Annotated in this window: 81 protein-coding genes, 1 tRNA gene, 3 pseudogenes and 1 riboswitch (1 of these 86 cut by a window edge); of the genes and pseudogenes, 38 read left to right on the top strand and 47 right to left on the bottom strand. The window is 65.0% G+C overall.

All coding sequences use genetic code 11. The annotated features are described in order from the left end of the window. Positions 1-293, bottom strand: the 5' portion of a protein-coding gene (gene pfkB / locus ABFA30_RS19370) for a 1-phosphofructokinase (protein WP_253081397.1). The gene continues 655 nt to the left of window position 1, outside the view; 293 of the gene's 948 nt are visible here — the first part of the coding sequence; it begins with the start codon at positions 291-293; the stop codon falls past the left edge of the window. 1 nt (position 294) lies between these two features. Next, positions 295-3,144, bottom strand: coding sequence for a phosphoenolpyruvate--protein phosphotransferase (gene ptsP / locus ABFA30_RS19375; RefSeq protein ID WP_410045806.1), 2,850 nt, complete (start codon positions 3,142-3,144; stop codon positions 295-297). Between the two features lie 288 nt (positions 3,145-3,432). On the opposite strand from ptsP, the gene cra reads away from it, so the two are divergent. Continuing rightward, entirely contained in the window at positions 3,433-4,428 is a 996-nt protein-coding gene (gene cra, locus ABFA30_RS19380) for a catabolite repressor/activator (protein WP_225788560.1), read from the top strand. A gap of 2 nt (positions 4,429-4,430) precedes the next feature. Further along, the gene (locus ABFA30_RS19385) at positions 4,431-5,216 is read left to right on the top strand and encodes a TatD family hydrolase (RefSeq protein WP_410045807.1); all 786 of its coding nucleotides are present in this window, start codon (positions 4,431-4,433) and stop codon (positions 5,214-5,216) included. Between the two features lie 78 nt (positions 5,217-5,294). Here ABFA30_RS19385 and ABFA30_RS19390 read toward each other — a convergent pair whose 3' ends face one another. The 5 genes and pseudogenes from ABFA30_RS19390 to ABFA30_RS19410 form a co-directional block, all read right to left on the bottom strand. Then, entirely contained in the window at positions 5,295-6,008 is a 714-nt protein-coding gene (locus ABFA30_RS19390) for a methyl-accepting chemotaxis protein (RefSeq protein ID WP_410046056.1), read from the bottom strand. A gap of 141 nt (positions 6,009-6,149) precedes the next feature. Further along, positions 6,150-7,274 (bottom strand): annotated as a pseudogene (locus tag ABFA30_RS19395) (HAMP domain-containing protein); the annotation flags it as partial. Between the two features lie 158 nt (positions 7,275-7,432). Next, on the bottom strand, positions 7,433-8,263 hold the full coding sequence (gene ampE, locus ABFA30_RS19400) for a regulatory signaling modulator protein AmpE (protein ID WP_225788557.1): 831 nt from the start codon (positions 8,261-8,263) through the stop codon (positions 7,433-7,435). Further along, positions 8,260-8,826 (bottom strand): 1,6-anhydro-N-acetylmuramyl-L-alanine amidase AmpD, encoded by a 567-nt coding sequence (ampD, locus tag ABFA30_RS19405; protein ID WP_225788556.1) that lies wholly within the window; start codon positions 8,824-8,826, stop codon positions 8,260-8,262. Before ampD ends, ampE begins: the two co-directional genes overlap by 4 nt. 190 nt (positions 8,827-9,016) lie before the next feature. Next, positions 9,017-11,191 carry a DUF1631 domain-containing protein gene (locus ABFA30_RS19410; protein ID WP_410045808.1) on the bottom strand — a complete coding sequence of 725 codons (2,175 nt, stop codon included), beginning with the start codon at positions 11,189-11,191 and terminating at the stop codon, positions 9,017-9,019. 244 nt (positions 11,192-11,435) lie between these two features. On the opposite strand from ABFA30_RS19410, the gene nadC reads away from it, so the two are divergent. Further along, positions 11,436-12,284: a carboxylating nicotinate-nucleotide diphosphorylase gene (gene nadC, locus ABFA30_RS19415; RefSeq protein WP_225788554.1), complete on the top strand. Its 849-nt coding sequence runs from the start codon at positions 11,436-11,438 to the stop codon at positions 12,282-12,284. 161 nt (positions 12,285-12,445) lie between these two features. On the opposite strand, the gene trxB is transcribed toward nadC, so the two are convergent. Then, a complete protein-coding gene (gene trxB, locus ABFA30_RS19420) occupies positions 12,446-13,408 on the bottom strand; it encodes a thioredoxin-disulfide reductase (protein ID WP_225788553.1) in 963 nt (320 codons plus the stop codon). A 329-nt stretch (positions 13,409-13,737) separates the two neighbouring features. Between trxB and cysZ the strand changes: the two genes are divergently transcribed. Next, a complete protein-coding gene (gene cysZ / locus ABFA30_RS19425) occupies positions 13,738-14,466 on the top strand; it encodes a sulfate transporter CysZ (RefSeq protein WP_225788552.1) in 729 nt (242 codons plus the stop codon). Positions 14,467-14,617: 151 nt separating this feature from the next. After that, complete coding sequence (locus ABFA30_RS19430; protein ID WP_253167672.1) at positions 14,618-15,835, top strand: glycosyltransferase family 4 protein; 1,218 nt, start codon at positions 14,618-14,620, stop codon at positions 15,833-15,835. Here the strand turns inward: ABFA30_RS19430 and ABFA30_RS19435 are convergent. The 3 genes from ABFA30_RS19435 to ABFA30_RS19445 all read right to left on the bottom strand — a co-directional run bounded on the left by ABFA30_RS19435 (position 15,804) and on the right by ABFA30_RS19445 (position 18,217). Continuing rightward, positions 15,804-16,907: an NADH:flavin oxidoreductase gene (locus tag ABFA30_RS19435; protein WP_410045809.1), complete on the bottom strand. Its 1,104-nt coding sequence runs from the start codon at positions 16,905-16,907 to the stop codon at positions 15,804-15,806. The two genes, ABFA30_RS19430 and ABFA30_RS19435, sit on opposite strands and share 32 nt — an antisense overlap. Before the next feature lie 197 nt (positions 16,908-17,104). Beyond that, positions 17,105-17,587, bottom strand: coding sequence for a glutathione peroxidase (locus ABFA30_RS19440; RefSeq protein WP_225788549.1), 483 nt, complete (start codon positions 17,585-17,587; stop codon positions 17,105-17,107). 144 nt (positions 17,588-17,731) lie between these two features. After that, positions 17,732-18,217 (bottom strand): peptidylprolyl isomerase, encoded by a 486-nt coding sequence (locus ABFA30_RS19445; RefSeq protein ID WP_225788548.1) that lies wholly within the window; start codon positions 18,215-18,217, stop codon positions 17,732-17,734. Between ABFA30_RS19445 and ABFA30_RS19450 the strand changes: the two genes are divergently transcribed. After that, positions 18,216-18,518, top strand: coding sequence for a DUF3565 domain-containing protein (locus ABFA30_RS19450; protein ID WP_225788662.1), 303 nt, complete (start codon positions 18,216-18,218; stop codon positions 18,516-18,518). The two genes, ABFA30_RS19445 and ABFA30_RS19450, sit on opposite strands and share 2 nt — an antisense overlap. A gap of 31 nt (positions 18,519-18,549) precedes the next feature. Continuing rightward, positions 18,550-20,640 (top strand): phosphate acetyltransferase, encoded by a 2,091-nt coding sequence (gene pta / locus ABFA30_RS19455; protein WP_225788547.1) that lies wholly within the window; start codon positions 18,550-18,552, stop codon positions 20,638-20,640. Positions 20,641-20,865: 225 nt separating this feature from the next. On the opposite strand, the gene ABFA30_RS19460 is transcribed toward pta, so the two are convergent. Then, the gene (locus tag ABFA30_RS19460) at positions 20,866-21,585 is read right to left on the bottom strand and encodes an OmpA family protein (protein ID WP_225788546.1); all 720 of its coding nucleotides are present in this window, start codon (positions 21,583-21,585) and stop codon (positions 20,866-20,868) included. 94 nt (positions 21,586-21,679) lie between these two features. Further along, positions 21,680-22,324 carry an MBL fold metallo-hydrolase gene (locus tag ABFA30_RS19465; RefSeq protein ID WP_253081755.1) on the bottom strand — a complete coding sequence of 215 codons (645 nt, stop codon included), beginning with the start codon at positions 22,322-22,324 and terminating at the stop codon, positions 21,680-21,682. A 176-nt stretch (positions 22,325-22,500) separates the two neighbouring features. On the opposite strand from ABFA30_RS19465, the gene dctP reads away from it, so the two are divergent. The 3 genes from dctP to dctM all read left to right on the top strand — a co-directional run bounded on the left by dctP (position 22,501) and on the right by dctM (position 25,472). Next, entirely contained in the window at positions 22,501-23,496 is a 996-nt protein-coding gene (gene dctP, locus ABFA30_RS19470) for a C4-dicarboxylate TRAP substrate-binding protein DctP (protein WP_225788544.1), read from the top strand. A gap of 63 nt (positions 23,497-23,559) precedes the next feature. Then, the gene (locus ABFA30_RS19475; protein WP_225788543.1) at positions 23,560-24,192 is read left to right on the top strand and encodes a TRAP transporter small permease; all 633 of its coding nucleotides are present in this window, start codon (positions 23,560-23,562) and stop codon (positions 24,190-24,192) included. Continuing rightward, entirely contained in the window at positions 24,189-25,472 is a 1,284-nt protein-coding gene (dctM, locus tag ABFA30_RS19480) for a C4-dicarboxylate TRAP transporter large permease protein DctM (RefSeq protein ID WP_225788542.1), read from the top strand. The genes ABFA30_RS19475 and dctM overlap by 4 nt, the downstream gene beginning before the upstream one ends. A 19-nt stretch (positions 25,473-25,491) precedes the next feature. Here the strand turns inward: dctM and ABFA30_RS19485 are convergent, their stop codons facing one another. The 6 genes from ABFA30_RS19485 to ABFA30_RS19510 all read right to left on the bottom strand — a co-directional run bounded on the left by ABFA30_RS19485 (position 25,492) and on the right by ABFA30_RS19510 (position 36,406). Then, positions 25,492-26,184: a sensor histidine kinase gene (locus ABFA30_RS19485; RefSeq protein ID WP_225788541.1), complete on the bottom strand. Its 693-nt coding sequence runs from the start codon at positions 26,182-26,184 to the stop codon at positions 25,492-25,494. Further along, positions 26,181-27,788, bottom strand: coding sequence for a tetratricopeptide repeat-containing response regulator (locus tag ABFA30_RS19490; RefSeq protein ID WP_225788540.1), 1,608 nt, complete (start codon positions 27,786-27,788; stop codon positions 26,181-26,183). The genes ABFA30_RS19485 and ABFA30_RS19490 overlap by 4 nt, the downstream gene beginning before the upstream one ends. Before the next feature lie 157 nt (positions 27,789-27,945). Further along, positions 27,946-30,657 carry a LuxR C-terminal-related transcriptional regulator gene (locus ABFA30_RS19495; protein ID WP_253090563.1) on the bottom strand — a complete coding sequence of 904 codons (2,712 nt, stop codon included), beginning with the start codon at positions 30,655-30,657 and terminating at the stop codon, positions 27,946-27,948. A 430-nt stretch (positions 30,658-31,087) separates the two neighbouring features. Continuing rightward, a complete protein-coding gene (locus ABFA30_RS19500) occupies positions 31,088-32,452 on the bottom strand; it encodes a DUF1329 domain-containing protein (RefSeq protein WP_410045810.1) in 1,365 nt (454 codons plus the stop codon). Between the two features lie 25 nt (positions 32,453-32,477). Further along, the gene (locus tag ABFA30_RS19505) at positions 32,478-34,397 is read right to left on the bottom strand and encodes a DUF1302 domain-containing protein (RefSeq protein WP_225788537.1); all 1,920 of its coding nucleotides are present in this window, start codon (positions 34,395-34,397) and stop codon (positions 32,478-32,480) included. Between the two features lie 326 nt (positions 34,398-34,723). Next, positions 34,724-36,406 (bottom strand): fatty acid--CoA ligase, encoded by a 1,683-nt coding sequence (locus tag ABFA30_RS19510; RefSeq protein ID WP_253081208.1) that lies wholly within the window; start codon positions 36,404-36,406, stop codon positions 34,724-34,726. Positions 36,407-36,598: 192 nt separating this feature from the next. Between ABFA30_RS19510 and ABFA30_RS19515 the strand changes: the two genes are divergently transcribed. The 3 genes from ABFA30_RS19515 to ABFA30_RS19525 all read left to right on the top strand — a co-directional run bounded on the left by ABFA30_RS19515 (position 36,599) and on the right by ABFA30_RS19525 (position 39,448). Next, entirely contained in the window at positions 36,599-37,564 is a 966-nt protein-coding gene (locus ABFA30_RS19515) for a 2-hydroxyacid dehydrogenase (protein ID WP_368815367.1), read from the top strand. Between the two features lie 50 nt (positions 37,565-37,614). After that, complete coding sequence (locus ABFA30_RS19520; RefSeq protein WP_253081209.1) at positions 37,615-38,613, top strand: class I SAM-dependent methyltransferase; 999 nt, start codon at positions 37,615-37,617, stop codon at positions 38,611-38,613. A 39-nt stretch (positions 38,614-38,652) separates the two neighbouring features. Next, positions 38,653-38,839: riboswitch (yybP-ykoY riboswitch) on the top strand. A gap of 24 nt (positions 38,840-38,863) precedes the next feature. After that, entirely contained in the window at positions 38,864-39,448 is a 585-nt protein-coding gene (locus ABFA30_RS19525) for a TMEM165/GDT1 family protein (protein ID WP_225788661.1), read from the top strand. An 11-nt stretch (positions 39,449-39,459) separates the two neighbouring features. On the opposite strand, the gene ABFA30_RS19530 is transcribed toward ABFA30_RS19525, so the two are convergent. The 4 genes from ABFA30_RS19530 to ABFA30_RS19545 form a co-directional block, all read right to left on the bottom strand. Further along, entirely contained in the window at positions 39,460-40,275 is an 816-nt protein-coding gene (locus ABFA30_RS19530) for a M48 family metallopeptidase (protein WP_410045811.1), read from the bottom strand. Positions 40,276-40,381: 106 nt separating this feature from the next. After that, positions 40,382-41,002, bottom strand: coding sequence for an SOS response-associated peptidase (locus tag ABFA30_RS19535; protein WP_225788532.1), 621 nt, complete (start codon positions 41,000-41,002; stop codon positions 40,382-40,384). 12 nt (positions 41,003-41,014) lie between these two features. After that, positions 41,015-41,275, bottom strand: a complete 261-nt coding sequence (locus tag ABFA30_RS19540) for a putative signal transducing protein (protein WP_225788531.1) — start codon at positions 41,273-41,275, stop codon at positions 41,015-41,017. Continuing rightward, positions 41,275-41,460 (bottom strand): CPXCG motif-containing cysteine-rich protein, encoded by a 186-nt coding sequence (locus ABFA30_RS19545; RefSeq protein ID WP_225788530.1) that lies wholly within the window; start codon positions 41,458-41,460, stop codon positions 41,275-41,277. The genes ABFA30_RS19540 and ABFA30_RS19545 overlap by 1 nt, the downstream gene beginning before the upstream one ends. A gap of 122 nt (positions 41,461-41,582) precedes the next feature. Between ABFA30_RS19545 and ABFA30_RS19550 the strand changes: the two genes are divergently transcribed. Continuing rightward, a complete protein-coding gene (locus tag ABFA30_RS19550; RefSeq protein WP_225788529.1) occupies positions 41,583-42,752 on the top strand; it encodes a 1-acyl-sn-glycerol-3-phosphate acyltransferase in 1,170 nt (389 codons plus the stop codon). A 194-nt stretch (positions 42,753-42,946) separates the two neighbouring features. On the opposite strand, the gene ABFA30_RS19555 is transcribed toward ABFA30_RS19550, so the two are convergent. Continuing rightward, the gene (locus tag ABFA30_RS19555) at positions 42,947-43,207 is read right to left on the bottom strand and encodes a hypothetical protein (RefSeq protein WP_225788528.1); all 261 of its coding nucleotides are present in this window, start codon (positions 43,205-43,207) and stop codon (positions 42,947-42,949) included. A gap of 159 nt (positions 43,208-43,366) precedes the next feature. Here ABFA30_RS19555 and ABFA30_RS19560 point away from each other — a divergent pair, with 159 nt between their 5' ends. Beyond that, a complete protein-coding gene (locus ABFA30_RS19560) occupies positions 43,367-43,573 on the top strand; it encodes a hypothetical protein (protein WP_225788527.1) in 207 nt (68 codons plus the stop codon). 73 nt (positions 43,574-43,646) lie between these two features. Here ABFA30_RS19560 and ABFA30_RS19565 read toward each other — a convergent pair whose 3' ends face one another. Then, the gene (locus tag ABFA30_RS19565) at positions 43,647-44,231 is read right to left on the bottom strand and encodes a YajG family lipoprotein (protein WP_225788526.1); all 585 of its coding nucleotides are present in this window, start codon (positions 44,229-44,231) and stop codon (positions 43,647-43,649) included. 173 nt (positions 44,232-44,404) lie between these two features. On the opposite strand from ABFA30_RS19565, the gene ABFA30_RS19570 reads away from it, so the two are divergent. Both ABFA30_RS19570 and mqo read left to right on the top strand, forming a co-directional pair. Further along, complete coding sequence (locus tag ABFA30_RS19570) at positions 44,405-44,638, top strand: hypothetical protein (RefSeq protein WP_253081211.1); 234 nt, start codon at positions 44,405-44,407, stop codon at positions 44,636-44,638. A gap of 605 nt (positions 44,639-45,243) precedes the next feature. After that, complete coding sequence (gene mqo / locus ABFA30_RS19575; RefSeq protein ID WP_225788524.1) at positions 45,244-46,749, top strand: malate dehydrogenase (quinone); 1,506 nt, start codon at positions 45,244-45,246, stop codon at positions 46,747-46,749. A gap of 106 nt (positions 46,750-46,855) precedes the next feature. On the opposite strand, the gene ABFA30_RS19580 is transcribed toward mqo, so the two are convergent. From ABFA30_RS19580 to ABFA30_RS19590, 3 genes are all read right to left on the bottom strand, one after another. Beyond that, positions 46,856-47,146, bottom strand: coding sequence for a PA4642 family protein (locus tag ABFA30_RS19580; RefSeq protein ID WP_225788523.1), 291 nt, complete (start codon positions 47,144-47,146; stop codon positions 46,856-46,858). Between the two features lie 70 nt (positions 47,147-47,216). Further along, on the bottom strand, positions 47,217-47,687 hold the full coding sequence (locus ABFA30_RS19585; protein WP_253081212.1) for a hypothetical protein: 471 nt from the start codon (positions 47,685-47,687) through the stop codon (positions 47,217-47,219). Positions 47,688-47,783: 96 nt separating this feature from the next. Next, positions 47,784-48,341, bottom strand: coding sequence for a hypoxanthine-guanine phosphoribosyltransferase (locus ABFA30_RS19590; protein ID WP_253081213.1), 558 nt, complete (start codon positions 48,339-48,341; stop codon positions 47,784-47,786). Between the two features lie 164 nt (positions 48,342-48,505). Here ABFA30_RS19590 and upp point away from each other — a divergent pair, with 164 nt between their 5' ends. Together upp and ABFA30_RS19600 are read left to right on the top strand one after the other, a co-directional pair. Beyond that, positions 48,506-49,144, top strand: a complete 639-nt coding sequence (gene upp, locus ABFA30_RS19595) for a uracil phosphoribosyltransferase (RefSeq protein ID WP_225788520.1) — start codon at positions 48,506-48,508, stop codon at positions 49,142-49,144. 2 nt (positions 49,145-49,146) lie between these two features. Then, complete coding sequence (locus ABFA30_RS19600; protein WP_225788519.1) at positions 49,147-50,421, top strand: uracil-xanthine permease family protein; 1,275 nt, start codon at positions 49,147-49,149, stop codon at positions 50,419-50,421. A 78-nt stretch (positions 50,422-50,499) separates the two neighbouring features. On the opposite strand, the gene hemH is transcribed toward ABFA30_RS19600, so the two are convergent. Together hemH and ABFA30_RS19610 are read right to left on the bottom strand one after the other, a co-directional pair. Then, positions 50,500-51,513, bottom strand: a complete 1,014-nt coding sequence (gene hemH / locus ABFA30_RS19605; RefSeq protein WP_410045812.1) for a ferrochelatase — start codon at positions 51,511-51,513, stop codon at positions 50,500-50,502. A gap of 13 nt (positions 51,514-51,526) precedes the next feature. After that, the gene (locus tag ABFA30_RS19610) at positions 51,527-52,432 is read right to left on the bottom strand and encodes a TIGR01777 family oxidoreductase (protein WP_253081216.1); all 906 of its coding nucleotides are present in this window, start codon (positions 52,430-52,432) and stop codon (positions 51,527-51,529) included. A 187-nt stretch (positions 52,433-52,619) separates the two neighbouring features. Between ABFA30_RS19610 and ABFA30_RS19615 the strand changes: the two genes are divergently transcribed. The 3 genes from ABFA30_RS19615 (at position 52,620) to ABFA30_RS19625 (ending at position 55,945) form a co-directional block, all read left to right on the top strand. Next, positions 52,620-53,606, top strand: a complete 987-nt coding sequence (locus tag ABFA30_RS19615; protein WP_225788516.1) for an NAD(P)/FAD-dependent oxidoreductase — start codon at positions 52,620-52,622, stop codon at positions 53,604-53,606. 201 nt (positions 53,607-53,807) lie between these two features. Beyond that, complete coding sequence (phrB, locus tag ABFA30_RS19620; protein ID WP_410046057.1) at positions 53,808-55,250, top strand: deoxyribodipyrimidine photo-lyase; 1,443 nt, start codon at positions 53,808-53,810, stop codon at positions 55,248-55,250. Beyond that, positions 55,247-55,945: an SDR family NAD(P)-dependent oxidoreductase gene (locus tag ABFA30_RS19625; protein WP_225788515.1), complete on the top strand. Its 699-nt coding sequence runs from the start codon at positions 55,247-55,249 to the stop codon at positions 55,943-55,945. The genes phrB and ABFA30_RS19625 overlap by 4 nt, the downstream gene beginning before the upstream one ends. Before the next feature lie 39 nt (positions 55,946-55,984). On the opposite strand, the gene ABFA30_RS19630 is transcribed toward ABFA30_RS19625, so the two are convergent. The 6 genes from ABFA30_RS19630 to hemA form a co-directional block, all read right to left on the bottom strand. Next, positions 55,985-56,503, bottom strand: coding sequence for an acyloxyacyl hydrolase (locus tag ABFA30_RS19630; protein WP_225788514.1), 519 nt, complete (start codon positions 56,501-56,503; stop codon positions 55,985-55,987). A gap of 116 nt (positions 56,504-56,619) precedes the next feature. Continuing rightward, a complete protein-coding gene (gene murI, locus ABFA30_RS19635; RefSeq protein ID WP_368816544.1) occupies positions 56,620-57,417 on the bottom strand; it encodes a glutamate racemase in 798 nt (265 codons plus the stop codon). Further along, a complete protein-coding gene (locus tag ABFA30_RS19640) occupies positions 57,410-58,165 on the bottom strand; it encodes a molybdopterin-synthase adenylyltransferase MoeB (protein WP_225788512.1) in 756 nt (251 codons plus the stop codon). The genes murI and ABFA30_RS19640 overlap by 8 nt, the downstream gene beginning before the upstream one ends. Then, positions 58,159-58,989 (bottom strand): peptide chain release factor N(5)-glutamine methyltransferase, encoded by an 831-nt coding sequence (gene prmC / locus ABFA30_RS19645; RefSeq protein ID WP_410045813.1) that lies wholly within the window; start codon positions 58,987-58,989, stop codon positions 58,159-58,161. Before prmC ends, ABFA30_RS19640 begins: the two co-directional genes overlap by 7 nt. Continuing rightward, positions 58,990-60,072 (bottom strand): peptide chain release factor 1, encoded by a 1,083-nt coding sequence (gene prfA, locus ABFA30_RS19650; RefSeq protein WP_225788510.1) that lies wholly within the window; start codon positions 60,070-60,072, stop codon positions 58,990-58,992. Next, the gene (gene hemA, locus ABFA30_RS19655) at positions 60,069-61,346 is read right to left on the bottom strand and encodes a glutamyl-tRNA reductase (RefSeq protein WP_225788509.1); all 1,278 of its coding nucleotides are present in this window, start codon (positions 61,344-61,346) and stop codon (positions 60,069-60,071) included. Before hemA ends, prfA begins: the two co-directional genes overlap by 4 nt. A gap of 522 nt (positions 61,347-61,868) precedes the next feature. Here hemA and ABFA30_RS19660 point away from each other — a divergent pair. From ABFA30_RS19660 to ychF, 8 genes are all read left to right on the top strand, one after another. Beyond that, positions 61,869-63,596 carry a tetratricopeptide repeat protein gene (locus tag ABFA30_RS19660; RefSeq protein WP_225788508.1) on the top strand — a complete coding sequence of 576 codons (1,728 nt, stop codon included), beginning with the start codon at positions 61,869-61,871 and terminating at the stop codon, positions 63,594-63,596. Between the two features lie 2 nt (positions 63,597-63,598). Further along, on the top strand, positions 63,599-64,216 hold the full coding sequence (gene lolB, locus ABFA30_RS19665) for a lipoprotein insertase outer membrane protein LolB (protein WP_410045814.1): 618 nt from the start codon (positions 63,599-63,601) through the stop codon (positions 64,214-64,216). A gap of 3 nt (positions 64,217-64,219) precedes the next feature. Then, a complete protein-coding gene (gene ispE, locus ABFA30_RS19670; protein WP_410045815.1) occupies positions 64,220-65,065 on the top strand; it encodes a 4-(cytidine 5'-diphospho)-2-C-methyl-D-erythritol kinase in 846 nt (281 codons plus the stop codon). A gap of 34 nt (positions 65,066-65,099) precedes the next feature. Further along, a tRNA-Gln gene (locus tag ABFA30_RS19675) sits at positions 65,100-65,174 on the top strand. A 48-nt stretch (positions 65,175-65,222) separates the two neighbouring features. Continuing rightward, positions 65,223-66,164 (top strand): ribose-phosphate pyrophosphokinase, encoded by a 942-nt coding sequence (locus ABFA30_RS19680; protein WP_043214915.1) that lies wholly within the window; start codon positions 65,223-65,225, stop codon positions 66,162-66,164. Positions 66,165-66,287: 123 nt separating this feature from the next. Next, positions 66,288-66,884 (top strand): 50S ribosomal protein L25/general stress protein Ctc, encoded by a 597-nt coding sequence (locus tag ABFA30_RS19685; RefSeq protein ID WP_225788505.1) that lies wholly within the window; start codon positions 66,288-66,290, stop codon positions 66,882-66,884. 75 nt (positions 66,885-66,959) lie between these two features. Next, a complete protein-coding gene (gene pth, locus ABFA30_RS19690) occupies positions 66,960-67,544 on the top strand; it encodes an aminoacyl-tRNA hydrolase (RefSeq protein WP_225788504.1) in 585 nt (194 codons plus the stop codon). Between the two features lie 22 nt (positions 67,545-67,566). After that, positions 67,567-68,667 (top strand): redox-regulated ATPase YchF, encoded by a 1,101-nt coding sequence (ychF, locus tag ABFA30_RS19695; protein ID WP_253103274.1) that lies wholly within the window; start codon positions 67,567-67,569, stop codon positions 68,665-68,667. 84 nt (positions 68,668-68,751) lie between these two features. Here the strand turns inward: ychF and ycaC are convergent, their stop codons facing one another. From ycaC to ABFA30_RS19740, 9 genes and pseudogenes are all read right to left on the bottom strand, one after another. Beyond that, a complete protein-coding gene (ycaC, locus tag ABFA30_RS19700) occupies positions 68,752-69,378 on the bottom strand; it encodes an isochorismate family cysteine hydrolase YcaC (RefSeq protein ID WP_225788502.1) in 627 nt (208 codons plus the stop codon). A 126-nt stretch (positions 69,379-69,504) separates the two neighbouring features. Beyond that, a pseudogene (locus tag ABFA30_RS19705) lies at positions 69,505-69,706 on the bottom strand (hydrolase); the annotation flags it as partial. Between the two features lie 435 nt (positions 69,707-70,141). After that, the gene (locus ABFA30_RS19710) at positions 70,142-71,527 is read right to left on the bottom strand and encodes an aspartate aminotransferase family protein (protein WP_225788501.1); all 1,386 of its coding nucleotides are present in this window, start codon (positions 71,525-71,527) and stop codon (positions 70,142-70,144) included. Positions 71,528-71,539: 12 nt separating this feature from the next. Further along, entirely contained in the window at positions 71,540-73,006 is a 1,467-nt protein-coding gene (locus ABFA30_RS19715) for an NAD-dependent succinate-semialdehyde dehydrogenase (RefSeq protein WP_225788500.1), read from the bottom strand. Between the two features lie 48 nt (positions 73,007-73,054). Further along, positions 73,055-74,071, bottom strand: coding sequence for a N(2)-acetyl-L-2,4-diaminobutanoate deacetylase DoeB (doeB, locus tag ABFA30_RS19720; RefSeq protein WP_225788499.1), 1,017 nt, complete (start codon positions 74,069-74,071; stop codon positions 73,055-73,057). 3 nt (positions 74,072-74,074) lie between these two features. Beyond that, positions 74,075-75,265, bottom strand: coding sequence for an ectoine hydrolase DoeA (gene doeA / locus ABFA30_RS19725; RefSeq protein ID WP_410045816.1), 1,191 nt, complete (start codon positions 75,263-75,265; stop codon positions 74,075-74,077). 36 nt (positions 75,266-75,301) lie between these two features. After that, complete coding sequence (gene eutC, locus ABFA30_RS19730) at positions 75,302-76,294, bottom strand: ectoine utilization protein EutC (RefSeq protein WP_410045817.1); 993 nt, start codon at positions 76,292-76,294, stop codon at positions 75,302-75,304. 33 nt (positions 76,295-76,327) lie between these two features. Beyond that, entirely contained in the window at positions 76,328-77,299 is a 972-nt protein-coding gene (gene eutB, locus ABFA30_RS19735; protein WP_368816537.1) for a hydroxyectoine utilization dehydratase EutB, read from the bottom strand. 210 nt (positions 77,300-77,509) lie between these two features. Continuing rightward, a complete protein-coding gene (locus tag ABFA30_RS19740; protein WP_225788495.1) occupies positions 77,510-78,904 on the bottom strand; it encodes a PLP-dependent aminotransferase family protein in 1,395 nt (464 codons plus the stop codon). 288 nt (positions 78,905-79,192) lie between these two features. Between ABFA30_RS19740 and ehuB the strand changes: the two genes are divergently transcribed. The 4 genes from ehuB (at position 79,193) to ehuA (ending at position 82,283) form a co-directional block, all read left to right on the top strand. After that, positions 79,193-80,050: an ectoine/hydroxyectoine ABC transporter substrate-binding protein EhuB gene (gene ehuB / locus ABFA30_RS19745; RefSeq protein WP_253081226.1), complete on the top strand. Its 858-nt coding sequence runs from the start codon at positions 79,193-79,195 to the stop codon at positions 80,048-80,050. A gap of 63 nt (positions 80,051-80,113) precedes the next feature. Beyond that, positions 80,114-80,773 (top strand): ectoine/hydroxyectoine ABC transporter permease subunit EhuC, encoded by a 660-nt coding sequence (ehuC, locus tag ABFA30_RS19750; protein WP_225788493.1) that lies wholly within the window; start codon positions 80,114-80,116, stop codon positions 80,771-80,773. Further along, the gene (gene ehuD, locus ABFA30_RS19755) at positions 80,770-81,426 is read left to right on the top strand and encodes an ectoine/hydroxyectoine ABC transporter permease subunit EhuD (RefSeq protein ID WP_225788492.1); all 657 of its coding nucleotides are present in this window, start codon (positions 80,770-80,772) and stop codon (positions 81,424-81,426) included. Before ehuC ends, ehuD begins: the two co-directional genes overlap by 4 nt. Continuing rightward, positions 81,426-82,283 carry an ectoine/hydroxyectoine ABC transporter ATP-binding protein EhuA gene (gene ehuA / locus ABFA30_RS19760; protein WP_410045818.1) on the top strand — a complete coding sequence of 286 codons (858 nt, stop codon included), beginning with the start codon at positions 81,426-81,428 and terminating at the stop codon, positions 82,281-82,283. Before ehuD ends, ehuA begins: the two co-directional genes overlap by 1 nt. Before the next feature lie 85 nt (positions 82,284-82,368). Here the strand turns inward: ehuA and ABFA30_RS19765 are convergent, their stop codons facing one another. Next, the gene (locus tag ABFA30_RS19765; protein WP_410045819.1) at positions 82,369-83,346 is read right to left on the bottom strand and encodes a Fic family protein; all 978 of its coding nucleotides are present in this window, start codon (positions 83,344-83,346) and stop codon (positions 82,369-82,371) included. A gap of 234 nt (positions 83,347-83,580) precedes the next feature. Here ABFA30_RS19765 and ABFA30_RS19770 point away from each other — a divergent pair, with 234 nt between their 5' ends. From ABFA30_RS19770 to ABFA30_RS19785, 4 genes are all read left to right on the top strand, one after another. Further along, entirely contained in the window at positions 83,581-83,964 is a 384-nt protein-coding gene (locus tag ABFA30_RS19770) for a YybH family protein (protein ID WP_410045820.1), read from the top strand. Positions 83,965-84,059: 95 nt separating this feature from the next. Then, the gene (locus ABFA30_RS19775) at positions 84,060-85,559 is read left to right on the top strand and encodes a purine-cytosine permease family protein (RefSeq protein ID WP_410045821.1); all 1,500 of its coding nucleotides are present in this window, start codon (positions 84,060-84,062) and stop codon (positions 85,557-85,559) included. 13 nt (positions 85,560-85,572) lie between these two features. Beyond that, on the top strand, positions 85,573-87,003 hold the full coding sequence (locus ABFA30_RS19780) for an aldehyde dehydrogenase family protein (RefSeq protein ID WP_410045822.1): 1,431 nt from the start codon (positions 85,573-85,575) through the stop codon (positions 87,001-87,003). Between the two features lie 190 nt (positions 87,004-87,193). Beyond that, the gene (locus tag ABFA30_RS19785; protein ID WP_410045823.1) at positions 87,194-88,411 is read left to right on the top strand and encodes a DUF3422 domain-containing protein; all 1,218 of its coding nucleotides are present in this window, start codon (positions 87,194-87,196) and stop codon (positions 88,409-88,411) included. A gap of 1,837 nt (positions 88,412-90,248) precedes the next feature. Here the strand turns inward: ABFA30_RS19785 and ABFA30_RS19790 are convergent. Further along, positions 90,249-90,664, bottom strand: a pseudogene (locus ABFA30_RS19790) (hypothetical protein); the annotation flags it as partial.

Genomic DNA, 90,664 nt, shown 5'->3' on the forward strand with positions numbered 1-90,664 from the left:
GCCTCCACCAGCTTGATGTTGCTGCGGGTCTCGCCCACTACGCGGACGAAGCAGTCGGTAAAACCGCGCCGGGCGATCAGTGCATCGAACGGCTGCAGGTTGTCACGCCCGAGGAAGCCGCCGACGGTGACACTGTGCCCCAGGTCGGCCAGTACCTGGGCGACGTTCAGGCCCTTGCCGGCAGCATGGCTGTGCTGGGCCTGGCTACGGTTGACGTGCCCTGGGCGCAGGGCATCCAGGCTGACGGTGATGTCCAGCGCCGGGTTGAGGGTCAGGGTGAGGATCTTGGCCATTTCAATAACGCTCCACCAGCGCCCGGACCGCCGCGGCGCTGTCTTGTTGCAAAGCCTCGTGCGCCAGGGCGCGGGCCGTCTGGTGATCGGCCTGGCGCACCAATGCCTTGACTTCGGCGACGCTGCGAGCGGCGACGCTGAGCTCGTCCACGTCCAGCCCGAGCAGCACGGCGACCGCCTGCGGGTCGGCGGCCAGTTCGCCGCAGACACCGACCCACTTGCCCTCGGCATGGGCGGCGCGCACGGTCATGTCGATCAGCCGCAGCACCGCCGGGTGCAGGCCATCGGCCTGGGCCGAAAGGCTCGGATGGCCGCGGTCGATGGCCAGGGTGTACTGGGTCAGGTCGTTGGTGCCGATGCTGAAGAAATCCACCTCGCGTGCCAACTGCGGCGCCAGCAAGGCAGCCGAGGGCACCTCGACCATGATGCCCAGTTGCAGGTCGGCGACCGGCAGTTCCTGGCGCAAGCGCTCGACCATGGCCTTGGCCTCACGCCATTCGTGAACCTGCCCGACCATCGGGAACATGATGCGCAAGGGCCGCTCACCCGCTGCCCGCAGCAAGGCCCGCAACTGATCCTCCATCACCTGTGGGCGCTGCAAGGTCAGGCGCACACCACGCACGCCGAGGAAGGGGTTTTCCTCCGGGGCGATCGGCCAGTAGGGCAAGGGCTTGTCGCCGCCCACGTCGAGGGTGCGCACCACCAACGGGCGCCCGTCCAAGCCGTCGAGCACGCGGCGGTATTCGGCCTCCTGGGTGGCCACGTCCGGCGCCTGGGGATGGGCCATGAAAATCAGTTCGGTACGCAGCAGGCCAATGCCTTCGGCGCCCTGCTCCACCACCCGGTCGATGCCACGGCTTTCACCGATGTTGGCGAACACCTCGACAGCATGGCCGTCGCGGGTCACCGCCGGTTCGTGGCGATTGGCCCAGGCGGCCTGCAGGCGCTGCTCGCGCAGATCGCGCTCGGCCAGGGCTCGTTGCAACTCATCCGCCGCCGGGGCGACGACGAGCCGGCCGCGCTGCCCATCGAGCAGCAACGGCGTGCCAGGCTCGAGCAGCAGGATCGCCTCCCCCGCACCGACCACCGCCGGAATACCCAGGGCACGGGCGACGATGGCGCTGTGGGCGGTGGCACCGCCATGGGCGGTCACGATACCGGCCACCCGCGCCGGGTCGAGGCGGGCCACATCGGACGGGCCAACCTCGGCCATCACCAGCACATAGGGTTGTTCGGGCTCGGGCACGTCCTGCACACCACACAGTTGCGCCAGGACCCGGCGGCCAATGTCGCGCAGGTCGGCAGCGCGCTCGGCGAGCAAGGCATCGTGCAATGCCTCCTGCTGACGCGCCGCCGCCTCGATCACCGCCATCCAGGCCGCCGCGGCGCTCTCGCCCTGGGCCAGGCGCAGCTCGACCTCGTCGCCCAGGGCCGGGTCGGCGAGCATTTCCTGGTGGGTAACGAAGATTTCGCCGATCGCTTTGTCGCTGCGTTGCACCAGGGCCTGCAATTGCGCGTTCACCGCCTCCAGGGCACGACGCAGCTTCAGGCGTTCCTGGGGCGTGGATTCGCCACGCAGGGGGTAGTCGATCTCTCGCTCGACATGTACATGGGCCGGGCCACTGGCGATGCCCGGCGCAGCGCCGACACCCAGGACCTGGCTGCCAGCCGGCGGCACCTGCAACACCTCGACCGGGGCGGCGACCGGCTGGGCGACCTCCGGCAGGGGGTCCACCGCCTCGCCCAGCCCCTCTTCGATGGCCGCCTGCAACACCGGCAAGGCATCCTCGGCGACGCTCGGCTCGGCGATCAGCTCCAGCACCTGGCCACGCCGAGCGCCGAGGCCAAGCAGCTTGCTCAGGCTCTTGACCGACACCGCCGGCTGCGCACTATCCAGCAGGCGCACACGGATCTCGCCGTCGAAGCCCTTGGCCAGCTGCGCCAGCACCTTGGCCGGTCGGGCATGCAGGCCGTGGGGGTTGGCCAGCACGATCCGCACGCTCGGCCAGTCGGCCGGCACCTCGCCCCCTAGCACTTCGAGCACGGCACGGCTGCTGGTGGCCTGGTAGAGCATCTGCCCACGGCCTTCGATCAGGACTTCGCACAAGCGTTCGAGCAGGGCCTGGTGGGCGGCACCGAGGCTGGCCAGGCAGAACAGGCCGTTGAGCGGCTGGTCGCGGTAGCGCAACGGTTGCTGCGGGGTGACGAACGACAGGCCCGGCCGACGCACCTGCCGCTCGCTGTGCAACCACCACAAACCCTCGCCCAGCGGCAAGGGTTCGGCCTGTTGCAACTGGCTGGCAAAGCCCGCATCGACGCAGCCGGCGCGTTGCAGCAGGCGCGAGCCGCGCCAGGCCAGCTCGTCGAAGTCCTCGGCGGGCAGGTTCAGGCCCACCAGTTGCGCATCCAACGCCAGCTCCTGGGGCGCGCCCTGCAACAGCTTGAGTAGCGCCTCGGCGGAGCTCGCCCGGCGCAAGGCCTCGGCCAGGTCGGTTTCACCCAGGGCACGGGTCAGCAGTTGCAGCAGGCGCAGGTGCTCGTCGGAGCGGGCAGCGATGCCGATGGCCAGGTAGACGATCTGGCCGTCGCCCCAATCGACCCCCTCGGGAAACTGCAACAGGCGCACGCCGGTGGCGAACACCTGGTCACGGGTCTGTGGCGTTCCATGGGGGATGGCGATGCCCTGGCCAAGAAACGTGGAGCCTTGGGCCTCGCGGGCGCATAGCCCTTCCAGGTAACCTTCGGCGACCAGGCCATCGGCAACCAGCCGCTCGGCCAGCAGGCGCAATGCCTCGGCCTTGTCGGCAGCTACCTGGCCCATGGCTATCTGCTCCTTGGCGAGCTCCAGCATGACCTTCTCCTTTTGCAGCCCCATTCGGGGACTGAGGTATTGTTGTGCAATCCACGCAAACGATCATCGCGGGCAACCCCACGAAGGCAGGCGCTGACGACGGCAGTGAATACGCCTGCTGAAACGTTTAATCTGACCAGGTGGCCACGTTACTCGATAATCTCCTGACGAAAAAGCCCCATTCTGTCGGACAATTGCGACAATGGTCGTCTGCGCCCGGGCCTGGCCTTCGGGGAAACTACCCAGCCAGGCTTCGCAGCCAGCCCTGGTAATAACAAGGAAAATTCGGTGAAACTCAGCGATATCGCCCGTCTGGCCGGTGTGTCCGTGACCACCGCCAGCTACGTCATCAATGGCAAGGCCGAACAGCAGCGCATCAGCAACAGCACCGTCGAGCGCGTGCGCGCGGTGGTCGAGGCCCATGGCTTCACGCCCAACCCCCAGGCCGCCGGCCTGCGCAGCCGGCACACCCGTACCCTGGGCTTCATTCTCCCGGATCTGGAGAATCCCAGCTACGCCCGTATCGCCAAGCAACTGGAACAGGGTGCCCGCGCCCGTGGCTACCAGTTGCTGATCGCCAGCAGCGACGACCAGCCTGACAGCGAGCACCAGTTGCAGCAGTTGTTCCGCGCCCGCCGCTGCGATGCGCTGTTCGTCGCCAGCTGCTTGCCGCCAGAGGACGACAGCTACCGCGAACTGCAGGACAAGGGCCTGCCGGTGATCGCCATCGACCGTCGCCTGGACCCGGCGCACTTTTGCTCGGTGATCAGCGACGACCGCGATGCCAGCCGTCAGTTGGCCCAGAGCCTGCTGGCCACCCGCCCACGCAGCATCGCGCTGATCGGCGCGCGCCCGGAACTGTCGGTCAGCCAGGCCCGTGCCGGCGGCTTCGACGAGGCCTTGCAGGCGTTCGACGGCGACGTGCGGCGCTACCAGGGCGAGGCTTTCAGCCGTGAGTGCGGGCAGCGCCTGATGCAGCAACTGATCGAAGAGCTGGGCGGTCTGCCGGATGCTCTGGTGACCACCTCCTATGTGCTGCTGCAAGGGGTGTTCGACACGCTGCAGACACGCCCGGTCGATTCGCGCCAATTACAGTTGGGTACCTTCGGCGACAACCAGTTGCTCGATTTCCTGCCACTGCCGGTCAACGCCATGGCCCAGCAACACGGCCTGATCGCCGCCACCGCCCTGGAGCTGGCCCTGGCGGCGATCGAGCACAAACGCTACGAGCCGGGCGTGCATGCCGTGGCCCGCACCTTCAAGCAACGCATCACGGCAGGCTGAGCATGCGCCTGATCGACACCCACACCCACCTGGACTTCCCCGACTTCGACGCCGACCGCGAGCGCCTGCTGGCCAACGCGGCGGCACGCGGGGTAGAGCGCCTGGTGGTGCTGGGGGTGTACCAGGCCAACTGGCAGCGGGTGTGGGACCTGGCCTGCGCGCACGGCAACCTGCATGCGGCACTCGGCTTGCACCCGGTGTACCTGGAGCAGCATCGCCCCGAACACCTGGCGCAGTTGCGCGACTGGCTCGAACGCCTGCGCGGCGACCCGCGCCTGTGCGCGGTGGGCGAGTTCGGCCTGGACTACTACCTGCCAGAGCTGGACACGGCGCGCCAGCAGGCGCTGTTCGAGGCCCAACTACAACTGGCCTGCGACTTCGAGCTGCCGGCCCTGCTGCACGTACGCCGCAGCCACGCCCAGGTGATCGCCACCCTCAAGCGCTACAAGCCTGCACGCGCCGGCATCATCCATGCCTTCGCCGGCAGCTACGAGGAGGCCCGCGAGTACATCAAGCTGGGCTTCAGGCTCGGGCTTGGCGGGGCCGCCACCTGGCCCCAGGCCCTGCGCCTGCGCAGGACGCTGCCCCGGTTGCCGCTCGAGAGCATCGTGCTGGAGACCGATGCACCAGACATGGCGCCGACGATGTTTCCCGGCATGCGCAACAGCCCGGAGCACCTGCCGGAGATTGCCGGGGCGCTGGCCGACGTGATCGGCATCGAAGCCGAACGGCTGGCTGAAGCCAGCAGCCGCAATGCCTGTGAGCTGTTTGGTTGGTCTTTCAGTTAAGCGGGACTCTGTAATCCTGGGCTGCTTTGCAGCCCAATCGCCGACAAGCCGGCGATTGGGCCGGTACAGACAAGACAACTAGACGCGAAACGCCCCGATCAGGCGCTTGAGCTCCAACACCTGCTCCGACAATGCACGGCTGGCTTCTTCGGTCTGGCAAGCACCGGCGGTGGTGTCCTGGGCGGCGCGGTTGATCGCCACGATGTTCTGGTCGATATCGTGGGCCACCGCGGTCTGCTGCTCGACAGCCGCGGCGATCTGCTGGTTCTGCTCGACGATACCGCCCACCGCACCGAGGATGTTGCCCAACGCCTGCTGCACCTGACGCGCTTCATCGACCGTGCCCGCCGCCATCTGGTGGCTGCTGCCCATCGCCTCGACCGCCGCGCCGACACCTGCCTGCAGGCGCTGGATCATCTGGGCGATCTCCTCGGTGGAGTCCTGGGTGCGCCGGGCCAGGGTGCGTACCTCGTCGGCGACCACCGCAAAGCCCCTGCCCTGCTCGCCCGCCCGGGCCGCCTCGATGGCAGCGTTGAGCGCCAGCAGGTTGGTCTGCTCGGCGATGCTGCGGATCACCTCCAGCACCCGCCCGATGGCCTGGCTGTCGCTGGCCAGTTGATTGACCGCGACCACCGTCTGGTCGATCTCCCCGGCCAGGCGGGCGATGCTGTCCTGCTGGCTGGCCACCAGCCCACGGCCTGTGGCGCTCTCGCGATTGACCTGTTGCGCGCCTTCGGCGGCCAGTGCCGCGCTGCGGGCGACTTCCAGGGCCGTGGCGCTCATCTGGTTCATCGCCGTGGCGACCTGTTCGATCTGCTCGCGCTGGCCGCTGACCGCCTGGTTGCTGCGCTCGGAGACCACCAGCACCTGGCCAGCCTGCTCCTCGACCAGCGACACGGTCCGACCGACCTGGCCGATCAGCTCGCGGATACGCCGCACGGTCTCGTTGAACCCCTGGCCCAGCTCACCCAACTCGTCGCGGCTGTTGGCCTGGAGGCTCACGGTCATGTCGCCGGCGGCGAGCTTGTCCATGGCCGTGCCCAGGCGGCCGAGGGTTTGGCGGATGGACACGTAGAAGCCGCCATAGAGGTAGGTGATCAGGACCAGCACCGTGGCCAACGCGGCGACCAGGGCGCCCATGCGCAGGCGATGCTCGCCCAGGCGGTCCTGCAGTTGCACCTGCAAGTGGACAAGGATGGCGTCATTGAGGCGGTAGGTCTGGCCCATCAGCTCGCTGGCCTGCTGGTAGAAGCCCAGCCAGGGCGCATCCAGGGTCTCGGCGACCACCACCTGATCCTCGAACATCGTGGCGGCCTGCTTCACCGAGGCCTGGCTGGCTTGTGCCTGCCCGGCCAGCTCGGCCCTGACCCGCTCGTCGCTGGCCAGGGCATCCTCCAGGCGCACGGCGTAATCGGCCGCAAGGCGCTCCAGGCGTTGCAGCAGGTCTTCGAAGCGGGCACTGCCGGAGGAGTCGATGAAGCCACGGCCCAAGGCCATGGCCCCTATCGCCCGGCCCTCGCCCAGGGTCTGGGTGACCTGGGCGGTGGCGCTACCGAGCAGCTCGCTCAACTGGCGCACCGAGGCCTGGCTGTCCTGGCTCAGGCCAGACTGGCTGGCCACCTGCTTGGCCAGGACCTGGGCCTGGACCAATAGCTTGTCGAACCAGGCCGCCTTGTTCTGCAGGGAGGACTCGTTGCGCGCACGGGCGAAGAGCGCCTCCAGCTCCCCGCGCCTGGCCTCGAGCTGCGGGTCGCTCACCGACAAGTCCTGTAGCTCGGCGGCGACTTTGTCCTGGAGTGCGGCTATGCGCCCCTCCACATCGCCGGCCTGGCCCGACTGGCCGAGCACCGCATTGATCTGCAAGAGGTTGCCCAGGGCCTCCAGGTCACCACGCAGGGTCAGGACGCTGGCTAGGGGCGCGAGCCCCTGAAGTTCTGTGCGGGTGACATGGAACTGGTCGTAGGCGTCGCGGACCAGGTAGAAGCTGGTGACCAGCATGGGCAGGAAGAACAGGGCGCTGATCAGGCTGAACTTCAGGCCGAAGCTCAGCCGGTTCATCAGTGCGATGGCCGGATGGAGCAGATGCTTCACGGGTCACCTCCTTGGATTCTTGTTGTTATACGGGGTAGCACTAAGCCATCAAGGGCCTGCCACCTTGTATAACGCAGATCGAACCCAAGGTTTGTAACTTAAGGTTAAGCGGCCTGGCACGCCGCTCAGACCAGCACCGTCCACAACGCAAAGCAGGCGTACCACAGCACCGCGCAACGCAGCAGCAGTTCCCAGAGGCTGTCGAGCCGCCCCAGGCCACGCTGGCTGTCTTCCTCGTCGGGGATGTCGTCCGCCACCCGCCCTACCCGGGCCACCAGGTGGCCGGCGCTGATGTGCCAATTGAGCAGTTCGTGCAGCATCAGGCGCATCACCGCGACGAAGTTGCCGACCAGGGCGAAACTCAGCGCCAATACCCGCACCGGCAGCCAGTCCATGGCATGGCGCAGTTGCTCGGCCCGCTCCTTGAGCGCCGGCTGGCGGCTGTTGCCGGCCGTGAGGGCCAGCAGGCGATAGGCCAGGGCCGCACCGGGCCCCAGCAGGAAATACCAGAAGATCACGGCGAAGAAGCTCTGGTACGCCTGCCACAGCAGGTAGCCCTGGACCCGCGTCATCAAGCACTGGGGATCGTCGGCGCCCAGGCCCAGGTCACGCTCGGCCACATGCAGCGCGGCCTGTTCGTCGCCGCGTCGCCAGGCATCGCGGAACGGCCCGAGGGCCGCCTTGGCGTCACCACGGCCGAGGCTGTAGATCAGCACCAGCAGGTGCACCGGCAACGCCAGCAGGCCATAGGCCACCGGTTCCAGGACATGCAGCAGCAACACCAGGAGCGCCACCGGTGCCAGGACCAGGATGGCCAGGGTCCACCAGGGATGCACCTTGCCGCTGCGCTCCAGGCGCACCAGTTCGCCGAGAAAGAAACCATCGCGCTGCAAACGCTGACGCAGGGCGGAGAACTTCTCGACCCAGAGAATCAGCACCAACACCAGAAAACTCATGCCTTGTCCTCGTTGTCTTGCAGCGCTGCACGGTAGCGGCGCCAGTCGAAAGCCGGGCCCGGATCGGTCTTGCGCTGCGGGGCGATATCGCTATGGCCACAGATGCGGCCCAGGCCGATGACCGGCCAGGCACGGCGGATCTCCCGGGTCAACTGCTCCAGGGCGGCGTACTGGGCATCGGTATAGGGCAGCTCGTCGGTGCCTTCCAGCTCGATGCCGATGGAAAAGTCGTTGCACCCTTCTCGCCCGTCGAAGCATGAAACGCCCGCATGCCAGGCCCGGTCCAGCAGCGACACGAACTGGGTCACCGCGCCGTCACGTTCGACGAACAGGTGCGCCGACACCGTCAGGTGGCGGATGCCTTCGAAATAGGGATGCTCGGCCGGATCGAGGCGGTTCTGGAAGAACTGCTGGACCTTGCCGGTGCCGAAGCAGGCCGGCGGCAGGCTGATGTTGTGGATGACCAGCAGGGAAATGGCTTCGCCTTCGGGGCGGGCGTTGAAGTTTGGCGAAGGGCAGTGGGTGACGCCGGAAAACCAGCCTGTCGCACGGTCCAATTGCATGGAGCAGATCCTGAAAGTCGCCAGGGATGGGCTGCCAGTATGCCCGGAGGCTGGCGTGGTTGCATGTAAATGATCGTTCGGGGGCCGCTTTGCAGCCCATTCGCGGGCAAGCCCGCTCCCACAGGGGCCCCGATGCGGTTTGCAGGGCCCCTGTGTGGGCTTGCCGGCGATGGGCGCGCAGCGGCCCCTCTCACAACGCCTGCTGGCAACGCAGCCTGTCGAGCACCGCCTCCAGGGCACGCTCGAACAACAGCCCATCGTCCAGCACCCGTACCTCCCCCCTGCGTAGGGCCAAGGCCAGGCCAGCACGATTCCACTCGCGCACCTTCATGCCGGTACGGTTGGCGAAGACGAAACGCTCGCTGCTGTCGATCCGCGCCACCAGTTTGCAACGTAGCGGCGGCTGCTCGTCGAGCACCTCGACCCAGGTACCGATGCGCAGGCGCTGCACCTGCCGCCACTCGGGCCCTTGCTCGTCCGGCTGCAACAAGGGGCCGCAAGCCGACTCTTCGGCGATGGCCAGGACGATTTCCTCGGCCACCAGCACCTGCGGCACAGACAGCCCCTCCCCCGCTGGCGACACGTCTGGCCCGGCCAGGGCCCGTAGGTGCAACTGCTCCAGTTGCAGGAAGAATTCGCGGGTCGCCGCCGAGTCCAGCACCACACCGGCCAACCCATCACGCAACGCCTTGAGCAGGCCGGGCACCTGCTGCAACAGCCGCTCACGCGCCTGGGCCTCCCGGTGCGGGGCAATGCTCGCCAGCAACGCATCCATGGTCGCCAGCCCTGCGCGCCAGGCCGCGGACGCCTCGCCCTGCTTGAGCCAGGCCAGCAACAGGACCTGGCTCCAGCCCTGCACCAGCATCTGCACCACCACCTGCGGCAAGTACTTGCCGTGCAGGCGCTGGTTGAGCGCCTGCTGCACCTGCTGGCGCGCCAGCAGCGTGCGGGCACGGCCCTCCTCGGCATCGCGGGTACGTTGTTCGAGCAACTCGTTGCGGCGCCGTTCCTCATGGCTGAAGGCGAGGAAGTCCTCGAGCAGCTCGGCGAACAACGCCAGATCGTCGACAAAGTCGTTGAGCAGGCGCTGGACGATACGCTCCACGCGCAGGTGCAGGCTGTCGCGCAGGCCTTCGCCATTGTCCTCCCCGCCGATCGCGAGCATCGCGATCTCGTTGAGCAGCCGCCGGGCCGGATGGCTGGCACGGCTGAACAGCCCTTTGTCGAGCAGGGCCACCTTGAGCAGGGGGATATGCAGCCGCGCGAGCAGGGCGCGCACGCTCGGCGGCAGGTTGGCGTCGGCCTGGATGAAGTCGAACAGCAGGCCCACCAGGTTGATCGTATCTTCGTCCGCAGTGGCGATGCAGCGACGGGTACCGCTGCGCACGCTGACACGCAGGAGCAACTGCTCCAACTGCTGGCCGAGGTCGAAGTCATCGTCCTCGGTAGTCGCCGGCACGTAGTGCTGCAGGTGCGAGAGCAGGCGTAGCAGGTCGGCGGTGCTGATCGGTTGCGCCGTGGCAACGCGCTGCAGGCGCGGGGCGACACGCCCGCGGGTGGGCGCCAGCAGGTCCTGCAGCGAATCGAAAAAGGCCTGGCCCGCGTTGTCCAATTCCACCTCTTCAGCGCTGGGTAGGCTAGCCAGCCCACGGCGGGGCGCCGGGCGGTGGTCATCGGCACGGCGGCGCGGTGGCGGCTTGAGTGCAGGCAGCACGTCGGCGGCGGCAAGCAGTTGGTTGGCCTGTTCGTAGAGCAGGTCGACATCGCGCAGGACATAGCGCTCGAACAGCCTGAGCAAGATCAGCTTGACCCGCGGGCCTACTCCCAGGTTTCGCCCGGCCGCCAGGAAATAGCCGCACAGGCTGTCCGGCCCCAGGGGGTTGCAGCGCGCCTCCAACGCCTGGCCGAGCAGTGCCTGGAAACGCAGCCCCAACTGCTCGAGCGCACCCCCCTCACGGGACAGCACCCGGGCGACCATCGCTTCGACGACCGCGGCGCGCTCCAATTGTACCCTGCCCTGCGACGCGTCGGCCGCCGTCAGGCACTGCCGGGCATCCGCCTGGCCAAGGCGCGAGAAGGTGTCGTAGAAACTGTCGAGAAAACCCCGCTCGATGCTCTTGCGCTTGAGCCTTACGTCGCGCATGGCTTCGAAGTACAGGTTCTGCTCGAAGCGCTCGCCGGCCTTGTCGGCCATTTCGAAGAGGGTGTCGTCGGCGTTGTCGAACAGCACCTGCAGCCCCCGGCGCAGTTGCAACGCCGCCTGGTCGCGCACCTGCAGGAGCAGCACCGGAAGGCAAGGCAAGGGCGTATGCGCCGCCCGGTCGATGGCGGCCGCCAAGGGCACCACCTTGCCGTCTTCATGCATCCCGGACTCCTTGCTGGATGATTCTGTTCAATGGGACAGGTAACCGTCAAAGCCATGACGCCAAATACAAGGCGCCATTATCAGAAAAAAATCCGACAGCTTCCAGCGCGCAGTTCGCACGCCCCACACTGACCATGAATTCCGGCAAACGCTCATTCATCCTGACCAAAGGTCACGGCCCAGGCTGCTGTACAGCAGCCCCCCCTGCCCTATAATCGCCGGCACCTAGCTTGTGGAGCCGACCATGCCGAACCTACGCCTCGCCGACCTGACCGCCGAAATCGAAGCCAACGTGCGCCGCGCACTGCTGGAAGACATCGGCAGCGGCGACATCACCGCCCAGCTGATCCCGGCCGAGCGCCTGGCCAAGGCGACCATCATCACCCGCGAGGACTGCATGATCGCCGGTACCGCCTGGGTCGATGCGGTGTTCCGCCAGCTCGACCCTCGGGTGGCAGTGCACTGGCAGGTGGCCGATGGCGAGCGGGCCAGCGCCAACCAGGCGCTGTTCCACCTCGAAGGCCCGGCTCGCTCGCTGCTCAGCGGCGAGCGCACGGCGCTGAACTTCCTGCAGATGCTCTCGGGCGTGGCGACCCGCGCTCGCCTGCTCGCCGACCTGGTGGAAGGCACCCAGGTGCGCCTGCTCGACACCCGCAAGACCCTGCCCGGCCTGCGCCTGGCGCAGAAGTACGCGGTCACTTGCGGCGGCTGCCACAATCACCGCATCGGGCTGTACGACGCCTTCCTGATCAAGGAAAACCATATTGCCGCCAGCGGCGGCATCGCCGAGGCGATCACTGCGGCGCACCGCATCGCCCCGGGCAAGCCGGTGGAGATCGAAGTCGAGAGCCTGGACGAGCTGCGCCAGGCACTGGCGGGCGGGGCCGATATCGTCATGCTCGACGAGCTGACCCTCGACGAAATGCGCGAAGCCGTGCGCATCACCGCTGGCAAGGCCAAGCTGGAGGCCAGTGGCGGTGTGAACGAAAGCACCCTGCGGGTGATTGCCGAGACGGGGGTGGACTACATCTCCATTGGCGCGATGACCAAGGATGTGAAGGCGGTGGACCTGTCCATGCGCCTGAGCCTGTGAGCTGACCTGCGCGCCTTCATCACGACACAAGGCCGCTCCCACGGATACGGCGCTCGATTGCAGAGCGGCGCGGTATCCGCAGGAGCGGCCTTGTGTCGTGATAGGGCTGCAAAACAGCCCTATCAGGTGCCTGGCTCCAGCCCCCTTGAAGGGGCTGGCACTCAGAACGAAGCGTTCGCCAGACCGTCCAGGTAACGCTCGACGTCCAACGCGGCCATGCAGCCGGCGCCAGCGGAGGTGATCGCCTGGCGATAGACGTGGTCGGCCACGTCGCCCGCGGCGAACACACCCTCGACGTTGGTGGCGGTGGCATTGCCCTCACGGCCGCCGTTGACCACCAGGTAGCCGTCCTTGAGGGTCAGCTGACCTTCGAACAGCGAGGTGTTCGGGGTATGGCCAATGGCGATGAACACGCCGTCGACCTTGATCTCGTCGCTGCTGCCGTCGTTGTTCTTCAGGCGCGCACCGGTCACGCCCATGTCATCACCCAGCACTTCGTCCAGGGTGGCGTTGAGCTTGAGCTCGATCTTGCCTTCGGCCACGCGGGCGTGCAGCTTGTCGACCAGGATCTTCTCGGCGCGGAAGGTATCGCGACGGTGCACCAGGGTCACCTTGCTGGCGATGTTGGCCAGGTACAGGGCCTCTTCCACGGCAGTGTTGCCACCACCGACCACGGCCACCGGCTTGTTGCGATAGAAGAAACCGTCGCAGGTAGCGCAGGCCGAAACGCCCTTGCCCATGAACGCTTCTTCCGAAGGCAGGCCCAGGTAGCGAGCGCTGGCACCGGTGGCGACGATCAGTGCATCGCAGGTGTAGGTGCCGCTGTCGCCCTGCAGGGTGAACGGCTTGCTGGCCAGGTCAACGGCATTGATGTGGTCGAAGACGATCTCGGTCTCGAAACGCTCGGCGTGTTCCTGCATGCGCTGCATCAGGGCCGGGCCGGTCAGGCCATGGGGGTCGCCCGGCCAGTTGTCGACTTCGGTGGTGGTGGTCAACTGGCCGCCGGCCTGCATGCCGGTGATCAGCAACGGCTTGAGGTTGGCACGGGCCGCATAGACCGCAGCGCTGTAACCGGCAGGGCCGGAACCGAGGATGATGACGCGCGAATGACGTACTTCAGACATGTCGAACTCCTGTGGAGCGGGACGCACGAGGCCGGCATCGATGTGCCGGTGGCACCAGCTGGAATTAAAAGGGGCCCGCGCAGCACTTGGGGAAGGCTACTACGCGCAGGCCCGGAAACCTAAAGTTGAGCGCACTTTAGCGAGGTGGCAGAGATTAAGGAAATATCCTTCGACAATCCACCTTATAGACAACCTCTATCTACAGACAAAACCGATGGAAACCGACCGCTGTGCTTTGTTACAGCCCGTTTCCCCATGCCCTGACACCTTTCGTCGGCGCGGCAAACTCGGTAAGGTCAGCGCGTTTTCCCTTTATCCGGAGCGTCTCGATGCAAGCCCCCGTCCTCTCTGGCCCCCAGTACCTGCGCGAAGGGCTGAAACTGGTCATGAGCCCGAACCTGCGGCTGTTCGTCCTGCTGCCCCTGGCGGTCAACCTGCTGCTGTTCGGCGGCCTGATCTACTTCGCCGCGCACCAGTTCAGCCTGTGGGTCGACGCACTGATGCCGAGCCTGCCGGACTGGCTGGGCTTTCTCAGCTACATCCTCTGGCCGCTGTTCGTCGTCCTGGTGATCCTGATGGTGTTCTTCACCTTCACCCTGGTGGCGAACGTGATCGCCGCCCCCTTCAACGGCTTCCTCGCCGAGAAGGTCGAGGTGGTGGTGCGCGGCGAAGACAACTTCCCGGCCTTCAGCTGGGGCGAACTGGCGGCCATGGTGCCGCGCACCTTCGGCCGCGAGATGCGCAAGCTCGGCTATTTCCTGCCACGGGCCATCGGCCTGTTCATCCTGTCGCTGATTCCGGTGGTCAACGTGATCGCGGCGCCCCTGTGGCTGATTTTCGGTATCTGGATGATGGCTATCCAGTACATCGACTACCCGGCGGACAACAACAAGATGAGCTGGCAGGACATGCTCGCCTGGCTGCGCGAAAAACGCTGGCAGTCGCTGGGGTTTGGCGGGATCACCTACCTGGCGCTGATGATCCCGCTGGTGAACGTGCTGATGATGCCGGCGGCGGTGGCCGGGGCCACGCTGTTCTGGGTGCGTGAGCGTCGTTGAAATCCTGGGCTGCTGTGCAGCCCATCGCCGCCAAGCCAGTTCCCACAGGGCGCCGAGTCGATCACAGATGATGTGGCTTTGCAGGCCCCTGTAACCTGTCCATCACAAGACCGTCACAGGGCCGCAACCCTGTAGGCGGACACTTTTCGCCATGAATACACCGGCCCTGCGCATCACCCTCGTCAGCGAGACCTTCCCACCCGAGATCAACGGCGTGGCCAACACCCTTGGCCGATTGAGCGAGGGCTTGCGCCAGCGCGGGCATCAGGTGGCACTGGTGCGCCCACGCCAGGCGAGCGACGCTGCCGCCCACGGCGACGACGACCTGCTGCTCTGCCGAGGCTGGGCACTGCCCGGTTACCCGGGCCTGCAATGGGGCGAGATCTCCATGCATACCCTGCTGCGACGCTGGCGCCGGCAGCGGCCAGACGTCCTGTACATCGCCACGGAGGGGCCGCTGGGCCTCAGCGCCCTGCGCGCCGCACGGCGCCTGGGCATCGCGGTGGTCAGTGGCTTCCATACCAACTTCCCGCAGTATTCCGGGCAATACGGCCTGGGTCTGTTGACCCGCCTGCTCACCCATTACCTGCGCTGGTTCCACCGGCGTACCGCGACCACCCTGGTGCCCAGCGCCAGCCAGCGGCTGGAGCTGGAGCGGCGCGGTTTCGAGCGCCTGGCCCTGATGGCCCGTGGCGTCGATGCCTGCCTGTTCAATCCGGCCAAACGCAGCCAGGCACTGCGTGATAGCTGGGGCCTGGGCCCGGACGACATTGCCGTGCTGCATGTCGGCCGCCTGGCCGCGGAAAAGAATCTCAACCTGTTGCGCCCTTGCCTGGAGGCCTTGTGCAAGGCTTATCCACAACGGCGCATGCGCCTGGTCATCGTGGGTGACGGGCCGCAGCGCGAGCTGCTCGAACAGCAGTTGCCCGATGCCGTCTTCTGCGGTGCGCAACGCGGCGAAGTGTTGGCCGAACACTACGCCAGCGGCGACCTGTTTCTGTTCCCCAGCCTGACCGAGACCTTCGGCAACGTGGTCCTCGAAGCGCTGGCCTCGGGCTTGGCCGTCGTCGCCTACGACGAGGCCGCGGCCGCCCAGCATATCCGCCACGGCCACAGCGGGGCCCTGGCCATGCCTGGCGACCAAGCGGCGTTCATCGATGCCGCGTGCTGGCTGCTGGAAGAAAGCGAAACCTTGCGCCGGGTCCGCCTCAATGCCCGCCAGCATGCCAGCCGTCAGGGCTGGTCGGCGATCGTCGAACAGTTCGAGGGGCACCTGTACAGCGCCTGCCGGCAGGCGAGCACCCCGGAGCGCCAGGCCACGGCCACGCCTCTGGCGATCAAGCCAGGCTCGACAGCGCCTCGCGGCTGAACGGCAGCACCTCCTGCTCACGGCCGTCGCGGACCTTCTGCGCCCACTGCGGGTCGACCAGCAACGCGCGGCCCACAGCCACCAGGTCGAACTCCTGGTCCTGCAACCGACGCAGCAACCCCTCCAGGCTGGCGGGCTTGGCCACCTTGTCGGTGTCCACCATGAACTGCAGGAACTCGCCCTCCAGGCCGACGCTGCCGACCGTGATCGTGGGCTTGCCGGTGAGTTGGCGGGTCCAGCCGGCCAGGTTCAGCGCCGCCCCTGGGAATTCGGGCTCCCAGAAGCGTCGGGTGGAGCAGTGGAAGATATCCACCCCGGCCTCGGCCAGGGGCGCGAGGAACGCCACCAGCGCCTCGGGCGTCTCGACCAGGCGGGCACTGTAGTCCTGCTGTTTCCACTGGGAGAAGCGGAAGATGATCGGGAAATCCGAGCCCACTGCCGCACGCACGGCCTGGATCAGCTCGATGGCGAAACGCGAACGACCCGCCAGGTCGCCACCGTATTCGTCACTGCGCTGGTTGCTCGCCGCCCAGAAGAACTGGTCGATCAGGTAGCCATGGGCGCCGTGGATCTCCACGCCGTCCATGCCGATGGCCTGGGCATCGCGGGCGGCCTGGGCGAAGGCGGCGATCACCTCGCGGATATCCTCATGGCTCATCTGCTGGACCAGGACCTTGCCATCCTTGACCTTGCCGCTCGGCCCGTAGCCCGGCACGTTGCTGTCCGGCTCGGTGCCCAGGCGGCGTACGCTGCCGACGTGCCAGAGCTGCGGGACGATGCGCCCACCCTCGGCATGCACCGCGTCGACGACCTTCTTCCAGCCGGCCAGGGCGTCTTCGCCATGAAAGCGCGGGACGTTGGCATAGCCGTTGGCGGCCTTGTGCGCGACCGTGGTGCCTTCGCTGATGATCAGCCCGACACCGGCCGCGGCGCGGCGTCGGTAGTACTCCACCACGCCCTCGTGGGGCACGCCGCCGGGGCAGAAGGTGCGGGTCATCGGGGCCATGACCACACGGGTCGACAATTCGAGGGTGCCGAGGGTGAAGGGCTGGAACAGGGGGTGGGTGGACATGCGGCGCTCCCAGGGATGAAGAAATGCGCCTGAGCTTAGGGCGAGGGGAGTGGCAGGCCCAGCATCATTGATTCGGGTGATTGGCAGGTATGGGCTGGGAACCTGGGGCTGCAAGCAGCCCCAACCTCAATGGCCCGGTGCAAGCCCAAGGCGCCTGCAAGCCACATCATGTGTGATCGCCCCGGTCCCTGTGGGAATCAACCCAGCGCCTTCTCGATCGCCTGCACCACGCTCGGATCGTCTGGTGCGGTGCGCGGTGCGAAGCGGGCCAGGACGCGGCCATCCTTGCCGACCAGAAACTTCTCGAAGTTCCAGGTGATGTCGCCAGGAAACTCCGCCCCCTCGCCCGCCAGCAGGCGGTACAGCGAGTGACGCTGCGGGCCGTTGACCTCCAGCTTGGCGCCCAGGGGGAAGCTCACACCGTAGTTCAGGCTGCAGAATTCCTGGATCTCCTTCTCGCTGCCCGGCTCCTGGCCGGCAAACTGGTTGCACGGCAGGCCAAGAACGTTGAACCCCCTGTCCTTGAATTTCTGGTACAGGTTCTCCAGGGCCTTGTACTGTGGGGTCAGGCCACACCTGGAGGCGACATTGACCACCAGCACCACCTGGTCCTTGAACGGAGCCAGGGGCAGTTCCCCGCCGTTGAGCGCCTGCAGTGTCAGGTCGTGAAATGCACTCATGATGAACTCCCCTCTCAGGTTCCTGGTTGCCGCAGGGGCGAATCCCGCCCACTAAAAAGGCGCGCGGCCAAACCGTTCACCCTCGTCGAGGGGAGTCCGGCTTGCCCGAGCGCCTGGCGACTTCCTGAGCTTAGCGCAGAAAGATCAGTGGTGATGGCCACCTTCGCCGTGGATGTGGCGGTGGGCGATCTCTTCGTCGCTGGCATCACGCACATCGACCACCTTGACCTTGAAGTTCAGGCGCTGGCCGGCCAGCGGGTGGTTGCCGTCAACGGTGATGTCGTCGCCGTCGATGTCGCGGATGGTGACGATCTGCATCTGGCCGTCCGGCGCCGAGGCGTGGAACTGCATGCCCACTTCCAGTTGGTCGACGCCTTCGAACAGGCTGCGGTTCAGGGTGCTGACCAGTTCGGCCAGGTACTCGCCGTAGGCTTGCTCGGGCTCGACGGTGACGTTCAGCTCATCGCCAGCCTGCTTGCCTTCCAGGGCTTTCTCCAGGCCCGGGATGATGTTGGCGGCACCGTGCAGGTACACCAGCGGCGCACCGCCGGCGGAGCTGTCGATGACCTCCCCGGCGTCGTTGGTCAGGGTATAGTCGATGGAGACAGCCTTGTTGGCGGCGATCAGCATGGGGCAAGACCTTTTGCAAAAGAATGTAGAGCGAACAAGTGTAACCAAGGCACCGCCTGAATGCGAACGCGCGACGGACGAGCAGCGCCCCATCAGTCGGATCATCGGGTTCCACCAGGACGAGGACGGCCACTGGGTGGTCGATCTGTCCTGCGGCCATACCCAGCACCTGCGCCACCAGCCACCGTGGCAGGCACGCCCGTGGGTGCTCGATCGACGCGAACGCGAGCGGCGCATCGGCCAGGCGTTCGCCTGCGGCTGGTGCGCTCAGGGGGCCGATAGCGATACCCTTGGCCGTTGATTCCTTGCACCGCTTATTCCGAGAAGCACGCATGCAGACATTTTTCATCGCGCCGACCGATTTTGGCGTCGGCCTGACTTCCATCAGCCTGGGCCTGGTACGCACCCTTGAACGCGGGGGCCTGAAGGTCGGCTTCTTCAAGCCGATCGCTCAACCCCACCCCGGCGACACCGGCCCGGAGCGCTCCACCGAGCTGGTGGCCCGCACCCACGGCCTCAAGCCGCCCACGCCGCTGAGCCTGGCCTACGTCGAGCGCATGCTCGGCGACGGCCAGCTGGACGAGTTGCTCGAGGAAATCATCCGGCTGTACCAGCAAGCCTGCGTCGGCAACGACGTGGTGGTGGTCGAGGGCATGGTCCCGACTCGCCACGCCAGCTACGCGGCACGGGTCAACCTGCACTTGGCCAAGAGCCTGGACGCCGAGGTGATCCTGGTCTCGGCCCCGGAAAACGAGGTGCTCAGCGAGCTGTCCGGGCGTGTCGAGCTGCAGGCCCAGCTGTTCGGTGGCCCGCGCGACCCGAAGGTGCTGGGGGTGATCCTCAACAAGGTCCGCACCGACGAGAGCATGGCCGACTTCGCCACCCGCCTGCGCGAGCACTCGCCGCTGCTGCGCGGCGACGACTTCCGCCTGCTCGGCTGCATCCCCTACCAGGCCGACCTGAACGCCCCGCGTACCCGTGACGTGGCCGAACTGCTCGGTGCCCAGGTGCTCAATGCCGGTGACTACGAGCAGCGGCGCATGAACACCATCATCATCTGCGCCCGGACCGTGGCCAACACCGTGCCGCTGCTCAAGGCCGGCACCCTGGTGGTGACCCCGGGCGATCGCGACGACATCATCCTTGCCGTGAGCCTGGCGGCGATCAACGGCGTGCCCCTGGCCGGCCTGCTGTTGACCAGCGACAGCAAGCCTGACCCGCGCATCCTCGAGCTGTGCCGAGGCGCCCTGCAGGCCGGCCTGCCGATCCTCTCGGTGAGCACCGGCTCCTATGACACCGCCAACCAGCTCAATTCACTCAACCGCGAGATCCCGGTGGACGACCGCGAGCGCGCCGAGTTCATCACCGACTTCGTCGCCAGCCATCTCGATGCCGCCTGGCTGCACCAGCGCTGCGGCACGCCACGCGAACTGCGCCTGTCACCGGCGGTGTTCCGTTATCAATTGATCCAGCGCGCGCAACAGGCCAACAAGCGCATCGTCCTGCCCGAAGGCGCCGAGCCGCTGCTGGTGCAGGCCGCGGCGATCTGCCAGGCCCGCGGCATCGCCCGCTGCGTGCTGCTGGCCAAGCCCGAGGACGTCGAGGCGGTGGCCCGTGCCCAGGGCATCACCCTGCCGGCCGACCTGGAGGTGCTCGACCCCGAGCTGATCCGTGGACGCTACGTCGAGCCCATGGTCGACCTGCGCAAGAGCAAGAACCTCAACGCCCCCATGGCCGAGCAGCAGCTCGAGGACCCGGTGGTGATCGGCACCATGATGCTGGCCCTGGATGAAGTCGATGGCCTCGTCTCGGGCCTGGTGCATTCCACCGCCAATACCATTCGCCCGGCCCTGCAACTGATCAAGACCGCACCGGGCTGCAGCCTGGTGTCGTCAGTGTTCTTCATGCTGTTCCCCGAGCAGGTGCTGGTGTATGGAGACTGCGTGATGAACCCGCACCCCAGCGCCGCGGAGCTGGCCGAGATCGCCCGGCAGAGCGCCGAGTCGGCCGCCGCCTTCGGCATCGCCCCGCGGGTGGCGATGCTCAGCTATTCCAGCGATTCGGCGGCCAGCGACGAGGAAGTGGAGAAGGTCCGCGAGGCGACCCGCCTGGCCCAGCAGGCCGAGCACGACCTGCTGATCGACGGCCCGCTGCAGTACGACGCCGCGGCCAACCCGCAGATCGCCCGCCAGTTGGCCCCGGCAAGCCAGGTGGCCGGGCGTGCGACGGTGTTCGTGTTCCCCGACCTGAACACCGGCAACACCACCCACAAGGCGGTCCAGCGCAGCGCCGACTGCGTCAGCCTCGGGCCGATGCTCCAGGGGCTGCGCAAGCCGGTGAACGACCTGCCGCGCGGGGCGCAGGTGGACGATATCGTGCATACCATCGCCCTGACCGCGATACAGGCCAGCACGGTGCGGTGAAAAAAGGGGCCGCTACGCGCTAATGCTGTTCACTTGAGTCTGATGTGACATCGATTGGGGCTGCCTTGCAGCCCTTCGCGGGCAAGCCCGCTCCCACAGGAGCGTACATTCCTTGAGGTTTGCAGCGTACTTGTGGGAGCGGGCTTGCCCGCGAAGGGCCGCAAGGCGGCCCCAATGGCTTAAGTGAACAGCATTAGTGCAGGGCCCCCTTTTGCTATCGACGCCTTACGGATACTGCTGAACCTGCCCTTGCTGGTCGTACTGCTGGCCCGGGATCGGCTTGAGGTTGACCTCGACCCGGCGGTTCTGCGCCCGGCCATTGGCATCGGCGTTGCTGGCGATCGGCTGGTCAGGGCCCATGCCGCGCACCGAGACGCGCGACGGGTCGACGCCCTGGGACGTCAGGTAGGTGCTCACCGCCTGCGCGCGGCGCTGGGACAGGTCCATGTTGTGCTGGCGGCTACCGGTGCTGTCGGTGAAACCGACCACTTCGATGGTGTTCTGGTTGAACTGCTTGAACGAGCTGGCCAGGTTGTTCAACGGTGCATAGAAGCTCGGGGCGATGTTCGCCGAGTCGGTGGCGAAGGTGATGTTGCCCGGCATGATCAGCTTGATCTGGTCACCCTGGCGCTGCACCTCGACGCCGGTGTTGGCCATGCTCTCGCGCAGGGCCGCTTCCTGGCGGTCGGCGTAGTAGCCGTAGCCGGCAGCGGCGGCGCCCACGGCGGCAGCACCGATCAGGGCACCCTTGCCACGGTTGTTGTGGTCGATGGCGGCACCGGCGATGGCGCCGGCCAGCGCGCCCAGGCCGCCGTACTTGGCGGTCTTGCTCATCCCAGTGGAACCCTGCGCCTGCCCCTGGTTGTCGTAGGGGTTCTGGTTGGCGCAACCCGTCATCAGGGCAGCAGCGGTAGCGACGATAATCAGACGACGCATGGTGAACATGGACAAGCTCCTACAGAAATTCGAAAGTGCAGCGGATCGCGGGCGGACCTGTGCCAGCCTTGGATCATGGTCTAACGGAAAAATTCCCTGATCCTCAGGCCCGTACGAATGGATTTTCGCGCATTTCCTCGCCGAGGCGGGTATCCGGGCCATGGCCGGTCACCACGATCGCCTCTTCATCCAGGCGGTACAGCCGCTCCTTGATGGAGCGAACGATAGCCCGCTGGTCACCACCCCACAAATCGGTACGGCCAACGCCCCGGCGGAACAGGGTGTCGCCGGCGATCAGCAACTTGGCGTCGGCGAACCAGAAACTCATCGAACCCGGCGTGTGCCCAGGCGTATGCAGGGCCACGCCGCAGCCGCAGGCCAACTCCTCGTCATCGTCCAGCCAGCGGTCCGGCGGCGGCACCGGGGTATAGGGCACGCCGAACATCTGGCACTGCATCTGCAGGTTGTCCCACAGCGGCTGGTCGTCCTTGTGCAGGTGCAAGGTCGCGCCGGTCAGCTCCTTGAGCCTGCCCGAGGCGAGGAAGTGATCGAAGTGGGCATGGGTGTGGATGATGCTCACCAGGGTCAGGCCATGGGCCTGCAGGCGCGCGAGGATCTGTTCCGGGTCACCGCCCGGGTCGACGACGATGGCTTTCTTGCTGAGCGGGTCGCCGATCAGGGTGCAATTGCATTGCAGGGGACCGACGGGGAAGGTTTCGCGGATCAGTGGGGTGTCATTGGCAGGCATGGTCAGCTTCGTCAGTCACGCAGTGGGGTTGAACCAACCCCTGTTAATACCCTTGATCGCCTCGGTTGGCCAGCCTGCAATGGCGCTATCGTTGATCGCAGGCAAAACACCCCTGGAAATGACGCCTAGACTCTTATGGTCAACTCGCCACTACAACAATAAGAGGACGTACCTGGATGTTCACTCCCACACTCAAGGCTGTGTGCTGCGCCCTGACGCTCTGCTGCGCCACGCTGGCGCAGGCAGCCGACCCGATCACCATCAAGTTTTCCCATGTCGTCGCCGAGTCCACCCCCAAGGGCCAAGGCGCCTTGGCGTTCAAGAAGTTGGTAGAAGAACGCCTGCCAGGCAAGGTCAAGGTCGACGTCTACCCGAACTCCTCGCTGTTTGGCGACGGCAAGGAGATGGAGGCACTGCTGCTGGGCGACGTGCAGATCATCGCGCCCTCCCTGGCCAAGTTCGAGCAGTACACCAAGCAGGTCCAGCTCTTCGACCTGCCCTTCCTGTTCGACGACATCAATGCCGTCGACCGCTTCCAGATGAGCCCTGCCGGCCAGGGCCTGCTCAAGTCGATGGAGTCGAAGGGCATCACCGGCCTGGCCTACTGGCATAACGGCATGAAGCAACTGTCGGCCAACAAGCCGCTGCACGAACCCAAGGATGCCCGTGGCCTGAAATTCCGCGTCCAGGCTTCCGCAGTGCTCGAGGAACAGTTCAAGGCCGTGCGCGCCAACCCGCGCAAGATGAGCTTCGCCGAGGTCTACCAAGGCTTGCAGACAGGCGTGGTCAATGGCGCGGAGAATCCGTACTCGAATATCTACAGCCAGAAAATGCACGAAGTGCAGAAGTACATCACCGAGTCCAACCACGGCGTACTGGACTACATGCTGATCACCAATACGCAGTTCTGGAATGGATTACCGCCGGATGTGAAACCAGAGCTCGAGAAGATCATCAGCGAAGTCACCGCGCAGGTGAACAAAGAGGCCGAAGCGCTCAACCAGGGCGACAAGCAGCGCATCCTGGACGCCAAGACGACCGAGATCATCACCCTGACGCCGGAGCAACGCGAGGAGTGGCGCCAGGCGATGAGGCCGGTCTGGAAGAAATTCGAAGGTGATATCGGTGCCGACCTGATCGAAGCGGCCCAAGCGGCCAATCAGGCGCAATGAACCCGTTGGCTGGCAGTGCCGAACCCGGCCGCCAGCCATCGTCACGCACCGGAGAGTCCCCCCATGAATGCCTTGAGACGTATCTGGGAGCATTTCGAGGAAGGCTTCATTGTCTTTCTCCTGGCCGCCATGACCTTGGTGACATTCGTCTATGTCATCCTCAACAACCTCTACACCGTGTTCTACAGCCTTGCCGAGCACTGGAGCGCCGGCGCCGACCTGTTCAATGCCGCAGGCGACCATGTCATGGATGCCGCCCAGGCCATGACATGGAGCAATGCGCTGACCAAGGCACTGTTCGCCTGGCTGATCTTCTTCGGGCTGTCCTATGGCGTGCGCACCGCCGGCCACATCGGTGTCGATGCACTGGTGAAGCTGGCCAGCAAACCCCTCCAGCGCTACCTCGGCCTGCTGGCCTGCACGTGCTGCCTGGCCTATGCCGCCTTGCTGAGCATCGCCAGCCTGGAGTGGATCCAGACCCTGCTCAAGGCCAGCATCGGCGCCGAGGACCTGGGGCATTTCGGTGTCATGCAATGGCACATCGGCCTGATCGTGCCAGTGGGGTTCGCCCTGATGTTCATCCGTTTCGCTGAGATCCTGGTGCGAATCTTCAAGGGTCGCCAGACCGGCCTGGGCCTGGCGGACGAGGCAGCGGAGGCAGTGAAGCTGACCGAGCACGAGGACGACAAGCCATGACCATCCTCTTTCTGTTCGTCGCGCTGTTTGCCCTCATGTTCATTGGCGTACCCATCGCCATCTCGCTTGGCCTGGCGGGCTCGCTGACTATCATGCTGTACAGCCAGGACTCGGTGCGCTCGCTGGCGATCAAGCTGTTCGAGACTTCGGAGCACTATACCCTGCTGGCAATCCCGTTCTTCCTGTTGGCGGGTGCCTTCATGACCACCGGTGGCGTGGCCAGGCGCCTGATCGATTTCGCCAACGCGTGCGTGGGCCATGTACGGGGCGGCCTGGCGATCGCCGCGGTGCTGGCCTGCGTGCTGTTCGCCGCGCTCTCCGGCTCGAGCCCCGCCACCGTGGCGGCGGTCGGTTCGATCGCCATCGCGGGCATGGTCCGCTCCGGTTATCCACAAGCCTTCGGCGCAGGCATCATCTGTAACGCCGGTACGCTCGGCATCCTGATCCCGCCCTCGATCGTGATGGTGGTGTACGCCGCCGCCACGGAGACGTCGGTCGGAAAGCTGTTCATGGCAGGGGTGGTGCCTGGCCTGATGCTCGGCCTGATCCTGATGATCGCCATCTACATCATCGCCGTGAAGAAAAACCTCCCCGCCCTGCCGCGCGCTACCCTGCGGGAATGGCTGAGTACGGCGCGCAAGGCGATCTGGGGGTTGCTGCTGATGGTGATCATCCTCGGCGGCATCTATACCGGCATGTTCACCCCTACCGAGGCGGCAGCGGTGGCCGCGGTCTACTCGGCGTTCATCGCTCTGTTCGTCTACCGTGACATGAGCGTGCGAGAAGCCCCGAAGGTGCTGCTCGAGTCCGCCAAGCTGAGCATCATGCTGATGTTCATCATCGCCAACGCCATGCTCTTCGCCCATGTCCTGACCACCGAGCAGCTCCCCCAGCAGATCACCGCCTGGGTTCTCGATGCAGGCCTGACGCCGGTGACCTTCCTGCTGGTGGTGAACCTGGTGCTATTGGTGGCGGGGGCCTTCATGGAACCCTCGGCGATCATCCTGATCCTGGCGCCGATCCTGTTCCCGATCGCCATGCAACTGGGCATCGACCCGATCCACCTGGGCATCATCATGGTGGTCAACCTGGAGATCGGCCTGGTTACCCCACCGGTTGGGCTGAACCTGTTCGTCACCTCCGCGGTGACGGGCATGCCCCTGACGGCGACGGTACGCGCAGCGGCGCCCTGGCTGCTCCTGCTCCTGCTGTTCCTGATCCTGGTCACCTATGTGCCGTGGATCTCGCTGGTGCTGCCCAACGCGCTGGGCATGGGCTGAAGGCTATCGCGTCGGGACGCTATGGCAGGTACAGCCTGAACAACCCACCGCCAAGCGGCCCGCCGTTGGCGATCTCGATCCGCCCCCGCATGCCGTCGCGCTCATGCAGCGCGGCGATGCGTGCGGCGAAGTACAGCCCCAGGCCGGTGCTGCCTGTGCGCGAGTCGATACCCAGGGCATGCTCCTGCTCAGGCTCGAGCATGCGCGCGGGGTAGCCTGCGCCATCATCGTTGATGCTGATCACCAGTTGCTCCCCCTCCTCCTCGATGCTGATCAACAGGGCATGGCTGGCGTAGCGGATGGCATTGGTGAGTACGTTGGACACCGCCGAGGCGACCAGCTCACGGTCGAAGAAGCCCAGCGGGTTATCGCTGTCGACACGCCAGGTGGCAAGGATATCGCGGTGCTCGAGCACCTCCTGGTGGACAGCGAGCTGGGCTTCGATGAAGTCGTCCAACTCGTGGTAGTCCGGGCAGATCGGCAACTGGTTGATCCCCAGCTTGTACAGGCCCAGCAGTTGCACCAGCATGCCGTTCAAATGGCGGAACTCGTGCTCCATCACCCCCTGTTCGCTGCCCCCCCGCAGGGCCTCGGGCAGGCGCGCCAGCCACTGGTCGTGGGCCTGGATCAGGGCCGAGAGCGAGTTTTTCATGTCGTGCACGGTGGAGGCGATCACCGTGGAGAAATCCAGCCCCTGGTCGTTGTGGTTCATGCGCCGAAGACCCGGATATGCAGTTTGCGGTAGCGCTCGTAGCGGCTGTCGCTAGCGGGAATCCCAGCGACACTCTGCAGGCAGTCGCGGCACTCCTGCATGATCGCAGGCGATGGGCTCTGGCCAGCAATGCGCAACAGCGCCTGGGTGGTGTTGAGAGCGATGCTGATGTTCTTCGGTTGCAACGACAATGCCCGGCGGAACATCTCCAGGGCCTCGGTGAGCTGACCGGCCTGGTAGCTGCGCACGCCCTGGCGGTTGAGGTCGACCGCCTCGGTGACGGCACCGAGCACCACCGGGTCGCTGGTAAGCTTGGCGACACTCTGCATGACCTTGGGATCGTCGCCATAGGTTTCCACGCAGCCCTTGAGGATCGTGGTGCCCGCCGACGGCTGGCCGAGCGCCTGCAACTGCTTGGCCACGGTGAGCGCCGCCTCGACGGAGAAGAACTGGTCCATCTTCTCCAGCCGCTGCATGGCCTGGTCGGTAAGCTTGGCGGCCGTCTCCGGGTCGCCAGCCTGCTGCAGGCTGGCGGCCTTCATCAAGCGCGCACGGACCTGCAACCCCTGGTCTTCGACATGCTCCTTGGCCACCTCGCTGAGCACCGTGTTGATCTCGACGCGGGTTCGCGCATCCAGGCCATTGCCGATGTTCTTGCTCATCAATGCCTGGACCAGGCCCAGGTTGCTTTCCGGGTTCTTGTAGCGTGAGCTCTGGCCCTGGTTCACCGCGTGGCGATAGGCCTTCGAGGCGCTCTCGAAGTCCTGGTTGTCCAGCGCCAGCTTGCCCAGCGCCGCCTGGCGGCGCACCGCCAGGGGCGAAAGGCGTACCGCCTCTTCGAGCATGTGCTGGGCTCGCCGGGTCTCGCCCTGGGCCACCAGCACTTCGGCCATGCCATCGTACAGCCCCGGCATGATCGGGAATGCCTTGAGCGCCTGTTCGTACACACCCTGGGCCTGAGCATGCTGGCCACGCTTGTGCAGCAGGCTGCCCAGCGCCGAATACGCCCAGGGCTGGGGCCGGCTGGCGAGAATGGCCTTGAGGAACTTCTCCAGCTCGTCGAAACGATTGAGGTTGCGCAAGGCGTCAGCCCGGTAGCGCAGGCACAACGGGGCGAAGCGCGGGTCCTTCCGGCACAGCTCGGCACAGGCCGCCAGCACCTCGGCCGGACGCTCACGGTCCAGGGCCTGCAGGATGGGCTTGAGCAAGGTCTTGCGTTGCACCAGCTTCTCCAGGCGCTGGGCCAGGCCGACGCGGTTGAACGGCTTGGTCAGGTAGGCATCGGGTTCGTGTTCGATGGCGCTGAGGACGATGGACTGGCTGCTCTCGGCAGTGACCATGATGAACACGCACTCATGGCTGACCAGCTTGTCGAGGATCAGGTCCTCGAGCACCTGCTGGCCATTCTTCTTGCCATCGCCCAGGTGAAAGTCCTGGAGGATGAAGTCGTAGCGCTTCTGCGCACACATGCGCAGGGCCTGCTCTCCACTGTCGGCGGTGTCCACATCACGCACGCCCAGCTCACGGAGCATCGAACGGGTCGACGTACGGAAGTCGGTGAAGTCGTCGACGATCAGAAAGCTTTTTTGCCCGTACTGCAGCATCAACACGACCTGTAGTGGAGTGGGTGGAAAATGGCGCGTGGCGATGCGTACCGCCGAACAGCGTATCGGCAGCGGGTGGGGAAAGATGAGCCCGGAATAGACGGCGCCAGCAGCAATGGCTTAATGCCACTATTTTACCGCCCCCACGCTCCGGGAGCTAGGCCAACAGGCCCAGGGACTTGGCCTTGGCCACCGCTTGGGTTCGCCGCTCTACACCGAGCTTGCTGTTGATGTGGCTGGCGTGGGTCTTGACGGTGTGCAAGGAAATGAACAGGCGCTCGCTGATCTGCTGGTTCGAGCATCCTTGGGCAATCAGTTCCAGCACGGCCAGCTCCCGGCCGCTCAGGGCCTCGGCCGCGTCGCTGGCCTGGGGCCGCGGCAGGCGCGCCAGCAGCTCAGCCTGGACCAGGCAGGCCGGGCGCGCGGCCAGTTGTTCGCGCAACCAGTGGGGATGGTCTTCGATCAAGCGCTGGAACGGCTGCAACGCGCCGCCCTGGGCCGCCTCCAGTGCCCTGGGCAGCACGCTGGCGGCTTCTTGCTCGCGCCCCTCGCCCAGCGACAGGGCGGTCCACTGGCACAAGGCACTGACCGCCAGCATCATCCCGCCACTGGCCAGGCCACGCTCGACCAGCGCCTGCAGGCGTTCGGCGGCCGCGTCCGGACGCCCCAGGACACGCTCCAGCAGGGCCTGCTGCAACTCGATGTGCAACGGCAGCAGGGGGTGGAACTCCGGTGCGGCCGCAGGCTGCTCGCCGCCGTAGGTCTGGCCCAGGCGCAACAGCCAGGACTCGGCAAGATCCGTACGCCCCTGGGCCAGCCACAGCTCGCATTTCACCAGGGTGATCATGGCCAGGTAGAAGATCGGCGGCACGTCCCAGATATGCATCAACCGCTCGGCCTCGGCCAGCTCGGCGAAGGCTTCGGCGAAACGGCCTTCACGCCCATCGAGCGAGGCGATCACGCAATGGCCGATCAACACGCTGATGTCGCGACAGGCACGTGCCTCGCTGAGCCCGGCGCGTAGCCGTGCGCGGCCCTGGGCCGGTTGCAGCCGCGCCACCAGCAGGTAGCCCTCGTACAGGGTGAGCCTGGCGCGTACCGCATACAGGCGCTGCGCCGACAGCCCCTGCAAGCGTTGCAGCCCTTGGCGTACCTCGTCCAGGGCACGCAATACCTCGCCCCGGGCATGCAGGACCCGCGCCCGGTCATAGTGGGCCAGGGCTTCGAACAGCGGGTTGCCGACCCGCTGGGCGAGCTCCAGGGCCTCGCGGTTCCAGCCCCGCGCCCGCCAGAAGTCGGCATCGGCGATCGCCAGGTTGGACAGCGTCGACAGGCACACCAGGCGTTGCCCATAGCGCTTGTATGGCAGGCTCTGCAGCGCCTCGCCGCAATAGGCCAGGGTCCGCTGGCGATCGCCACGGCCACGGGCGATGACCCCGCTCAGAGCCAGCCACTGGGCGAGCATGGATTTCTGTGCAGTGGCCGACGGGGCTGGCAGGAAGCGGCTGAGGTAGGCCGCCAGCTCCTCGGCCGCGTCCAGTTGGCAGGCCAACCCCAGTGCCCAGCTGTACAGGACGATCAATCGAGGGGTGCTGATCAGCAGGCTGTCGGGCAGGTCCATCTTCCAGCGCAGCAGCATGCCGACATTCTGCTCGGCCAGCAGTTGCTCCTCCGACAGGCTCTGCACCAGATCGGCCGCCACATCCAGGTGGCCGGCGCGCAATGCCTGCTCCACCGCCTCGTCGAGCAGCCCCTGCACCTGGAACCAGCGGCAGGCGCGCAGGTGCAAGGCCGCCAGGGGTTCGCTGGCCTGCCGGCTGCGCAGCAGGTCGGAGAACAGGTGATGGTAGCGGAACCAGTGGCCATGCTCGTCCAGCGGCACCAGGAACACTTGGTGGGCCTGCAGGTAACGCAGGATGCTGGCGCTGTCCTGGCGCTCGCGCAGGGCGTCGCACAGCTCGGCGCAGAAGCGCTCCTGGCAGGCCGTGTCGTAGAGAAAGGCCTGCACATCCGTGGGCAGGATCTCGATGACTTCCTCGAGCAGGTAGTCACGGATCAGCCCTTCACCGCCGTGCAGGGCCTGGGGCAAGGCATTGTCGTCGCCGGACTCGCTGGCCGCCAGTTGCCAGAAACGCAGCCCGGCGACCCAGCCGTCGCTGCGCTGGATCAGGTTGTCCAGCGCTTGCCCACGCAGGCCGGTGGGCTGGCGGCCGATCACGGCCAGGGCCTCCTCGGGGGTCAGGCGCAGGTCCTGTTCGTTCAGCTCCACCAGTTGACGCGACAGGCGCAACCGCGCCAGGTGCCAGTCCGGCCGCTGGCGGCTGGTGACCAGCAGGACCAGCCCGCCTGGCAGGTGATTGAGGAAGAACTGCAGGCAGCGGTCGAGGACCGGCCCCTGGGCCAGGTGATAGTCATCCAGCACCAGCAAGAGGGGGGTATCGGCTTGCAGGTAGAGGGCGAGCTCGTCGAGCAGGCCATCGAGCCACTCCTCGAAGGCGAACGGCTGGTGGCGTTGGCGCATCTTCAGCAAGCCCATGGCCTGGCCACCCAGGGCCGGACAGAACTGCTGCAGGCCTTCGAGCAGGCGCTCGAGGAAACGGCCGGGGTCGGCATCGCGTTGGCTCAGGCCGAGCCAGAGGCTGCGCCAGTGGCCAGGCAACGCCTGGCAGAACTCGATGGCCAGCGAACTCTTACCGAAACCCGCCGGGGCGTTGACCAGCAGCAGACGGCCACTCAGGCCGGACTGGAGCCGTTGGCACAACCGCGCCCTGGGCACATGGCCATCAGGCAGGGGCGGCCGGAAGAAACGCCCGTCCAGCAGGCCCATGGCCTGACTGGCGAATCCATGCGTACGGGACAGATCTGTCATGGCCGGCTCGTTCTGATTGGAAGAATTTCGGCGGTATGGATGGTTGCGAGACTAGCGGGTAACGCAGCGCATTTGAAGATGATGGGGTGGGTTTGCGCTGAAAAAGACTACGACAAAAAGAAACAGTGCTTACAGTTCTTTAGGATAGGAGCTGCTTCCCATAGCCGACCAAGGCACATGACGAAAACGCCCCGGCAAGCCGTAATGCTGTTCACTTAAGTCTGATGTGACATCGATAGGGGCTGCCTTGCAGCCCTTCGCGGGCGAGCCCGCTCCCACAGGAGCGTGCATTCCTTGAGGTTTGCAGCGTACTTGTGGGAGCGGGCTTGCCCGCGAAGGGCCGCAAGGCGGCCCCAATGGCTTAAGTGGACAGCATTACCGGCAAGCCGGGGCGTTTTCGGGAGATCACACAAGGTTCATCACACCCGCCTCAACGCACCCCCTCCTGGCGCAGCGCAGCTGGCTGGAAGTCGCTCTTGCTGGCGCTGAAGCCGAAGTCGTAGGCACGCTTCTCTTCGTTCTTCATGCCCAGCGCCAGGTAGCGCCCCGATTGCAGGTCGTAGATGGCTTCCAGGGTGTACCACGGCACCTGCACGTTGTAGTAGTCCTGCGCATGGGCCTCGGACACGCGCCACAGCTGCCCGCGCCCGTCGTACTGGTCGATCACCGCGGCCTGCCAGGTGTCCTCGTCGATGTAGAAGTCACGCTTGGCATAGATGTGCCGCTGCCCCGGCTTGAGGGTGGCGACCACATGCCACACACGGCGCAGCTCGTAGCGAGACAGGTCCTGGTTGATGTGGCCCGGTTTGAGGATGTCGGCATACTTGAGCTTCGGATCGTCGAGCTTGTAGCTGTTGGAGGCGATGTACATCTCCTTCTTGCCTTCCAGCTTCCAGTCGTAGCGGTCCGGTGCGCCGTTGTACATGTCCAGGTTGTCGGACGTCCGCAGGCCGTCGGCGGCGGTACCTGGCCCGTCGTAGGACACCTGCGGCGCCTGGCGCACGCGGCGCTGGCCGGCGTTGTAGATCCACGCCTTGCGAGGCTCCTTGACCTGGTCCAGGGTCTCGTGGACGAGCAGCACGGTCCCGGCCAGGCGCGCCGGCGCCGTCACCTTCTGCTTGAAGTAGAACAGCACGTTGCCTGGGTTGTTCGGGTCGTAGTCCTTCATCCGGTCGCGGAAGACGAACTGGTCCTGGAAGTACACCAGGCTATAGGAGCCATTCTGCTGCGGCGTGGCCTGGGTCACCAGGCGGGTCACGCTGCCGCCCCGGTAGCGGGTGATGTGGTTCCAGATCACCTCGATGCCGCTCTTGGGAATCGGGAACGGGATGGCGGTACGGAAGTTGTTCAGGCCGTTGCCGCCCTCGACCAGGGTGGTCTTGGTGGCGTTCTCCTTGATGGCGGCGAAGACTTCATCGGGCACCGTCGAGCCGCGATGGGTCTTGTACACTGGGATCTTGTAGGTCTGCGGATAGCGCTTGAACATCGCCACCTGGCCTGGGGACAGCTTGTCCTTGTACTGGTCGACGTTCTGCGCGGTGATGGTGAACAGCGGCTTGTCGCTGGCGTATGGGTCAGACAGGAACCCCTTGGCATCGGCGCTGCCCGCGGTCTTGGACAACGGCTCCCACGGGCCGATGGAACCATCGGCATTGCCCGCCTTCTCCGCCCCCATCGGGGTCAGGGTGCTGCCCAACTTGGCCGCCTCGTCGGCGGAAACCGCAGCCATGACGCTGGTCGCCAGCAGGGACAGGCCCAGCACACCGGCTTGCAGCAGACTTCTGGTCTTGTTCATTCTGTGTCGTCCTGGATCAGTGTTCTTAGAAGTTCACGCCGAAGCTGAGGGCGATGAAATCGCGATCATCCACGGTGGTGTACTTGCCATCGAAGAAGTTGGTGTATGACAGGCTGGCCGTGTAGGTCTGCTGGTACTCGGCATCCAGGCCCAGGCTGATCGCCTTGCGCCCTTCCTCGAAGTTGCCGCCCGGGCCCGGCGAGTAGCCATCGACGTCATGGGACCAGGCCACGCTCGGGCGCAGGTTCACGCCGGCGAAGACATTGTTGTAGTCCCAGATGGCCCGAACGCGGTAACCCCAGGAATCGCTGGTGGTGTAGCCGTCGTTCTCGCAGTAGCGCGACACGTTGTTCTGCGGCCCGGTGCCCACGGTGCTGGCGTTCAACGACTGGCAACGGCCATTGGGCAGCGGCCCTGGGCCGTAGACCGGATCACGCCCGTAGCGAGCCTTGGACGTGCTTTCCAGGCCACCGACGTGGGTCCAGCCGATTTCACCCACCATGGTCAGGCGCTCGGCGCCCATCACCTGGTCGAAGAAGTGCGTGAAGGTGGTTTGCAGCTGGGTGATTTCCTTACGGCGATAGCCCGGCTGGTCCGTGCCCGGCCTACCCTGCAACACCGAAGCGTCAGGGTCGAGCGGCGTCAGGCCCGAATAGAGGATATCGGTCGTGTTCAACTGCACCGGTGCGTTCGGGCGATAGCTGATTTCACCGCTCCACGCCGTGCCGCTGGGCAGCGTGGTGGAGAAGCTCAGACCGTAGAGGCGGATATCTTCCGGGTATTCCACGTAGTAGCTGGAATTGCCCGCGACCACCAGCGGCATCAGCGAAGGCAGTAGCGCACCCAGCGCACCAGCAGGCACGCCCGCACCGATCAAGGCGGCGCCCAGCCTGTTCGGGTCGTAGTACTGGGCATCGGCGCCGCGGCCACTGAAGATCGGCGCACGGCTGTGGTAGTTCATGAAGTAACCGCCGAACTCGGTGTTCAACGGCTCGTACATGTAGCGCAGGGCCACGCCGAACTGGCCGCTGTCCCGTGCATCGCGGTCGGGCCCACGGCGCACGATCACCCCTTCGTCGGGCGAGCCCCAGTTCACGCCCTGCCCCGCCAGCGTGGCCCCCACCGGAGCGGCCAGCGGGCCGAGCCTGCCGGCCAGCGTGGACTGGGTGGCCAGTACCGCCAGGTTGTTGTCGCAACCATCGGCGATCACATCCGGCTGGGAGAAGAAGGTGCCGCAGTTATCGACGACGGTCTGGTCCCATTCCAGTTGGTAGAAGCCCTCGAACGACAGGTTGTCGGAGACGCTCTGGGACAGGTAGAACATGTTGACCGGGATCAGGCCTTCCTTGATCTCGGCACCGGGCCGGCGGAACGCCGAGACGTCGATCGGGTTGACGGCGTTGATGCCGCTGCCGATGAAGGTACTCTCCCCCCAGCTGACCACCTGCTTGCCCAGGCGCACCGTGCCCGGCAGGTCGCCGAGGCTGTAGTTGTGGTAGATGAAGGCATCGAGCAGCTCGGCACCGGAAGACTTGGCGCCTTCCTTGCGGTTGGAGTCGCTGATGTCCTTGAACGGGCGATTTTCGTCCTTGAGCTCGAAGTCGTACCAGTACTTGCCGCGGACGAACACCCCGGTGTCGCCGTACTTGAGTTCGAGGTCGTGGATACCCTTGAAGATCTTCGAGAAGGTTTCACCGCGCTTGAAGTTCAGGTGGCCGTCGTCGGAAGTCTGCGAAAGGCCCCGGCCACCGTTGTTGACCCCGATGAGGTTCTTGTTCGGCTTGGCTGTCGACCAACTGGCCCCGACGGAGAGCGACGAATCGAACTGGCCTTCGATTTCCCCGATGTTGAAGCTGACACCGAATGCGGGACTTGCGAGCGTGGAAGCGAGGCTGACGGCCAAGGGCAGCTTCGCCCGGCGCCAGAACTGGTTTGCAGATGTCATCGACGCTACTCCATGTACTTTTTTTGTTATGGCAGTGAGTCCTTTTCAGAAACGGCCCCGAGACCGGTGCAGCAGGCTTGCGCCCGCGGCGAAGCGGCTTGTGCGCCTCGCCCTCCCCATTCCTGAAAATCCCCTGACCCCGACTATAGCCAGCAGGCACAGGCGCTTGATCCCTCTAAAGTGTGATTTGCGCACCCTGCCAGCGCCCACCCCGCAGGCGCCTGCCTGCCGACAGGAAAGAAGCATGGCGCATATTTGCCGTTTGACAAGGCCGCAGCCGCTCTGGAATGCGGGACGCGCCTGGACGGTCGCGCCCCGCGCAGGTGTTACAGGGTCGACAGGAAGGCGCTGTTACTGGCCTGCCACTGGCTGATATCCACGCGGATACGCTTCTTGTCGAGCTTGCCGACACTGGTCTTGGGAATTTCAGTAACAACGGCGATCTGGCTGGGAATCGCCCACTTGTTGATGTGACCTTGCTCGACGAAAGGCTTGAGATGATCCTTGAGGCTGCGCGCGTCGATGCTCTGCCCCTCGCGCACCACCAGCAAGGCGAATGGCCGCTCGCCCCATTGCGGGTCGGCGACCCCGACCACCGCCACTTCACGCACGGCCGGATGACGGCTGATCAGGTCTTCCAGGTCGAGGGACGAGATCCACTCGCCACCGGTCTTGATCACATCCTTGATGCGATCGCGGATATCGATGTAGCCCATGCCGTCGAGGGTGGCGACGTCACCGGTATGCAGCCAGCCACCCTGCCACAGCTCCTCGCTTTTCTGCGGCTCCTTGAAGTAGCCCATCGACAGCCAGGGCGCGCGCAGTACCAGTTCGCCCTGGGTCTCGCCATCGGCGGGGAGGAAGTTGCCCTGTTCGTCGACGATCGCCGCTTCCACCAGCGGCACCGGCACACCGGCCTTGATCCGGTAGGAGATGCGCTCGTCCTCGCTACCGGCCTGCAGTTCGTCGTTCAGGTGCGCGCAGGAAATCAGCGGGCAGGTCTCGGACATGCCGTACGCCGCAGTCAGTTGGATGCCACGGGCCAGGGCCGCTTCGTACAACGCACGGTTGAGCGCACTGCCGCCGATGATGATCTTCCAGCCGGCGAAGTCCTGGCCCTGGGCCGATGGGCAGTTGAGCAGCATCTGCAGGATGGTCGGTACGCAGTGGGAGAAGGTCACCTTCTCCTCGCGCCACAGCTTGACCAGCATGTCCGGCTCGTAGCGCCCCGGGTAGACCTGCTTCATGCCGAGCATGGTCGCGGCATAGGGAATGCCCCAGGCATGCACATGGAACATCGGCGTGATGGGCATGTACACATCGTTGCTGCCAAGCAGGCGCACGCTGTCGATGCTGCCGGTCACCGAGGCCTCGGCCAGGGTGTGCAGCACCAGTTGGCGATGGGTGAAGAACACGCCCTTGGGGTTGCCGGTGGTGCCCGTGGTGTAGAAGGTGGTGGCCACCGAGTTCTCGTCGAAGTCGGGGAAGTCATGGTGTGGGCTGGCGGCGGCGAGCAGTTGCTCGTATTCGCCGACCAGGTCAGGCAGGTCGGCGGTCTTGTCCTGGCCATCGGTCAGCAGCAGGGTCTTTTCCACCGTGGTCAACTGCCCGGCGATGGCCTGGTAGAGGCCGACGAAATCGCTGTTGACCAGCACGAGACGGTCTTCAGCGTGGTTCATGGTGTAGAGGATCTGCTCCGGCGACAGGCGCACATTGATGGTGTGCACCACCGCACCGATCATCGGGATGGCGAACATGCACTCCAGGTAGCGGTGGCTGTCCCAGTCCATCACAGCCACCGTGTCACCGGCCTTGACCCCGGCCTCGGTCAGCACGTTGGCCAGGCGGGCGACCCGCTCGACCAGTTGTGGGTAGGTCAGGCGCAACTGGTCGCGGTAGACGATCTCGCGAGTCTTCTCGTAGCGGCTGCCAGACATCAGCAGGCGCTTGATCAGCAACGGGAAGGTGTAGGCGCCCTCGGCGGGCTCGATGATACGCGTCTGCAACATGGGGATCCCTTTTCTGCAATGCGGGCCGGACAAGTCAGGGGGTTACTCTAGATCGGTGACGCGCCGGTCAAATCAGCCGAAGGAATGATTTGCGCCGCCCAAGGTATGAGTGGCCGACTTGACACTTCGAGAGCCCGGCTTCAGGTTGGGGCATCAGCATCGCCCCATGACCCCAGCCCTCGGAGCCCCCGGATGCCCAGCCCGCGCCACGCCGTCTTTCTCGACCATCAATCCCTGGACCTCGGCGACCTCGACCTCTCGCCCCTGGCACAACAGTTCGACAGCCTGCAATTGCACGCCGCGACCACATCGGAGCAGGTCGCCGAACGCCTGCAAGGCGCCACGGCGGTGATCAGCAACAAGGTGATGCTCGACGCCGCTGCCCTGGCGGCCAACCCGCAGCTGAAACTGATCCTGATCGCGGCCACCGGCACCAACAATGTCGACCTGCAGGCCGCACGCGCCCAAGGCATCACGGTGTGCAACTGCCAGGGCTACGGCACGCCATCGGTGGCACAGCACACCCTGGCCCTGCTGCTGGCCCTGGCGACCCGCCTGTGCGACTACAACCAGGCCGTGGCCGAGGGACGCTGGGCGACGGCCAGCCAGTTCTGCCTGCTGGACTTCCCCATCGTCGAGCTGCAAGGCAAGACCCTTGGCCTGCTCGGGCACGGCGAACTGGGCGGTGCCGTGGCGCGGCTGGCCGAGGCCTTCGGCATGCGCGTGCTCAGCGGGCAGATCCCCGGGCGCCCGGCCCGTGCAGAGCGCCTGCCCCTGGACGAGCTGCTTCCCCAGGTCGACGCCCTGACCCTGCACTGTCCACTCAACGAACACACCCGGCACATGATCGGCGTCCGCGAACTGGCCCTGCTCAAGCCCGGCGCCCTGGTGGTCAACACCGCCCGTGGCGGCCTGATCGACGAGCAGGCGCTGGCCGATGCCCTGCGCAGCGGTCACCTGGGCGGCGCTGCCACCGATGTGCTGAGCGTCGAGCCGCCAACCAATGGCAACCCGTTGCTCGAACCGGACGTACCACGCCTGATCGTGACCCCGCACAGCGCCTGGGGCGCGGTGGAGTCACGCCAGCGCATCGTCGGCCAGCTGAGCGAGAACGCCCAGGCCTTCTTCGCCGGCCAACCACGGCGAGTGGTCGGCTGACGCCCAGGAGGCTCTGGTACACTGCGCCATTTTTTCAGGAGACGTCGTCCATGGACCCGCGCAGTGAAGTGTTGCTTCGCCAGGCCGAACTGTTCCAGGGCCCGCTGCTGCTCGCCGGGCTGCCCGCCGACGACCTGCTCGGCCAGTTGCCGCAGGCCAACGGCTGGGCCTGGCATGCCGGAGACCAGGCCTTGCTCGATGGCCGTTTCGCCGGCCGCAGCCATTATGGGGTGACGGTGCCGGACGTGCCCTTCGAGGCCGCCGTGCTGTTCCTGCCCAAGTCCCGCGAACTGACGGCCTACCTGCTCAACGCCCTGGCGGCTCGCTTGGCGGGGCGCGAGCTGTACGTGGTGGGCGAGAAACGCGGCGGCATCGAAGGCGCGGCCAAGCAATTGCGAGCCTTCGGCAAGCCCCGCAAGCTCGACAGCGCCCGGCACTGCCAGCTCTGGCAGGTGACCGTGGAAGAGGTGCCACAGGCCCTGCCGCTGGAGAGCCTGGCCGAACGTTTCGAACTGGCCCTGGAGGACGGCCCGTTGCAGGTAGTCAGCCTGCCCGGCGTGTTCAGCCATGGCCGGCTGGATCGTGGCACTGCCCTGCTGCTCCAGCACCTGGACGCGCTGCCGGTCGGCCATGTACTGGACTTCGGCTGCGGCGCCGGCGTGCTGGGCGCCACGGTCAAACGCCGCTACCCGCAGAGCCACGTGACCCTGCTCGACGTGGATGCCTTCGCCGTGGCCAGCAGCCGCCTGACCTTGGCGGCCAACGGTCTGGAGGGCGAAGTGATCAGTGGTGACGGCATCGATGCCGCGCCCAAGGGGCTGGCCCTGATCCTGAGCAATCCGCCCTTCCATACCGGTGTCCATACCGATTACCAGGCATCGGAAGATCTCCTGAGAAAATCCAGCGAACACCTGGAAAAAGGCGGCGAAATGCGCCTGGTAGCCAACAGCTTCCTGCGCTACCAGCCGCTCATCGAAGGGGCCCTGGGCAATTGCCGGGTACGCGCCGAGGCAGACGGTTTTCGCATCTACCAGGCAACACGTGGATAAAAACAAGGCTTGCCGAAAAGGATTCTCCTAGGCAGAATCCGCACCGTCCTAGGGGAGTAGTCTCCCGCGAGCCCCCGCTCGCCCGGCACGCGTCAACACACTTGGCCCACAGGCCATGGCGCGTGCGACCCGATCGCCGCACAGACGGCTCAAGGGGTTTGACAAGACCTATGACACGCACACCTTACCCGGGGCGGGGAGGCTGTACGTGTCATAGCCGTGTCGGCCCGCCCCCGTAGGAACCCTGATGTTGGAATCCCTGCTCGTCCCCACCGCGATCGTCGCCCTCGCCGAGATCGGTGACAAGACGCAGTTGCTCGCGCTCATTCTCGCCGCCCGCTTTCGCAAGCCTTGGCCGATCATTGCCGGCATCGTCGCCGCCACCCTGGCCAACCATGCCGCCGCAGGTGCCGTGGGCGCCTGGGTCAGCGGCTTCTTCAGCGAGACCGTGCTGCACTGGATACTCGCCGCCAGTTTTGCCGCCACCGCGCTGTGGACCCTGGTTCCAGACAAGATGGACGATGACGAGAATAGCGCCGCGCGTCGCTTCGGGCCGTTCGTCACCACGCTGATCGCCTTCTTCCTGGCCGAGATCGGCGACAAGACCCAGGTCGCCACGGTCATGCTGGCGGCCCAGTACCCTCATCTGATCATGGTCATCATCGGCACCACCGTGGGCATGCTGATCGCCAACGTGCCGGTGGTGCTGGCGGGCAACTTCGCCGCCGAGAAACTGCCACTGACCCTGATCCGCCGCCTGGCCGCCACGGCGTTCTTCGTCCTCGCCGCAGTGGCGGTATATTCGGCGATGCGGGCCAGTGGCTGGATTGGCTGACCGCTTGCAGCTTATTTCCGGGCGGCCTGGTACAGCGGCATCACCTTGGGAATGGCCGCCTGCAGTGCGGCAATGCGGCTGCTGGACGCCGGGTGGGTGCTCATGAACTCGGGCGGCGCGCCCTCCGAAGCCTTGCTCATCTTGTCCCACAGGGTGATCGCGGCATTCGGGTCATAGCCGGCGCGGGCCGCCAGCTCCAGGCCGATCAGGTCGGCTTCGTTCTCATTCGCGCGGCTGTTGGGCAAGGTCATGGCGTAGTTCACCACGGTGTCGGCCAGGGCCATGCTGTCCTGGCCCAGGCCGAACAATGCACCGGCACCCTGGCGGGCCATTTCCACGCCATAGGCCTTGGACATCGCCTCACGGCCATGCTCGCGCAGGGCGTGGGCGATCTCGTGGCCCATGACCGCAGCGATCTCGGCATCGGTGAGCTGGAGCTTATCGATCAGGCCGGTATAGAAGATGATTTTGCCACCGGGGCCACAGTTGGCATTGAGCTCGTCGCTCTGGATCAGGTTGACCTCCCACTTCCACTGCGCGGCATCCGGGCGGAATTTCGGTGCCTGGGCGATCAGACGGTCGGCGATGACCTGGACGCGCTTGGCCTTGGCACTGGTCTTGTCCAGCACGCCCTTGCTCGACGCCTCGCTGAGGGTCTGCTGGTACGACTGGGCATACATCTGGTTGACCTCATCGGTCGAGAGCATGCTGAACATGTACTGCTTGCGCTCGACACCCACCGCACCACCGCTGGTGGTGTTCACCGCCTGGCAGCCCGCCAGCAGGATGCTGGCGCCCAGCATGCTGACAACAAACGATCTACGCATGGAAACACTCCCTCTGTACATGCGGCGTATCCTAGGCCGAGACGCCAGCCCCCGCCAGAGCCGCAGGGAAGATTTCTCGCCAGCCCCATGCGTTCTCACGACGGCATCAGGCCGGGGTCAGGCACTCCGGCGCATCGAGCTTCGGATCATTGACGAAAGGCGCCAGCGCCCGCTCGCGCAGGGCGGCCGGCGGGCTGGCCAGCAGCTCGTGCAGGCGCGGCAATGGCGTGTCGGGGTCGAGCCAGGCCGCCTGCCCCGCTTCATCCAGGATCAACGGCCGACGCTGGTTCATCGCCGCCTGGGTCACCACCGCGCAGCTCAGCCACACCTGCTCCTGCACCGGGTAGGCCTCCCACAGCGCAGCGAAGAACAGTGACGAACCCTCCCCCGGCGTCAACCAGTACGGCCGTTTGCGCACGTTGCCACGCCATTCGTAGAAACCATTGGCCGGCATCAGGCAGCGGCGCCGGCGAAACGCCTCACGGAACATCGGCTGCTCGACGAGGGTCTCGGCGCGGGCCTGGGCAGGCGTGCGGGAAAGGTCGGTGAGCCAGGCCGGGGTCAGCCCCCAGCGCGCCCGCGCCAGTTGCAACTGGCCGTCGACCAGGCGCTGGATCAGCACCGAGCCGCCCGGGGCGATGTTCCATTGCGCCCGCTGGTCGGTGGGATACCCCGGCAAGGCGGCAAAGGCCGCAGACCAGCGAAACAAGGCGTAGCGTCCACACATGGCGATAAAAACCTAGCAAATCAGGATTCCGGGGAAACTCTCCGGTTCGTCGCCGGCAAGTGGCTGGGCGGCATTGTACGCATCGATCAGCTGCCGTGCGTAGCCGGCCTGCTCGTCCGCCACCGCCAGGCCCAGCAACCCGTGCATCGGCAACTCGCCGGCAGCACCGACCAGGTCGCGGCCCACCAGGTGCGCATCGACCCCCTCGCTGACGAGCATGCCCAGCAGCAGTTCGGCCTCCATCAGGCTTTCCGGTTCGTAGATCCGTCGCATCAGGCATCGTCCTCGCGTCTGACCTCGAGCATCCATTCGTCACCATGCACCTGCAGAATGAACACGATGGGCTGGCAACAGACCTGGCAGTCCTCGGTATAGACCTGGTCCCCGCCGGAAAGGTCGACGGTGGTCTCCACCGATTCGCCGCAATACGGGCAACGATAGAAGTCGGTTTCCAGCATCGCGGCCTCCGCGGTGACTTGTGCGTATAATTGCCGGTCTGTTTACAGGGCCTGTGTGTGTCCGAGCCGTTTTTTCGGACCCGTCCCTACCTTACTACCCTAGCCGTTTCCAACAAGAGAGCATGATGGGCGAATTCGATGCCATCCGACCGTACGACGACGCTGAGGTCCCTGCCGTTCTGGCACGCCTGCTCAGCGACCCGGCATTCCTCGATATCCTCACCCACTTCCGCTTCCCGCGCATGGCGGGCGCCTTCGGCTGGCTGCTCAAACCGCTGATCGCCCGCCGCCTGCGCAAGGAATTCGCGGGCGTCGAATGCGTTTCGACCCTGCAGGACAAAGTCGAGTACTACGTCGACCAGACCATCGAACGCGCCACCGACGGCGTCACCTACTCGGGCGTCGAGCAACTCAAGTCGGGCGAGGCCTACCTGTTCCTGGCCAACCATCGCGACATCGTGATGGACCCGGCCTTCGTCAACTACGCGGTGTATCACGCCGGCCTGCCGACGCCACGCATCGCCATCGGCGACAACCTGCTGCAAAAGCCCTTCGTCAGCGACATGATGCGGCTGAACAAGAGCTTCATCGTCCACCGCTCGCTGAGCGGTCGCCGGGAAAAGCTGGCGGCCTACCAATTGCTGTCGGCCTACATCAATCACTCGATCCGCAACGACTGCGTGTCGATCTGGATCGCCCAGGCCGAAGGCCGGGCCAAGGACGGCGACGACCGTACCGATTCGGCGATCCTCAAGATGTTCCACATGAGCCGCAAGGACGAGCCGTTCGGCGCGGTGATCCAGGGCCTGAACCTGATCCCGGTGTCGATCAGCTACGAATACGACCCGTGCGACCTGGCCAAGGCCCGCGAGCTGTACATCCGCGCCACCACCGGCGGCTACACCAAGGCGCCTGGCGAGGACGACAACAGCATCGCCCTGGGCATCACCGGCTACAAGGGGCGGGTGCACATCAACTTCGCGCCGCCGGTGACCGAGTATTACGAGGACACCAAGCAACTGGCCCAGGAAATCGACCGGCAGATCCTCGGCGGCTACCGGTTGTTCCCGGTGCACTACCTGGCCTATGGGATGTGGGATGCAGCGGACCCTGCACTGCAGGTGCCGACAGCGCAGAAGCTGTTCCCCGCCGAGGAGCTGGCCCGGGCCAAGGAAGAATGGCAGCGCCGCCTGGATGCCTGCCCGGTGGAGCACCGGCCCTACCTGATCCAGCAGTATGCGACGCCGGTGCGCAACCAGTACCAGGTCAGGTTGCAGAGCCCTGTGGCTTGACACGGTGCTCCCACAGCATGCAAGTGGACCCCACATGATGCGGCTTGCAGGGCCCCTGTGGGAGCCGGCTTGCCGGCGATGGGGCTTGAAACGGCCCCAAATGGCGGGTGAGATTCTTAACCGGCCCCCGCCCCCGCAGGTTTCCCGCTAAATCAAAGGCGTTACGTTTGCCCAGGGAGCGCCTACTCGCGCCCTCAGACCCAGGTGCTGAACCAGGACAACAGCAACGCCATGGCCAGGCAGGAAAAGCCGAGGATGTAGTAGTAGCGTGGCACGCGCTGGTCGAAGGCATCGACCACGCCTTCGTCGGCGGCCAGGCTCTCACGGCTCACGATCTCGCGGCGACGGGCACTGTGCAGCAGCAATCCGCCAGGGCAGGTCATCAACAGCGCCAGCAGGTTGATCAGCTTGGTCGGATGGGCGGCCAGGAACCCCCAGAGCATTTGCAAGGACATCACGCAACCTCGGAATAACGACAGCGAAAGCCGGCATTCTACCCAAGCCCGACTAGCGCGCCCGTTTTTTGCGACCAACTGTCACTAAATTTTGTCTGTAACACGCTCGTCATCCAGGCAAGCCACCCTGTCGGCCTTTTCCCCTCACCGGAGCTTGTCATGCTGCACGCCGAAAACCAGGACCGCCTCTACCTCGTCGCCCAGAGCGAAGAACAGCAGGCACTGATCGACGGCTTCGCCATCAATGTCCAGGATCGCCAGTGGCTGGTCTACTGCGCCCTCGGCGGCCACGCCCACCAGGACCTCCCGGAAATCGACGTGCAGACCGGCATCAGCCTGCTGGATTTCTACACCGAAGCCGCCTGACGCACCCTACATGAAAAAGCCCGCTGTCCAGCCATCCGGACAGCGGGCTTTTTCATAACGAGGGACGAAAGGTTTATTCGCCGAGCACCTGGCCGATGGTCGGGTCCTTGAACAGGCGAGTCAGGGCATCGCTGAGCACGTCGCTCACCAGCTTGGTGTTGGTCTCCTGATTCGGCGCCATGCCGAAGCGCTGGTCCAGGGTCGCGCCGTAGCGGCCGCTGTAGCGACGGTTGGCGTTGGACACATCGGCGCGGAAGGTGGCGCCGATGGTGGCCTCGGTCACGTACAGGTTGTCCTTGGGCGACTGGTACTTCAGCTCGGCCAGGGTCACGGTCAACTGCGGGGCGTTGTAGGCGTTCGGCGTCGGGGTGAAGCCGAGCAGGCGCACCGCCGCCTCGGCCTGGGCCTGCAGCTTGGGTACGATGTCGTTGCCATTGACGCTGATGGTGCTGGTCTCCGGATACATGCCACCGCGGGTCCCCAGGGCCTGGGAGGCACGCCCGTCGACCACCTTGACCACCACCGGCTGGCCATGGCCGACCGGGTTGAGCTGGGCGGTGAGCTTGGGTTGCGGGCTGAGTTGTTGCGGGCTGTGGGCACAACCGACCAGGCTGAGGCTGGCCACCGCGATCAAACCGAACAACAGACGTTGCAACATGCGCGTTTCTCCAGAAAATGCGGCAAAGGCCCACAGTATACCCAGCGGCGGGCGGCAAGCGATAAGCGGCAAGAAAAAGCAGGCACGCCAAAAGGCGCACCCCGCCGCTGTCACAAGGGTTTCATACCCCAGCCCTATCCTTGCCCCAGACCCGACCTGACAGGACGCCCGCCATGGCCTCGCTCTGGACCCTGCTTTTCCATCGCCCACGCCACAACACCTATGCGCGCCTCGACGCCGAGGGCAAGTGCCTGGCCTTCAAGCAGTGCAGCCAGCCACCGCTCGGCAGCGGCTGGGTGCAGGTCAGCGAAGCCCGGCTGGTCTGGCTGGGCCAGTCGCTGCCGGCCAACGCCCGGGTTTGCGCCCACGCAAGCCATCGCTGGCAGCGACGCACCCTGCCGGCCTGACAAATGCCGCAATAAAAAGCCACGAAGAACGACCTTTCTGCCCGCGACCTCGTTATAATCTCCCCCCGATTATAAGGACGTCTCCTGATCGGGCCCCGCACCCGCCGCTTGACCCCGGCACCTTTACCGCTTCGCCCACAGAGAGCCTTCCACTCAGGTCTTGCATCGGCTGTCGTGCCTGCTGTTTCCCGGCCTTCCGCTTTGCATGAACCTGTGGGTTGCCATCGCGCAGTCCCTTTTGAGGTTCACGTCTCCAAAAGAGCGTGAAAAAACGGGTTTTTCACAACTTCACAAGAGTGTGGCGAGCAAATGAACAGTCTGGCATGTGCAAAAGCGCAAGATACGTCCCGAACAGCTCCGAACAGACGGCAACAGTGCTCATCCTGGATGGGTATCTGAAACCGGTCCATCACGCACGACGGATACCTTGACCATAAGTCGAATTGCCGCACCGGCAGTTCCGGGCGTTCAATAGGCGAACCCCAAGACCGGTTGGCGGTGTCCGCGGAAGTTGCAAGAACTGCGAAGAGTCGGACATGGCGATCCTGGCGACCCCAGGAATCCTATGCTGTCAATTAGGTGCTGTAGATTGTGGAGACGCGTTAATGGCGCAGAACGAATCGGTTGATGTGGTACTGGTAGGCGCGGGCATCATGAGTGCCACCCTGGCCGTACTGCTCAAGGAACTCGACCCGACGCTCAAGCTGGAGGTCGTCGAGGCGATGGACTCCGGTGCCGCGGAAAGTTCCAACCCCTGGAACAACGCCGGGACCGGCCACGCCGGCCTGTGCGAGCTGAACTATACGCCCCAGGCCGCCGATGGCAGCATCGACATCAAGAAGGCCGTGCACATCAATACCCAGTTCGAGGTGTCCCGCCAGTTCTGGGCCTACCTGAGCAAGAAAGGCAGCTTCGGCTCGCCGCGCGGCTTCATCAACCCGGTGCCGCACCTGAGCTATGTCGAGGGTGACAAGGGTGTCGCCTTCCTCAAGAAGCGCTTCGAACTGCTCAAGCAGCACCACGCCTTCGCCGAGATGGAATACACCGAAGACAAGGCCGTGATGAACGAGTGGATGCCGCTGATGATGCCGGGCCGCCCGGCCGACCAGCACATCGCCGCCACCCGCGTGCTCAAGGGCACCGACGTCAACTTCGGCGCCCTGACCAACAAGCTGCTCAAACTGCTGGGCGACAGCCCCGAGACCCAGGTCAAGTACAGCAAGAAGGTCGTCGGCCTGCGCCGTAACGGCAGCGGCTGGACCGTCAGCATCAAGGACGTCAACAGCGGCGGCAGCCGTGAGGTCGACGCCCGCTTCGTGTTCCTCGGCGCCGGTGGCGCGGCCCTGCCGCTGCTGCAGATGTCCGGCATCCCGGAGAGCAAGGGCTTTGGCGGCTTCCCGGTCAGCGGCCAGTGGCTGCGCTGCGACAACCCCGAGATCGTCAAGCTGCACCAGGCCAAGGTCTACAGCCAGGCTGCGGTCGGTGCGCCCCCCATGTCGGTACCACACCTGGACACCCGCGTGGTGGACGGCAAGAAGTCGCTGCTGTTCGGCCCGTATGCCGGCTTCACCACCAAGTTCCTCAAGCACGGCTCGCTGCTCGACCTGCCGCTGTCGGTGCGCATGGGCAACATCGGCCCGATGCTGGCCGTGGCCCGCGACAACATGGACCTGACCAAGTACCTGGTCAGCGAAGTGATGCAGTCGATGGAGCAGCGCCTGGAAGCCTTGCGCCGCTTCTACCCCGAGGCCAAGGCCGAGGACTGGCGCTTGGAAGTGGCCGGCCAGCGCGTGCAGATCATCAAGAAGGATCCGAAGAAAGGCGGCATCCTGCAGTTCGGCACCGAGCTGGTCTCGGCCCAGGACGGCAGCCTGGCCGCCCTGCTCGGTGCCTCGCCGGGCGCCTCGGTGACCGTATCGATCATGCTCGAGCTGATCGAGCGCTGCTTCCCCGAGCAGGCCAAGGGCGCCTGGGCCGCCAAGCTCAAGGAAATCTTCCCAGCCCGCGAGAAGGTGCTCGCCACCGACGCAGCCCTGTACCGCAAGATCAGCGCCTACAACGACGAAGTACTGGAACTGGTCGAGAGCAGCCCGGCCCAGCACTACGCCTGATACCGGCCCATGAAAAAACGCCCCTCGGGGCGTTTTTTCATGCCTGGCGGTCCGGCGTTCAGTCACATCCGGGGCTGCAAAGCCGCCCTGCTGAATGCTGGCTACATCAACCGCGGGCGTTGTCGATGATCGCGATGTACTCGGCAGCGTTACGCTGGTCGGCGATCAGCTCGACGAAGGTCTTGCCGTGCTCGTCCTTGCCGTCCAAGTCCAGGCCGGCCTCGACGAAGAAACCCACGAACCGCTCGAAGTCATCGACACGCAGGCCACGGTAGGCCTTGACCAGCTTGTGCAGCGACGGCGAGGTCACCCCGTCGGCCGGCTCGAACCGCAGGAACGTCTTGACGTACTCGTCGCTGATCTCGTCACCAATCACCTGTTTCTTGTCTTTACGCATCGCCGACTCCCAACTGGACCATCACGGACATTTCGAAGGCCGGCAGTGTACCCCCCACGGCCCACGTGCCTCAACGCGTACGTACGGTACCGGTATGCAGGTCGGCCCAGACATGGCCGTTGGGGTAGCTGAGGAACTGCACGTACAACGTCTCGTTGCGCAAAAGGTCCATGATCACCCGGTAATCGGCAAGGGGGTAGTTCAGGGTCAGGGTCCGCTTCTTCGGATCGTAGACCGGCTTCTTCAGGCTCTTGCCGCCTTCGCCGTCGAAGTTGACCAGCACCTGGGCGATGGTCGCGCCCTTGCTCAGCGGCTTGCCTTTGAGGCGTAGCAGCAGCGAGGAGGTGATCGGAATCGGTTGCTGGTCGGACTGGCGCTGGATGCCGGCCACCACCGAATAGTCGGTGACCTGCAGCAGCTGTTGGGCTGTCGGCCCTTCCTGGCGCAGGGACAGGTCGTCAGGCGGGAGGAACTGGCTGTGCAACGGTGCAGCGGACAGCGGCAGGCTCACCGCCAGCAAGAGGGGGAAAATCGCACGCATGTGAGGCTCCTTGGCATGAGGAGGCACTCTAGCATGCCCTGTTGGCTATCGCGGCCCGCCCCCCGCTCGCCCCCCTCAGAGGCAGGCCCGTGCAGCCTACAGGCCCTTGACCGCGAAGATGCCGTTGGCGTTGCGCCAGTAACCTTTGTAGTCCATGCCGTAGCCGAAGATGTAGCGATCGATGCAGGGCAGGCCCACATAGTTGGCCTTGAGGTCCGGGCTGGCCTTGCGGTCGTGCTCCTTGTCGATCAGCACGGCGGTGTGCACCGAGCGCGCGCCGGCGTGCTTGCAGAAATCGATGATGGCGTTGAGGGTATGGCCTTCGTCGAGGATGTCGTCGACGATCAGCACGTCGCGATCGATGAACGAGATCTCCGGCTTGGCTTTCCAGAACAGCTCGCCGCCGCTGGTCTGGTTGCGGTAGCGCGAGGCGTGCAGGTAGGAGGCCTCCAGCGGGAACTGCAGGTGGGTCAGCAGCTTGCCGGCGAAGATCAGCCCGCCGTTCATCACGCAGAAGACCACCGGGTTCTTGTCGTGCAGATCCTGGCAGATCTGCTTGCCGACCTTGGCGATGGCCGCCTCGACCTCGGCTTCGTTGTACAGGCAGTCAGCCTCGTGCATGACTTGGCGGATATGCTCGAGATCGGCGGACATGGCGCTCTCCAGGGGCTCGGAATCGGAAAAGCGGGCAAAGGTACGCATCCGCTCGGCACAGATCAAGCATTTATGGACTAACGTGCTGAATGACTGCACGACAGCCAAGGCTGAATAGATTAATCTAGCGCGGTTTTTTTGCCCGCCTCCCGGAGCCCTCCCCCATGCCTACTCGTGAGATCCGCCATCCGCTGATCCGCCACAAGCTCGGCCTGATGCGCCGTGCCGACATCAGCACCAAGAATTTCCGCGAACTCGCCCAGGAAGTCGGCGCCCTCCTGACCTACGAAGCCACCCAGGACCTGCCGCTGGAAACCTACGCAATCGACGGCTGGTGCGGCAAGGTGCAGGTCGAGAAGATCGCCGGCAAGAAGATCACCGTCGTGCCCATCCTGCGCGCCGGCATCGGCATGCTCGACGGCGTGCTCAGCCTGATCCCCGGCGCCAAGGTCAGCGCCGTGGGTGTCGCACGCAACGAAGAAACCCTCGAAGCCCACACCTACCTGGAAAAGCTCGCCCCGGAAATCGACCAGCGCCTGGCGCTGATCATCGACCCGATGCTGGCCACCGGCGGCTCCATGGTCGCCACCATCGACCTGTTGAAGAAGGCCGGTTGCCGCGACATTCGCGCCATGGTCCTGGTGGCTGCGCCGGAAGGCATCGAGGCCGTCGAAAAGGCCCACCCGGACGTGCGGATCTACACCGCATCGATCGACCAGCGCCTGAACGACGATGGCTACATCATCCCCGGCCTGGGCGATGCCGGCGACAAGATCTTCGGCACCAAGCAGAAGGACGCCTGACCATGCAGGACGGCTTCAACGACCCGCTCTGGCGCCAGGTCGTCTCGGGCGCGCAGATGCTCTTCGTGGCATTCGGCGCGCTGGTGCTGATGCCGCTGATCACCGGCCTGGACCCCAACGTGGCGCTGTTCACCGCCGGCCTCGGCACCCTGCTGTTCCAACTGGTCACTGGCCGCCAGGTCCCGGTGTTCCTGGCCTCGAGCTTTGCCTTCATCACCCCGATCATCCTCGCCAAGGGGCAGTTCGGCCTGGCCGCCACCATGGGCGGTGTGATGGCGGCCGGTTTCGTCTACACCTTCATGGGCCTGATGGTGAAGATCAAAGGCACCGGCTTCATCGACCGCATGCTGCCGCCGGTGGTGATCGGCCCGGTGATCATCTCCATTGGCCTGGCCATGGCGCCGATCGCTGCCAACATGGCCATGGGCAAGGCCGGTGACGGCAGCGTACTGGTGCCATACCAGACCGCCATGCTGATTTCCATGCCGGCGCTGCTGACCACGCTGATCGTCGCCGTGTTCGGCAGGGGCATCTTCCGCCTGGTGCCGATCATCGCTGGTGTGCTGGTGGGTTTTGCCCTGTCGTTCGCCTTCGGCGTGGTCGATACCGCCAGGATCGCCGCCGCGCCCTGGCTGGAGCTGCCGAAGTTCACCGCCCCGGAATTTAACTGGCAGGCGATCCTGTTCATCGTCCCGGTGGCCCTGGCCCCGGCGATCGAGCACATCGGCGGGGTGATCGCGGTAGGCAGCGTGACCGGCCGCGACTACCTGAAAAAGCCCGGCCTGCACCGCACCCTGTTCGGCGATGGCCTGGCCACCACCGCAGCCGGCCTGTTCGGCGGGCCGCCCAACACCACCTATGCCGAAGTGACCGGCGCGGTGATGCTGACCAAGAACTACAACCCGAAGATCATGACCTGGGCGGCGATCTTCGCCATCGCCCTGGCGTTCATCGGCAAGTTCGGCGCCTTGCTGCAGAGCATTCCGGTACCGGTGATGGGCGGTATCCTCTGCCTGCTGTTCGGCTCGATCGCCGCGGTGGGCATGAACACCATGATCCGCCACAAGATCGACCTGGCCGAAGCGCGCAACCTGGTGATCGTCTCGGTCACCCTGGTGTTCGGTATCGGCGGCGTGCTGATCGGCAGCGGCGACGGCCCGGACGACTGGGGCCTGAAAGGCATCGCCTTGTGCGCCGTGGTGGCGATTGCCCTGAACCTGATCCTGCCGGGCAACGACAGCTGGAAGCACAAGAAGCTGGACGATCAGTTGCCCTGATCGCCAGGGCAGGCAATGCTGGGGCCGCATCGCGGCCCCAATGGCGGTGGTAAAAGTCTAGGATCGGCAGCCTGGAACTCAGGCAGCCTCGCACATCCCCGCCAACACCCTCGCCCATTCCGGGTGATCGTTCAGGCAAGGCACCAGTACCAACTCCTCTCCCCCCGCCTCGACGAACTGCTCGCGGCCACGCAGGCCAATCTCCTCCAGCGTCTCGATGCAATCGGCAACGAAAGCCGGGCACATCACCAGCAACTTCTTCACCCCAGCCTTGCCCAACTCGTCCAGACGCGTCTCGGTATAGGGCTCGATCCACTTGGCGCGGCCCAGGCGCGACTGGAACGACACCGACCACTTGCCATCGGGGATCCCCATCTTCGCCGCGAACGCCTTGGCAGTGGCCAGGCACTGCCCGCGATAGCACACCGCACGCATCTCGGCGCTGGCGTCCTTGCAGCAATCGGGCGCCTGGAAGTCATGCTTGCCGCTCGGGTCGAGCTTCTTCAGGTGGCGCTCGGGCAAGCCGTGGAAACTCAGCAGCAGGTGATCGTAACCCTGCTCCAGGTAAGGCCTGGCGCTGGTCGCCAGGGCGTCGATATAGCAGGGCTGGTCATAGAACGGCTGCAGCACGCGCATCTGCAGCGACAGCTGACGCTCGGCAATGGTCTTTTTCGCAAGCTCCACCACCGTGGTCACGGTGCTGTCGGCGAATTGTGGATAGAGCGGCGCCAGGGTCACCTTGCGCACACCCTGGGCCGCCAAGCGCTCGAGCACCTCGGGCAGGGCCGGCTCGCCATAACGCATGGCGATCTCCACCGGGCCATGGGGCCAATGCTCGGCCATGGCCGCCTGCAGGCGCCGGGTCAACACCACCAGGGGCGAACCCTCGTCCCACCAGATCGAGGCATAGGCATGGGCCGACTGCTCCGGGCGCTTGACCAGGATCAGCGACACCAGCAGACGCCGCACAGGCCAGGGCAGGTCGATCACGTAGGGGTCCATGAGGAACTGGTTGAGGTAACGGCGTACGTCGGCCACAGAAGTGGAGGCCGGTGAACCCAGGTTGACCAGCAGCAGGGCGTGATCGGTCATGCAGCGTCCTATGTCAGAGGCGACTGGACAGGTTGCCCAGGGCCGATTGCAGATCGTTGAAGCGGAACGTGAAGCCCGCCGCCAGCAAGCGCACCGGGCGGGCGCGCTGGCCGCCGAGCAACAGGGTCGACAGCTCGCCCAGGCCGGCCTTGAGCAACGGCGCCGGCACCGGCAGGAAGGCCGGCCGGTGCAAGGCCCGCCCCAGGCGCTTGGCGAATTCGCGGTTGCGCACAGGTTCCGGTGCGCAGGCATTATAAGGACCGCTGGCGTCCTTGTGCTGCAAGAGAAAATCAATCAGGGCGACCTGGTCTTCTATATGAACCCACGGCATCCACTGCCGACCGTCACCCAAGGGCCCGCCCAGCCCCAGCTTGAACGGCAGGCGCAGGCGCGACAAAAAGCCGCCATCGCTGGCCAGTACCAGCCCGGTACGTACCAGTACCACGCGGATACCGAGCGCTTGCGCACGTTGCGCGGTTTCTTCCCAGGCAATGCACAACTGGCTGGCGAAATCCTCCTTCACCGGCGGCGACGCCTCGGTCAGCTCACGCTCGCCACCGTCGCCGTACCAGCCCACGGCTGAGCCAGAGATCAGCACCTCGGGGCGCTGTTCGCGGCTTTCCAACCAGGCCACCAGGCGCTCGGTGAGGGTGATACGGCTGGCCCAGAGCAACGTTCGCCGCGCCGCGGTCCAGGGCCGATCGGCGATAGGCGCGCCGGCGAGATTGATCACCGCGTCCACGGCGTCGTCCGGCGCCAGTTCCTCCAGTTGGGCGATGCCGCGCACACCTGTACCACACAGCTTGGGCACCTGCTCCGGACGTCGGCTCCACACGGTCAGGCGATGGCCCTGGCCGCGCCAGAACTGGCAGAGATGCTGGCCGATCAAGCCAGTACCGCCGGTCAGCAATATATGCATGGCTGTATCCTCGCAGTCTGCGGCCGTGGTCTATTTTTAAGAACAAGGCACTTTTTTGACCGAACGCTCTCGGATAAACATAGGCCAACCTGTCCTATCGAGCGGAATAACCTTATACAAAAGTGGTGCATTGTACAGGTTTGCCTGACAGCGTAGTCTGCTTCCAGCAAGGTTCGAAGAGGCCATCATGACAGTACCTATCGCCATCATCGGAGCCGGGATCGCCGGTCTTTCCGCCGCACAGGCCCTGCAAAAGGCCGGGCAGACCGTCCACCTGTTCGACAAGGGCCATGGCAGCGGCGGACGCATGGCCAGCAAGCGTAGCGAGGCCGGTGCGCTGGACTTGGGTGCCCAGTATTTCACCGCGCGCGACCGGCGCTTCGTCGAGCAGGTCCAGCAATGGGTCGCCGCCGGCTGGGCCGAACAGTGGAAACCCCAGCTGTACAACTACCGCGACGGCGAGCTGACGCCTTCGCCCGACGAACAGACGCGCTGGGTTGGCGTGCCCCGCATGAGCGCCATCACCCGTGGGCTGCTCAAGGACGTCACGGTGAATTTCGGCTGCCGCATCGCCGAAGTCTTTCGCGGCAAGCAGTACTGGCACCTGCAGGACACCGAGGGCTGCAGCCATGGCCCGTTCAGCCGCGTGGTGATCGCCGTGCCCGCGCCGCAGGCCACCCCTTTGCTGGCCAGCACGCCCAAGCTCGCCGCCGTCGCCGCCGGGGTGCAGATGGAACCGACCTGGGCCGTGGCCCTGGCCTTCCAGACCGCCCTCGACACCCCCATGCAAGGCTGCTTCGTGCAGGACAACCCGCTCGACTGGCTGGCCCGCAACCGCAGCAAGCCCGGGCGCGACGAACAGCTCGACACCTGGGTACTGCACGCCACCTCGGGCTGGAGCAAGCATCACCTCGACCTGCCCAAGGAAGATGTCATCGAACAGCTGTGGGGAGAGTTCGCCGAATTGGTCGGCTGCGTGGTCCCTGCGCCGAACTTCGCCCTGGCGCACCGCTGGCTGTATGCGCGCCCGGCGAGCAACCACGAGTGGGGCGCCCTGGCTGACGCCGACCAGGGGCTGTATGCCTGCGGCGACTGGTGCCTGTCTGGCCGCGTCGAGGGCGCTTGGCTCAGTGGCCAGGAAGCTGCACGGCGGTTGCTGGAACACCTTGATTGATGGCGCGCAAACCTATACAAGAAAATCATCTTGCGTAAGTTTTTGGCTACATTAATTGGCCTATAACGTTATACACAAAATATTTCAGTACAAGTCTTCTGACAGTATCGGGATACGCCTGGGCGCACGCAACGAGCCCCATGCAAGGCCTGCGTCTTTGCAGCACTCACAGTGACCCACGAGCCAAGGATGAAACCCAACCTGCAGCTGATCTGGCTGCGCAGTGACCTGCGTATCGCCGACAACACCGCCCTGAGCGCCGCCTGCGCGCACGGGCCTACCCTCGCCGTGTGGCTGGTCAGCCCCGGTCAATGGCAGGCCCATGACGATGCCACGTGCAAGGTCGACTTCTGGCTGCGTAACCTGCGCGAGCTGCGCCACTCGCTGGAAGCGCTCGGTATCCCGCTGCTGATTCGCCAGGCCAGCCTATGGAGCGAAGCCCCCGGAGCCCTGCTCGGCGTCTGCCGCCAGTACTCTGTCGGGGCCGTGCACTGGAACGAGGAATACGGGGTCAATGAACAGCGACGCGACGCGGCGACCCGGGCCCTGCTGGCCAGTGCCGGAATCGCCAGCCATGCTTACCTGGCCCAGACATTGTTTCGCCCCGGCAGCATCACGACCCGCAACGGCCAATGTTTCCAGGTATTCGGCCAGTTCAGGAAGGCCTGCCTGGAGCACCTGCACCGCAACCTGCCGAGCCTGGCCGCCCCAGCCCGGCCGCAGGCGCCGCTGGGCATCGCCAGCGACCCCGTGCCCACGCGTATCGAGGGTTTCGACACCCCGCCAACGGCATTGATCGCGCACTGGGGTGCCGGGGAGTCCGAAGCACGGCGCCGGCTGTCCCGATTCCTCGATGAAACCGTCGAGGACTACCCACACCTGCGCGACCTGCCGGCCAAGGCCGGTACCAGCCAACTCTCGCCCTACCTGACCGCCGGGGTGATTTCGCCACGGCAATGCCTGCATGCAGCCCTGAACGCCAACGGCGGGGCGTTCGACAGTGGCAGCAGCGGCGTGCAAGCCTGGCTCGACGAGCTGCTATGGCGAGAGTTCTACAAGCACATCCTGGTAGGTTATCCACAGGTCTGTCGGCACCGGGCCTTCCGCGCCCACACCGACGCCCTCCCCTGGCGCGACGCCCCCGATGACTTCGAGGCCTGGGCCGAAGGCCGTACGGGCTTTCCGATCATCGATGCGGCCATGCGCCAGTTGCTGCACACCGGCTGGATGCACAACCGCCTGCGCATGATCGTCGCCATGTTCCTGAGCAAGAACCTGCTGATCGACTGGCGCCACGGCGAGCGCCATTTCATGCGTCACCTGATCGATGGCGACCTGGCCGCCAACAATGGCGGTTGGCAGTGGAGCGCCTCCAGCGGAACCGATGCGGTGCCATACTTCCGCCTGTTCAATCCGATCACTCAATCACAACGTTTCGACCCAGGCGGGAACTTCCTTCGCCAATGGCTGCCGGAGCTTCAGGGTTTGGATGAAAAATTCATTCATGAACCGATGAAATCTGCCGACTTTATTGCTACACGTTTCTACCACAGTCCGATCGTAGATCTCAGCAGCAGTCGCCAGCGGGCATTGGCAGCCTTCAAGGGCCTGTCCGGCTGGCAGGATCAGAGGGTTGAATCTTGAGAAACTTGCGTCGTTTCTGGGTAACAGGGGCAACCAACGGGCTCGGCCTGGCCTTGGTGCAAGGGTTGCTCGAACAGGGCTGCCACGTCGCCACGAGTGGCAAGCCGTGCCGAGAGCTGGATGACCTCGAGGCGCATCATCCAGGACAACTGCTACGCCTGCCCGCCCCCCTGCATGACGCCGCCCAGGCCCACCTCGCCGCGGCGCGCCTGCAGGCGGAGTGGGGCACGCTGGACGGCTTGATCGTCAACGCCGGTAGCTGCGACTACCTGCCGCAGGCGCAGGCGTCCGACGAACTGTTCGAAGCGATCGTCACGAGCAACCTGCTTGCCAGCGAGCACTGCCTGGCCGGCGCCCTGCCCTTGCTGGTCAAGGGCGATGCGCCCCAGGTCATGGCGATCTTCAGCCCCTGCACCACATTGCAACTGCACGACCCCGCCCAGCCGCCAAGCGGGGTCAACAACCTGCCACAGTGGTTCCGCGAACAACGCCAGACCCTACACGCTCTCGGCATCGACCTGGCCATGGTGGCGCCACAGTCGCTGACGACACCGGTAACTCCGGCCCGGGCCATCCCCGAGCAATGGACGCCATACCGCGCTGCCCAGGCACTGCTGCAGCGTCTGCCACAACGGGAACCGGAACTGGTGCTGGAGGCACTGAGCCTGAACAGCCTGTGGCCCCTGCCCCATTGAGAAGCGGTCGGCCACCCTCGACCAGGGTGGCCGCCAGGGTCAAAGCGGCATGCGGTAGTGCAAGGCGTAGCTCTCGACACCGTCGTTGGGTTGCTTGATACCAGCGTTGGAGTAGTGGATGGCACGGATACCGACCTCATGCCCACCGGCGAAACGCAGGCCGACGCCGATGCGGTCCTCGAACTGGAAGGCCGAGCCCAGCTGGTTACTCTCCAGCTCGGTGCTGGAGAACACGGCGACGCCGATACCGGCCTCGATGTAGGGTTTGACCGACTCGCCGGCGAACTCGTAGACGAACACCGGGGCGAATGAAAGGCTGTGATTGCTGGCGGTGTCGTCCCCATCCCAATACGTGTAGGCCCCATCCCAATAGCCTGTCAGCCGCCCTACACTGGTCTGCCACCAGCTGGCATCCCAGTTCGACTGCATCCCCAACCGGTAGACCATGGTGGAGTCACCGCTCTGCCCCACCGAAAACGAAATGTCGGCGGCCTGCGCCAACAACCCCTGCCCCAAAGTCAAAGCGGCAAGCGCCGCCAAGCCAAGCCGTTTCTTCATGAGAGACATCCTTCTTCCTGATGCTGTCGTTGGTGTTCGCCCGTCATCGCAGGCAAATCGGTAGAAATCGGCAGTAGTACGATAGTTCAGCTTGAAACGCGGCTTCTTGCGTTTAGCTATAGCGGAAAGCTTTGCACACTGTCGGACTTATGCCACAGCACAGGTAGGATCTTTTTCAGAGATTCAGGATCGGCACTGGTCCAGAACGCCGTATCCCGCGCTGGCCCTTCGGCCAGCAGGTCGTGCGCCCCAAGCAGGCGCTGCAACTGCCGCGCCACGGCGGCGCCGGTATCGATGATGGCCACGTCCGCCGGCACCATGCCAGCCAGCAACGGGCGCAGGAAAGGATAGTGGGTGCAGCCAAGGATCAGGGTGTCGCAGCCCGCGGCCAGCAAGGGCTGCACATAGCCTCGCAGCAGCTCGCGCAACCGTGGGCTGCCGAGATCGCCCGCCTCGATGCATTCGACCAGGCCCGGGCAGGGCTGGGTGACCACCCGCACGTCGCTGGCGAAGCGGTCGAGCAAGGCAGCGAACTTGGCGCTTTGCAAGGTGCCGGTGGTGGCCAGCACGCCGACCACGCCGGAGCGGGTCGCCGCCGCCGCCGGCTTGACCGCAGGCTCCATGCCCACCAATGGCCACCCCGGGTACAACTCGCGCAGATCGGCGACAGCCGCCACGGTGGCGGTGTTGCAGGCCAGGACCATGGCCTTGGCACCTCGCTCGTGGAAGAACCCGGCGATGCGCCGCAAACGCTCACGGATGTAGTCGGGCGACTTCTCGCCGTAGGGCACATGGCCGCTATCGGCGACATACAACAGCGACTCGTTGGGTAGCAGGCGCTGGATCTCGGCCAGCACCGACAGGCCGCCGACCCCCGAGTCCATCACCCCGACCGGCGCCGAGCGTTCAGCCATGCCGGCCGCCACAGACGGTACAGGCCGGATCGCGCTTGACCCGCAGTTCGCGCATGCGCGTGCCGAGGGCATCGATCAGCAGCAGGCGTCCTACCAGCGGCTCGCCGAAGCCGGCCAGGAGCTTGAGCGCCTCCAGCGCCTGCAGGCTGCCCACCAGCCCCACCAGCGGCCCGAGCACGCCGGCTTCGCTGCAGGTCAGCTCGGCTTCGCTGCCATGGCCATACAGGCAGTGGTAGCAGGGGCTGTCGTCACGGCGCGGGTCGAACACCGACAACTGCCCCTCGAGGCGGATCGCCGCCCCGCTGACCAGCGGCTTGCCTACGCCGACGCAGGCGGCATTGACCGCCTCGCGGGTGGCGAAATTGTCGGAGCAATCCAACACCAGGTCGACCGCCGCCACGGCAGCCGCCAGCGAATCCTCGTCCAGGGCCTGGCGATGGGCGACCAGCCTCACCTCGGGGTTGATCGCCTGCAGGCGCTGGAGCGCCGAATCCACTTTGCTCATGCCGACGCTGGCGCTGTCATGAATGATCTGGCGTTGCAGGTTGGTCAGGTCGACCGTGTCGAAATCGGCCAGGTGCAGTTCACCGACACCCGCCGCCGCCAGGTACAGTGCCACCGGCGAGCCCAGCCCACCGAGGCCGACCACCAGCGCCTTGCCCTGCTTGAGGCGCAATTGGCCGTCGATATCCACCTGGGCCAGCAGGATTTGCCGGCTGTAGCGCAACAGTTCCTGATCACTCAGCATGGCAGGCACCCCAGGGAGATACGTTCATGACCGGCCAGGTCCAGGCGACTGGCCACGCGGGTGAAACCATGGCCAGCCAACAGCTCGCGCACCGCCGCAGCCTGGTCGTAACCGTGTTCGAGCAGCAGCCAGCCGCCAGGCTGCAGGTGCTGCGGCGCCTGGGCGATGATCGCCCGCAGGTCGTCCAGGCCATCCTGCCCCGCCACCAGCGCACTGCTCGGCTCGAAGCGCACGTCACCGGCCGCCAGGTGCGGATCCTCGGCGGCGATGTAGGGCGGGTTACTCAGGATCAGCTCGAAGCGCTCACCCGCCAGGCTGTCGAACCAGTGGCTGGCGCGTACCTGGACATTGCCCAGGCCAAGACGCAGGCGGTTGCGCTCGGCCAGGGCCACGGCCTGCTCGACCCGATCCACCGCCGTCACCTGCCAGGCCGGGCGCTCGCTGGCCAGGGCCAGGGCGATGGCGCCGGTGCCGGTGCCCAGGTCGAGCACCCGTGCCGGCGTGACGGGCAGCAATTGCAGGGCCACCTCCACCAGCAGCTCGGTCTCCGGGCGTGGGATCAGGGTGTGCGGCGCCACTTCCAGGTCGAGCTTCCAGAAGCCCTGTTGCCCCAGGATGTAGGCCACCGGCTCACCGGCTCGGCGGCGCTCCAGGTAGCCGGCGAAAGTCTCGGCCGCCTCGCTGCTGACGATCCGCTCGGGCCAGGTGTGCAGGTAGCTGCGCGACTTGCCCAGGGCAGCCGCCAGCAACAGCTCGGCGTCCAGGCGCGGGGTCGGGGAATCCGGCAACTGCGCGTTGCGCAGCAGGCTGGCGATGATGGTCATTCAGTCTCCCAGGGCGGCCAGTTGATCGGCCTGGTATTCGGCCAGCAAGGGTTCGATCACGGCATCGACGCCACCGGCCAGGACCTCGTCGAGGGAGTACAGGGTCAGGTTGATACGGTGATCGGTGACCCGGCCCTGTGGATAGTTGTAGGTGCGGATGCGCTCGGAGCGGTCGCCCGAGCCGACCAGCAGCTTGCGCTCGCTGGCGATGGCGTTCTGCTGGGCGCTGGTCTGCATGTCGTTGAGCTTGGCCGACAGCCAGGCCATGGCGCGGGCACGGTTCTTGTGCTGGGAGCGTTCTTCCTGGCATTCGACCACGATGCCGGTGGGCAGATGGGTGATGCGGATCGCCGAGTCGGTCTTGTTGACGTGCTGACCACCGGCGCCCGAGGCGCGGTAGGTGTCGATGCGCAGGTCGGCCGGGTTGATCTCCACCGCCACTTGCTCGTCCGGCTCGGGCAGCACCGCCACGGTGCAGGCCGAGGTATGGATGCGACCCTGGGATTCGGTTTCCGGTACCCGTTGCACACGGTGCGCGCCAGACTCGAACTTGAGCTTGCCATAGACGCTGTCGCCCTCGACCCGGGCGATGATCTCCTTGTAGCCGCCATGCTCGCCTTCGTTCTCAGAGAGGATCTCCAGGCGCCAGCCGCGCTTCTCGGCGTAGCGCGAATACATGCGGAACAGGTCGCCCGAAAAAATCGCCGCCTCGTCGCCGCCGGTGCCGGCACGGATCTCGAGGAACACGTTGCGCCCGTCGTTGGGGTCCTTGGGCAGCAGCATGCGCTGCAGTTGGGACTCCAGGCCGACCAGTTGCTCCTTGGCCTCGCGCACTTCCTCCACGGCCATCTCGCGCAGGTCGGGGTCGCTGTCCTTGAGCAGCGCCTGGGCACCTTCGAGGTCGTCCTGGACCTTGCTCCACTCCTTGTAGGCAGCGATCACCGGTTCGACTTCGGCATATTCGCGGGAATAGGCGCGAAAGCGGGTCTGGTCGGAAATGACTTCGGCATCGCCCAGCAGGGCGGTGAGTTCCTCGAAGCGATCCTGGAGGGTCTCCAGTTTTTTCAGCAGCGACGCTTTCATTGCGGGGTCTTGTCCGTGGAGCCCTCGTTGAGGGCAAAGAGTTCCTGGGCCATGGCCAGCGCATCGACGCGCCCCTCGGCCGAGAGCTTTTTCAGTTGCACGCTGGGTGCGTGCAACAGTTTGTTGGTCAGGCCCCGGGCCAGTTGCGCCAGCACATCTTCCGGGTTGCCGCCGTTGGCCAGCAGGCGCTGGGCCTTCTGCAGTTCTTCGTCGCGCAGGCGCTCGCTCTGTTGGCGGTAGGCCTTGAGCACGTCGACCGCGGCCAGTTCGCGCAGGCGCGCCATGAAGTCCTGGGCGCCCACCGAGACCAGCTCTTCGGCGGCCTGGGCGGCGCCCTGGCGGCTCTTGAGGTTTTCCGCGACCACTTCGTGCAGGTCGTCGACGGTGTACAGGTAGACGTCGTCCAGCTCACCGACCTGTGGCTCGATATCCCGTGGCACGGCGATGTCGACCATGAAGATCGGCTTGTGCCGGCGCTGCTTCAGGGCGCTTTCTACCGCGCCCTTGCCGAGGATCGGCAGTTGGCTGGCGGTGGAGCTGATGACGATATCGCTGTTGGCCAGTTCCTGGGGGATGTCGGACAGCAGCACGGCATGGGCACCGAACTGTTCGGCCAGGGTGCTGGCCCGCTCCAGGGTGCGATTGGCGACGACGATGCGGCGCACGCCTTGCTCGTGCAGGTGGCGGGCGACCAGGGTGATGGTCTCGCCAGCGCCGATCAGCAGGGCTTGGCTGCGGCCCAGGTCGCTGAAGATCTGCTTGGCCAGGCTGACTGCGGCGAACGCCACCGACACGGGGTTCTCGCCGATGGCGGTGTCGGTGCGCACTTGCTTGGCGGCGCTGAAGGTGGCCTGGAACAGGCGGCCCAGCAAGGGGCCGATGGTCCCGGCTTCGCGGGCCACGGCGTAGGCCGATTTCATCTGGCCGAGGATCTGCGGCTCGCCGAGCACCAGCGAGTCCAGGCCCGAGGCCACGCGCATCATGTGCTTCACGGCGTCGTGGTCTTCGTGGATGTAGGCGCTGGCGCGCAGCTCGTCGAGGCTCAGTTGGTGATATTCGGCCAGCCATTGCAGCACGGCGTCGGCGGCCAGGTGGTCCTGCTCTATATAGAGTTCGCTACGGTTGCAGGTCGACAGGATCGCCGCCTCGCGGCTGGCGGTCAGTCGGCAGAGCTGCTGCAGGGCATCGACCAGCTGCTCTGGCGTAAACGCCACGCGCTCGCGTACGTCTACCGAGGCAGTCTTATGGTTGATACCAAGTGCAAGAAAGGCCATGCAAGGTCGCTGGTTGTGACGAGAAGCCGATAATTGTCCTACTTCGCAGGATTCAGAACAACCACCGTTCGCTATTGTCGCGATGCGCGCAGGCTATTGCCCTTGCCAGGCCAGCGCCAGACCGCATGCCCCCTACGCTGCGCTCCGGGGTTCCCTCGTTCCGGTGCCTTCCGGGGCTTCGCGGCCTCCGACTTGCTACGCAAGTCTACATCTCGCGACTTCGGCTACGCCGAAGGTCGCTGCGCGCCAGGCCCCTCCAGGCACCTCCACTCGGCCTCCTGAAGTCGCGATTCGCGGCGCCTGAACCATCGCGCACCAAAAGCAAGAGCAAGGGCAAGAGCCAAAGCAGGAGCAGGAGCAGGAGCAGGAGCAGGAGCGTCCTTTATTTCGAAAGCCTCGAACAAGCTGGGCATGTGATTGTCCGAACAAACCGCCCCGTGCAATAAACCACGACCATCGCTGGTGGGTTTGCCCTCGCGCTTGTGTCATCATGCTCCGACCGCCTGTATCCAAAGCCTCTTTATGAACAGATCCTACGCATTGCTGCTTGCCCTCGCCCTGCTCCAGGGCTGCCAGAGCCTGGCCCCGCAGAAGACCGAGGGCCTGCCGTCCGTCGCCGAAGCCAGCAAGGACGAGCCAGAAAAGCCCACCGTGTACGGATCGTTCAAGCAGGACACGCTCTACAGCCTGCTGGTGGCAGAGTTGGCCGGCCAGCGCAACCGCTTCGACATCGCCCTGGCCAACTACGTCGACCAGGCCGAGAAGACCCAGGACCCCGCCGTCTCCGAACGCGCCTTCCGCATCGCCGAATACCTCGGCGCCGACGAACCCGCGCTCGACACCGCACTGATCTGGGCCCGCAACGCCCCCGAGAACCTCGACGCCCAACGCGCCGCCGCCATCCAGCTGGCCCGCGCCGAACGCTACGACGACGCCATGACCTACATGGAAAAGGTGCTCCAGGGCCAAGGCGACACCCATTTCGACTTCCTCGCCCTGTCGGCCGCCGAAACCGACCAGAACACCCGCGACGGCCTGCTGCAAAGCTTCGACCGCCTGCTGACCAAGTACCCCGACAACAACCAGCTGGTGTTCGGCAAGGCCCTGCTGTTGAACCAGGACGGCAAGACCGAGCAAGCCCTCGACCTGCTCGAAGCCCACCCACCGCAACACGGCGAAATCGCCCCGGTACTGCTGCGCGCACGCCTGCTGCAGGCCCTGGACCGCGGCCCCGAGGCCCTGCCGCTGCTACGCCGGGCGATCCGCGACAACCCCGACGACAAACGCCTGCGCCTGACCTACGCCCGCACCCTGGTCGAGCAAGACCGCATCGCCGATGCCAAGGGCGAGTTCGCCAGCCTCGTCCAGCAGTATCCCGAGGACGATGAACTGCGCTACTCCCTGGCCCTGGTGTGCCTGGAAAACAAGGACTGGGACGAAGCCGAGGGCTACCTGCAGGAGTTGGTCGAGCGCGACAGCAACGTCGACGCCGCGCACCTGAACCTGGGCCGTATCCACGAGGAACGCAACGCCCCCGAATCGGCCCTGCGCGAGTACGCCCTGGTCGGCCCGGGCCCAGACTACCTGCCGGCACAACTGCGCCAGGCCGACATCCTCATCGCCAACGGCCGCGCCAGCGAAGCCTCGCGCCTGCTGGCCGAAGCCCGCGAAGCGCAGCCGGACTACGCCATCCAGCTCTACCTGATCGAAGCGGAAAGCTACGGCAACAACGGCAAGGACGCCCAGGCCGAGCACGTCCTGGAGCAGGCTATCAAGCGCTATCCGGACGACATCAACCTGCTCTATACCCGCGCCATGCTGGCCGAAAAACGCGGCGACCTGGCACTGCTGGAAAAGGACCTGCGCACCATCATCGAACGCGAGCCGGAAAACGCCATGGCCCTCAATGCGCTCGGCTACACCCTGGCCGACCGCACCACCCGCTATGCCGAGGCCAAGTCGCTGATCGAGAAGGCCCACCAGCTCACCCCCGACGACCCCGCCGTGCTCGACAGCCTGGGCTGGGTCAACTACCGCCTGGGCAACCTGGACGAGGCTGAGCGCCTGCTGCGCCAGGCCTTGGAGCGTTTCCCCGACCATGAAGTGGCCGCCCACCTGGGCGAAGTCCTCTGGGTCAATGGCAAACGCCGCGAAGCCCGCCAGGTCTGGGCCAAGGCCATCGAAGCCCAGCCCGACAGCCCCATCCTGCGCAAGACCCTCCTGCGCCTGACCGGATCCGAGACCCTGTAGACATGTTCCTGCGTCATTGCACCACCTTCATCCTGGTCGCCCTGCTCGCCGGCTGCGCCGGCTTCGGTTCCCGCGAAGCCCTGCAAGGCCAAGGCGACCCGCAGTTGTGGCGAGCCCACAAACAACAACTGACCGCCCTCGACAGCTGGCAGATCAACGGCAAGGTCGGCATCCGCGCGCCTCGGGACTCCGGCAGCGGCACGCTGTTCTGGCTGCAACGCCAGGACTACTACGACATCCGTCTGGCCGGTCCGCTGGGACGTGGCGCCGCCCGCCTCACCGGACGCCCCGGCGGCGTGGTCCTGGAAGTGGCCAACCAAGGCCGCTACGAGGCCCCCAGCCCCGAGGCCCTGCTGGAAGAGCAACTGGGCTGGCAGCTACCGGTCTCGCACCTGGTCTGGTGGGTACGCGGCCTGCCGGCCCCCGACAGCAAGAGCCAGTTGACCCTCGACGGCGACAGCCGCCTGGCCAGCCTCAACCAGGATGGCTGGCAGGTGCAGTACCTGGGCTACACCCAGCAGAACGGCTACTGGCTGCCCGAACGCCTGAAACTGCACGGCGAGCACCTCGACGTCACCCTGGTGGTCAAGGACTGGCAGCCCCGCCAGCTGGGGCACTGAACCATGCACAGGCTCACCCTGCCCGCCCCCGCCAAGCTCAACCTGTGGCTACACATCATCGGCCGCCGTGCCGACGGCTACCATGAGCTGGAAACGGTGTTCCAGTTCCTCGACCATGCCGACCAGCTGAGCTTCGCCCCCCGCGAGGACGGCCGGATCCACCTGCGCACCGCCGTCGAGGGTGTGCCCCACGACAGCAACCTGGTCGTGCGTGCCGCGCGCCAGTTGCAACAGCAATCCGGCTGCCTCCTCGGCGCCGACATCTGGCTCGACAAGGTCCTGCCCATGGGCGGCGGCATCGGCGGCGGCAGTTCGAACGCCGCGACCACCCTCCTGGCGCTGAACCACCTGTGGCAACTGGGCTGGGACGAAGACCGCCTGGCCGCCCTGGGCCTGGCCCTCGGCGCCGATGTGCCGGTGTTCGTCCGCGGCCATGCCGCCTTCGCCCAAGGCGTGGGCGAACAGCTGACACCCGTCGACCCCGAGGAGCCCTGGTACGTCGTGCTGGTGCCGCAAGTGTCTGTCAGCACAGCGGAAATTTTTTCACATCCGCAGTTGACACGTGATTCCCTCCCCCTTAAGATGCGCCCCGTTCCCGAGGGAAACAGTCGAAATGACTGCCAACCGGTGGTAGAGCAGAGTTATCCAGAAGTTCGCAATGCGTTGAATTCGCTGGGTAAATTCACTAAAGCTCGGCTAACCGGGACTGGAAGTTGCGTGTTTGGGGCCTTCCCAAGCAAAGCCGAAGCTGATAAAGTTCTGGCCCTTCTTTCAGAGACCCAAACAGGGTTTGTGGCTAAGGGAAGCAACGTTTCGATGTTGCATCGCAAGCTGCAGAGTCTGATCTAGAAGTCGAGTGCCAGGCACTCGCAGCAACAGATACAGGGGCGTCGCCAAGCGGTAAGGCAGCAGGTTTTGATCCTGCCATGCGTTGGTTCGAATCCAGCCGCCCCTGCCATTTTCCTTATACTCATCCAGGTATACCCTCAGCCTTCAGGTACTGCGCGTGTCCAAGATGATGGTCTTCACGGGGAATGCCAACCCCGATCTGGCTCGGCGTGTCGTACGTCAGCTGCATATTCCACTGGGTGATGTTTCTGTCGGCAAGTTCTCCGACGGCGAAATCAGTGCTGAGATCAATGAAAATGTCCGCGGTAAGGACGTCTTCATCATCCAGCCGACCTGTGCCCCTACCAACGACAACCTGATGGAACTGGTAGTGATGGCCGACGCCTTCCGCCGCTCCTCAGCTTCCCGAATCACCGCCGTGATTCCCTACTTCGGATACGCCCGCCAGGACCGCCGTCCGCGTTCGGCACGTGTAGCCATCAGCGCCAAAGTCGTCGCTGACATGCTCACTGTCGTGGGTATCGACCGTGTGCTCACCGTCGACCTGCACGCTGACCAGATCCAGGGCTTCTTCGATATCCCCGTCGACAACATCTACGGCTCGCCCGTACTGGTCGACGACATCGAAGACCAGCGTTTCGAGAACCTGATGATCGTCTCCCCGGACATCGGTGGTGTCGTGCGCGCACGTGCCGTCGCCAAGTCCCTGGGCGTCGACCTGGGTATCATCGACAAGCGCCGTGAAAAGGCCAATCACTCCGAAGTGATGCACATCATCGGCGACGTCGAAGGACGCACCTGCATCCTGGTAGACGACATGGTCGACACCGCCGGCACCCTGTGCAACGCGGCCAAGGCCCTGAAAGACCACGGCGCTGCCAAGGTCTACGCCTACTGCACGCACCCGGTACTGTCCGGTCGTGCGATCGAGAACATCGAGAAGTCCGTGCTGGACGAGCTGGTGGTGACCAACACCATCCCGCTGTCCGCGGCTGCTCAGGCCTGTGACCGTATCCGCCAACTGGATATCGCACCGGTCGTCGCTGAGGCGGTACGCCGCATCAGCAACGAAGAATCGATCAGCGCGATGTTCCGCTAAGCGGAACGCACGCTGACGAAAAGCGCCCCGCCCCAACACAGGTTGTTGGGGCGGGGCTTTTTTGCCCACCCCGCCTGACGCTGGTCGCAAGCGTCATCCGGGAGGCTTATTTGGAGAAAGAAAATGACCGATTTCATCCTGAACGCCCAAGCGCGTACTGACCTGGGGAAAGGTGCGAGCCGCCGCCTGCGTCATGCCGCCAGCATCCCTGCCGTTGTCTACGGTGGTAACAAGGACGCCGAGTCCCTGACCATCCTGACCAAGGAAATCACCAAGCTGTTCGACAACGAAGCGGCCTTCAGCCACGTCATCGAACTGAACGTCGACGGCGCCAAGCAGAACGTCATCGTCAAGGCCCTGCAGCGCCACCCGGCCAAAGGCTTCATCATGCACGCCGACTTCGTTCGCGTCGTCGCTGGCCAGAAGCTGACCGCCAAGGTTCCGGTTCACTTCATCAACGAAGAAGCCCCGACCAAGAAAGGCGGCGAGATCTCCCACGTAGAGAACGAGATCGAAGTTTCCTGCGAAGCCAAGGACCTGCCTGAGTTCATCGAAGTCGACCTGGCCAACGCTGAAGTCGGTACCATCATCCACCTGTCGGACCTCAAGGCTCCGAAAGGCGTCGAGTTCGTGGCCCTGGCCCACGGTGACGACAAGGCCATCGCCAACGTCCACGCACCGCGCGTTGCCCCTGAAGCTGCAGAAGGCGCTGCCGAGTAATCACTCGCGCGCCGGTGTTGACCGGGTTACGGCGCCCGCGCCGTAACCCACCAACTCCAAGGAAGAGCTCCTGACGTGACCGCCATCCAGTTGATCGTCGGCCTGGGTAACCCCGGCCCCGAATACGAACAGACCCGGCATAACGCAGGGGCTCTTTTCGTTGAACGCCTCGCCAGCGCCCAGCGCGTCTCCCTGACCGCTGACCGCAAGTATTTCGGCCTGACGGCTAGATTCAGCCATCAGGGCCACGACGTTCGTCTGTTGATCCCCACCACCTACATGAACCGCAGCGGCCAGTCCGTGGCGGCATTGGCCAATTTCTTCCGGATCCCACCGGCGGCCATCCTGGTGGCCCACGACGAACTCGACCTGCCCCCGGGTGTCGCCAAGCTCAAGAAAGGCGGTGGCCATGGTGGGCACAACGGCCTGCGCGACATCATCGCGCAGCTCGGCAACCAGAACGACTTCCATCGCCTGCGGCTGGGTATCGGCCACCCGGGCGACGCCAAACTGGTCTCCAACTTCGTCCTGGGCCGCGCACCGCGCGCCGAGCAGGAGAAGCTCGACGCCAGCATCGATTTTGCCCTCGGCGTGCTGCCGGACGTCCTCGCTGGCGACTTCGCCAAGGCGATGCGCGAGCTGCACAGCCAGAAGGCCTGATTTCCTAGAGAGGGGAATTCCCATGGGTTTCAATTGCGGCATCGTCGGCCTGCCCAACGTCGGCAAGTCCACCCTGTTCAACGCCCTGACCAAGTCTGGTATCGCGGCGGAGAACTTCCCCTTCTGCACCATCGAGCCGAACAGCGGCATCGTGCCGATGCCCGACCCGCGCCTGAACGCCCTGGCCGAGATCGTCAAGCCTGAGCGCGTGTTGCCCACCACCATGGAATTCGTCGACATCGCCGGCCTGGTCGCTGGCGCCTCGAAGGGCGAAGGCCTGGGCAACAAGTTCCTCGCCAACATCCGCGAGACCGACGCCATCGCCCACGTGGTGCGCTGCTTCGAAGACGAGAACGTGATCCACGTCTCCAACAGTGTCGACCCCAAGCGTGACATCGAGATCATCGACCTGGAGCTGATCTTCGCCGACCTCGACAGCTGCGAGAAGCAACTGCAGAAGGTCGCCCGCAACGCCAAGGGCGGCGACAAGGAAGCCCTGGCGCAAAAGGCCATCCTCGAGAAGCTCATCCCCCACTTCACCGAAGGCAAGCCGGCGCGCAGCCTGATGAAGCAGATGAGCGACGAGGAAAAGGCCGTGATCCGCGGCTTCCACCTGCTGACCAGCAAGCCGGTGATGTACATCGCCAACGTCGCCGAGGATGGCTTCGAGAACAACCCGCACCTGGACGTGGTCAAGGCCATCGCCGAGGAAGAAGGCGCGGTCGTGGTGCCGGTGTGCAACAAGATCGAAGCCGAGATCGCCGAGCTGGACGACGGCGAGGAGAAGGACATGTTCCTCGAAGCCCTGGGCCTGGAAGAGCCCGGCCTGAACCGCGTGATCCGCGCCGGCTACGCCCTGCTCAACCTGCAGACCTACTTCACCGCCGGGGTGAAGGAAGTCCGCGCCTGGACCGTCCGCGTCGGCGCCACCGCACCGCAAGCCGCCGCCGTGATCCACACCGACTTCGAGAAAGGCTTCATCCGCGCCGAAGTGGTGGCCTACGACGACTTCATCCAGTACAAGGGCGAAGGCGGTGCCAAGGAAGCCGGCAAGTGGCGCTTGGAAGGCAAGGACTACATCGTCAAGGATGGCGACGTGATGCACTTCCGTTTCAACGTCTAAGCGGCAGTCTTAACGAACTGAAAACCCCTTGAGGACAACGGTCCCAAGGGGTTTTTCTTTTCTGGCAAACCGCTTCGCCCGCGATCACTTCGCCCCGTTCAAGGTATTGAAGCTGGTCATCAGGTTGCGGTAGTCCGGGATGTGGTTGGAGAACAGCGTGCCCAACCCTTCGATGTCGTTGCGCCAGTCGCGGTGCAACTCGCAGGCCACGCCGAACCAGGTCATCAGCTGTGCCCCGGCAGCTTCCATGCGGCGCCAGGCCGAGTCACGGGTCAGCTCATTGAAGGTGCCGGAGGCGTCGGTGACGACGAATACCTCGAAGCCCTCCTCCAGGGCCGACAACGCCGGGAAGGCCACGCACACCTCGGTCACCACGCCAGCGATGATCAGTTGCTTCTTGCCGGTCGCCTTCACCGCCTTGACGAAGTCCTCGTTGTCCCAGGCATTGATGTTGCCAGGACGGGCGATGTAGGGCGCATCGGGGAACTGCTCCTTGAGCTCGGGCACCAGCGGGCCGTTGGGGCCGCTCTCGAAGCTGGTGGTGAGGATGGTCGGCAGCTTGAAGTACTTGGCCAGGTCCGACAGGGCCAGCACATTGTTCTTGAACCGATCGGGTTCGATGTCCCGTACCAGAGAGAGCAGACCGGTCTGGTGATCGACCAGCAGAACGGCAGCATCATTCTTGTCCAGACGTTTGTATTGGAAGCCCATGGGGGTTCTCCTTGCTTGGTTTTCGGGGGGGGGGGCAGGTAAGTGCGGAGTCCAACAGCTCATTGTTGGTCACCACCGCCTGCGCTTTCATGTAGCTTTCGATCAACAGTTGCTAATGCGAGAACACGCGACGTACTGGGCGTGTGGCGCGGCTTCGTGGAACTCGGGGATCAGCGGGCCGTTGGGACGCTGCGGAACGGAGGCGGTGGTGATCGACGACCGTCTGGAACAGGCCGCTCTGCTGATCGATCAGCAACATCGCCGCCTGGCTGGGATCGATCCGGGGAACTTGGCCATTGAAGTTGGCGGCTTGGTTGAAAGTGCTCATCGTTCTCTCCTCGTTTCGAGAACCGGCCATCCTGGCCAATGCGGTAGGACCGCGGACCCACGAATCCAGCGTGGGGATTATCAGAGTAGGCAACGCCAGCCAGACGGGATGACCGTCAGTCGGCCGGAGCAGCTCGCAGCTCGGTGCGGTCGGTTGGCGAGGTGATTGGCTGATGGATCTTCTTCACCACCGACCTCCTGAACACGACGGAAGTAACGGTAGTGCCCTGGGCAGGGACTCGGTAGATCCAATATTCGGGCTTCAGCGTTCCATTTTGTGAACGCTTGATAGAGGATTGAGCAGGATAGGAGCGGAGTCGTCCAAATACAGGACAGTTAAGCAGTGCCTGGTAATCGTGGGGCTGCTTTGCAGCCCATCGCGGGCTTGCCCGCGATGGGCCGCAAAGCGGCCCCAGAACAGCGGCCTCAGGTACCGTCAGCCAAGCACCTTCCCGGCCACCTCATCGACCGCCGCCTTGGTGATCGCGACGATCCGCTCGGCATCGTCCTTGCCCAACACCAGCGGCGGCGCGAAGCCGAGGATATCGCCGTGGGGCATGGCCCGGGCGATCATGCCGCGCTCCAGGCACGCCGCCGACACCTGCGGCCCGACCTTCAGCGCCGGGTCGAACGCCGTGCGCGCCTCCCGGTCGGCCATGAACTCCACGGCACACAGCATGCCGTCCCCACGCACTTCGCCGACCAGCGGGTGCCCTTCGAAGGTCTCGCGCATGCGCTGGTTCAGGTACGCCCCCACCACCTCGGCATTGCCGGTCAGGTCCTCACGCTCGAGGATGTCCAGGTTGGCCAGGGCAGCGGCCGCGCAGATCGGGTGGCCGGAATAGGTCCAGCCATGGCCCATGGCCCCGTCCTTGCGCGAACCCTCCTCGATCACGTTCCACACCTTCTCGCCGACGATCACCGCCGACAGCGGCGCGTAGGCACTGGTCAGGCCCTTGGCGGTGGTGATCAGGTCGGGGCGGATGCCGTAGCGCTGGCTGCCCATCTTCGAGCCCAGGCGGCCGAAGGCGCACACCACCTCGTCGGCGATCAGCAGCACATCGTACTTGTCCAGCACTGCCTGGATCGCCGCCCAGTAGCCCTTGGGCGGGACGATGATGCCGCCGGTGCCCATCAGCGGCTCGCCGATGAAGGCGGCGACGGTGTCCGGGCCTTCGGCGAGGATCAGCTTCTCCAGCTCATCGGCGCAATAGCGCACGAAAGCCTGCTCGTCCATGCCGGCCGGCGCCTTGCGGTACCAGTGCGGGCACACCGTGTGCTTGACCCCTTCCACCGGCAGGTCGAAGTGCTGGTGAAAGCTGGGCAAGCCGGTGAGGCTGCCGGTCATGATGCCCGAGCCATGGTAGCCACGGTCGCGGGAGATGATCTTCTTCTTTTGCGGCCGTCCGAGGATGTTGTTGTAGTAGCGCACCAGCTTGACCTGGGTCTCGTTGGCGTCGGAGCCAGACAGGCCGTAGTAGACCTTCTTCATCCCCGCCGGCGCCCAGTCGATGATGCGGCTGGACAGCTCGATGATCGCCTCGGTCGAGTGCCCCACGTAGGTGTGGTAGTAGGCCAGCTCCTTGGCCTGCTTGTGGATAGCGTCGGCGACTTCGCTGCGACCGTAGCCGATGTTCACGCAGTACAGGCCAGCGAAGGCATCGATCAGCTCGCGGCCTTCGTGGTCGCGCAGGCGGATGCCCTCGGCGCCGGTGATGATCCGCCCCTTGAGCGCGCCACTGGCATGGTCGTGGGCGTGGGTCGAGGGGTGCATGAAGTGGGCACGGTCCTGCTCGAACAGTTGGCTGAATTCTTGGCTCATGGCAAACGCTCCTTAGAACTGACCTTGATGGTGCAAGCAAAAGTATTTGGTCTCGACGAAGGGCTCGAAGCCCTCGCTGCCGCCTTCACGCCCCAGGCCCGAGGCCTTCATGCCGCCGAACGGGATCGGATGGCCGGTGAACTTCACGCCGTTGACCGCGACCATGGCATGGTCCAGCCGGCGGATCAGCGGGTGGACCACATCCAGACGGTTGGAACAGATGTAGGCGGCCAGGCCGTACTCGGTGTCATTGGCCATTTCGATGGCCTGCTCCAGGGTGTCGAACGGCATCACCCCGGCGATGGGCGCGAAATTCTCTTCCTGGTAAATGCGCATCTGCGGCGTGACATCCGCCAACACGGTAGGTTGGTAGAACCAGCCCCCCAGGGCATGGGCTTCGCCGCCGACCAGGCGTCGGGCGCCGTGGGCGATGGCGTCCTCGACCCGCTCGGCCGTGGCATCGAAGGCGGCCTGGTGCATCAGCGGCCCGATGTCGACGTGGGTTTCCTCGCCATCGAGCATCGCCGGCCCGACCTTCAAGGCCCGTACCGCTTCGGCGAAGCGCGCCAGGAAGGCCTCGTACAACGGGCGCTGGACCATGATCCGGTTGGCCGCGCAGCAGTCCTGCCCCGAGGTCTGGAACTTGGCCGCGACCGCGACCTTCACCGCCAGCTCCAGGTCGGCATCGGCGCAGACGATGAACGGCGCGTTGCCTCCCAGCTCCAGGGCGACCTTCTTGACGTCGTGGGCAGCGGCCTGCAGCACCAGCTTGCCGACCCGGGTGGAGCCGGTGAAGCTGACCGAACGCACGCGCGGGTCGCGCACCAGGGTCTCCATGGCCATCTGCGGTTCGCCGATGACCACGTTGAACACACCGGCAGGCAAGCCCGCCTCTTCGGCCAACTGCGCCAGGGCCAGTGCCGAGAACGGTGTCTCGTGGGCTGGCTTGACCACCACGGTGCAGCCGGCGGCCAGTGCGGCAGCGGCCTTGCGGGTGATCATGGCGCTGGGGAAGTTCCACGGCGTGAGCAACGCGCAGACACCCACCGGCTCCTTCACGGTCCCCAGTTGGGCCCCAGGGATGTGACTGGGAATGGTCTGGCCATACAGGCGCCGCGCCTGCTCGGCGAACCAGGGGATGAAGCTGGCCGCATAGGCGATTTCGCCGCGCGCTTCGGCCAGTGGCTTGCCCTGCTCCCGACTGAGGATGCGCGCCAGCGCTTCCTGGTGCTCCAGGAGCAGTTCGCCCCAGCGCCGCAGCAAAGCTGCCCGCGCCTCCAGGCTTTGCTGGCGCCAAGGCACGAAGGCACGCTGCGCGGCATCCACCGCGGCGACGATCTGTTCATGCTCGAGCAACGGTACATGGTCGATGACCTGGCGGTTGGCCGGGTCGAGCACGGCGATGCTGTTGCCACTGTTGCTGTGCAGCCATTGGCCGTCGACGTGGCACAGGTTTCTGAACGGGTATTGGTGTGACATGAGCTGTTCTCCATACCTCTTGTAATGGCGCGGCCGAAGCCTGGTGCGCTACAGCACGTCGGCGATCACCGCCAGGGTGTCGCCGCATTGCACCAGGCCGGGGAAATGCCGGGCGGCCAGCAGGCCGCCGCGTCGAGCGCGGTATTCGATCGGGGCGCTGCCGGTGCGCTTGATGTCATGGACGCGGGCGATGACCTCGCCCTGGCTGACCGTGTCGCCAAGGTCGCGGCACATCTCCAGCAGGCCGTCGTGTTCGCTGGCGATGAAGCAGTCGCCGTCGGGCATGTCGAGCATGATCGACGCGCTGGCCTGGACCTCGCCTTCGAGGATGCCGGCATGCACCAGCAGGTTGTGCACGCCGCGCTCGGCCAAGGCCACGCTCTTGGCCGTGGAGGTGCCGCCGCCGCCCAGCTCGGTGGTGACGAACACCTTGCCCTGGGCCTCGGCCGCAGTGTCGTACATGGCCTGGGCGTCCTGCTCGAGCATGCGCATGCTGTACGGCGCCGAGAACGCCCGCATGCCCGCTTCGCAACGCGCCTGTTGGTCCTTGTCGGGCAGCACGTGGCAGGCCGCGAACGGCAGGAAGTCCAGGGTCCTGCCGCCGGAATGGATATCCAGGACGATATCGGCCAGCGGCAGCAGGGTGCGGCGGAAATAGTCGGCGATCTTTTCCGTCACGGTGCCGTCAGGCTTGCCCGGGAAGCTACGGTTGAGATTGCCCTTGTCGATCGGCGAGGTACGCCGGCCGGCCTGGAACGCCGGGGTGTTCATGAAGGGCACGATGATCACCCGCCCGCTGACCTGCTCGGCCTGCAGCCGCTGCGCCAGCTTGCTCAGGGCCACCGGCCCCTCGTACTCATCGCCATGGTTGCCGCCGGTCAACAGGGCAGTCGGCCCGCTGCCGTGCTTCACCACGGTGATCGGAATCATCACTGCGCCCCAGGCCGAGTCGTCGCGCGAATACGGCAGCTTGAGAAAGCCGTGCTGCACACCGTCGCGCTCGAAGTCCACGGTGCTGCTGATCGGGTTCGTCGCTTGTGGGGCGCTGTCTGCAAATGCATTCATGGCTCAATCCTTCACGAACAGCTGGCGCGGCACGTTGCACAGGGTCTCGACCCCGGTCTCGGTGATCAGGATGCTTTCGGTGATTTCCAGCCCCCAGTCGTCCATCCACAGACCCGGCATGAAGTGGAAGGTCATGCCCGGTTGCAACACGCTGCTGTCGCTCGGGCGCAGGCTCATGGTGCGCTCGCCCCAGTCCGGCGGATAACTGATACCGATCGGGTAGCCGCAGCGGCTGTCCTTGTGGATGCCGAACTTCTCCAGCACACCGAAGAACGCCCGGGCGATGTCTCCCGTGGTGTTGCCAGGCCTTGCAGCCTCGAGCCCCGCGGCGATGCCCTCGACCACGGCCTTCTCGCCTTCGAGGAAGTGCGGCGGCGGCTTGCCCAGGTAGACCGTGCGCGACAGCGGGCAGTGGTAGCGCTTGTAGCAGCCGGCGATCTCGAAGAAGGTCCCCGCGCCGGTGACGAACGGCGAATCGTCCCAGGTCAGGTGCGGGGCGCTGGCGTCGGCGCCGGTCGGCAGCAACGGCACGATCGCCGGGTAGTCACCGCCGTGGCCGTCGACGCCGAGGATACCGCTGCTGTAGATCTCGGCCACCAGCTCGTTCTTGCGCATGCCCGGCTCGATGCGCTCGAGGATGCGCCCATGCATCTTCTCGACGATGCGCGCGGCGATGCGCATATATTCGATTTCCTGGGGCGACTTCACCGCCCGCTGCCAGTTGACCAACCCGGCGGCATCGCTGAAGGCCGCCTGCGGCAGGTGCCGGCACAGGGCCTGGTAGGCCGCGGCGCTGAAGTAGTAGTTGTCCATCTCCACGCCGATGTTCAAGGCGCCCCAGCCCTTGGCCAGGATCACCTCCTGGCACAGGTAGTCCATCGGATGGCGCTCACGTGACTGCACGTAGATGTCCGGGTAGCCGACGATGTTGTCGTGGGCCATGAACACCGTGCGCTTGGCGCCATTGGCATCCTGGCCACGGCCGAACCAGATCGGCTCGCCATCGAGCGCCAGCAACACGCACTGGTGCACGTAGAACGACCAGCCGTCGTAGCCGGTCAGCCAGGCCATGTTCGACGGATCGGTGACCAGCAACAGCTCCAGGCCCTGCGCCTGCATGGCGGCGCGGGTCCGGGCCAGGCGCTGGGCGTACTCCTGCCGGCTGAACGGCAGGTTGACCACTGACTGAGACATTGCAATGCCCTCTGTTGAGTGGGGTTGGAAGATTCTTCAGCTGGCGAAGGCCAGGCCCTTGCCAGCGGCCAGCGCACGCTCGAAGGCCAGGTTGGCGATGGCGGTGTCCTGGGCGCCGGTGCCGGTCAGGTCGCACAGGGTGATCTGACCGGCACTGGTACGGCCCGGCTGCTGCCCGGCGATGACCTGGCCGAGTTCGCAGAAGGCGCCGTCGTCGTGGACCAGGCCGGCGCGCAAGGCATGGTGCAGCTCGCCCAGCACACGGGTCTGGCCGAGGCGGTCGGCGACGTAGCGGTCGACCTCGGCCACCACCTGCGGGGCGATCTCGTTCTTGTGCTCGGCATCCGAGCCCATGGCGGTGATGTGCAGGCCGGGGTGCAGGTGATGAGGCTGGAGCAGCGGTTCGCGGCTGGGTGTGCAGGTGATGGCGATGTCCGCACCCTGCATGGCCTGGTCGATGCTGTCGCACACCAGCACCTGCAAGCCGCCATCGCGGCCGAGTTCATCGCCCAATGCCGCGGCCTTGGCCGAGTCGCGCGCCCACAGATGCACCCGCTCGATCGGCCGCACCAGGCGCAGCGCCTGCAACTGCAGGCGAGCTTGCTCGCCACTGCCGATCAGCGCCACGCAACGGCTGTCGTCACGGGCCAGCCAACGTGCCGCCACCGCGCCGGCCGCGGCGGTGCGCACGGCGGTGAGGTAGCCGTTGTCGAGCAACAGGGCATCCAGCAAGCCGGTGCGTGCCGACAACAGCATCATCATGCCGTTGAGGCTGGGCAGGCCGAGCTTGGGGTTGTCGAAGAAGCCGGGGCTGACCTTGATCGCGAAGCGCGCGATGCCCGGCAGGTAGGCGGTCTTCACGTCCACCTCGCCGTTGTGCTCGGCCACGTCCAGGCGCAGGATCGGCGGCATCGCCACCTGCGCCGTGGCCAGCAGGGCGAAGGCCTGCTCGATGGTATCGACCGCGGCGCGGTCGAGGCAGATGCAGTCACGCAGGTCGGCTTCGCTGAGCAAGGTGATGGCGGACATCGGAAAACCTCCAGTGAACGAAAAGAAAAGACCTCAGGCGTCGCCGCCGTTCATCACCCGCAAGTGCTGTGCGGTATCGACGTTGCGGCCGCTGACCACCACTACGATCGGTCCACGGGCCGGCACCAGGCCGTCGAGCAACGCGGCGATGCCCACCGCACCGGCGCCCTCGACCACCTGGCGCTCCTGGTGGTAGGCATGGCGCATGGCATTGGCGATCGAGGTTTCCGCCAGCAGGTGCACCTGGTCGAGCAGGCGCCGGGTCAGGGTGAAGGTGTGGCGGTTGTCCAGGCCGATACCGCCGCCGAGGGAGTCGGCCAGGGTCGGCAACTCCTCGACCTCGACCGGGCGGCCAGCCTGCAGGCTGGCGTGCATTGCCGCGCCACGGGTCATGCTGATGCCATGGGTGGTGATGGCCGGGTTGATGCTTTTCAGGGCCAGCGCCACGCCGGCGAACAAGCCGCCGCCGGACAGCGGCACGAGTACCTGGCCAACGTCGGGCAGTTGCTCGACGATCTCCAGGCCCAAGGTGCCCTGGCCGGCGATCACCGCCGGATCGTCGAAAGGCGGCACCAGCGCCGCGCCCTGCTCATGGGCATGCTGCAGGGCCGCGTGCTGGGCATCGTCCTGGGAGTGGCCGACGATGCACACCTCGGCGCCCAAGTCGCGGATCGCCTGGACCTTGTTGGCTGGTACCAGGTGCGAGAGATAGACGGTGGCGCGCACACCCAACTGCGACGCGGCGTAGGCCAGTGCCCGGCCATGGTTGCCGGTGGAGGCGGTGACCACGCCACGCGCCCGCAGGTCCGGGGCAAGGGCCGCGACTGCATTGCTGGCGCCGCGCAGCTTGAAACTGCCGGTGAGTTGCTGGGATTCGAGCTTCAGGTAGACCGGTGCGCCGGCGATGCGGCTCAGGCTCGGGGAGTGTTCCAACGGCGTGCGGCGCACGAGCCCCTGGATACGCTGGCGGGCAAGGTGGATATCGTGAAGCGAGAGCTCTGACATGACCGCGTCCCAACAAGTGGCCTGGTGTTGGGCGGAGTCTAAGAGCGGCAAATTGTCGTGATGAATGTACTAGGTCAATTTGCCGGACATTTTTTATTTTGCATCGCCTGTGCTGCCCCATTCGCGGGCAAGCCCGCTCCAGGGGTTGAGCCGATCACATGAAATGCGCATTGCACAAGCGTGTCATCCAGTTAGACGGCCCCCTGCTGCTCACAACTCATGAATCTGCGGATACTGCCCGAACAGTTCGCGCATGTCGGCCAACGCCTGGCGCATCTTGGCATCCGAACACTCGGCCCCCACGCACAGGCGTACCGCCCGCGGCCGTGGCGTGCCACGTACCAGGAATGGCTCCGGCGGCGTCACCGCGATCTGCCGGCGGCGCAAGGCCCGCACCAGGCTGTCGACCTCCCAGTGCGGCGGGATGTCCAACCAGGCCGCCAATGCCTGGACCGGGTTGCCCTGCAGGTAGTCGCCCAGGTACTCACGGACCATCGCCTGCCGCCCGGCAAGCAGCTTGCGCTGCAACTCCACCAACTGCACGGCACGGCCATCGTTGATCCAGCGGGTGGCGATCTCCGCCACCAGCGGCGTGGCCATCCAGCTGTTGACCCGCAGGATACTCTCGGTACGCAGCGCCAGGCGCTTGGGCATCGCCAGGTAGCCGACCCGCAGCCCGGTGAGCACCGACTTGGTCATGCTGGTGCAGTAGAACGACAGCTCCGGGGCGTAGTGGCTGATCGGCCGGGCATGACGCCCGCCCAAGAGCGGGCCGTACACATCGTCCTCGATGATGTGCACGCCGAAGCGCCGAGCGATTTCGGCGATCTCCCGGCGGCGGGCATCGGGCATCAGGCTGGTGGTCGGGTTGTTGAGGTTCGGCGTGCACACCAGCGCGGTGACCCGCTCGTTGCTGCAGATATCCTCGAAATGCTCTGGGTCGATGCCATCGCGATCCATCTCCAGGCCCTTGAGGGTGAACCCCAGCACCTGCGAATTGCCGATGACGCCATGGTCGGTCAGGCCTTCGCACAGCACCACGTCGTCGGGGCCGGCCAGCGAGGCCAAGGCCAGGAAGATCGCATGTGCAGCGCCATTGGTGACCAGCACGTCGTCGCGCTCGACCGTCATGCCCAGCCCGGCCAACCAGCGCACCGCCGCCTCGCGATGGCTTTCGAAACCGGCGATGGGGCGGTAGGCGTGGATCCACGGCTGCTCGTCCTCCTGGCTGAGCTCGGCACAGGTCTCGCGCCAGATCCGCTCGTGCGCCTGGGTGTGCAGGATGCGGGTGATGGAGAAATCCACCAGGGTGCGCTCGGGCAGGTCGATGATGTCGTCCGCCACCCGGTCGCTCATGCGCCGACTGACGAAGCTGCCACGGCCAATCTCGCAGCGCACCAGGCCCTGGCGCTCCAGTTCCTTGTAGGCATTGGTCACGGTCTGCACGCTGATGCCCAAGGCATCGGCGACCTGCCGCTGCGGCGGCAGGCGCTGATCGTGCAGCAGCACGCCACGCTCGATCTCGCCGGTGATCGCCTGGACCAGGATCTTGTACTTGGACTCGCCAATGCGAGCCGCGTCGAGGGCTGTCTTCCAGTTTTCCATGGGGCATCGCTTCGCTGGCCGGGGTCAGGACACAGCATCGCTCGTGTGGGATCTTCGGGCAATTGTCCTAGTGCAATGCCATCGGCGCCGGAGCTTTTGTATGCTCCGGCCATGGTCGACGCCAGGCTGCCCCGGCAGCATCGAACAAGATCCCTGTCGACCGGTGCCGGAACGCTCGCGTCGTCGGTTGATCGAACGAAAAGCCACCGTGCATCCGCTGTTTTGCTCCACTGCCTCCTAACACAGAGCCGTCGGCGACGGTTTGATAACAAAACAGGAGATTCATTGATGAGCCAGCCTTCCCCCATCGTGCCATCCCCGTTCAAGCGCCTGCTGGTCGCCTGTGCCGCCCTTGGCCTTGCCGCCAGCGCCCAGGCCGCCACCCTGGACACCATCAAGGAAAACAGCCGCATCCGCATCGGCTACGCCAACGAGACGCCCTTCGCCTTCACCGAGACCGATGGCCGGGTCACGGGCGAATCGCCCGAGATCGCCAAGGTCATCTTCGAGAAGATGGGCATCAAGCAGGTCGATGGCGTGCTCACCGAATGGGGTTCGCTGATCCCTGGCCTGCGCGCAGGCCGCTTCGATGTCATCGCCGCCGGCATGTACATCACCCCAGCGCGCTGCAAGCAGGTGATCTTCACCGACCCGCAGTACGCCCTGCCCGACACCCTGCTGGTGGCCAAGGGCAATCCGAAGAACCTGCACAGCTATGCCGACGTCGCCGGCAACCCCGATGTCAAGCTGGCGATCATGGCCGGCACGGTCAACCTCGCCTACGCCCGCGACTCGGGGGTCAAGGACGCGCAGATCCTCCAGGTGCCGGATACCACCGCGCAATTGCAGGCGGTACGTGCCGGCCGCGCCGATGCCGCGGTGGGCACGCAACTGACCATGAAGGGCCTGGCCCGCAAAGGCGGCGAAAAGGTCGAGGCGATCAGCGACTTCACCGACGACCCGGCCCACACCGGTTACGGCGCCCTGGCCTTCCGTCCCGAAGACAAGGACCTGCGCGATGCGGTCAACGCCGAGCTCAAGCGCTGGCTAGGCAGCGAGGAGCACCTCAAGACCGTGGAGCCCTTCGGCTTCGACCGCTCCAACGTGACCGAGAAGACCGCTGCCGAGCTCTGTGCCCAGCAATGAATCGAGGTGGCATGGCACTTGCCATGCCGTTCCCTGCGTAGTCCGATTATTCAGGTCGAACCCATGGGTGAATTGATACCGTTGTTACTGCAAGGCGCCTGGATCACCATCCAGGTCACCTTCTTCGGCTCGCTGCTGGCCATCGTCGCCGCGATCCTCGCCGCCCTCGGCCGGCGCTCGTCCTGGCGGCCCCTGAGCTGGTTCTGCGTGGCCTACATCGAGCTGTTCCGCGGCACCTCGCTGCTGGTGCAGCTGTTCTGGCTGTTCTTCGTGCTGCCACTGCCGCCTTTCAATCTCGAAATGAGCTCCTACACCGTGGCGATCGTCGGCCTCGGGCTGCACATCGGTGCCTATGGCGCCGAAGTGATGCGCGGCGCTATCAGCTCGGTCGCCAAGGGCCAGTACGAAGCCTGCACAGCCCTCAACATGTCGTCGGCCACGCGCTTTCGCCGGATCATCCTGCCCCAGGCCCTGCTGGCGGCGATCGCGCCGGGCACCAACTTGTTGATCGAGCTGCTCAAGAACACCTCGCTGGTGTCGCTGATCACCCTGTCGGACCTGAGCTTCCGCGCCCGCCAGCTGGACCAGGCGACCTTCCAGACCCTGGAGATCTTCAGCCTCACCCTGCTGCTGTACTTCGTCCTGGCGCAGGTCATCAACTTCACCATGCGCGCCGTCGAACGACGCCTGGGCCGTGGTCGCCTGCGGGGGAGCCTGTCATGAACGTCTGGGACTGGAACTACGTCGCGCAGATCCTGCCCGACCTGCTGCAGGCTTCGCTCAAGACCCTGGGCATCACCCTGGTGGGCTTTCTGATCGCCATCGTCCTCGGCCTGTTCCTGGCCATCGGCCGGCGCAGCCGGCAGGTGTGGATCGCCTGGCCGGTGACTTTGGTGATCGAGTTCATCCGCAGCACGCCGCTGCTGATCCAGGTGTACTTCCTGTACTACGTGCTGCCCAACTACGGCGTGAACATGACTGCCATGCAGGCGGGCATCCTCGGCATCGGCCTGCACTATGCCTGCTACATCGCCGAGGTCTACCGTGGCGGGCTCGATGCCGTGCCGCGCAGCCAGTGGGAAGCGGTGGTGGCGCTGAATTTCGCGCCCTGGACCGCCTACCGCACGATCATCCTGCCCCAGGCGATCCGACCGATCCTGCCGCCGCTGGGCAACTACCTGATCGCCATGCTCAAGGACACCCCGGTGTTGTCGGCCATCACCGTGGTGGAAATCATGCAGCAGGCCAAGAACGTCGGTTCCGAGAGCTTCCGTTACCTGGAGCCGATCACCCTGGTCGGTCTGTTCTTCCTGGCCTTGAGCGTCGCTCTGGCCTATCTGGTTCGGCGCCTTGAAGTGCGCCTGGAGTTACGCTAATGATCGCGCCTGTCTCGAACCTCGCCACTGTCACCACCAGCCCCCTGCAGCGGGACCACGCCATGCCAGCACCGGCCATTGCCCAGCCAATCGTCAGCTTCCGCGACGTGACCAAGCGCTACGGCAGCTTCACCGTGCTCGATGGTCTCAACCTGGATATCGCCCCTGGAGAGAAGGTGGCGATCATCGGCCCCAGCGGCTCGGGCAAGTCGACCCTCCTGCGCGTGCTGATGACCCTGGAAGGCATCGACCAGGGCACGATCGAAGTCGACGGCGAATCGCTGACGCACATGCCCGGGCGCAACGGCGGCCTGGTCACGGCCAGTGAACGCCATGTGCGCAAGGTGCGCTCGAAGATCGGCATGGTGTTCCAGAGCTTCAACCTGTTCCCGCACATGAGCGCGCTGCAGAACGTTATCGAGGCGCCGGTGCAGGTACTCGGCATCAAGCCCGCCGAGGCCCGCGAGCGGGCTGCCGAGTTGCTGGAGATGGTCGGCCTGGGCAACAAGTTCGATCACTACCCGTCGCAGCTTTCCGGCGGCCAGCAGCAACGCGTGGCGATCGCCCGGGCCCTGGCCATGCGGCCGAAGGTGATGCTGTTCGACGAAGTGACCTCGGCCCTGGACCCCGAGCTGTGCGGCGAGGTGCTCAACGTGATCCGCCGGCTCGGCAGCGAGCACAACCTGACCATGCTCATGGTCACCCACCAGATGGGCTTCGCCCGCGAGTTCGCCGACCGGGTGTGCTTCTTCTACAAAGGCCAGATCCACGAGCAGGGCACGCCAGCGCAGGTGTACGAGAATCCCCAGCAGGAGAGGACCCGGGCGTTTCTCAGTGCGGTACGGGAAGCGAACTGACCGGGACGTGGGGCTGCATTGCTACACAGCTTAAGAGGCTGGCACTGAGGCTTGCCCCACGAGTTTGCCTTTTATAGGCGCCGAATCACGTGATGACTCGTCGATACTGCTGCCTGGGGCTACGGGGCGATGCGGGATCGGTCATTTCGATCAAGCCTGCCGCAAGGGCAGGCTTGAGGTAGTTCTTGTTGAACGTCGGACGATGCGAAAGCCCCAAGCGTTGCATGAGCTCGTTGGCCTTCAACGCCACACCGGGTTGTAACTGCTGGATCAGACTCGCTACTTGATCGCTTACTTGATCGCTTTCATGGGCCTCGACCAGCGCTTGGCGTAACGCTTGCAACATGAACTCCACGAACGGGGTCGCCTCGGCCGCCTGATCAGCTGCCGCGAGCGCGCCGTAGTAAGCATCCTGTTGCGCACATATCACTGTTTCCACCGGTAGGTATGCCAGCACCGGACGCCAACGACTAAGGATCAAGGTCTGCCATAATCGTCCCACGCGTCCATTTCCGTCGGCGAACGGATGAATGAACTCGAATTCGTAATGAAACACACAGCTGGCAATCAAGGGGTGCCAGTCGCTTTGCCCGAGCCAATGAAGAAGGTCTTGTATCAGCATCGCCACACGACTGGCCGGTGGCGCCATATGCAGCAGGCGCGCTCCGCGATAGATGCCTACTCCGCCCTGACGGAAATGCCCGGCATCCTCGATCAGGCTACTCATCAGCAAGCCATGAGCAGCCAGCAGATCGGCCTGGCGATCTGGCCGCCACGTGGACATCGCATCATAGGCGGCGAACGCATTACGCACCTCCTGGATCTCACGTGGCAGCCCCAGTACCTGCTTGCCATCCAGTAACGCCGTCACCTGCTCCACACTCAGCGTGTTGTTCTCTATGGCCAGCGATGCCTGGATGGTGCGTATACGGTTGCCTCGTCGCAGTTGTGCCGTAAGCGCGTCATCACGAGACGCCGCCAACAGCCCCACATGTTCGCTGATCTGTGCAACCAGCCCCAGCATGCGTGGTGTCAAGGTCAACGGCGGCAGGTAGTTACTCATGCATGCAGTTCCATAAGCGTGGGATGCCTGACAATAACGGGACGGACATAGGGTATGCCAACGACTGCTACCCAACGATCGCCGTCACCTTATCCACTGGCATAGCCGGGGTATAGGCGAGCGCATTGGTTCACGAATTCCTGAACTGATTATTTGCCTCCAGCGATTTTTCCCAACGGCAACCCTCACCAGAATCGCCTCACCAACAATCACAATAATCGTGAGGCCACGCCCGTGGACCAGACCCTCCAGGTACGCCAGGCTGGCGCCGACCTCGTCGCCGCCTTCGCCAGCAACGATACCGCCCGCTACTTCGCCTGCTTCAGCGAAGACGCCACCTTCCTCTTCCACAGCCTGCCGCAACCGCTGCTATCGCGCCGTGCCTATGAAACCTTATGGGCGCAGTGGCAGGCCGAGGGCTTCACCGTGCTCGAATGCTGCTCCGACAATGCCCATGTCAGCCTGCAAGGCGAGGTGGCGGTGTTCATGCACGACGTGGCCACGCGCATCCGCATCGCTGGCCAGGAGCACCAACTGGCCGAGCGCGAGACCATCGTCTTGCGCCGCCACGGCGAACGCTGGCTGGCCTGCCACGAGCATTTGTCGGTCGCCTCCTAGCTGACGTTTTCCGCGGCCTTGCCGCACTGCCAACGCAACCACAAGAGGGTCCGCGCCCCGGCGCCGACCTACAACAACCGCGCTGGAGCCTTGCCATGAGCCACTCGACCGGTATCGAGACCAACGGCGTCGAACAGATCCCCGACGATCAACGCGACGCCTCCCCACTGGACCTGTTCCGCCTGATCTTCGGCGGGGCCAACACCTTCGCCACTGCCGTGCTCGGCAGCTTCCCGGTATTGTTCGGCCTGTCGTTCCAGGCCGGGGCCTGGGCGATCCTGCTCGGCGTCGGCATCGGCGCACTGATCCTCGCCCCCATGGGCCTGTTCGGCGCACTCAACGGCACCAACAACGCAGTATCGTCCGGTGCGCACTTCGGCGTGCACGGGCGTATCGTCGGGTCGTTCCTGTCGCTGCTCACTGCCGTGGCGTTCTTCTCCCTCTCCGTGTGGAGCTCCGGCGATGCCCTGGTGGGCGGCGCCAAGCGCTTGGCCGGGCTGCCGGAAACCGACCTGACCCTGGGCCTGGCCTACGGTCTGTTCGCGGTACTGGTGCTGGTGGTGTGCATCTTCGGTTTCCGCTTCATGCTCTGGGTGAACAAGATCGCCGTGTGGGCCTCGAGCCTGCTGTTCCTGCTCGGCATCGTCGCCTTCGCCGGGCCTTTCGACATGGGCTTCGCCGGCAGCGTCAGCCTCGGCCAGGCCGGCTTCTGGGCAGCGTTCGTCGGCGCGGCGATCCTGGCCATGAGCAATCCGGTGTCGTTCGGCGCCTTCCTTGGCGACTGGTCGCGCTACATCCCCCGCGAAACGCCCAAGGCACGCATCATGCTGGCGGTGATCGCTGCCCAGGCCGCGACGCTGATCCCCTTTCTGTTCGGCCTGTGCACGGCCACCTTGGTGGCCAGCCAGGCCCCCGACTACATCGCCGCCAACAATTATGTCGGCGGCCTGCTGGCGATCTCACCGAACTGGTTCTTCCTGCCGGTTTGCCTGATCGCGGTGATCGGCGGCATGTCCACCGGTACCACGGCGCTGTACGGCACCGGGCTGGACATGTCCAGCGTGTTCCCCCGCCTGCTCAGCCGCGCCGGAGCCACCCTGCTGATCGGCGTGGCGGCGATCGCCTTCATTTTCATCGGCCGCTTCACCTTCAACCTGGTGCAGAGCGTGTCCACCTTCGCCGTGCTGATCATCACCTGCACCAGCCCCTGGATGGTGATCATGATCATCGGCCTGGTCACCCGCCGTGGCTTCTACCATGCCGACGACCTGCAGGTGTTCACCCGCGGCCAACGCGGCGGCCATTACTGGTTCCACCACGGTTGGAACTGGCGCGGCATGGGCGCCTGGGTTCCCAGCGCGGCGGTGGGCCTGTGCTTCGTCAACCTGCCAGGGCAGTTCGTCGGCCCGCTCGGCGCGCTTGCCGGCGGCATCGACCTGAGCCTGCCGGTCACACTGGGCCTGGCTGGCGTGCTGTACCTGGCCCTGCTCAACCTGTTCCCTGAACCCGCCGGCCTCTATGGCCCGAATGGACCACGCTGGGTGCGTTGCAAACATGCACCGTCGACGCCTGTGACCACCGCCGAAATGGCCTGACTGGAATCCGACCATGACCACACCTCACTACATCGACGGCCGCTGGGTCGAAGGCCAGGGCAACGATTGCCTCACCGTGCATGACCCATCGCTTGGCCAACCGTTCGCCGAGCTGATGTCGGCGAGCACCGCCCAGGTCGACCAGGCCGTGGTGGCGGCGCGCCGTGCCCTGGCGTCCTGGAAGAACGTCGCCGCCAGCGAGCGTGCCCGCTACCTGCGTGGCTTCGCCGAGCAGTTGGGCCAGCGCCGCGAAGCGCTGATCGCCCTGCAGATTCGCAACAACGGCAAGCCACGCCACGAAGCCGAGATCGACCTGGACGACGCCGTGGCCACCTTCGGCTACTACGCCGACCTTGCCGAACGACTGCCGCAAAAGAACCGCGACGTCCCCCTCGCCGCCCCGGGCTTCACCGCCCGCACGCGCCTAGAGCCGGTCGGCGTGGTCGGTTTGATCGTACCGTGGAACTTCCCCTTGGTGACCAGCGCCTGGAAACTCGCCCCAGCCCTGGCCGCCGGCTGCACCGTGGTGCTCAAGCCGTCGGAGATCACCCCGCTGATCGAGCAGGCCTATGGCCAGATCGCCGATACGCTGGGCCTGCCCGCCGGCGTGCTCAACATCGTCAGCGGCAAGGCCGAGACCGGCGCGGCATTGAGCAACCACAACGGCCTGGACAAGCTGTCGTTCACCGGCAGCAACGGCGTCGGCAGCCAGGTCATGCGCGCCGCCGCAGCCCAATGCCGCCCGGTGACCTTGGAGTTGGGCGGCAAGTCCGCGATCGTGGTGTTCGACGACTGCGACCCGGACCAGGCCGTGGAATGGATCGTCGCCGGCATCACCTGGAACGCTGGGCAGATGTGCTCGGCCACCTCGCGGCTGCTGGTGCAGGACGGCATCGCCGACACCCTGCTGCCACGCCTGCAAGCGGCCCTGGAACGGATGCGGGTCGGCAACCCACAGGCCGAGGACGTGGCGATGGGGCCGTTGACCAGCCAGGCGCAATGGCTGAAGGTCGCCGGCTACTTCGCCACCGCCCGCGAGGAAGGCCTGCGCTGCCTCGCCGGCGGCCAGGTGCTGGACCGCGAAGGCTGGTTCGTCAGCCCGACGCTGTACGTGGACGTGCCCGAGAACAGCCGCCTGTGGGTCGAGGAAATCTTCGGCCCGGTGCTGTGTGCCCGGCGCTTTGCCACCGAGGCGCAGGCCATCGCCCAGGCCAACGACAGCCGCTTCGGCCTGGTCGCCACCGTCTGTAGCGCCGACCTCGAACGCGCCGAGCGCGTGGCCGATGCGCTGGAAGTCGGCCATGTGTGGATCAACTCGGTGCAGGCGGTGTTCGTCGAGACTTCGTGGGGCGGCACCAAGGGCAGCGGCATCGGCCGTGAACTCGGGCCCTGGGGGTTGTCGGCGTATCAGTCGGTGAAGCATGTGACGCGCTGTCTTGGCTGATCGCTGACACGACGCCCCCCTTGTCGACAGTTGTCGCGAGGGGCTTTTACGTTACGCTCAGCGGGTATTCCCCCGCGAAAGCGACAGTACCGTCACCACAAAAGCCTGGTGTTCCAGGTGACTTTTACCCACCGTCGGAAAGTCCCACCCCTGGTAGCCCCAACAACCACAACACCAGGCCAGACCTCCCATGCACCCGCAACGCACCACCCTGCACAACGAACTGCACGCCCGCCCGTCGCTGTATTTCGACGAGCCGGCCCATGTCCATCACCTGGCCCTGCTGGGCGACGATGCCGCCTGCCAGGCCCTGTTGCAGCGCTGCTGCCCGGGCGCCTTCGACCGCGAGGCGGTCCAAGGCATCACCCGGCTGGACGGTCATCCGTTCAAGTGGGAGCGCCATGCCGAGTTCTTCACCCTGACCCTGGTCGTACCCTGCGCCACCCATGATGCGAGCTGGCTGTCCTTGCCCCAGGTGCTCGCCGAGGCCATCGCGCCGCAGGCGGCACAGGTGATCAACGCGGTACAGGTGCTGGTACGCGGCGAGCAGGACCTGGACCTGACCCGCTACGGCTTCAAGGACCCCTGCGGCTCCTGCGTCGGCGGTGGCGACGCGGTGGTGTGGAGCGACTTTCGCCTGACCGACGATGGCACCAACCGCCTGTTGTTCGTCAACCGGCGGCTCAATGCCTACCGCCAGGGCCGGATGATCCGTCGCCTGCTGGAAATCGAGACCTACCGCATGATGGCCTCGCTGACCCTGACCGACGCCAAGGCCCTCGGCCAGGAGCTGGACGCCTTCGACAGGACCCTGGTCAGCCTCTCCGAACGCAGCGCCAGCGTCGCCGGCCATGACTCCAAGGCCCTGCTCGAAGCCATCGCCCACCTCTCGCGGCAGGTGGTCAGCCGCACCGTGAAGACCCGCCACCGCTTCGGCGCCACCCAGGCCTATGCGCAACTGGTGTTCGAGCGCCTGGGTGAATTGCGCGAAACCCACGTGGGCGACTGCCAGCGCCTGGGGGTGTTCATCGAGCGGCGTTTCAAGCCGACCGTGCGCTACTGCGCCGCCACCGAACAGCGCCTCGAGCAGCTGGCCAAGAACGTGGCCAACCTGGGCGACCTGCTGCAGGCGCGGGTGCAGGTGGAGATGGAAGAGCAGAATGCCGAGATCCTGCGCAGCCTCAATGCCCGGGCCGATGCCCAGGTGAAGATCCAGCGGGCGGTCGAGGGGCTGTCGATCATCGCCATCACCTACTACCTGCTGAGCCTGTTCAAGCTGCTGTATGGCGGGCTGAATGTACTGGGAGCGGGGCTGACGGCGCGCGAAGCGCTGCTGGGGATGGCGCCGGTGGTGGCGCTGGTGCTGCTGGTGATCCTGCGGCGGATCAGGCAGGCCAAGCAGCATTGAGGATGGCGGGGCTGCATATGCGGACCATCACCGGCAAGCTCATAGAACAAACGCTAACTCATTGATTTAGCAGGGACCTGTGGGGGCTTGTCCGGGACACCGCATGTCTCGGACGAGACCAAAGGCGCGGCCTTGAGCTAGGCCCCAGGGATCAATCGGCGTATCAGTCGGCAAACATATAACACGCTGTCCAGGCTGATCCCTGACACGGCGAAAGCCCCTTGTCGGCTGTGGTCGCGAGGGGGGTTGCTACCGCAGGTTCGCCAGCTAGTGTCCATGAAATCTATACAATCCTACCGCGGTGCAGAGTAGGACAAGCCCACTCAGCATGATCACCTCCCCAGCAAGCAGACGCCGCTTGAGGTCTGCGGGAAAACAACGTAATTCATGCGCATCAAGCTCCCCTCGCCTGATATGCCTTCCAGGCCATGCCAAAACCCCGCTGATCATGCCCAACAAAATCCATCGAGAACCAAAGGCAGTAGTACCCCAAATACCCTTCTGGAGCTCCAGCCAACTGCTGCTGCGTAAGGCTGCCATGGCTCTCTCGAAATCACTCCCCCAAGCGAATCTGGCGATCATGGCCATTCCAATCAAAAAGCTGATAGCTGGTACTAAAAGTACGATCATCTGATAGCTCACCGGCCAATTGCGCGGATTGGGGATCAATGTGGCATCCATTCGTAAATGACCTCCCCTGCAGTCTCTCCAATCTCGTTACCTAGCGTTCCCCCACAAACGAAGCACCGCCCCCAGTGGCCAAACCACAAACCGCACGTCCATAAATACCGAAAACCACGCATATCGCGCTCACTGCTTTACCACCGAAAAATCCACCTGCGGCGCCGCCCGCCAACCCTCCAGAAAAGCTCCCAGTCTCGGTGAACCGAATAGAACGCCCATTTCAGACGCCGTTTAAAAAGGGTGGAAAGTTCCGATTACCCTCCCGATCTAGCCACCCCTGCCGAAGTTCCAATTTCGGCCATAGTGCACCAACTAACATAGCACTCACAATAAAAACTCTCGACTTCAGTGTTAAGGTACTCCACGTTCTTATTTCTTCATGAAGTCCTTTACTTCGCTGGAAGGACGCGCACATCACATCGAAATAACGTGTACTCGCAATGTACCCGAAGACTCCCAGCCCTGAAAGCAAGAGCAGAAGCGGAGCCAGCAAAAAGGCAAGCTTGAAAACTACTGGCCAATTGGAAGGATCAATCAAGGAGCGCCTCATAAGTCAGTTCACCCACCCCGGCGTTTCAAAGGTTTTCATACAGAGCCTAACGCCCAACTGCCTGGATCAATCCAATAATCCACAAATCAGCTCACCCATTCACACCCAGCATTCGCCACCTTTGCTGAGAGAAAAACCATATGCATTTCCACATAACGGAGTCCAAACTCATCCTGCAAGGCAAGGAACCAGACTACCATTAGCGAGCGAAGTCATAAGACACCCCACCCCAAAATTCCGTACACGATCGCTGACCATGTCAGACCTAAAGCCAAAAGCCAAAATGCGACTTTAACCCTACGTCTCAGATAGGAAGGGAATTGCTTATTGTCCTCCGGATCAAGCAATCCTCTGCGCATTCCCCATTCTGGCCATATGAGCATCATGCTTGAGCCCGCAACCGCCAAACTTCGAAGTTCCAGACTCAACGCGCTCGAAGCCCTAACGTCCTCTAGAAAACCTTTACTATTTCTCAGCGAGGCGCACATCACGTCAAAATGACGCGTTCCGGCGATATGAGCGAGAACTGAAAGGCCTCCCACACACAACACCATCGGTCCAAGCAATACAGCCAGCTTGACATATAGCATTCAACCCACCAGATCAGTCATAAAGATTTTCATAAACGACTTCCCCTGTAGCCCCGCCCACTCTTTCCATCATTAAGCCTCCAGAGAGGGAGCCGCCACCAACTAATGCAATCCCGCAGATGGCTCTTCCCCAGGGCCCAAACGTACATACAGCGCTGATCACAGCCTTCCCAAACGCGGCACCTGCCATACCACCCACCAACCCTCCAGAAAAGCTCCCAGTCTCGGTGAACCGAATTCTCCTGCATTCCTCCGTCTCCCCTGCCCTACAAACCTCCTGCACTTTCAAGTAGGACGAAGTTGCCCCCAATCCAATAGCCACATACCCACCATATTTCAAATACCGCGCCGTCTTCGCCACTTCTTCCAAATGCGTCGCATACCCCGGTATCTGCCCCGGCCCACCGGCCTTTTTCCAGTGATGCACCA

Source organism: Pseudomonas sp. HLMP (genome assembly GCF_046365545.1).
GTDB classification, from domain to species: Bacteria; Pseudomonadota; Gammaproteobacteria; order Pseudomonadales; family Pseudomonadaceae; genus Aquipseudomonas; species Aquipseudomonas guariconensis_B.

Bases quoted from the DNA above. Each gene is read 5' to 3' on its own strand.
- ehuC (WP_225788493.1), top strand. From the start codon at position 80,114: ATGGGTGAATTGATACCGTTGTTACTGCAAGGCGCCTGGATCACCATC.
- ABFA30_RS19780 (WP_410045822.1), top strand. From the start codon at position 85,573: ATGACCACACCTCACTACATCGACGGCCGCTGGGTCGAAGGCCAGGGC.
- ABFA30_RS19410 (WP_410045808.1), bottom strand. From the start codon at position 11,191: ATGCATGAAGACGGCAAGGTGGTGCCCTTGGCGGCCGCCATCGACCGG.
- ABFA30_RS19765 (WP_410045819.1), bottom strand. From the start codon at position 83,346: ATGAGTAACTACCTGCCGCCGTTGACCTTGACACCACGCATGCTGGGG.
- ABFA30_RS19435 (WP_410045809.1), bottom strand. From the start codon at position 16,907: ATGTCCACCCACCCCCTGTTCCAGCCCTTCACCCTCGGCACCCTCGAA.
- ABFA30_RS19485 (WP_225788541.1), bottom strand. From the start codon at position 26,184: ATGAACCACAACGACCAGGGGCTGGATTTCTCCACGGTGATCGCCTCC.
- trxB (WP_225788553.1), bottom strand. From the start codon at position 13,408: ATGTCTGAAGTACGTCATTCGCGCGTCATCATCCTCGGTTCCGGCCCT.
- eutC (WP_410045817.1), bottom strand. From the start codon at position 76,294: ATGTCCGCCATCACCTTGCTCAGCGAAGCCGACCTGCGTGACTGCATC.
- hemA (WP_225788509.1), bottom strand. From the start codon at position 61,346: ATGGCCTTTCTTGCACTTGGTATCAACCATAAGACTGCCTCGGTAGAC.
- doeB (WP_225788499.1), bottom strand. From the start codon at position 74,071: ATGAATGCATTTGCAGACAGCGCCCCACAAGCGACGAACCCGATCAGC.
- ABFA30_RS19475 (WP_225788543.1), top strand. From the start codon at position 23,560: ATGAATGCCTTGAGACGTATCTGGGAGCATTTCGAGGAAGGCTTCATT.
- ABFA30_RS19500 (WP_410045810.1), bottom strand. From the start codon at position 32,452: ATGAACAAGACCAGAAGTCTGCTGCAAGCCGGTGTGCTGGGCCTGTCC.
- ampE (WP_225788557.1), bottom strand. From the start codon at position 8,263: ATGAGTTTTCTGGTGTTGGTGCTGATTCTCTGGGTCGAGAAGTTCTCC.
- ABFA30_RS19630 (WP_225788514.1), bottom strand. From the start codon at position 56,503: ATGAAGAAACGGCTTGGCTTGGCGGCGCTTGCCGCTTTGACTTTGGGG.
- ABFA30_RS19445 (WP_225788548.1), bottom strand. From the start codon at position 18,217: ATGCTGATCGCCGCCAACAAGGCTGTCTCCATCGACTATACCCTGACC.
- ABFA30_RS19515 (WP_368815367.1), top strand. From the start codon at position 36,599: ATGCCCAGCCCGCGCCACGCCGTCTTTCTCGACCATCAATCCCTGGAC.
- ptsP (WP_410045806.1), bottom strand. From the start codon at position 3,144: ATGCTGGAGCTCGCCAAGGAGCAGATAGCCATGGGCCAGGTAGCTGCC.
- ycaC (WP_225788502.1), bottom strand. From the start codon at position 69,378: ATGGGCTTCCAATACAAACGTCTGGACAAGAATGATGCTGCCGTTCTG.
- ABFA30_RS19440 (WP_225788549.1), bottom strand. From the start codon at position 17,587: ATGAGTGCATTTCACGACCTGACACTGCAGGCGCTCAACGGCGGGGAA.
- hemH (WP_410045812.1), bottom strand. From the start codon at position 51,513: ATGACCGATCACGCCCTGCTGCTGGTCAACCTGGGTTCACCGGCCTCC.
- ABFA30_RS19520 (WP_253081209.1), top strand. From the start codon at position 37,615: ATGGACCCGCGCAGTGAAGTGTTGCTTCGCCAGGCCGAACTGTTCCAG.
- ABFA30_RS19550 (WP_225788529.1), top strand. From the start codon at position 41,583: ATGATGGGCGAATTCGATGCCATCCGACCGTACGACGACGCTGAGGTC.
- prfA (WP_225788510.1), bottom strand. From the start codon at position 60,072: ATGAAAGCGTCGCTGCTGAAAAAACTGGAGACCCTCCAGGATCGCTTC.
- murI (WP_368816544.1), bottom strand. From the start codon at position 57,417: ATGGCTGAACGCTCGGCGCCGGTCGGGGTGATGGACTCGGGGGTCGGC.
- ABFA30_RS19545 (WP_225788530.1), bottom strand. From the start codon at position 41,460: ATGCTGGAAACCGACTTCTATCGTTGCCCGTATTGCGGCGAATCGGTG.
- ABFA30_RS19585 (WP_253081212.1), bottom strand. From the start codon at position 47,687: ATGCGTGCGATTTTCCCCCTCTTGCTGGCGGTGAGCCTGCCGCTGTCC.
- ABFA30_RS19385 (WP_410045807.1), top strand. From the start codon at position 4,431: ATGCGCCTGATCGACACCCACACCCACCTGGACTTCCCCGACTTCGAC.
- ABFA30_RS19710 (WP_225788501.1), bottom strand. From the start codon at position 71,527: ATGAGCCAAGAATTCAGCCAACTGTTCGAGCAGGACCGTGCCCACTTC.
- dctM (WP_225788542.1), top strand. From the start codon at position 24,189: ATGACCATCCTCTTTCTGTTCGTCGCGCTGTTTGCCCTCATGTTCATT.
- ABFA30_RS19505 (WP_225788537.1), bottom strand. From the start codon at position 34,397: ATGACATCTGCAAACCAGTTCTGGCGCCGGGCGAAGCTGCCCTTGGCC.
- ABFA30_RS19785 (WP_410045823.1), top strand. From the start codon at position 87,194: ATGCACCCGCAACGCACCACCCTGCACAACGAACTGCACGCCCGCCCG.
- ABFA30_RS19495 (WP_253090563.1), bottom strand. From the start codon at position 30,657: ATGACAGATCTGTCCCGTACGCATGGATTCGCCAGTCAGGCCATGGGC.
- ABFA30_RS19390 (WP_410046056.1), bottom strand. From the start codon at position 6,008: ATGAACCAGATGAGCGCCACGGCCCTGGAAGTCGCCCGCAGCGCGGCA.
- ABFA30_RS19570 (WP_253081211.1), top strand. From the start codon at position 44,405: ATGGCCTCGCTCTGGACCCTGCTTTTCCATCGCCCACGCCACAACACC.
- ABFA30_RS19510 (WP_253081208.1), bottom strand. From the start codon at position 36,406: ATGTTGCAGACGCGTATCATCGAGCCCGCCGAGGGCGCCTACACCTTC.
- ABFA30_RS19465 (WP_253081755.1), bottom strand. From the start codon at position 22,324: ATGCCTGCCAATGACACCCCACTGATCCGCGAAACCTTCCCCGTCGGT.
- pta (WP_225788547.1), top strand. From the start codon at position 18,550: ATGCAGACATTTTTCATCGCGCCGACCGATTTTGGCGTCGGCCTGACT.
- ABFA30_RS19535 (WP_225788532.1), bottom strand. From the start codon at position 41,002: ATGTGTGGACGCTACGCCTTGTTTCGCTGGTCTGCGGCCTTTGCCGCC.
- ABFA30_RS19685 (WP_225788505.1), top strand. From the start codon at position 66,288: ATGACCGATTTCATCCTGAACGCCCAAGCGCGTACTGACCTGGGGAAA.
- ABFA30_RS19450 (WP_225788662.1), top strand. From the start codon at position 18,216: ATGGGGCAAGACCTTTTGCAAAAGAATGTAGAGCGAACAAGTGTAACC.
- ABFA30_RS19560 (WP_225788527.1), top strand. From the start codon at position 43,367: ATGCTGCACGCCGAAAACCAGGACCGCCTCTACCTCGTCGCCCAGAGC.
- mqo (WP_225788524.1), top strand. From the start codon at position 45,244: ATGGCGCAGAACGAATCGGTTGATGTGGTACTGGTAGGCGCGGGCATC.
- prmC (WP_410045813.1), bottom strand. From the start codon at position 58,989: ATGACCATCATCGCCAGCCTGCTGCGCAACGCGCAGTTGCCGGATTCC.
- ehuA (WP_410045818.1), top strand. From the start codon at position 81,426: ATGATCGCGCCTGTCTCGAACCTCGCCACTGTCACCACCAGCCCCCTG.
- ABFA30_RS19590 (WP_253081213.1), bottom strand. From the start codon at position 48,341: ATGTCCGCCGATCTCGAGCATATCCGCCAAGTCATGCACGAGGCTGAC.
- dctP (WP_225788544.1), top strand. From the start codon at position 22,501: ATGTTCACTCCCACACTCAAGGCTGTGTGCTGCGCCCTGACGCTCTGC.
- ABFA30_RS19640 (WP_225788512.1), bottom strand. From the start codon at position 58,165: ATGCTGAGTGATCAGGAACTGTTGCGCTACAGCCGGCAAATCCTGCTG.
- ABFA30_RS19600 (WP_225788519.1), top strand. From the start codon at position 49,147: ATGCAGGACGGCTTCAACGACCCGCTCTGGCGCCAGGTCGTCTCGGGC.
- cysZ (WP_225788552.1), top strand. From the start codon at position 13,738: ATGCAAGCCCCCGTCCTCTCTGGCCCCCAGTACCTGCGCGAAGGGCTG.
- ABFA30_RS19555 (WP_225788528.1), bottom strand. From the start codon at position 43,207: ATGTCCTTGCAAATGCTCTGGGGGTTCCTGGCCGCCCATCCGACCAAG.
- ispE (WP_410045815.1), top strand. From the start codon at position 64,220: ATGCACAGGCTCACCCTGCCCGCCCCCGCCAAGCTCAACCTGTGGCTA.
- ABFA30_RS19580 (WP_225788523.1), bottom strand. From the start codon at position 47,146: ATGCGTAAAGACAAGAAACAGGTGATTGGTGACGAGATCAGCGACGAG.
- ABFA30_RS19660 (WP_225788508.1), top strand. From the start codon at position 61,869: ATGAACAGATCCTACGCATTGCTGCTTGCCCTCGCCCTGCTCCAGGGC.
- ABFA30_RS19530 (WP_410045811.1), bottom strand. From the start codon at position 40,275: ATGCGTAGATCGTTTGTTGTCAGCATGCTGGGCGCCAGCATCCTGCTG.
- ABFA30_RS19610 (WP_253081216.1), bottom strand. From the start codon at position 52,432: ATGCATATATTGCTGACCGGCGGTACTGGCTTGATCGGCCAGCATCTC.
- ABFA30_RS19490 (WP_225788540.1), bottom strand. From the start codon at position 27,788: ATGCTGCAGTACGGGCAAAAAAGCTTTCTGATCGTCGACGACTTCACC.
- ABFA30_RS19565 (WP_225788526.1), bottom strand. From the start codon at position 44,231: ATGTTGCAACGTCTGTTGTTCGGTTTGATCGCGGTGGCCAGCCTCAGC.
- ychF (WP_253103274.1), top strand. From the start codon at position 67,567: ATGGGTTTCAATTGCGGCATCGTCGGCCTGCCCAACGTCGGCAAGTCC.
- ABFA30_RS19740 (WP_225788495.1), bottom strand. From the start codon at position 78,904: ATGGAAAACTGGAAGACAGCCCTCGACGCGGCTCGCATTGGCGAGTCC.
- nadC (WP_225788554.1), top strand. From the start codon at position 11,436: ATGCCGAACCTACGCCTCGCCGACCTGACCGCCGAAATCGAAGCCAAC.
- ehuD (WP_225788492.1), top strand. From the start codon at position 80,770: ATGAACGTCTGGGACTGGAACTACGTCGCGCAGATCCTGCCCGACCTG.
- upp (WP_225788520.1), top strand. From the start codon at position 48,506: ATGCCTACTCGTGAGATCCGCCATCCGCTGATCCGCCACAAGCTCGGC.
- lolB (WP_410045814.1), top strand. From the start codon at position 63,599: ATGTTCCTGCGTCATTGCACCACCTTCATCCTGGTCGCCCTGCTCGCC.
- ABFA30_RS19430 (WP_253167672.1), top strand. From the start codon at position 14,618: ATGAATACACCGGCCCTGCGCATCACCCTCGTCAGCGAGACCTTCCCA.
- doeA (WP_410045816.1), bottom strand. From the start codon at position 75,265: ATGTCTCAGTCAGTGGTCAACCTGCCGTTCAGCCGGCAGGAGTACGCC.
- ABFA30_RS19775 (WP_410045821.1), top strand. From the start codon at position 84,060: ATGAGCCACTCGACCGGTATCGAGACCAACGGCGTCGAACAGATCCCC.
- ampD (WP_225788556.1), bottom strand. From the start codon at position 8,826: ATGCAATTGGACCGTGCGACAGGCTGGTTTTCCGGCGTCACCCACTGC.
- ABFA30_RS19460 (WP_225788546.1), bottom strand. From the start codon at position 21,585: ATGTTCACCATGCGTCGTCTGATTATCGTCGCTACCGCTGCTGCCCTG.
- ABFA30_RS19715 (WP_225788500.1), bottom strand. From the start codon at position 73,006: ATGTCACACCAATACCCGTTCAGAAACCTGTGCCACGTCGACGGCCAA.
- ABFA30_RS19540 (WP_225788531.1), bottom strand. From the start codon at position 41,275: ATGCGACGGATCTACGAACCGGAAAGCCTGATGGAGGCCGAACTGCTG.
- eutB (WP_368816537.1), bottom strand. From the start codon at position 77,299: ATGTCAGAGCTCTCGCTTCACGATATCCACCTTGCCCGCCAGCGTATC.
- ehuB (WP_253081226.1), top strand. From the start codon at position 79,193: ATGAGCCAGCCTTCCCCCATCGTGCCATCCCCGTTCAAGCGCCTGCTG.
- ABFA30_RS19615 (WP_225788516.1), top strand. From the start codon at position 52,620: ATGACAGTACCTATCGCCATCATCGGAGCCGGGATCGCCGGTCTTTCC.